This is a genomic window from Vibrio alfacsensis, from assembly GCF_019670485.1.
GTDB lineage: Bacteria > Pseudomonadota > Gammaproteobacteria > Enterobacterales > Vibrionaceae > Vibrio > Vibrio alfacsensis.
This window is the reverse complement of the sequence record NZ_AP024165.1, coordinates 2,018,505-2,133,847: the sequence shown is the minus strand read 5'-3', so window position 1 is coordinate 2,133,847 and position 115,343 is coordinate 2,018,505. Positions and strand designations below refer to the sequence as shown.

101 protein-coding genes, 1 tRNA gene, 2 pseudogenes and 1 riboswitch (2 of these 105 cut by a window edge) are annotated in these 115,343 nt (G+C 43.5%); of the genes and pseudogenes, 58 read left to right on the top strand and 46 right to left on the bottom strand.

Annotation, left to right across the window (positions count from 1 at the left end):
* Window positions 1-106: the 5' end (the start) of a PilZ domain-containing protein gene (locus tag VA249_RS09795; protein ID WP_221067847.1), read on the bottom strand. 464 nt of this gene lie to the left of the window's left edge; 106 of the gene's 570 nt are visible here — the first part of the coding sequence; it begins with the start codon at window positions 104-106; its stop codon lies off the left edge, out of view.
* 263 nt (window positions 107-369) lie between these two features.
* On the opposite strand from VA249_RS09795, the gene lolC reads away from it, so the two are divergent.
* Genes lolC through lolE form a run of 3 tightly spaced genes read left to right on the top strand, consistent with a single transcriptional unit; the run spans window position 370 to window position 3,525 of the window.
* A complete protein-coding gene (lolC, locus tag VA249_RS09790) occupies window positions 370-1,578 on the top strand; it encodes a lipoprotein-releasing ABC transporter permease subunit LolC (protein WP_221067846.1) in 1,209 nt (402 codons plus the stop codon).
* Entirely contained in the window at window positions 1,571-2,278 is a 708-nt protein-coding gene (lolD, locus tag VA249_RS09785) for a lipoprotein-releasing ABC transporter ATP-binding protein LolD (RefSeq protein WP_221067845.1), read from the top strand. The genes lolC and lolD overlap by 8 nt, the downstream gene beginning before the upstream one ends.
* 2 nt (window positions 2,279-2,280) lie before the next feature.
* Window positions 2,281-3,525: a lipoprotein-releasing ABC transporter permease subunit LolE gene (gene lolE, locus VA249_RS09780; RefSeq protein WP_221067844.1), complete on the top strand. Its 1,245-nt coding sequence runs from the start codon at window positions 2,281-2,283 to the stop codon at window positions 3,523-3,525.
* Between the two features lie 202 nt (window positions 3,526-3,727).
* On the opposite strand, the gene VA249_RS09775 is transcribed toward lolE, so the two are convergent.
* Window positions 3,728-4,237 (bottom strand): DUF2062 domain-containing protein, encoded by a 510-nt coding sequence (locus VA249_RS09775; protein WP_128810525.1) that lies wholly within the window; start codon window positions 4,235-4,237, stop codon window positions 3,728-3,730.
* Window positions 4,238-4,245: 8 nt separating this feature from the next.
* On the opposite strand from VA249_RS09775, the gene VA249_RS09770 reads away from it, so the two are divergent.
* The 5 genes from VA249_RS09770 to kdsB are packed head-to-tail and all read left to right on the top strand — an operon-like array spanning window position 4,246 to window position 10,233.
* Window positions 4,246-6,522: a DNA internalization-related competence protein ComEC/Rec2 gene (locus VA249_RS09770; RefSeq protein ID WP_221067843.1), complete on the top strand. Its 2,277-nt coding sequence runs from the start codon at window positions 4,246-4,248 to the stop codon at window positions 6,520-6,522.
* A gap of 31 nt (window positions 6,523-6,553) precedes the next feature.
* Window positions 6,554-8,302 (top strand): lipid A ABC transporter ATP-binding protein/permease MsbA, encoded by a 1,749-nt coding sequence (gene msbA / locus VA249_RS09765; RefSeq protein WP_128810527.1) that lies wholly within the window; start codon window positions 6,554-6,556, stop codon window positions 8,300-8,302.
* A 5-nt stretch (window positions 8,303-8,307) separates the two neighbouring features.
* The gene (gene lpxK, locus VA249_RS09760; RefSeq protein WP_221067842.1) at window positions 8,308-9,315 is read left to right on the top strand and encodes a tetraacyldisaccharide 4'-kinase; all 1,008 of its coding nucleotides are present in this window, start codon (window positions 8,308-8,310) and stop codon (window positions 9,313-9,315) included.
* Complete coding sequence (locus VA249_RS09755) at window positions 9,296-9,475, top strand: Trm112 family protein (protein ID WP_128810529.1); 180 nt, start codon at window positions 9,296-9,298, stop codon at window positions 9,473-9,475. The genes lpxK and VA249_RS09755 overlap by 20 nt, the downstream gene beginning before the upstream one ends.
* Entirely contained in the window at window positions 9,475-10,233 is a 759-nt protein-coding gene (gene kdsB, locus VA249_RS09750; RefSeq protein ID WP_221067841.1) for a 3-deoxy-manno-octulosonate cytidylyltransferase, read from the top strand. Before VA249_RS09755 ends, kdsB begins: the two co-directional genes overlap by 1 nt.
* A gap of 244 nt (window positions 10,234-10,477) precedes the next feature.
* On the opposite strand, the gene VA249_RS09745 is transcribed toward kdsB, so the two are convergent.
* The 9 genes and pseudogenes from VA249_RS09745 to VA249_RS09705 all read right to left on the bottom strand — a co-directional run bounded on the left by VA249_RS09745 (window position 10,478) and on the right by VA249_RS09705 (window position 23,431).
* A complete protein-coding gene (locus tag VA249_RS09745; protein ID WP_221067840.1) occupies window positions 10,478-12,034 on the bottom strand; it encodes a SpoVR family protein in 1,557 nt (518 codons plus the stop codon).
* An 11-nt stretch (window positions 12,035-12,045) separates the two neighbouring features.
* A pseudogene (locus tag VA249_RS09740) lies at window positions 12,046-13,316 on the bottom strand (YeaH/YhbH family protein).
* Window positions 13,317-13,361: 45 nt separating this feature from the next.
* Window positions 13,362-15,296, bottom strand: a complete 1,935-nt coding sequence (locus tag VA249_RS09735) for a PrkA family serine protein kinase (RefSeq protein ID WP_128810532.1) — start codon at window positions 15,294-15,296, stop codon at window positions 13,362-13,364.
* A 531-nt stretch (window positions 15,297-15,827) separates the two neighbouring features.
* Entirely contained in the window at window positions 15,828-16,328 is a 501-nt protein-coding gene (locus VA249_RS09730) for a YfbU family protein (RefSeq protein WP_128810533.1), read from the bottom strand.
* Between the two features lie 202 nt (window positions 16,329-16,530).
* On the bottom strand, window positions 16,531-17,193 hold the full coding sequence (locus VA249_RS09725) for an energy-coupling factor ABC transporter permease (RefSeq protein ID WP_128810534.1): 663 nt from the start codon (window positions 17,191-17,193) through the stop codon (window positions 16,531-16,533).
* 90 nt (window positions 17,194-17,283) lie between these two features.
* Complete coding sequence (gene pflA, locus VA249_RS09720; RefSeq protein WP_128810535.1) at window positions 17,284-18,024, bottom strand: pyruvate formate lyase 1-activating protein; 741 nt, start codon at window positions 18,022-18,024, stop codon at window positions 17,284-17,286.
* A gap of 144 nt (window positions 18,025-18,168) precedes the next feature.
* The gene (locus VA249_RS09715; RefSeq protein WP_221067839.1) at window positions 18,169-19,149 is read right to left on the bottom strand and encodes a lipid A deacylase LpxR family protein; all 981 of its coding nucleotides are present in this window, start codon (window positions 19,147-19,149) and stop codon (window positions 18,169-18,171) included.
* 152 nt (window positions 19,150-19,301) lie between these two features.
* The gene (gene pflB, locus VA249_RS09710) at window positions 19,302-21,578 is read right to left on the bottom strand and encodes a formate C-acetyltransferase (RefSeq protein WP_221067838.1); all 2,277 of its coding nucleotides are present in this window, start codon (window positions 21,576-21,578) and stop codon (window positions 19,302-19,304) included.
* Window positions 21,579-21,883: 305 nt separating this feature from the next.
* Window positions 21,884-23,431: a DUF3360 family protein gene (locus VA249_RS09705; RefSeq protein WP_128810538.1), complete on the bottom strand. Its 1,548-nt coding sequence runs from the start codon at window positions 23,429-23,431 to the stop codon at window positions 21,884-21,886.
* A 461-nt stretch (window positions 23,432-23,892) separates the two neighbouring features.
* Here VA249_RS09705 and VA249_RS09700 point away from each other — a divergent pair, with 461 nt between their 5' ends.
* The 5 genes from VA249_RS09700 (at window position 23,893) to VA249_RS09680 (ending at window position 28,743) form a co-directional block, all read left to right on the top strand.
* Window positions 23,893-25,356 carry a flagellar sheath protein A gene (locus VA249_RS09700; RefSeq protein ID WP_221067837.1) on the top strand — a complete coding sequence of 488 codons (1,464 nt, stop codon included), beginning with the start codon at window positions 23,893-23,895 and terminating at the stop codon, window positions 25,354-25,356.
* 227 nt (window positions 25,357-25,583) lie between these two features.
* Window positions 25,584-26,354 (top strand): ABC transporter ATP-binding protein, encoded by a 771-nt coding sequence (locus tag VA249_RS09695; RefSeq protein ID WP_128810540.1) that lies wholly within the window; start codon window positions 25,584-25,586, stop codon window positions 26,352-26,354.
* Between the two features lie 103 nt (window positions 26,355-26,457).
* Window positions 26,458-27,228 (top strand): ABC transporter substrate-binding protein, encoded by a 771-nt coding sequence (locus VA249_RS09690; protein ID WP_221067836.1) that lies wholly within the window; start codon window positions 26,458-26,460, stop codon window positions 27,226-27,228.
* Window positions 27,229-27,321: 93 nt separating this feature from the next.
* Window positions 27,322-28,062, top strand: coding sequence for an ABC transporter permease (locus VA249_RS09685; RefSeq protein ID WP_128810542.1), 741 nt, complete (start codon window positions 27,322-27,324; stop codon window positions 28,060-28,062).
* Window positions 28,063-28,065: 3 nt separating this feature from the next.
* Window positions 28,066-28,743 (top strand): ABC transporter permease, encoded by a 678-nt coding sequence (locus VA249_RS09680; RefSeq protein WP_211916547.1) that lies wholly within the window; start codon window positions 28,066-28,068, stop codon window positions 28,741-28,743.
* Between the two features lie 75 nt (window positions 28,744-28,818).
* Here VA249_RS09680 and xthA read toward each other — a convergent pair whose 3' ends face one another.
* Genes xthA through dinG form a run of 5 tightly spaced genes read right to left on the bottom strand, consistent with a single transcriptional unit; the run spans window position 28,819 to window position 33,247 of the window.
* The gene (xthA, locus tag VA249_RS09675) at window positions 28,819-29,625 is read right to left on the bottom strand and encodes an exodeoxyribonuclease III (protein ID WP_128810543.1); all 807 of its coding nucleotides are present in this window, start codon (window positions 29,623-29,625) and stop codon (window positions 28,819-28,821) included.
* Window positions 29,622-29,798, bottom strand: a complete 177-nt coding sequence (rsmS, locus tag VA249_RS09670; RefSeq protein WP_221067835.1) for a pleiotropic regulatory protein RsmS — start codon at window positions 29,796-29,798, stop codon at window positions 29,622-29,624. Before rsmS ends, xthA begins: the two co-directional genes overlap by 4 nt.
* On the bottom strand, window positions 29,798-30,343 hold the full coding sequence (locus VA249_RS09665; protein ID WP_221067834.1) for a primosomal replication protein: 546 nt from the start codon (window positions 30,341-30,343) through the stop codon (window positions 29,798-29,800). Before VA249_RS09665 ends, rsmS begins: the two co-directional genes overlap by 1 nt.
* Window positions 30,340-31,125 carry a sulfite exporter TauE/SafE family protein gene (locus tag VA249_RS09660; RefSeq protein WP_221067833.1) on the bottom strand — a complete coding sequence of 262 codons (786 nt, stop codon included), beginning with the start codon at window positions 31,123-31,125 and terminating at the stop codon, window positions 30,340-30,342. Before VA249_RS09660 ends, VA249_RS09665 begins: the two co-directional genes overlap by 4 nt.
* Before the next feature lie 46 nt (window positions 31,126-31,171).
* Window positions 31,172-33,247 carry an ATP-dependent DNA helicase DinG gene (gene dinG / locus VA249_RS09655; protein WP_221067832.1) on the bottom strand — a complete coding sequence of 692 codons (2,076 nt, stop codon included), beginning with the start codon at window positions 33,245-33,247 and terminating at the stop codon, window positions 31,172-31,174.
* Window positions 33,248-33,762: 515 nt separating this feature from the next.
* On the opposite strand from dinG, the gene VA249_RS09650 reads away from it, so the two are divergent.
* Both VA249_RS09650 and VA249_RS09645 read left to right on the top strand, forming a co-directional pair.
* Window positions 33,763-34,770 (top strand): porin, encoded by a 1,008-nt coding sequence (locus tag VA249_RS09650; RefSeq protein WP_221067831.1) that lies wholly within the window; start codon window positions 33,763-33,765, stop codon window positions 34,768-34,770.
* 231 nt (window positions 34,771-35,001) lie between these two features.
* Complete coding sequence (locus VA249_RS09645; RefSeq protein ID WP_221067830.1) at window positions 35,002-35,655, top strand: DUF2057 family protein; 654 nt, start codon at window positions 35,002-35,004, stop codon at window positions 35,653-35,655.
* Window positions 35,656-35,776: 121 nt separating this feature from the next.
* Here the strand turns inward: VA249_RS09645 and VA249_RS09640 are convergent, their stop codons facing one another.
* Entirely contained in the window at window positions 35,777-36,481 is a 705-nt protein-coding gene (locus tag VA249_RS09640; RefSeq protein WP_221067829.1) for a pseudouridine synthase, read from the bottom strand.
* 369 nt (window positions 36,482-36,850) lie between these two features.
* On the opposite strand from VA249_RS09640, the gene VA249_RS09635 reads away from it, so the two are divergent.
* Window positions 36,851-39,073 carry an NADP-dependent isocitrate dehydrogenase gene (locus tag VA249_RS09635; protein ID WP_221067828.1) on the top strand — a complete coding sequence of 741 codons (2,223 nt, stop codon included), beginning with the start codon at window positions 36,851-36,853 and terminating at the stop codon, window positions 39,071-39,073.
* Window positions 39,074-39,303: 230 nt separating this feature from the next.
* Here VA249_RS09635 and cspD read toward each other — a convergent pair whose 3' ends face one another.
* Entirely contained in the window at window positions 39,304-39,522 is a 219-nt protein-coding gene (gene cspD / locus VA249_RS09630) for a cold shock domain-containing protein CspD (RefSeq protein WP_164837158.1), read from the bottom strand.
* 760 nt (window positions 39,523-40,282) lie between these two features.
* Here cspD and clpS point away from each other — a divergent pair.
* Window positions 40,283-40,603, top strand: coding sequence for an ATP-dependent Clp protease adapter ClpS (gene clpS / locus VA249_RS09625; protein ID WP_128810552.1), 321 nt, complete (start codon window positions 40,283-40,285; stop codon window positions 40,601-40,603).
* A gap of 47 nt (window positions 40,604-40,650) precedes the next feature.
* Entirely contained in the window at window positions 40,651-42,921 is a 2,271-nt protein-coding gene (clpA, locus tag VA249_RS09620; protein WP_221067827.1) for an ATP-dependent Clp protease ATP-binding subunit ClpA, read from the top strand.
* A 162-nt stretch (window positions 42,922-43,083) separates the two neighbouring features.
* Here the strand turns inward: clpA and infA are convergent, their stop codons facing one another.
* The 3 genes from infA to aat form a co-directional block, all read right to left on the bottom strand.
* Window positions 43,084-43,302 (bottom strand): translation initiation factor IF-1, encoded by a 219-nt coding sequence (gene infA, locus VA249_RS09615; RefSeq protein WP_001040192.1) that lies wholly within the window; start codon window positions 43,300-43,302, stop codon window positions 43,084-43,086.
* Between the two features lie 80 nt (window positions 43,303-43,382).
* A complete protein-coding gene (locus VA249_RS09610) occupies window positions 43,383-44,084 on the bottom strand; it encodes an arginyltransferase (RefSeq protein WP_221067826.1) in 702 nt (233 codons plus the stop codon).
* Window positions 44,081-44,791, bottom strand: coding sequence for a leucyl/phenylalanyl-tRNA--protein transferase (gene aat / locus VA249_RS09605; protein WP_221067825.1), 711 nt, complete (start codon window positions 44,789-44,791; stop codon window positions 44,081-44,083). Before aat ends, VA249_RS09610 begins: the two co-directional genes overlap by 4 nt.
* Before the next feature lie 40 nt (window positions 44,792-44,831).
* Here aat and VA249_RS09600 point away from each other — a divergent pair, with 40 nt between their 5' ends.
* Window positions 44,832-45,308, top strand: coding sequence for an outer membrane lipoprotein (locus VA249_RS09600; protein WP_221067824.1), 477 nt, complete (start codon window positions 44,832-44,834; stop codon window positions 45,306-45,308).
* A 175-nt stretch (window positions 45,309-45,483) separates the two neighbouring features.
* Entirely contained in the window at window positions 45,484-46,764 is a 1,281-nt protein-coding gene (aroA, locus tag VA249_RS09595; protein WP_221067823.1) for a 3-phosphoshikimate 1-carboxyvinyltransferase, read from the top strand.
* A gap of 66 nt (window positions 46,765-46,830) precedes the next feature.
* Here the strand turns inward: aroA and VA249_RS09590 are convergent, their stop codons facing one another.
* A complete protein-coding gene (locus VA249_RS09590; RefSeq protein ID WP_128810557.1) occupies window positions 46,831-47,079 on the bottom strand; it encodes a YciN family protein in 249 nt (82 codons plus the stop codon).
* 435 nt (window positions 47,080-47,514) lie between these two features.
* On the opposite strand from VA249_RS09590, the gene topA reads away from it, so the two are divergent.
* The 4 genes from topA to VA249_RS09570 all read left to right on the top strand — a co-directional run bounded on the left by topA (window position 47,515) and on the right by VA249_RS09570 (window position 54,252).
* Complete coding sequence (gene topA / locus VA249_RS09585; RefSeq protein ID WP_221067822.1) at window positions 47,515-50,145, top strand: type I DNA topoisomerase; 2,631 nt, start codon at window positions 47,515-47,517, stop codon at window positions 50,143-50,145.
* Window positions 50,146-50,663: 518 nt separating this feature from the next.
* Window positions 50,664-51,881 (top strand): glucose-1-phosphate adenylyltransferase, encoded by a 1,218-nt coding sequence (gene glgC / locus VA249_RS09580; RefSeq protein ID WP_128810559.1) that lies wholly within the window; start codon window positions 50,664-50,666, stop codon window positions 51,879-51,881.
* Window positions 51,871-53,328 carry a glycogen synthase GlgA gene (gene glgA / locus VA249_RS09575; RefSeq protein WP_221067821.1) on the top strand — a complete coding sequence of 486 codons (1,458 nt, stop codon included), beginning with the start codon at window positions 51,871-51,873 and terminating at the stop codon, window positions 53,326-53,328. Before glgC ends, glgA begins: the two co-directional genes overlap by 11 nt.
* Before the next feature lie 120 nt (window positions 53,329-53,448).
* Window positions 53,449-54,252, top strand: a complete 804-nt coding sequence (locus VA249_RS09570; protein WP_221067820.1) for an alpha/beta fold hydrolase — start codon at window positions 53,449-53,451, stop codon at window positions 54,250-54,252.
* Window positions 54,253-54,310: 58 nt separating this feature from the next.
* Here VA249_RS09570 and VA249_RS09565 read toward each other — a convergent pair whose 3' ends face one another.
* The 5 genes from VA249_RS09565 to torD all read right to left on the bottom strand — a co-directional run bounded on the left by VA249_RS09565 (window position 54,311) and on the right by torD (window position 58,812).
* Window positions 54,311-54,628, bottom strand: coding sequence for a putative signal transducing protein (locus VA249_RS09565; RefSeq protein WP_128810562.1), 318 nt, complete (start codon window positions 54,626-54,628; stop codon window positions 54,311-54,313).
* On the bottom strand, window positions 54,628-55,317 hold the full coding sequence (locus tag VA249_RS09560; protein ID WP_211916304.1) for a TVP38/TMEM64 family protein: 690 nt from the start codon (window positions 55,315-55,317) through the stop codon (window positions 54,628-54,630). The genes VA249_RS09565 and VA249_RS09560 overlap by 1 nt, the downstream gene beginning before the upstream one ends.
* 112 nt (window positions 55,318-55,429) lie before the next feature.
* Window positions 55,430-56,020, bottom strand: a complete 591-nt coding sequence (locus tag VA249_RS09555) for a TfoX/Sxy family DNA transformation protein (protein ID WP_211916305.1) — start codon at window positions 56,018-56,020, stop codon at window positions 55,430-55,432.
* 236 nt (window positions 56,021-56,256) lie between these two features.
* Window positions 56,257-56,338, bottom strand: a riboswitch (cyclic di-GMP riboswitch).
* A 379-nt stretch (window positions 56,339-56,717) separates the two neighbouring features.
* The gene (purR, locus tag VA249_RS09550) at window positions 56,718-57,722 is read right to left on the bottom strand and encodes an HTH-type transcriptional repressor PurR (protein ID WP_221067819.1); all 1,005 of its coding nucleotides are present in this window, start codon (window positions 57,720-57,722) and stop codon (window positions 56,718-56,720) included.
* Window positions 57,723-58,164: 442 nt separating this feature from the next.
* The gene (gene torD / locus VA249_RS09545; protein WP_128810565.1) at window positions 58,165-58,812 is read right to left on the bottom strand and encodes a molecular chaperone TorD; all 648 of its coding nucleotides are present in this window, start codon (window positions 58,810-58,812) and stop codon (window positions 58,165-58,167) included.
* A 266-nt stretch (window positions 58,813-59,078) separates the two neighbouring features.
* Here torD and torR point away from each other — a divergent pair, with 266 nt between their 5' ends.
* On the top strand, window positions 59,079-59,792 hold the full coding sequence (torR, locus tag VA249_RS09540) for a two-component system response regulator TorR (protein WP_221067818.1): 714 nt from the start codon (window positions 59,079-59,081) through the stop codon (window positions 59,790-59,792).
* Window positions 59,793-59,956: 164 nt separating this feature from the next.
* Here the strand turns inward: torR and elyC are convergent, their stop codons facing one another.
* Window positions 59,957-60,748 (bottom strand): envelope biogenesis factor ElyC, encoded by a 792-nt coding sequence (gene elyC, locus VA249_RS09535; protein ID WP_211916307.1) that lies wholly within the window; start codon window positions 60,746-60,748, stop codon window positions 59,957-59,959.
* A 115-nt stretch (window positions 60,749-60,863) separates the two neighbouring features.
* On the opposite strand from elyC, the gene cmoM reads away from it, so the two are divergent.
* The 5 genes and pseudogenes from cmoM to VA249_RS09510 all read left to right on the top strand — a co-directional run.
* Window positions 60,864-61,655 carry a tRNA uridine 5-oxyacetic acid(34) methyltransferase CmoM gene (gene cmoM / locus VA249_RS09530; RefSeq protein WP_211916548.1) on the top strand — a complete coding sequence of 264 codons (792 nt, stop codon included), beginning with the start codon at window positions 60,864-60,866 and terminating at the stop codon, window positions 61,653-61,655.
* A 2-nt stretch (window positions 61,656-61,657) separates the two neighbouring features.
* A complete protein-coding gene (mukF, locus tag VA249_RS09525) occupies window positions 61,658-62,995 on the top strand; it encodes a chromosome partition protein MukF (RefSeq protein WP_128810568.1) in 1,338 nt (445 codons plus the stop codon).
* On the top strand, window positions 62,976-63,713 hold the full coding sequence (mukE, locus tag VA249_RS09520; protein ID WP_221067817.1) for a chromosome partition protein MukE: 738 nt from the start codon (window positions 62,976-62,978) through the stop codon (window positions 63,711-63,713). Before mukF ends, mukE begins: the two co-directional genes overlap by 20 nt.
* 2 nt (window positions 63,714-63,715) lie before the next feature.
* Complete coding sequence (gene mukB / locus VA249_RS09515; protein ID WP_221069917.1) at window positions 63,716-68,179, top strand: chromosome partition protein MukB; 4,464 nt, start codon at window positions 63,716-63,718, stop codon at window positions 68,177-68,179.
* Between the two features lie 48 nt (window positions 68,180-68,227).
* A pseudogene (locus tag VA249_RS09510) lies at window positions 68,228-68,589 on the top strand (transposase); the annotation flags it as partial.
* 161 nt (window positions 68,590-68,750) lie between these two features.
* Here VA249_RS09510 and VA249_RS09505 read toward each other — a convergent pair.
* From VA249_RS09505 to VA249_RS09480, 6 genes are all read right to left on the bottom strand, one after another.
* Window positions 68,751-70,289 (bottom strand): glycosyl hydrolase 53 family protein, encoded by a 1,539-nt coding sequence (locus tag VA249_RS09505; protein ID WP_221067816.1) that lies wholly within the window; start codon window positions 70,287-70,289, stop codon window positions 68,751-68,753.
* Between the two features lie 465 nt (window positions 70,290-70,754).
* Complete coding sequence (locus VA249_RS09500) at window positions 70,755-71,837, bottom strand: ABC transporter ATP-binding protein (RefSeq protein WP_221067815.1); 1,083 nt, start codon at window positions 71,835-71,837, stop codon at window positions 70,755-70,757.
* Entirely contained in the window at window positions 71,830-74,127 is a 2,298-nt protein-coding gene (locus VA249_RS09495; protein WP_221067814.1) for a glycoside hydrolase family 2 protein, read from the bottom strand. Before VA249_RS09495 ends, VA249_RS09500 begins: the two co-directional genes overlap by 8 nt.
* Complete coding sequence (locus tag VA249_RS09490; protein WP_221067813.1) at window positions 74,127-74,939, bottom strand: carbohydrate ABC transporter permease; 813 nt, start codon at window positions 74,937-74,939, stop codon at window positions 74,127-74,129. Before VA249_RS09490 ends, VA249_RS09495 begins: the two co-directional genes overlap by 1 nt.
* Window positions 74,939-75,817, bottom strand: a complete 879-nt coding sequence (locus VA249_RS09485) for a carbohydrate ABC transporter permease (protein WP_221067812.1) — start codon at window positions 75,815-75,817, stop codon at window positions 74,939-74,941. Before VA249_RS09485 ends, VA249_RS09490 begins: the two co-directional genes overlap by 1 nt.
* Before the next feature lie 92 nt (window positions 75,818-75,909).
* The gene (locus VA249_RS09480) at window positions 75,910-77,169 is read right to left on the bottom strand and encodes an extracellular solute-binding protein (RefSeq protein WP_221067811.1); all 1,260 of its coding nucleotides are present in this window, start codon (window positions 77,167-77,169) and stop codon (window positions 75,910-75,912) included.
* A 385-nt stretch (window positions 77,170-77,554) separates the two neighbouring features.
* On the opposite strand from VA249_RS09480, the gene VA249_RS09475 reads away from it, so the two are divergent.
* Complete coding sequence (locus tag VA249_RS09475; protein WP_221067810.1) at window positions 77,555-78,571, top strand: LacI family DNA-binding transcriptional regulator; 1,017 nt, start codon at window positions 77,555-77,557, stop codon at window positions 78,569-78,571.
* A 136-nt stretch (window positions 78,572-78,707) separates the two neighbouring features.
* Here the strand turns inward: VA249_RS09475 and VA249_RS09470 are convergent, their stop codons facing one another.
* The 7 genes from VA249_RS09470 to VA249_RS09440 form a co-directional block, all read right to left on the bottom strand.
* On the bottom strand, window positions 78,708-78,860 hold the full coding sequence (locus VA249_RS09470) for a hypothetical protein (RefSeq protein ID WP_128810570.1): 153 nt from the start codon (window positions 78,858-78,860) through the stop codon (window positions 78,708-78,710).
* A gap of 196 nt (window positions 78,861-79,056) precedes the next feature.
* Window positions 79,057-80,025 carry an alpha-L-glutamate ligase-like protein gene (locus VA249_RS09465; protein WP_128810571.1) on the bottom strand — a complete coding sequence of 323 codons (969 nt, stop codon included), beginning with the start codon at window positions 80,023-80,025 and terminating at the stop codon, window positions 79,057-79,059.
* A 3-nt stretch (window positions 80,026-80,028) separates the two neighbouring features.
* Window positions 80,029-81,534 (bottom strand): inactive transglutaminase family protein, encoded by a 1,506-nt coding sequence (locus tag VA249_RS09460; protein WP_211916309.1) that lies wholly within the window; start codon window positions 81,532-81,534, stop codon window positions 80,029-80,031.
* A gap of 11 nt (window positions 81,535-81,545) precedes the next feature.
* Window positions 81,546-82,292, bottom strand: a complete 747-nt coding sequence (locus VA249_RS09455) for an ATP-dependent zinc protease family protein (RefSeq protein WP_221067809.1) — start codon at window positions 82,290-82,292, stop codon at window positions 81,546-81,548.
* 220 nt (window positions 82,293-82,512) lie between these two features.
* A complete protein-coding gene (cmoB, locus tag VA249_RS09450) occupies window positions 82,513-83,484 on the bottom strand; it encodes a tRNA 5-methoxyuridine(34)/uridine 5-oxyacetic acid(34) synthase CmoB (RefSeq protein ID WP_221067808.1) in 972 nt (323 codons plus the stop codon).
* A 146-nt stretch (window positions 83,485-83,630) separates the two neighbouring features.
* Window positions 83,631-84,368 carry a carboxy-S-adenosyl-L-methionine synthase CmoA gene (gene cmoA, locus VA249_RS09445; protein WP_128810574.1) on the bottom strand — a complete coding sequence of 246 codons (738 nt, stop codon included), beginning with the start codon at window positions 84,366-84,368 and terminating at the stop codon, window positions 83,631-83,633.
* A gap of 103 nt (window positions 84,369-84,471) precedes the next feature.
* Window positions 84,472-85,338 (bottom strand): DUF72 domain-containing protein, encoded by an 867-nt coding sequence (locus VA249_RS09440; RefSeq protein WP_221067807.1) that lies wholly within the window; start codon window positions 85,336-85,338, stop codon window positions 84,472-84,474.
* Window positions 85,339-85,611: 273 nt separating this feature from the next.
* On the opposite strand from VA249_RS09440, the gene aspS reads away from it, so the two are divergent.
* The 17 genes from aspS to VA249_RS09355 all read left to right on the top strand — a co-directional run bounded on the left by aspS (window position 85,612) and on the right by VA249_RS09355 (window position 101,478).
* Complete coding sequence (gene aspS / locus VA249_RS09435) at window positions 85,612-87,390, top strand: aspartate--tRNA ligase (RefSeq protein ID WP_211916313.1); 1,779 nt, start codon at window positions 85,612-85,614, stop codon at window positions 87,388-87,390.
* Window positions 87,391-87,483: 93 nt separating this feature from the next.
* The gene (gene ruvC, locus VA249_RS09430; RefSeq protein WP_221067806.1) at window positions 87,484-88,005 is read left to right on the top strand and encodes a crossover junction endodeoxyribonuclease RuvC; all 522 of its coding nucleotides are present in this window, start codon (window positions 87,484-87,486) and stop codon (window positions 88,003-88,005) included.
* Between the two features lie 149 nt (window positions 88,006-88,154).
* Window positions 88,155-88,769, top strand: coding sequence for a Holliday junction branch migration protein RuvA (ruvA, locus tag VA249_RS09425; protein ID WP_211916314.1), 615 nt, complete (start codon window positions 88,155-88,157; stop codon window positions 88,767-88,769).
* A gap of 21 nt (window positions 88,770-88,790) precedes the next feature.
* A complete protein-coding gene (gene ruvB, locus VA249_RS09420) occupies window positions 88,791-89,795 on the top strand; it encodes a Holliday junction branch migration DNA helicase RuvB (RefSeq protein ID WP_211916315.1) in 1,005 nt (334 codons plus the stop codon).
* Window positions 89,796-90,256: 461 nt separating this feature from the next.
* Complete coding sequence (gene cydA, locus VA249_RS09415; RefSeq protein ID WP_128810579.1) at window positions 90,257-91,843, top strand: cytochrome ubiquinol oxidase subunit I; 1,587 nt, start codon at window positions 90,257-90,259, stop codon at window positions 91,841-91,843.
* 17 nt (window positions 91,844-91,860) lie between these two features.
* A complete protein-coding gene (cydB, locus tag VA249_RS09410; protein ID WP_128810580.1) occupies window positions 91,861-92,997 on the top strand; it encodes a cytochrome d ubiquinol oxidase subunit II in 1,137 nt (378 codons plus the stop codon).
* A gap of 12 nt (window positions 92,998-93,009) precedes the next feature.
* Window positions 93,010-93,117, top strand: a complete 108-nt coding sequence (cydX, locus tag VA249_RS09405; RefSeq protein WP_099078639.1) for a cytochrome bd-I oxidase subunit CydX — start codon at window positions 93,010-93,012, stop codon at window positions 93,115-93,117.
* Entirely contained in the window at window positions 93,110-93,412 is a 303-nt protein-coding gene (gene ybgE / locus VA249_RS09400; protein WP_128810581.1) for a cyd operon protein YbgE, read from the top strand. Before cydX ends, ybgE begins: the two co-directional genes overlap by 8 nt.
* Window positions 93,413-93,584: 172 nt before the next feature.
* Window positions 93,585-94,004 carry a tol-pal system-associated acyl-CoA thioesterase gene (gene ybgC / locus VA249_RS09395; RefSeq protein ID WP_128810582.1) on the top strand — a complete coding sequence of 140 codons (420 nt, stop codon included), beginning with the start codon at window positions 93,585-93,587 and terminating at the stop codon, window positions 94,002-94,004.
* Window positions 93,994-94,692 (top strand): protein TolQ, encoded by a 699-nt coding sequence (gene tolQ / locus VA249_RS09390; protein ID WP_128810583.1) that lies wholly within the window; start codon window positions 93,994-93,996, stop codon window positions 94,690-94,692. The genes ybgC and tolQ overlap by 11 nt, the downstream gene beginning before the upstream one ends.
* Before the next feature lie 3 nt (window positions 94,693-94,695).
* On the top strand, window positions 94,696-95,139 hold the full coding sequence (gene tolR / locus VA249_RS09385; protein ID WP_005441707.1) for a protein TolR: 444 nt from the start codon (window positions 94,696-94,698) through the stop codon (window positions 95,137-95,139).
* Window positions 95,140-95,152: 13 nt separating this feature from the next.
* The gene (tolA, locus tag VA249_RS09380; RefSeq protein WP_211916316.1) at window positions 95,153-96,220 is read left to right on the top strand and encodes a cell envelope integrity protein TolA; all 1,068 of its coding nucleotides are present in this window, start codon (window positions 95,153-95,155) and stop codon (window positions 96,218-96,220) included.
* Window positions 96,221-96,233: 13 nt separating this feature from the next.
* Window positions 96,234-97,586 (top strand): Tol-Pal system beta propeller repeat protein TolB, encoded by a 1,353-nt coding sequence (tolB, locus tag VA249_RS09375; RefSeq protein WP_128810585.1) that lies wholly within the window; start codon window positions 96,234-96,236, stop codon window positions 97,584-97,586.
* Window positions 97,587-97,616: 30 nt separating this feature from the next.
* Window positions 97,617-98,141: a peptidoglycan-associated lipoprotein Pal gene (pal, locus tag VA249_RS09370; RefSeq protein WP_211916317.1), complete on the top strand. Its 525-nt coding sequence runs from the start codon at window positions 97,617-97,619 to the stop codon at window positions 98,139-98,141.
* A 15-nt stretch (window positions 98,142-98,156) separates the two neighbouring features.
* Window positions 98,157-98,912 carry a tol-pal system protein YbgF gene (gene ybgF, locus VA249_RS09365; RefSeq protein ID WP_221067805.1) on the top strand — a complete coding sequence of 252 codons (756 nt, stop codon included), beginning with the start codon at window positions 98,157-98,159 and terminating at the stop codon, window positions 98,910-98,912.
* Between the two features lie 248 nt (window positions 98,913-99,160).
* Entirely contained in the window at window positions 99,161-100,222 is a 1,062-nt protein-coding gene (gene nadA, locus VA249_RS09360) for a quinolinate synthase NadA (RefSeq protein WP_221067804.1), read from the top strand.
* A 212-nt stretch (window positions 100,223-100,434) separates the two neighbouring features.
* Window positions 100,435-101,478: a potassium channel family protein gene (locus tag VA249_RS09355; protein ID WP_221067803.1), complete on the top strand. Its 1,044-nt coding sequence runs from the start codon at window positions 100,435-100,437 to the stop codon at window positions 101,476-101,478.
* Window positions 101,479-101,690: 212 nt separating this feature from the next.
* On the opposite strand, the gene VA249_RS09350 is transcribed toward VA249_RS09355, so the two are convergent.
* Window positions 101,691-102,302, bottom strand: a complete 612-nt coding sequence (locus tag VA249_RS09350; RefSeq protein ID WP_221069915.1) for a YecA/YgfB family protein — start codon at window positions 102,300-102,302, stop codon at window positions 101,691-101,693.
* A 53-nt stretch (window positions 102,303-102,355) separates the two neighbouring features.
* On the opposite strand from VA249_RS09350, the gene VA249_RS09345 reads away from it, so the two are divergent.
* From VA249_RS09345 to VA249_RS09315, 7 genes are all read left to right on the top strand, one after another.
* On the top strand, window positions 102,356-104,776 hold the full coding sequence (locus tag VA249_RS09345) for a hybrid sensor histidine kinase/response regulator (RefSeq protein WP_221067802.1): 2,421 nt from the start codon (window positions 102,356-102,358) through the stop codon (window positions 104,774-104,776).
* Between the two features lie 471 nt (window positions 104,777-105,247).
* On the top strand, window positions 105,248-105,697 hold the full coding sequence (locus VA249_RS09340) for an L-alanine exporter AlaE (protein WP_221067801.1): 450 nt from the start codon (window positions 105,248-105,250) through the stop codon (window positions 105,695-105,697).
* A 144-nt stretch (window positions 105,698-105,841) separates the two neighbouring features.
* A tRNA-Ser gene (locus VA249_RS09335) sits at window positions 105,842-105,929 on the top strand.
* A gap of 339 nt (window positions 105,930-106,268) precedes the next feature.
* Window positions 106,269-107,534, top strand: coding sequence for a tyrosine-type recombinase/integrase (locus tag VA249_RS09330; protein WP_420864267.1), 1,266 nt, complete (start codon window positions 106,269-106,271; stop codon window positions 107,532-107,534).
* Window positions 107,535-107,627: 93 nt separating this feature from the next.
* Window positions 107,628-107,819, top strand: a complete 192-nt coding sequence (locus tag VA249_RS09325; protein WP_221067800.1) for a helix-turn-helix transcriptional regulator — start codon at window positions 107,628-107,630, stop codon at window positions 107,817-107,819.
* Window positions 107,820-108,389: 570 nt separating this feature from the next.
* Window positions 108,390-109,169 (top strand): hypothetical protein, encoded by a 780-nt coding sequence (locus VA249_RS09320; RefSeq protein WP_221067799.1) that lies wholly within the window; start codon window positions 108,390-108,392, stop codon window positions 109,167-109,169.
* Window positions 109,166-109,669: a hypothetical protein gene (locus VA249_RS09315; RefSeq protein ID WP_221067798.1), complete on the top strand. Its 504-nt coding sequence runs from the start codon at window positions 109,166-109,168 to the stop codon at window positions 109,667-109,669. Before VA249_RS09320 ends, VA249_RS09315 begins: the two co-directional genes overlap by 4 nt.
* Window positions 109,670-109,924: 255 nt before the next feature.
* On the opposite strand, the gene VA249_RS09310 is transcribed toward VA249_RS09315, so the two are convergent.
* Both VA249_RS09310 and VA249_RS09305 read right to left on the bottom strand, forming a co-directional pair.
* Window positions 109,925-111,034, bottom strand: a complete 1,110-nt coding sequence (locus VA249_RS09310; protein WP_221067797.1) for a helix-turn-helix domain-containing protein — start codon at window positions 111,032-111,034, stop codon at window positions 109,925-109,927.
* A 12-nt stretch (window positions 111,035-111,046) separates the two neighbouring features.
* Window positions 111,047-111,721 carry a hypothetical protein gene (locus VA249_RS09305; RefSeq protein WP_221067796.1) on the bottom strand — a complete coding sequence of 225 codons (675 nt, stop codon included), beginning with the start codon at window positions 111,719-111,721 and terminating at the stop codon, window positions 111,047-111,049.
* Window positions 111,722-112,225: 504 nt separating this feature from the next.
* Here VA249_RS09305 and VA249_RS09300 point away from each other — a divergent pair.
* The gene (locus VA249_RS09300; RefSeq protein ID WP_221067795.1) at window positions 112,226-112,645 is read left to right on the top strand and encodes a DUF6088 family protein; all 420 of its coding nucleotides are present in this window, start codon (window positions 112,226-112,228) and stop codon (window positions 112,643-112,645) included.
* Between the two features lie 11 nt (window positions 112,646-112,656).
* Here VA249_RS09300 and VA249_RS09295 read toward each other — a convergent pair whose 3' ends face one another.
* On the bottom strand, window positions 112,657-112,953 hold the full coding sequence (locus tag VA249_RS09295) for a hypothetical protein (protein WP_110416385.1): 297 nt from the start codon (window positions 112,951-112,953) through the stop codon (window positions 112,657-112,659).
* Between the two features lie 15 nt (window positions 112,954-112,968).
* The gene (locus VA249_RS09290) at window positions 112,969-113,988 is read right to left on the bottom strand and encodes an integrase domain-containing protein (protein WP_221067794.1); all 1,020 of its coding nucleotides are present in this window, start codon (window positions 113,986-113,988) and stop codon (window positions 112,969-112,971) included.
* A 680-nt stretch (window positions 113,989-114,668) separates the two neighbouring features.
* On the opposite strand from VA249_RS09290, the gene VA249_RS09285 reads away from it, so the two are divergent.
* Both VA249_RS09285 and VA249_RS09280 read left to right on the top strand, forming a co-directional pair.
* Window positions 114,669-114,812: a hypothetical protein gene (locus VA249_RS09285; protein ID WP_155485321.1), complete on the top strand. Its 144-nt coding sequence runs from the start codon at window positions 114,669-114,671 to the stop codon at window positions 114,810-114,812.
* Between the two features lie 249 nt (window positions 114,813-115,061).
* Window positions 115,062-115,343 carry the 5' end (the start) of a hypothetical protein gene (locus VA249_RS09280; RefSeq protein WP_221067793.1) on the top strand. It continues 1,212 nt past the right edge of the window, so the window shows 282 of its 1,494 coding nt (coding positions 1-282); its start codon is at window positions 115,062-115,064; its stop codon lies beyond the right edge, outside the window.

Sequence of the window (115,343 nt, the reverse complement as noted above, 5' to 3'; positions counted from 1 at the left end):
TTTCTGATTCAAATATCTCTTCATTTGGCAGAATAAAGCCTGTTGCTAACGTCTCCACGTTAATGGTTAGGCTGTGATGTACAGTGAAATACTCTTGCTCTGTCATTATTCGGTCCTTTCTGCCACGAGCGCTCTCATTTTATTTTAGAATGAGCCAGATAGAGCACTGATTATCGCTAATCAGGGTAAGTTATCAAGTTTCCCTGTTTTTCTTGCTGAACTTTTTACGGTAAATGCGGACTTATTGCATGTCGTTGACAAATTTAGCGATTATCTTGTCTTCTTCATGTAAAGAGTAAGGTAAGATAATGCTTATTAATTAGCTAAGTTGTAGCTTCATAATTAGATAACCAAGTTGGTTTGTTCTATATGTATCATCCTATCTCTTTATTCATTGGCTTGAGATATCTTCGGGGACGCTCCGGAGATAGATTCAGTCGGTTTGTATCTTATATGTCGACAGCGGGCATCACTATTGGTGTGATGGCGTTGGTGACGGTGCTTTCTGTAATGAACGGCTTCGAAGCACAGTTAAAAGATCGCATTTTGGGTGTGTTACCTCATGCTGTTATTTCCCAACATGATGGTAAAACACCACTTTCCGAGACCGCTCCTCAGTTTATACAAGACATGTCGGTAATGGCGAAGCCGGAGCCTATTGTGCGTGGTGAAGCCGTTATTCAAAGTTCAGCACAACTGACGGCAGGTTACCTGATCGGTATTGAGCCAAAACAAGGTGACCCGATTTCAAATCATCTCATAGCGGGTCGCTTATCTTCGCTGCAAGCTGGTGAGTATAGAGTTTTTCTTGGCCACAGCTTGGCGCGTTCTCTAAAAGTGTCGATGGGTGATAAAGTTCGTTTGATGGTGACCAATGCCACTCAATTTACGCCATTTGGACGTATCCCTAGCCAACGTAATTTTACGGTTGCGGGTATTTTTAATACGGGTTCGGATGTTGATGGCCAACTGATGATCGTCAATATGACTGATGCAGCGAGACTGATGCGCTTACCGAAAGATACGATTTCAGGTTGGCGTGTTTTCTTCTCGGATCCGTTTATGGTGACAGACTTTGCTGATGCACCAATGCCAAATGGTTGGGAGTGGAGTGACTGGCGTGCACAACGTGGTGAACTTTTTCAAGCGGTTAAAATGGAGAAGAACATGATGGGATTGATGCTCGGTTTAATTGTCGGTGTCGCTGCGTTTAACATCATTTCTGCGTTGATCATGGTGGTGATGGAGAAGCAATCTGAAGTCGCGATCCTTAAAACCCAAGGGATGAAGCAATCTCAAGTGATGGCCATTTTCATGGTGCAAGGCGCAAGCAGTGGTGTGATTGGTGCGATTGTCGGTGGTGCTGTCGGTGTTGCTTTGTCGCTCAACCTAAACGCGATTCTGGAAGCGGCCGGCGTCGCTTTGTTTAGCTTTGGTGGTCATTTACCCATCGTGATCGACTCATTCCAAATTTTATTAGTGGTAGTGCTGGCGATTGCTCTGAGTCTAGCTGCCACTGTTTACCCGTCTTATCGAGCATCTTCTGTTAAACCTGCTGAGGCACTTCGCTATGAATAAGCTATTAGAATGTCGTGATATTCGTAAAGTCTATCGAGAGGGCTCGTTAGATACGGAAGTGTTGAAAGGCGTCAGTTTTGATATCGATAAAGGTGAACTGGTTTCTATTGTCGGTTCATCGGGTTCTGGTAAGAGTACGTTACTTCATATTCTTGGCGCGTTAGATGATGCGACTCAAGGGGAGGTGGATTTTCTTGGTCAGAACTTATCGGCGTTGAGCTCAAATAAACAAGCGGCACTTCGTAATAAGCACCTTGGTTTTGTTTACCAGTTTCATCATTTGTTAGCTGACTTTACTGCCATTGAAAACGTCGCAATGCCACTGTTGATTGGTGGGATGAAAGTGTCAGAAGCCAAAGCCGCGGCAAAAGCATTACTTGTGAAAGTGGGATTAGGCCATCGTATGGAGCATCGTCCATCTGAGCTTTCTGGTGGTGAACGACAACGTGTTGCGATTGCACGAGCTTTAGTGAACAAGCCTGATCTGGTATTAGCGGATGAGCCTACGGGCAACCTTGATCATAAAACGGCTCTAGCTATCTATGATTTGATGCGTGAGTTAAACCAAGAGTCGAATATCGCGTTCTTAGTGGTGACGCATGACAATGCACTAGCAGCAAAAATGGATCGTCAGATGCACATGCAAGACGGTTTGCTGGTCGATCGTTTTACTACTGAACCAACGATCGCGGAGGGCTAATTTTGTTTTCATCTTTAGCATTGATGATCGGTGGTCGATTCAGTCGCGCCAAAAAGCGTAATAAAATGGTGTCGTTCATCTCTCTTTCGTCAACAATTGGTATCGCTGTTGGTGTGGCCGTGATTATCATTGGTCTTTCTGCCATGAACGGTTTTGAACGTGAACTGCAATCCCGCGTGTTGTCGGTAATTCCACATGCTGAGTTAGAGGGGGTCAATGGTCCTTTGCATAATTACAGCAAAACCATGAACCAAGCAGTCAGCCACAAGAATGTTATCGCTGCTGCGCCTTATGTTCGATTTACAGGTTTGGCTGAAAAAGGCAGTAAGTTAAAAGCAATTGAAGTGCGCGGTGTGGATCCTGCTTTTGAACAAGCGGTCTCCAGTATGTCAGAGTTTATCGATTCAAAAGCGTGGCAGAGCTTCTACCCGGGACAACAGCAAGTCATTTTAGGGCGTGGCGTTGCGAATGAATTAAACGTAAGCGTTGGTGATTATATTACCTTGATGATCCCGCAAACGGGGGTTTCAAATAAAGTTCAGGCGCCAAAACGTGTTCGGGTAAAAGTTTCAGGTTTCTTGACACTTAATGGGCAAATTGATCATTCTCTAGCATTGGTTCCGTTACAAGATGCTCAACAATACGCTCGTCTAGGCGACGGTATTACAGGTATTTCTTTGAAAACCAATGACGTTCTTGACGCACCATCGATTGTCCGTGAAGTCGGGAATAAGATTGATGTTTATGTTTACTTAAAGAGTTGGCAGCAACAATTTGGTTTTTTGTATCGGGACATTCAATTGGTCCGCACCATCATGTATTTAGTTATGGTTCTGGTGATTGGCGTCGCGTGTTTTAATATTGTTTCAACGCTTATGATGGCCGTAAAAGACCGAGCTGCAGAAATTGCTATTTTGCGCACAATGGGAGCAAAAGACAGCCTTATTAAACGTATCTTCGTTTGGCAAGGTGTTTTTTCTGGTGTCTTCGGCAGTATTGCAGGCAGTGTTGCTGGGGTGCTGGTGGCTCTGAATTTGACCCCAATAATCAAAGGAGTAGAAAGCCTGATTGGTCATCAGTTTTTGTCGGGCGATATTTACTTTGTTAATTTTTTGCCCTCTCAGTTGCATTGGCCTGATGTGGCACTTGTATCTATTACTGCAATTGTGTTGAGTTTGCTGGCGACGTGGTATCCGGCATCTCGTGCAGCAAAGTTGAATCCAGCTTCCGTTTTGAGTTCTAAGTAAACGAGAAATATCATCTCTTTAGAGTTCCAACTCATAAGCAACAAAAAAGGACCGAAAGTCGGTCCTTTTTGCTTTTATCTTTTGCTTGGCGATGTCTGCGATAGCTCAGCGCTTTTCATACTTGAGTTACATTACCTATCACAACTAACGTTAACTCTTTTCCATTCAATGCCTTGTGAACTGCTTTTTGTCCCACAAGGTATTATCGTATTTTGCGTTTTTGCCAGCTTCGCACCACAGAATAGCGCCACAGTCCACGAATACCAAAATAGCCAAGCATTGCAGATACGACGCCACAAATAGCACAACCCAATAGGAATGGAGGCCCAATGGTGTTCATTTGCTGCATGATAAATTCCCATGACAGTTCAAAATGAAAAGGTTGTGGTGGAACATGCATGACTAATGCGCCGAGTTTATAAGCAAAATAAAACAGCACGGGCATGGTGATGGGATTACTGATCCACACTAGGGCAACAGACAGGGGTAAGTTAACTCCTAATAAGATAGCAAGACCTGCCGCCATGATCATTTGGCTAGGAAGTGGAACAAAGGCCATAAACAAGCCCACGGCAAACGCCCCAGACGCAGAGCGACGATTTAAACACCACAAATTAGGGTTGTATAACACGTTGCCGAAGACTTTCAGTGCTTTTTGGCGTTTGATCATTTCATGATCTGGCATGAAGCGTTTTATCAGCTTTCTAGGCATAGGACGACATGACTCTCTCAGATAAAAGTTGGACCTTGGTGTTATTTGTAGTAACCGTTATATCGTCAGCATGGTGGCCGACAATGCCAGATTGGCGATGGACGCTATTGGGAATGATTACTATCGGTTCAATCATAAAATGGCGTCAGGGCGTAATCTGCATAGGAGCAATTTTGGGCGCTATGGTTGTCGTCGTCCATGGCAATATCATGGAGCATCATAAACAAGCCCTTTTTCAAGCAGGTGAGGATCTTACCATAATTGGCACAGTTGACAGCCCTTTTACGCAAATAAGTCACGGATATGAAGGAATTGTCTCTGTTAGTCATGCTGATTCAAAGAGTTTATTACCTTTTGCTAAACCTAAGATCAGGTTGATAACGCCATTTCCGTTATCTGTTAACAGTCACTTTACGACACAAGTGTCGATGAAGGCCATCACGGGGTTAAGGAACGAAGCTGGATTCGATATAGAACAACAATCGTTGGGAAATGGTGTTCTTGCTAGAGCGGTGGTTTCTTCACAAGCGCGATGGATTATTCGGACTCATACTTCTGTTCGGCAAAGTATTATTCAATCAGTTAATCGCGAGATTAGGCATCTGCATCATTTTCCGCTGATAAGTGCCTTGGCATTCAGTGATCGTACTAGGTTGACTCACCAGCATTGGCAGCAGTTACGTGACAGTGGTTTGCTCCATTTGATCTCTATATCCGGTTTGCATATTGGGATGGCGTACGCTTTTGGCGCATCCATCGGTGTATGTGCTCGTTATATGGCATCAAATTTGTTGTATTTACCTGCGGTTATAGGTTTGATAGCGGCTTTCTCTTATGCATGGCTAGCTGATTTCTCGTTACCAACAACGCGTGCTTTTTCTGTGTGTGCGATATACGTGATGCTCAAGTATTTCCTTGTTCATTGGAGTGCTTGGCGTGTTTTATTGCTCGCTGTCGCTATTCAATTGAGTATGAGTCCATTTGCTTTTTTTAGTATGAGCTTTTGGCTTTCATACCTTTCTGTTGCCGCTGTTTTGCTCGCGGTGAATGAGATGCAGCAGGGCAGCAAGGGTAGAAAACAACCGCTTCTAGCGTTACTTAAAGTTCAGTTTTTGCTGACACTTTTGATCATGCCTATTAGCGGCTACTTTTTTGTAGGAACAAGTCTAGCCTCTATTTTCTACAATCTTGTTTTTATCCCTTGGTTTGGTTTTGTGGTTGTTCCAGTGATGTTCCTCGCTCTTGCTGTGTCATCATCACTTATGACCTCATCAATCACATATTGGTTTCCCGGGGTGCTATGGCAATTATTGGATTGGCTGCTTTGGCCTATGACGTGGGCGTTGGAGTTTGCACAAGGCAGTTGGCAACCGCTTAGCGTTGAGCAATCATCGTTAGTGTTACTTGTTTGTGTACTTTTTATATTGAGGCGCTTTTTTGACCGGCCTGCGTGGATGCTATTAAGTGGTGTAGTGGTCATGCTTACGTTGCCATTTTCAAAAGAGAGGCAAGGGTGGCGATTAGACGTACTCGATGTTGGGCATGGGTTAGCAGTACTCATAGAAAAAGACAGCCACATTATGTTGTATGACACAGGTAAAGCGTGGGCCGGTGGCAGTATTGCTGAACAGGTGATTCGGCCTGTATTGCATCGCCGAGGCTATAACTCAATCGACACTTTAGTTTTAAGCCACACTGATGCCGACCATGCTGGTGGCCGGCTTTATCTTGAGTCCCAGTTTGAACCGAGCAGGAAATTGAGTAGCCAAAAATTGCTAAATTATCAGCCTTGTGTAGCGAATAATAATTGGACTTGGCAGGGCTTAATGGTAGAAGTGGTGTGGCCACCTAAGCTTGTCAATCGCGCATACAACCCTCATTCGTGCGTTCTGCGTATCACGGATCCTCAAACCCATTTTCGAGTCCTACTCACTGGAGATATTGAAGCGATAAGTGAGTGGTTGTTAACTCGGCAGGCTGAGAAGATCAACAGTGATGTGATGCTCGTCCCTCATCATGGCAGTAAAAGCTCATCTAATCCCAAATTTATCCATGCTGTGAATCCGACATTGGCGATTGCGTCACTAGCAAAAAACAATCAGTGGGGTATGCCAGCAGAAAGTGTAAAAGCGGCATATCAGTTCGCAGGCGTTGAATGGCTGGATACAGGACATGATGGACAAATCAGCGTGTTTATTAATCAAGATAATTGGTATTTTGATACTAAACGTCGAGAGTCATTTGAGCCCTGGTATAGGCAGATGCTGCGTAAGGGAGTAGAATAAGAGTCTTAATGTAAGAAAATAAAGCACTTCTATGTCAATAAATACTGATGAAACGACCTGGCAGACGTTTAAGCGTCTTTGGCAATTTATTCGCCTGTATAAATCCGGCCTGATCGTCGCTGTCATTGCATTAGTGATTAATGCTATCTCCGATACTTATATGATTTCGTTACTAAAGCCATTGCTTGATGAAGGTTTTGGTAATGCAGAATCTGATTTCTTGCGCACTCTTCCTTTGATTGTGTTTGGCATGATGTTTGTTCGAGGGGTGAGTGGCTTCGTCTCGACTTACTGTTTGAGTTGGGTATCCGGCAATGTGGTCATGCAAGTACGCCGAATGGTGTTTAATCACTTTATGCACATGCCCGTGTCTTATTTTGATAAAGAGAAAACGGGTAATTTGCTTTCGCGCATTACCTACGATTCTGAGCAAGTATCAGCAGCAACCAGCCAAGCCTTAGTGAGCATTGTGCGTGAGGGTGCAAGCATCATTGGTTTACTCGTACTGATGTTTTATAACAGCTGGCAACTGTCATTAGTGCTATTCGCTGTTGCGCCGCTTGTGGCCTGGGGAATTGGTGTTGTTTCTAAGCGTTTTAGAAAAATCTCTAGAAACATGCAGACCATGATGGGCAATGTGACGGCATCGGCAGAGCAAATGTTGAAAGGTCACAAAGTCGTATTGAGTTACGGCGGCCAAGACATCGAAGGTAAACGTTTCGAGAAAGTCAGTAACCAGATGCGTCAACAAAGCATGAAGCTAGTGACGGCTCAAGCGGCTGCTAACCCAATCATTCAAATGATTGCTTCAATTGCCATTGTGGTTGTCCTTTATTTAGCAAGTATCGACTCGATTAAAGATCAGTTGACGCCAGGTACGTTTACCGTCGTCTTTTCTGCGATGTTTGGTTTGATGCGCCCACTTAAAGCTCTGACTAACGTGACCTCCCAGTTCCAACGTGGTATGGCGGCGAGCCAAACTTTATTTGCCCTTGTGGATCTTGAACCAGAGAAAAATGAGGGTAAATTTACCGTTGAACGTGCGAAAGGTGATGTATCGGTTAAGGACGTGACGTTTACTTATCTAGGTGCGGAAAAACCAGCACTTGAAAATATCAGTTTTGATATCCCACGAGGCAAAACGGTTGCTTTGGTTGGACGTTCTGGTTCTGGTAAGAGTACGATAGCGAACTTATTCAACCGCTTCTACGATGTCAACGCCGGTTCTATTACGCTTGACGGCCATGACATTCGCGATTACGAGTTGAAGAATTTACGTGAGCAATTTGCGTTAGTTTCGCAGAACGTTCATTTGTTTAATGACACTATTGCAAATAACATCGCGTACGCAACAGAAGACAAATACACGCGGGAAGATATTGAAAGAGCGGCGACCCTAGCTCATGCAATGGAATTTATTCGCAAGATGGATGGTGGCTTAGATGCCATGATCGGTGAAAACGGAGCGAGCTTGTCTGGCGGTCAACGTCAGCGTGTGGCGATAGCACGAGCATTGTTGCGTGATGCACCTGTTTTGATTCTGGACGAGGCGACGTCTGCCTTGGATACGGAATCTGAGCGTGCCATTCAATCTGCTTTGGATGAACTGCAAAAAGATAAGACTGTGCTTGTGATTGCTCACCGCCTGTCGACCATTGAAAATGCAGATGAAATCTTAGTTGTGGATGAAGGTGCAATTGTCGAACGTGGCAGTCACGCTGATTTGATTGCTAAAGATGGCGCTTATGCTCAGCTTCATCGCATTCAATTTGGTGCGTAGTCGCTGTGGTTGAAAAAATTTGGTTTGAAAACCATCCGCTTAAATATTTGCTTTGGCCACTGTTGTGGCCACTGAGTTTGTTATTTGGCGCAATTAGCAAATCTAAGCGTCGTCAATATCAATCAGGTAAAAAGCAAGTTTATAAAGCGCCTGTACCTGTTGTCGTGGTCGGTAATATTACGGCGGGTGGCAATGGTAAGACGCCTGTGGTGGTATGGTTGGTAGAACAACTACAGCAACTTGGTTATAAACCAGGCGTTGTATCTCGTGGTTATGGAGCGAAAGCGCCACAATATCCTTTGGTGCTTGATGCCAATACATTAGCAAAACATTGTGGTGATGAGCCTAAGCTTATTCATCGTCGAACGGCGGCGCCCGTTGCCGTGGATCCTGTTCGTGCTAATGCTGTGCAAGCATTGCTCCCAATGGGTGTTGATATCATTATCACTGATGATGGTCTGCAGCATTACGCGCTAGAACGTGATATTGAATTTGTCATTGTTGATGGAAATCGCCGTTTTGGGAATGAAAGTTTGATTCCACTGGGACCGCTTCGTGAAAGCATGGAGCGTCTCAAAGAGGTCGACTTTATTATTACCAATGGTGGTCATGCACAATCAGGCGAAATGCCAATGTCTCTTTCGCCGTCAAAGGCGATTAATCTAAAGACAAAGCAGCAAGTTGATGTGAACGAGCTGAACGAACTCGTCGCGTTTGCTGGGATCGGGCATCCACCTCGATTTTTTAATACGCTTACTGCGATGAATGCGGATGTCAAAGTGACGAAAGGCTTTGCCGATCATCAAGACTTTGACCAACAAGAATTAGAATCATTGGCTCAACAAGGGGCCAATGTGATTATGACAGAAAAAGATGCCGTCAAATGCGATCGTTATGCGCAAGATAATTGGTGGTATCTCCCTGTTTCTGCTCAGTTTCAATCAAACGATGCAGAGCGAATTTTAAATCGAATAAAAGAGGTTAAAGCGACTTATGGATCACCGTCTGCTTGAGATTGTAGCTTGCCCTGTGTGCAAAGGTAAGTTGACGTACGATAAAGATAATCAAGAGTTGATCTGCAAACTGGATCGCCTTGCTTACCCAATCAAAGAGGGGATCCCTGTTCTGATTGAGCCTGAAGCAAGAACCATGAGCATGGATGAGGGACGCTAATGTCTTTTACGGTTGTCATTCCCGCGCGTTATGCATCGAGCCGTTTACCGGGTAAACCATTAGCGGACATTGGTGGTAAGCCGATGATTCAATGGGTTTACGAGCAAGCGATTCAAGCGGGGGCGGAAGATGTCATTATCGCTACTGACGATGAACGTGTTTCCGAGGCCGCAAAACAGTTTGGCGGTAAAGTGTGCATGACATCTCCGAACCATGAATCGGGCACTGAGCGCTTAGCTGAAGTCGTAGAAAAGATGGCCATTCCTGCGGATCACATTATCGTGAATGTTCAAGGCGATGAGCCTCTAATACCACCCTCAATTATCCGACAAGTGGCTGATAACCTAGCCGGTTGTGATGCACCGATGGCGACGCTTGCGGTTGAAATTGAATCAGAAGAGGAAATTTTCAATCCTAACGCGGTGAAAGTCGTCGCTGACGAGCGTGGTTATGCAATGTACTTTAGCCGAGCAACGATTCCCTGGGATCGGGATAACTTTGCTAAGCAAGATAAAACGATTGTGAACCCACTGATGCGTCACATTGGTATATATGCTTACCGCGCAGGATTCATTAATACCTATGTGAATTGGCAGCCAAGTGTTCTTGAACAAATCGAGAGCTTGGAGCAACTTCGAGTGCTTTGGTATGGTGAAAAAATCCATGTAGCGGTAGCGAGCGAAGCGCCAGCTGCAGGGGTGGATACTCAGGAAGATCTCGATGCTGTGAGAGCAATTGTTGCACAACGAAAGCAATAAGCGCATTAAGACTCTTTTACGTTTCGCGTAACTCACAACGTATTTCGTACACTTCATTACGCAGTGTCAATTATAATAAGGCTCCTAGTTTAGGAGCCTTATTATTTTTTGAGGTAGGTTGTTTTCAGAGATAGATTGCTTTCAGAGATAGATTGTTTTCTACTAAAGATTAGTATCTGAGACAGATAAATACCTAAGACAGATAAATACCTGAGATAGGACGAAAACGACACGTCATTGATGGCTAAATATGTGTGTCATATTGATTGCGTTTTGGACAGGTTGATAAAATCTCTCTGTGTCCGGTATCTTTCACCTCTTCTAAAATGACATCAAATCCCCACAAACGGTAGACATGTTTTAAAACTTCTTCGTAGCTGTTATCGAGAGGAATACGGTTGTGAGGTACGTATTGAAGCGTGAGCGAGCGATCACCTCGGACATCGACATTAAATACTTGAATGTTCGGTTCAAGGTTCGCCAGATTATATTGCGCAGCTAACGCTTCCCGTATGTGTTTATAGCCCATCTCATCGTGGATCGCCGACACTTCAATAAAGTTTTTACGGTCATCGTCATCAATGGCAAACAGTTTAAAATCTCGCATCAACTTAGGTGATAAATATTGGCTGATAAAGCTTTCATCTTTAAAGTTGTGCATCGCGAAATGCACCGCATCTAACCAATCAGTTCCCGCTAACTCTGGGAACCATTCTTTATCTTCATCTGTCGGTTCCTCACAGATGCGTTTGATATCACGGAACATCGCAAAGCCAAGTGCATAAGGATTAATACCACTAAAGTAAGGGCTGTTATATGGCGGTTGTGCAACAACACTCGTGTGACTGTGTAAAAATTCTAAAATGAATTTCTCAGATACACTGCCCTCATCATAGAGGTGGTTGAGAATCGTATAGTGCCAGAACGTGGCCCAACCCTCGTTCATTACCTGAGTTTGTTTTTGAGGGTAGAAATATTGGCTTATCTTTCTGACAATTCTGACGACCTCACGTTGCCAAGGTTCAAGAAGTGGGGCGTGTTTTTCAATAAAATAGAGTAGGTTCTCTTGTGGCTCCGATGGGAAGCGCTCTTTAATATCTTCCTCTTTGGTTTTCGCTTGAGGTACGGTTCGCCATAAGTCATTCACTTGTGATTGCAAGTAGGCTTCCCGTTCTTCTTGGCGAGCTTTCTCTTCATTGATCGAAATTTTTTCCGGACGTTTGTAGCGGTCTACGCCGAAATTCATTAAAGCATGACAAGAGTCGAGTAATTGTTCGACCTCATGGGCGCCGTAACGCTCTTCGCACTCAGCGATGTATTTTTTGGCGAAGAGCAAATAGTCGATGATGGAGCTGGCATCTGTCCATGTTTGGAATAAGTAATTGCCTTTAAAAAACGAATTGTGACCATAACAAGCATGGGCAATGACGAGTGCCTGCATTGTGATGGTGTTCTCTTCCATTAAATAAGCGATACAAGGATTGGAGTTGATAACGATTTCATACGCCAAACCCATTTGGCCATGTTTGTAGTTTTGCTCAGTTTGAATGAATTTTTTACCAAACGACCAATGGTTATAATTAATGGGCATTCCTATGCTTGAGTACGCATCCATCATTTGCTCTGAGGTGATGACTTCAATTTGATTTGGATAGGTATCAAGACGGTAGTGCTCCGCGACCCGTTTTATTTCTTTGTGATAGCGTTCGAGTAGCTGAAACGTCCAGTCTGGTCCATCAGGTAACATAGACTTGCGTCGCTGCGATGCGCCCCCTGTGAGATTATTTGTCGCTGTATTCATCGCTAGCCTCCTTACGCCGTTTCTTTTTGGAATAGTTCACGGAATACCGGGAAGATATCTTCCACAGAGCGGATGTTTTTCATGGCAAAGTTCGGAAAGGCTTGAGTTAGCTTTTCATATTCGTGCCATAAGGTTTGGTGCGAACGTCGTGTGATTTCGATGTACGAATAATACTGACAGTTAGGTAGTAACCTATTCACTAACAGATCGCGGCATCGTGGAGAATCATCGGCCCAGTTATCACCATCTGAAGCCTGTGCTGCATATATGTTCCACTGACCGACGGGGTAGCGATCTTTTACGATTTCATCCATCAGTTTCAACGCACTTGAAACAATGGTACCGCCCGTTTCTTGTGAGTAGAAAAACTCATGTTCATCGACTTCTTTAGCTTGGGTATGATGGCGAATATAAACAACTTCTACGTTTTCATAAGTGCGAGTTAAAAATAGGTATAACAAGACATAAAAACGTTTCGCGATGTCTTTGGTTGCTTGGTCCATCGAGCCTGATACATCCATCAAGCAGAACATGACTGCCTGACTCGATGGTACAGGGCGTTTTTCATAGTTTTTAAATCGTAAGTCGAACGTGTCAATAAAAGGTACGCCCTCGATTTTCTTGCGAAGTTCCTCGATCTCTTTTTTTAATCGGTTCTCTTCCAGTTTTTGAACGGGTTCAGTTTGCTCGATTCTTTGTAATTCAAGTTCGAGCTCATTTAAAAGGCGTTTTTTACCCGCGGTCATCGCGGTTCTTCTTGCGAGCGATTGCTGCAATGAACGAACAATCGCGATGTTTGATGGAATCCCGGCGGTTTGGAAACCCGCACGGTGTGTTTTCCACTCGGTGATCTTGGCAACTTGGTTCTTTTCTAAGTTTGGTAGTTCAAGATCTTCAAATAAGATATCGAGATACTCATCTTTTGATATTTGAAATACAAACTCATCTTGCCCTCGCCATCTGGACTGGCATTCCCTTCTCCAGCGCCGCCGCCTTGTCCTCCGCCTTTAGGGCGTTCGATTTTATCACCAGTAATAAATTGGTCGTTACCAGGGTGTACTCGTTCGCGCACGCCCCCTTTACCCTGATGAAACATAGGTTCGTTAATGTCTTTGTGCGGTATAGATACGTCTTCGCCCGTTTCCGTATTGGTGATCGAGCGTCGATTCACTGCGTCTGCTACCGACTCTTTGATCTGCTCTTTATGGCGTTTCAAGAAGCGCTGTCGATTAACAGCGCTCTTATTTTTGCCATTGAGCCTTCGGTCTATAAATTGCGCCATGAAATAGCCCTCTTCATGTTTCACAAACGACCTAACTCATACTGGTTAGGAAGACTTACGTACTCGTAGATACCATTCAGAAAGTAGGCGAACCTGTTTCTCGGTGTAGCCTTTTTCCATCATGCGCGCGACAAAATCGTCGTGCTTCTTCTGATCTTCAGAAGATGTTTTCGCGTTGAATGAAATAACCGGAAGAAGCTCTTCAGTGTTGGAGAACATTTTCTTCTCGATGACCGTGCGTAGTTTTTCGTAACTGGTCCAAACAGGGTTTAAGCCGTTGTTGTTCGCTTTTGCTCTAAGCACGAAATTAACGATTTCATTTCGGAAATCTTTAGGGTTTGAAATACCAGCGGTTTTCTCAATTTTCTCTAGCTCTGAGTTGAGTGAAGCTCGGTCGAACAACTGACCCGTTTCTGGGTCGCGGTACTCTTGGTCTTGAATCCAGAAGTCCGCATAACTTACGTAGCGGTCGAATATATTTTGGCCGTATTCAGAATAGGACTCGAGATAGGCCGTTTGTATCTCTTTACCGATGAACTCGACATAGCGCGGCACCAAATAACCTTTCAAGAATTCAAGGTACTTTTCTGCCATTTCTGACGGGAACTGCTCACGTTCAACTTGTTGTTCGATCACGTAGAACAGGTGTACAGGGTTGGCGGCGACTTCAGTTTGATCAAAATTAAACACACGCGAAAGAATTTTGAACGCAAAACGTGTCGATAGACCATTCATGCCCTCATCCACACCTGCATAGTCGCGGTATTCTTGGTAGCTCTTAGCTTTTGGATCGGTGTCCTTAAGCGTTTCACCATCGTAGACACGCATTTTGGAGAAAATAGACGAATTTTCCGGCTCTTTTAATCGAGATAGAATACTAAATTGCGCCAATGTTTCCAGCGTGCTTGGCGAGCAAGGGGCCGCGGAAAGTTCACTGTTCTCAAGCAGTTTTTGGTAGATTTTCACTTCTTCCGAAACACGTAAACAGTAAGGCACTTTAACAATGTAAACACGGTCAAGAAATGCTTCGTTATTTTTGTTGTTTCGGAATGTCTGCCACTCGGACTCGTTTGAGTGGGCGAGGATCATACCGTCAAATGGAATGGCAGAAAGCCCTTCCGTACCGTTAAAGTTACCCTCTTGAGTTGCGGTTAATAGAGGGTGCAGCACTTTAATCGGTGCCTTAAACATTTCCACGAATTCCATCACACCTTGATTCGCTTTACAAAGTGCACCTGAATAGCTGTAAGCATCGGGGTCATCTTGTGAAAAGTGCTCAAGTTGGCGAATATCAACTTTACCGACCAAGGATGAAATGTCTTGGTTATTCTCATCACCTGGTTCAGTCTTCGCAATGGCAACCTGGTCCAAAATAGAAGGGCGAACTTTAAGAACTTTGAATTTTGTTATATCCCCACCAAATTCATGCAAACGTTTTGCCGCCCATGGAGACATAATCGAACGTAAGTAGCGCTGCTCAATGCCATAGTCTTTTTTGAGAATTTCGCCGTCTTCTGTCGCATTGAATAGACAGAACGGGTGATCGTTAACAGGACTGCGCTCGCCGTTAGCGCTTAGGATATAAACGGGCATTTTTTCCATTAATGCCTTTAGTTTCTCGGCGAGTGATGATTTACCACCACCAACAGGGCCGAGCAAGTAGAGGATCTGTTTGCGCTCTTCGAGGCCTTGAGCTGCATGTTTTAGATAAGAAACAATCTGTTCTATAGCGTCTTCCATACCAAAAAAATCTTTGAATGTTGGATAACGCGATATAACTCGATTCGAGAAGATGCGACTTAATCGAGGGTCCTGAGCCGTATCAATAACCTCTGGCTCACCAATGGCCATAAGCAGTCGCTCTGCTGCGTTTGCATAAGCGCTCTTGTCGTCCTTACACAGGGATAAAAATTCCTGTAACGACATCTCTTCATCTTTTGCAGCTTCATATCTGGATTGATAGTGGTCGAAAATACTCATGTCGCTTTCCCCTTTAATAGTCAGTCTACCGACGAACGTTGAAGCAGGTTTACCTATCACTTTAATTGTCTATCTCTAAGTAAAGTTGTACGCCCAGTAATCTTGTTTGGTTCGCTCAATTTTGAGTCGGACTTCACCAAAGGTGTTGCTTTATAGGCGTTTTCTTTCTATGACAAAAGTCGGTGAATAGGGACCTTTCAATCACTCCCTTTCTCCTTTTAAGCCTAGTCGGGGATTTTCAATTTTGCTTAACAATTATGAATTTATTGCAGAATTGACAATTGAATCACTATTTAACTAAATGAGGCCAAGTACTAAATGAAGTTCATATAAAAGAGAGAGAATACGCTTTAATTTTCAGACGATGAAATCTTAAGGCCCTTAAAGAATGGCAACCTAAGTGCTAAACGAGTGTTAGGAGAGGAGATGTTAGAGAGGGTTGCAAGCAAGCGCATAAACAAAAAAGAGAACCGAGGTCCTCTTTTTTAATCGAGCAATGGGTTAATCCCATTTATTCGCTAAAAATACCGTTTAAGCGCTAAAAATTTGTGCAAGTTCATTTGCACATAAGTGGTATTGGCGAGGGCAGTTACGCCATGTTCTTAGCATTCGACGGTACTTCTCAAGCATTGGCATTTGGCTATTGAAATGGTGGTCAGCTTTGTCAAATTGAGGGTAAAGCCCTTCTGAATCGACTAAGAAGCGCACATAGTGGACTTGCTGTGCCTCTGTCGCGATATCAAAACCTAAGAATTGAAGGCGACGCTGGTCTACGTTTTGGCGTTCATCTTCTTCTAACATTTTGTTTGATTCTTGCATCGCGTGATACATTTCCAAAATATCAATGATTTCACGACATTCTGCTTCAGTAATGCAACCAAAATCTTTGTTTAGCTCTCGCATCTGCAACTCATAACCACGTTCAACAATGGTTTGTAAGCGTTTGTATTTTGCAGAATTACTTGGATCAAGTTGAGACATTAAGTTGTATTGGTTTGATAGAATCAAACGTTGAGCGTTTGACATTTCCATGATGACCTCACTAAATAATCTAATACATTTTTAATGTGCTTAGGTTAACGTTTTGGACTAGGTTGAAACATGATCTCAACACATATTTAATATGAAAAATGGCAAGAATTCGTCGATTTAGCCAGTTGAATCATCATTCGTTTGTTCAAGCTTCGGTTTCCTTATCGCGCCGAGTGAAAGAGATTAAGTCAATACCTTGAGGTTATTTATGATGATTGTAAATGTAGTCACGATCGGAGAAAACGCGTAACCACTCGGGCTTGAAAACAGAGAGGACAGCAAGCGACATGCCATTGAGTAGCCCCTCAGGGAAGGCAAGCAATGGTGCAAACACAAAGTAGTTGTCGAGAATGGTTTGCCAATCATAATGACCGCTATACAAATGATATATCGCGTTAAGCAATAAATGGAGGCTGCCAGTCAGAGCGCCGTTAAAGAAGCCGGCAATAAAAATGAAAACGAAAATATTTCTTGGCAGAAACTGATAGCTAACAACAAAGACTAAATAACTGATCAGAATGGGCAGCAAAGCCGATAACATGAGTGCACTAGGAAGTGCGAGCAGTGAAATGTTGTGAATGACGTGATGGATCAACATAGCAGGGATACAGAGCAAAAAGGCCATACGCCAACCGTACATCATGGTGAGTGTGGTAACGGCAAGGAAATGGATCTGTAAGCCATCTTTCACGCCCGCTTGCGCTGACCAGAGAATACTAAGGATAAACAACGTTGCACAAACGAGGTGTTGAAATGATTTTTCCTGGAGTAGCTTTGGCCAAACGGTGTTGCGCCAGTCAGGTAAGCAGTAAGTAATCACTACCAGAAAAATGATAATAGCGGACGCTAAATTAAACCAATCCATGTTTGAACGCCTTAAGTCTTTCCCCTAAGTTAAATACAAAAATACCAGCAAAACGCTGGTATTTTTAGAAGATTCTTTATATCTGAATACTTAGTATTTCACATTTGAGTGGTACTGAGAAAGGATAGCTTGGATCTCATCCATTGTCTCTTTTGGCGGCGGATTCACACCCTCTAGAGGGTATTCCAAGCCAAGAGCTTCCCATTTATGAGCACCTAGCTTGTGATAAGGCAGTAACTCAACTTTTTCGATATTGTCCATATCTTTGATGAACTCGCCAAGCATATGGGCCGCCTCTGGTTCATCAGTGTAACCAGGAACCACAACATAACGAATCCAAGTCTTTTGACCGATTTTATGCAGATAGCGAGCAAAGTCTAATACACGACGGTTAGACACACCGATAAAGTCTTGGTGAATCTCATCTTTCATGTGTTTAAGATCCAACATCACAAGATCGGTTGCGTCTAGAACTTCGTCGATAACATCAGTATGTTTGCGAATGTAGCCATTGGTATCAAGACAGGTATGGATACCCTCTGCTTGTGCTGCTCGGAAGAAATCACGAACAAACTCAGGTTGAAGCATTGCTTCACCACCTGAACATGTGATGCCGCCGCCGGATGCATTCATAAAGTGGCGGTAAGTTTTTGCCTCTGCAATGATCTCTTCTACAGTGACTTCTTTACCATCATGCGTGTCCCAAGTGTCACGGTTATGACAGTACTTACAACGCATTAAGCAACCTTGCAAGAAGACGATAAAACGGATACCAGGTCCGTCTACGGTACCACATGACTCAAACGAGTGAATACGACCAGTTGTTGACATCTTTTGCTCTCATTTGTAATAAATTATGCTTGCTATTTTATTACAAATCGCAGGGTTAAAACAGTCTTGGAGGGTTTTCGTTGCCGAGATAGTGAGCAAAGAAAGCGGCGAATGAAAGCTCACTCGCCGCAGAATGGCGTTTATTTAAAAGAATGCGAATAAAGACAGCGAACCCGTGCCATACACATCCGTTTGCGCTTCTTTATAGTCTGGTGTCTTAACGGTGAATGTTAAGCTTGCACCATAATTTTGATTGTGCCAAGTCGCCCCCGCGACCGCACTGGCTTGCCAGTTTTGCAAGGTCACGTCATAAGGTTCTGAGGGCTCAGGGATACCAGAGCGATCGCCTTCAATCGTGATGTCATTGAAGCGGTAGCGTCCCTCAAAGCCAGTGAATAGAAACCAACTGGATGTACTTTTTGCGATCATGCTGGCATGAAAAGGGCTTTCAACACTAATGTTTGCGGCCCCAATGCTATTGGCGAGGTTCGTACCCCAACGGAACATCACACCTTGAGAAATGTCACTGCGGAAGTTACCAGCGTTGATATCCGTGACATTGGTGATCTCCCATTGCTGAGTTGAAGCTTCACTGCGCATTAGCTTATTGAATGCGCGGTAACCGACACTAAAGGCAATTTCATCATCGATTTGATATTCCCAACCTTGTGGATCGGTCGAGCCAGTGATGCCGTGAACAATATCTTGCGCCTTATCAGACAGTGAGCTTTCACCGGTAGCACCAATGGTGAAGTTGTATCGTACCGCACGGTCGGCAGTGAGAGTCAGGTAATTGATCTCAGTGTGTAAGTAGCCAGCGTAAGGGCGGTCGTTGACCAAAGGGTAGTCGGCTTCAATATCGCTTGGTGTCCACATTTTGTGACCAAGCACCAACTCAATTTTGTCTACGTTGGTTTGGTTACTGCTTTCATTTAGGCTTAACCAACGCCATTCAGCATCACGGCGTAGTTGCTCGGTCGCATACGAAAGGAAAATACCATTGGTATAATCTTGGTCGACGCCGAATATACCGTCGTTATCTAAAGTAAATGAAATGGTTGATTTTGTAGAGGCAATCGCAACAGGCGAGAGTAAGGCAAGGGCGAAAAGTTTACTGAATTTCATATCGGTCATTTGTTAGCTTTTTCCGCATCATACGGAAGATCAAAAACAAAATCAGATGTCATGTCACAACTTTAGTTCAAGGTACAAAAAAAGGCTGGTGCGTTATGGCACCAGCCTTTGTTGTATCACTTATTGTGCTAATTCAATGGGTCTTATAGTGACTCAGTGAATGTACGTGCGATTACGTCAGCTTGTTGCTCTGCAGTTAGAGAGTTAAAGCGTACAGCGTAACCAGAAACGCGGATTGTTAGCTGAGGGTATTTCTCAGGGTGCTTAACTGCGTCTTCTAGAGTAGAGCGGTTAAGAACGTTCACGTTTAGGTGTTGACCACCTTCGATGCCAGCTTCGTGGTGGAAGTAACCATCCATTAGGCCTGCAAGGTTAGCACGTTGGCTCTCTTCTTCTTTACCTAGCGCGTTTGGTACGATAGAGAAAGTGTAAGAGATACCATCTTGAGCGTCAGCAAACGGTAGTTTACCTACAGATGTTAGTGATGCTACAGCACCTTTCTCGTCACGACCGTGCATTGGGTTTGCACCAGGAGCGAAAGGAGCGCCAGCACGACGACCGTCTGGAGTGTTACCAGTTTTCTTACCGTACACAACGTTTGAAGTGATAGTAAGGATAGACTGAGTTGGGATTGCATCACGGTACATCTTAAGTTTACGGATTTTGCCCATAAACGTAGAAACAAGTTCACATGCGATGTCATCAACGCGTGCATCGTTGTTACCGAATTTAGGGTAGTCGCCTTCGATTTCGAAGTCGATTGCAATACCATCTTCGTCACGAACTGGTTTAACAGTTGCGTATTTGATTGCAGATAGTGAGTCAGCTGCAACAGATAGACCTGCGATACCACATGCCATTGTACGGCGAACGTCACGGTCATGAAGAGCCATTAGAGACGCTTCGTAGCTGTATTTGTCGTGCATGTAGTGGATGCAGTTTAGTGCACTTACGTATTGCTTAGCTAGCCAATCCATGAAGTGATCTAGACGATCCATTACTTTAGCGTAATCAAGAACTTCATCAGTCATTGGCGCTTCTTTAGGACCAACTTGCATTTTTAGCTTCTCATCAACGCCGCCGTTGATTGCGTAAAGCATAGTTTTAGCAAGGTTAGCACGAGCACCGAAGAACTGCATTTGCTTACCAACAACCATTGGAGATACACAACATGCGATTGCGTAGTCGTCAGATTGTAGGTCAGGACGCATTAGATCGTCGTTTTCGTACTGGATAGAAGAAGTATCGATAGATACTTTAGCACAGAAACGTTTGAAGCCGTCAGGTAGCTGCTCAGACCAAAGTACAGTGATGTTTGGCTCTGGAGAAGGACCCATTGTGTATAGAGAGTTTAGGAAACGGAAGTTAGTACGTGTAACTAGTGTACGACCGTCGATACCCATACCACCCATTGACTCAGTAGCCCAGATTGGGTCACCAGAGAACAACTCATCGTATTCAGGAGTACGTAGGAAACGAACCATACGTAGCTTCATTACGAAGTGGTCGATCATTTCTTGAGCTTGAACTTCAGTGATTTTGCCAGCAGCGATATCACGCTCGATGAAGATGTCTAGGAAAGTCGAAGTACGACCTAGAGACATTGCAGCACCGTTTTGTGATTTAACAGCAGCTAGGTAGCCAAAGTAAGTCCATTGGATAGCTTCTTGAGCAGTTGTTGCAGGCTCAGAGATATCGTAACCGTACTTAGCAGCCATTTGCTTGATTTGACCTAGAGCGCGGTGTTGCTCTGCAATTTCTTCACGAAGTTGCATAGTTGCAGTTAGGTCTTCGCCGTTCTCAAAACGCTCTTGAAGAGATTTGAATTGAGCTAGCTTGTCCTTCATTAGGAAGTCGATACCGTATAGTGCAACACGACGGTAGTCACCGATGATACGACCACGGCCGTAAGCATCTGGAAGACCAGTCAGAACACCAGACTTACGACAAGCTAGGATATCTGGAGTGTAGATATCGAATACGCCAGCGTTGTGCGTTTTACGGTACTCTGAGTAGATTTTTGAAATCATAGGGTCAAGAGTTTCACCGTATGCTTTACAAGAACCTTCAACCATACGTACACCACCGTTAGGGATGATTGCACGTTTAAGAGGTTTCTCAGTTTGTAGACCAACGATAGTCTCTAGATCTTTTTCGATGTAGCCTGCATCGTGAGCAGTGATGGTAGAAATAACGTCAGTATCGAAATCAAGAGGCGCTTTAGTTGCGTTCTCAATTTTGATGCCTTCCATTACTTTAGCCCAAAGCGTGTTAGTTGCTTCAGTACCTTCAGAAACTAGGAAAGATTCGTCGCCTTCATATGGAGCGTAGTTCTTCTGAATGAAATCACGAACGTTTACTTCGTTTTGCCAGTCGCCTGCAGCAAAACCTTCCCAAGCTTTAGCAAATTGCTCTGCCATGACATACCTACCTTTTTAGTAGAAAAAAATACGTACTGCTTCGCCGTTGAGCCAGCTATCTCCACTTTGACATGGAGAACAGTACACTCTTAATGAATAACAATATTTATAGTCTTAAATGAAAAGTTTTGGGTTATAAAACTATAAATATTGTCACTGCTATTAATGTGGGTTCTATCTTACTACATCTCAAGGCTACACTAAACTTTTTTTGCAAACCTTAAACTAAATCAATAAACGCTAAAAATATTTAATAAAAATAGGGTAGCGACAAGCGCTACCCATAAAAATTTTGAGTAAGTAGCTTAAAGCAGAGCTGGGATACCAAACTGAGCTTCTAGCATACCTACAGCAAGCATAGCGACCAAACAGATAACTAGCACGCCGACAGGGATAACAATCTTGTCGACAAATGATAGACGTGAAGCACGCTCTTTGTCACCAATTAGACCGTTATTATCAAGAAGCATCGTTAGAGCCCAAGCCAACACTGGGTTAACTACGGCACTACCGAAGATACAGATACCCGCTGCTTGTGAATCTTTCGAATCTCTTACCATCTGCATACCCGCTTCAAGAAGAGGTAGAGATACACCTACTAGAAGCGCAACGCGCATTACTGGTGGCCATACCGCAACGTCCATAGGGAAACCAAGAATCGCAACAATCATTACGATTAAGCCGAGTAGGATAGAACCTGCAGGGATTGGACGTTTCGCAATTGCAGCTGGGATCATGTAAGTACCCCAAGATGAAGTGATGTTACCACCACCTACTGCAGTACCAACCATTTGACGGATAGAACACATAGTCATTGTGTCATCAACGTCCATCAGTACTTTTTCAGTCTTTTTAGGGTAGTTCAATTCTTGGAAGATACGGTGACCAAGGAAGTCTGGTGACCACATTGCTACTGCAAGGATTGCAAATGGTAGTGATGCAATAAAGTGCTCCATGTTTGGAAGACCAAGCATCCAACCTTCTTCTGTGCTGCCCCACCAGTAAACTGGGTTTAGGTTAGGAAGACCAGTCTCTGTTACGAATTTAATATCAAAACCCGCACCTAGTACTAGCGCAATTGAAAGGCCAGTGAAAGCACACACAGGGATTGCTAGCCAACGCTTGTTTACTTTCGCAAGGTAAGCGTAAAGAACGATAGTCACTGCAAGAACGATAAGGCCTACATAACCCATGCTGCCCGCAGCTACTGTGTCAGACTGAAGACCAACCGCCCACTCCTGAATTGAGGTAATTTGGCTCATCGTACCCGTTAAACCTAAGAAGATAAGCAAGCCACCGGCTGTACCTTCAGAGGTGAGGTTCACCAGTTTGGAACCACCTTTTAGGAAACTAAGAATAAGACCGAATACACCGATCAAGATTGCCAATGCAAGAGGGTGAGCACCAGCGAGAGCGATGGTACCAATAAGAGGGATCATTGGTCCGTGGTTACCTGCAAGGTTGGCTTTAGGGTTAATAAAACCAGAAGCAAGTACACAGAAAAGAAGTGCAGGGATAAGCATTTCTACACGTGCAACTTCGATAGCAAACTCTTTGCCCAAGTTAACGTGGTCCCATGCTGCAGTAAGACCTTCAGCCCAAGACATCATTACCGCAGAGTACATTGCGATAATACCGATGGTACCAGCAAGTGCAGGAACAAGGTCTTCAAGCTCAAAACGGAAATCACGACCTGGCAAGTTCAATGCGTAGCGACGTGGCTTCATGATTTGCAGTTCGTGGTCTAGGTAGTCTGAACGGCTTGCGAACTCAGATGACGGTCGATGAAGCTCGCTGTAGCTTTTATTCTCGATATCCGAATCAGAGTGCGCTTTATTTACTGCGTCTGACATAGATTCCTCATATATTTAAAAGTTATAAATTCTGAATTGAATTGTGTTTTTCCGCTTCCTGCGGCACTTCCTATGCTAGCTATTATTAGATTTTGTTGCACGAACATATCGTGCCTAAGCATAGCTAAAAACTTTGTCTTCTGTTGAGGCACAAAAAATTCCTCATCATAGGGGCGGAGTCTAGCAAGATAGCCCTTTGGGGTGATTGATTTAGATCACTTTAAGAATGGATGTGAAAGAAAACTACAGAAAGTGTCCAACTTGCGAACAAGTTGGTGATTTAGTGTGTAATTCGATTACACAAGTTGCATAAAATTAGGCGCTATTTGGCTTAAATAACATTCTAAACCGTCGAATGGTTTGTTTGATATTTATGGGTAAAAAACTGGCTTCATTCTTGCTTAATGGCTATTAGAGACGAATTTTTGGCTAATCATTGCCGCTCAGTTTAGGAACAAGACATGAAACAGCTTACAGTACTGCCGCTAGTGGCAATTATTTCAGGACTAATGGTCGGTTGTGGCGGCGGTGGCGGCGGTGGTAGTAGTGCGCCGGCGAAAACTACGTTTACATTTACGTTTGTTGAACCCGAAATACAAGCACTCTCGACAAATGGTTTGTGTACAATTTATGAACGATTTGATGCTGGTACTGAAGAAGAAGTCTTGAATTATCATTCGTTAGGTGGCGAGTTAGACAATGATCTTTCTGCTTACTATTCCGATGCGCAAGGAAACAGAGTTGATCCAAATTCAGTTATTAATGCATCAAATGACAAACTTACTATCGCCTTAGAGTCAATCCCTCTAGGTGGGAGTGTTACTCTTCAAGAGGTAAACGGCACGGTAATCAATGCACTCACTTTTTCTCGAGAACTTTTAGAGTCTGATTCATCTCTTCGAAATGTTTACTTGTCTGTTGGTACTAAGGTCCGCGGAACAAAATGTTTAACTGGAAATAATGATTCTACTGGCGAACGAAAAAATCTTGATTACAAATGGGATGATAGCGCTGATGGAAATCCTGATGTAACTTTCTATTTTGACTCCCAATTGGAAACAGTCCAAGCAAATGAGTCACGCTTTACGAAAGGCGAGGTCTTACCTGCTATTAATACCGAAAGAACGATGGTGTCTCAATATCGTACAAGTTCACGTTCTGCTCTCTACCAATATGGTTTTGAAGGTTGGAATGACAATCGAATGGTGTTTGCGGGCATACCATCGTCACCGCTAGTAAATACATCAGGAATTACTTTTGCGAACGTTAACATTGATGTTATTTACAATAATTTTGCTTATCGTTTGGCAGAGGTTCCAAAAAATAGTCCTTTCTATCATCCAGAGAGCTTAAAAGGAGATGTTTGGACGTTTAGTGTTGATGGAACAATAGCAACACCAGGGTGGGATGCTACATACACAGATAAGGTCACTGATACTTGGGATATTGTCGTCGATGACGTATCTTTATTTGCGGTAAATAATACTCATAATATGAAACCTAGCGTCTCCATGAGTGTTATTGACTTGACCGATAGTATTGGGCTTGGAGACGAAAATGGTGTTCAACGAGTTAGTTATCAGCAAGGCGCGACAATAGGGACAACACCATATGTCTTGCGACATTCAGTTTACTCACGAATCGATGGCCGAGTCGTAGTGCCTGAGCTAGATTACTCAAGTATGCCATCGGGCTTAAAAGACGAACTAGTTGTTTCTAGTGACTCTCTTATGACACAGAGTTATGTTTTTACTGAAGAAAATAGTGATGTAAAAGCAGCAGACTTTTTAGCTGCGTTTTCTAACGGCGACGGTAACCAAACAACAAAAGACGTTCTTGGTGTGGTAATGAATGAACAACAGGTTCGTGAAATTAGTAACCGAATAGCCAAAACTAAGATGTTATTTTTAGAACGCACAAACTAACATTTTTATATATTTAATAGCCCCTCCAACGAGGGGCTTTTTTATATCGGCTATGCACACGTAAAAGCATAATTCGCTAAAAAATGCATAATAATTCGATGTGTGTATTTAACTATGTAAAATATTCAGGTTAATAATTTGTTGCAACTTTAGTTTAGTGGTGATAATTTGTTCCAATCAAAAGGGCGGAGCCCCTTAATGCAGTGATAACACAGGGAGTAAAGCGCATGAATGATGTACCCGCGCTAGATATAAAAGACCTGCACAAAACATTTGGACAGAATGAAGTTCTCAAAGGGATCTCACTGTCGGCCCACAAAGGAGACGTTATCTCCATCATTGGCTCTTCCGGTTCCGGTAAGAGTACCTTTCTAAGATGCATCAACCTTCTAGAAACGCCTACCGCAGGTGAAATTTGGGTAAACGGCGAGCTTATCCAAATGAAGAACAACCGTGCAGGGGAATCCGTTCCCGCTAATGAGAAACAAGTACAGCGTATTCGTTCTCGTTTAGCCATGGTATTCCAAGGGTTTAACCTTTGGTCCCACTTAACCGTTTTAGAAAACGTTATTGAAGCACCAGTCCATGTGCTCGGTGTGCCAAAAGCACAAGCTATTGAGAATGCCGAAGTGCTGTTAAAGAAAGTGGGGCTATACGAGCGTAAGGATTATTACCCAGGTCACTTGTCCGGTGGCCAGCAACAGCGCGCGGCCATTGCCAGAGCTTTAGCTGTGGATCCCGAAGTCATGCTGTTTGATGAGCCAACCTCAGCCCTTGACCCAGAACTAGTTGGGGAGGTACTTGGAGTAATGAGAGACTTGGCAGATGAGGGGCGAACCATGCTTGTGGTCACTCATGAAATGGCCTTTGCACGTGATGTTTCTAACCATGTGATGTTTTTGCACCAAGGTTTAGTTGAAGAACAGGGAGATCCAGCTAAGCTTTTTACTAGTCCAGATTCAGAACGATTACAACAGTTTATCTCTTCTATCTATTAAGATTAATGGCTATCAATATTTTATAGGGTGGCGATGTCGTGCCTGCCCTTAAATCAACATAAAAAACACAACGAAATAAAAGACCAATCACAGGAGTATGGAAATGAAAAAGTGGTTATTGGCTGCAACGCTTGCTGCAACAGCAGTGTCTGGTGTCGCTCAAGCGAAAGAATGGAAGACGGTTCGCTTTGGTATTGAGGGCGCGTACCCTCCATTTAGCTGGACAGAAACAGATGGCTCACTAAAAGGTTTTGATGTTGACATGGCGAATGCTCTTTGTGAAGAGATGCAAGTGAAGTGTAAAATCGTTGCCCAAGACTGGGATGGTATCATTCCATCGTTGTTAGCGCGCAAATACGATGCAATCATTGCAGCAATGTCGATCACGGAAGAGCGTAAAAAGAAAGTTGATTTCACAGGAAAATACGCGCTTATTCCAAATAAGTTCATTGCAAAGAAAGGCGCAAACTTAAACTTTGACAATCTTGATGGACAAAAAATTGCGGTTCAGCGCGCGACTACACACGACAAATATCTGACTGATAACTATGGTGACAAAGTAGATATCGTTCGTTACGGCTCTTTCGATGAAGCGTACCTCGATCTTGCTAATGGCCGTGTGGTTGCCGTTCTTGGCGATGCCTCTGCTCTAGAAGAGGGTGTGTTAAATAAAGCGGGTGGTGAAGATTACGAGTTCGTAGGTCCATCATTAACGGATCCAAAATGGTTTGGTGATGGCTTTGGTATTGCGGTTCGTAAACAAGATAAAGACCTGACGAAGAAGCTTGATGCGGCGATCTTATCACTGCGTGAAAAAGGCATTTACCAAGATATTGCAGGTAAGTACTTTAACTACGATGTTTACGGTGAGTAATACGTAATATGCGTTAGAAAAGAAAGGCCGTTGGCTTGTTCCTAGAAGTCGCCAACGGTCGATTTGTTGAGTTTAGGGATTAGGAACTCACCTATGCTGGATCTACAAGGATATGAAGCCTCAATTTTAAAAGGGGCGTTAGTGACCATTGAGGTCGCTGTACTTTCTCTGCTGTTAGCGGTTGTGCTCGGAATGCTTGGTGCGTTAGCGAAACTTGCACCGTACAAATGGGCTCGTGCCATTGCAACACTCTATACCACCATTATTCGCGGTATCCCTGACTTAGTGTTGATGATGCTGATTTTCTTTGGTGGACAAATTCTGTTGAACAACAGCCTCTACTCCATCAATGAAACGTTAAACGAATGGTTTACTGCCAGTAACCCTGATCATGAATGGACGTCTTACCTACCGGATTACATTGATGTCAGCCCATTTATTGCAGGTGTATTAACCATTGGCTTTATCTTCGGCGCTTACATGGCTGAAACGTTTCGTGGTGCGATCATGGCGGTTGACAAAGGCGAACTAGAAGCGGCAAAGGCTTACGGTATGAGCTCAGTGATGTCGTTTCGACGAATCCTGTTACCACAGATGATACGCCATGCCTTACCTGGTTTCGGTAACAACTGGTTAGTGCTACTGAAAACGACGGCACTTGTCTCGATCATTGGCCTCGACGACATGGTCCGTATGAGCTCACTGGCGGCAGGAACAACCAAAATGCCCTTTACCTTTTACCTAGCTGTCGCAATCATTTTCCTATTTTTTACCAGTGTTTCTACAGGCTTACTTAAGCTAGTTGAACGCAAATTCAGTATTCATGCGAGGTAAACGATGGACTTTTCATTGATTATTGAAAGCTTTCCGGTTTACCTAGAGGGGCTTTGGACGACGGTTTGGCTTGTTGCTGTGGCGCTTGTTATTGGTTTATGTGTTTCGATCCCACTAGCGGTGGCACGTAACAGTGATAACTATGCGATAAGTTTGCCATCTTGGGCTTTCATTTACTTCTTCCGTGGTACACCTCTGTTAGTGCAACTCTATTTGATTTACTACGGTATGGACCAATTCTTCCCTGTAAAAGACACGTTGTGGGAACATGCATGGTTTTGCGCATTGGTCGCTTTTGTTCTCAATACTTCCGCTTATACAGCAGAAATTATCCGAGGTGCGATCAATGGGCTACCGAAAGGAGAGGTTGAGGCTGCAAAAGCGTATGGAATGAGTACGTTTATGACCTATCGCCGTATTATTTTGCCAAGCGCTTTGCGCAGAGCGTTGCCTGCATACTCGAATGAAGTCATCTTTATGCTCCATGGCAGCGCGGTTGCTGGCATCATTACCATTATGGATCTAACGGGAGCTGCTCGTTTGGTTAACTCGCGTTACTACGCACCATTTGAATCATTCTTGACCGCAGGCCTATTTTATATGGCACTGACGTTTATTATCTTGTGGTGCTTTAAAGTAGCAGAGAAGCGATTCCTAGCCTATTTGAGACCATTGAGCTAATCGTCGATAGATATTATTCAGATATTTAAAAGAAAGAGCGCCAATTGGCGCTCTTCATATTTTGGAAAGTCACACCTATTTGAATGTAGACCAGATAGGAGCGTGATCCGATGGTTTTTCGATGCCACGCAATTCATAATCAATGTCTGACTCAACGCACTTCTTAGAAAGCGATGGGGTTGCCAAAATGACGTCGATGCGTAGGCCGCGGTTATCATCGAAACCACGAGAACGGTAATCAAACCATGAGAAACGGTCATTAACCTCTGGGTGTAAGTGACGGAAAGTGTCTTCAAAGCCCCAATCTAACAGTGTTTGCAACCACTCACGTTCTTCTGGTTGGAAAGAACATTTACCGGTTTTTAACCAGCGTTTACGGTTTGGCTCACCGATGCCGATGTCTGCATCAATAGGGCTGATATTGATGTCACCCATAACGATAAGTTGTTCGTCATTGGTATGATGTTCGTTTAGGTAAGTCATCAAGTCTTTGTAGAACTGACGCTTGTATGGGTACTTGGTTTCGTGAGCGATGTTATCCCCTTGAGGGAAATAGCCGTTTAATACCGTTACTTTTTCGCCATTTTCATCTTCGAACGTCGCCATGATCATGCGTTTTTGATGTTCCTCATTGTCAGTCGGGAACCCTTTTTGAACGCTGATTGGCTCTTGCTTACATAGCATTGCTACACCGTAATGCGCTTTTTGACCATGAAAGTAAACTTTGTAACCCATCGCTTCGACATCTTCGATTGGGAAAGCTTCATCGTGAACTTTAATTTCTTGAAGGCCGATCACATCAGGTTGATGCTTATTAATAAGTGCTTGGAGTTGGTGCAGACGTGCGCGAAGTCCGTTGATGTTAAAGCTGATGACTTTCATTTTTTATCCTTCTCAAGGGCGAGTTTGTTCTCCAGATCGTTTTGCACAATCTTAATCGCTTTTAGTGCCGTTTCTGAGTCTATCTCGTTGGTTTCTAATAAATAGATCAGATCGACAGCAAGTTTAATCTCTGCTGGTGCATCATCAAGTGGGGATGGGGTTTTATCGGACATTACTGATGTTTTTCCCTGTAAGTGATCTGGTTTTCAAGCTTTAACAATGCGGCTTCACACCGTGCCAATCGTTGCTCGGTTGCGAGCAGGACTTTTTGGGCTTCTGCTCTGGCAAAACTCGGAGATGAATCCAGTGATCTTTGTTTGTCTAGTACCATTTCTCTCAGTCGACGAGCCCATTCCTGGTGCTGAGCCAGTTCTTGATAAAGCACATTGATAGGTTTTCGAAAGTGGCTACTGTGTTTTATTTCACCTTTGCGTATTTTTGTCGTTGAGATTTCACGCTGAATTGCAGAAATCTGTGCGACGAGCCGCTCGGTGAGGTACTCAGCTCGAAGTGCGGTAAGCTTATTTTCTTTTTGTTCACGAATAATGGCGTCGAGCGTGGCGCTGGCTTCTTTTACGCAAGGAACCAGTAAGCGAGAACGACAGTGAAATAAGCGCTCATCAAACAGTGAAACGTGGTGTTCACCCCTTTGACGATCAAGCATCGCTGCTTGTTTAGACATGTGCTCTAAGTTGTCTGAAAGTTGCTTAATGTTCATGTGAGTCCTACAAACCAAGCGTCATAGGCAAGTTTAATCGCGAGAATACTCACCACTGTGACAAATACGGGACGGATGAATTTTGCGCCAAATCGAATGGCAGAATGCGCGCCAACAAATGCGCCTGCCATTAAGCAAAGGCCCATGGTTAAGCCTAGCACCCAGTTGATGTGACCTAAAAATGCGAATGTAACAAGAGAGGTGAAATTACTCGTAAAGTTCATGGCTTTTGCTAAACCTGACGCGAGCAAAATATTAAGTCGATACAATGCCATTGAACTGACCGTCCAAAATGCACCAGTTCCTGGCCCTGCAAGACCATCATAGAACCCAATGCTTAACCCTTGGATATACTGTTTTTTATTGAGTAGGGGACAAGGTTCAGGTGTTGGGCTTTGGTGTGCCGTGTGCGGTGTTTTATGAAACACGGTATACATCGCAGCGGCAAGAATGATTAGAGGCAATGCTTTTTCAAGCCATTCAGTACTGATCGCATCAACCAATAAGGTGCCTAACGTCGCCCCAATGAGCGTTGCGACAAAGGCTCTTCCCCAGCATTGAGGTTTGAATAGGCGCTTTTTATAGTACGTAAAAGCAGCAGTAGAAGAGGCGAACGATGCGGCCAGTTTGTTGGTACCTAACGCGACATGTGGAGGCAATCCTAAAGATAGAAGGGCAGGCACGGTTAACATGCCTCCGCCCCCAGCCACAGCATCGATAAACCCAGCAACAAAAGCGACGAGCGCCAACACCAACAACATGGTTGGCTCAATCATTTCCATAAATTGTTATTCTTCTAATATTTGCTATGCCCACGAGCCAATGATGTCACCTGGGAATATTTCGTTTAAATGGCGGTAGCGAGTCAATAAGCGCTTGTCCGTAACGCTTTGTCACTAAGCGGCGGTCAAGAATGACTACTCTACCAGAGTCGCGTTCTTTACGCAGTAATCGGCCTACGCTTTGAATCAGCTTTTTACTCGCATCGGGCACCGTAATTTGCATAAACGGATTGCCACCGTTCTTTTCTATGTATTCAGAGTGGGCTTGTTCCACTGGCGACGTTGGAACACCGAAAGGTATCTTGGTAATGACAAGGTTTTCTAGTAGCTCCCCCGGCAGATCGAGCCCCTCAGAAAAGCTTCCTGTACCAAATAAAATGCTCGTTTTCCGTGTATCGACGAGTTTTTTATGTTTTTTTAGGATCTCTGCTCGAGAGCTTTCTCCTTGAACTTGTAATGCCCAGCCTCGTTTAATGAAGTCAGCGCTTAGCGCTTCGGCGACTTGGTTCATTTGCCAATAAGAGGAGAATAATACTAAGTTTGCTTTGTTGTCTTCTAAATACTTAGGCAAAATTTCAATAAGATATTCAGTAAACTGAGGTGCTTGTGGTTCATACTTCATCGTTGGTATGAGCAATTCAGCTTGGTTCTGATAATCAAATGGTGAAGCCAACGCTAAAAACTGAGTGCCGGCTTCTGGTTTTGCATCAACGCCAACTTGGTGGCAAAAGTATTGGAACGAATTGAGGGCACGCATGGTTGCAGAAACCAAAACCGCGCCGACACAACGACTCCAAATTTGCTGATCCAACTGCCATCCAATTTCTAGCGGTGAAACACTAACGATGAAATCACCTTCACGATCTGGATGCGTTTCTAACCAACGAGCAAGAGGCGCACCTTTTTCGCGAGTGGGCTCTGCCATCAGACGCCATACTTGAGCCAAGTTTTCTAATCGTTGGATGTAAAACCCTAATTCAGCCAGTGCCGGTTCTGCTAATCGAGAGGATAGCTCACCATCTTTGACTCTTTCAGCAATCAGATCGGCAATTTTAGCGACACTCTGATTCGCTTTTTTACTTAACTGTTTAAGTTCTTTCGATTGGTTCTCTAACCAAGTAGGGAGTTCACCATGCTCAAAACGATAGATGCCATCTTCAAATTGAGCGGGATCGAATTGTTTTGGTAATTGGCTTAATGCAGGAATCAGCTCTTGAATGGATTCTTGCAGATCATTACGAAATCGCCCAACGCGTTTCTCATCGGCTAAGGAAGAAAATTTGCTTGTTGCTTGATTGAGCTTTTCAAGCCAAGCGGCCGCCCCTTTGAGGCTTGCCGATGCAGAGGCGTGATCGCGCGCCACATGAGGCAAGTGGTGCGCTTCATCAAATACGTAAATGGTGTTTTCTGGCTCAGGTAATATTACGCCACCACCGAGATCAGCATCTGCCATGACAAGTGAATGGTTGGCGATGATCACGTCGTGTTTGTCTAGCTCTGCTCGTGCTTTTTGGAATGGACAACCGCGGTGTGCGGGTAGGCTGTTGTTACAGCTGTGCTTATCACTGACGATCAGTTGCCACAATCTATCATCGATTGGTTTCGGCCAAGCGTCACGATCGCCATCCCACTTACCTTGAGCTAGTGAGCGGTGCATGGTTTCCAGTAGTTCGATGTCTTTTTTCTTTGGCTTTGTTTCAAACATCGCCAGTTGACCACCGTCTGCGCCACACGCTGTTGCCAGTTTTTCTGCGCAGCAGTAACGCTGGCGTCCTTTGGCCAGAATAAAAGAAAACTCGCGATCGGTAATTCTACGAAATAGAGGCAGATCTTTGTTTACTAACTGTTCTTGCAATGCCACGGTTGCGGTTGAGATAACGACTTTACGGTTGTTATAAACCGCAACAGGAATCGCAGCCATTAAATAAGACAGCGATTTTCCAATCCCTGTGCCTGCTTCGGCAATCAGCATGCGATTGGACTTATGGTATTGCCCGCATAGCGTTTTAGCGATCTCAGCAACGAGGTAGTTTTGTGCGCGTCGTGGAACAAAGTTATCGAGCTGAGCTTGTAGATTTTGATAGCTAGTTCGAATCGATTTTTGAATGTTACTGGTTAGCATACTGGCCTCAAATGCGGTGGAAGCGAATAGTAGCACACATCACTGCACGTAATGTAGTTAGCAAAATAGAATGCTTTTGTGAAAAACATCGATCTCCATCACAAAAAAATATTAGTCTAATAAATGCGTTTGTTTATTTCATAAAGTGAAAGATTTAATGCTTTATTTTTGCTTTTCATTGAAATTAAATTTTAAAAGATTGCCTTGTTACACTTTAAATTAGTGATAATCGCTATCTATTGACACTGTCATTACTTACATTTCGTTGCATTAATTGTTTAGAACTTAATCACACTATAAGATGTAAAAATGTCAAGATAATGAAAAGTAAGAAGTTTTTTGTTTTTTGATAAGTTGGTTTAGAAAATTTGACAGGCAGAATAATCTTTTGCAATCTAGCGCCCAGATTTTGTAGGCAAGCATAAGTTGCTTTTTGTTAACAGCTTAGCCACAAAAAATAAAAAAAGGGAATCCCCAAGAGATATCCCAAACTAAGAAAAGGCAGTGGATTAACTATGAAAAAGACTCTATTAGCGCTTGCTGTAGCGGGCATCTCTACGTCTGCACTTGCAGCTGGCAACATGTACGACAACGGCGAATCATCTTTCAACATTTCTGGTGAAATCGATACGTACCTAAGCACATCTGAAAAGAAAACGACTGAAGGCGTAAAAAAAACTAACGATAAGAAAGATGCTGACATCGATCTTTGGGCTAAAATCCAAATCGACGCACAACACAAACTAAACCAAGACGTGACTCTATTCGGTTCTTTCGAAATCGAAAACGGTGAAGGTTTTGCAGGCGATGCAGACAACAAATCAGTATCAACTGATGACCTATACTTCGGTGCATACATCGGCCAAAACTGGGGTGTTGCAGTTGGTGAAATCGGTGATTTCGGTGACACACTAGACGCAATCACACTAGACATCACTAACGAAGGTTACGACCGTGGTGATGACTTCGTAAACGGCCTAGAAAGTGGCGGTCACGCAGCAGCAGTTAAAGGTAGCTTCGAGCAACTAACAGTTATCGCTGACGTTTACCTAGATCAATCTGAAAACAATGACGTAGCATACGGTTTCTCTGCTGAGTACGCGCTGAACGATATGTTCACAGTGGGTGCAATGTACCAAGACCAAGGTACTCGTTTCTACAAGAACGAAGAAACGAATAAATATGATAAGCTAGAATACAGCATCATGGGTGCATCTGCGCGTTTCAACATGAACAACTTTGAAGCAGCAGTAGCGTACATTGTTGAAGACATCAACAACGAAGATCTAGACACAATCGCAGCAGCAGCAGCATACCAAATCAATGATGCACGTCTGTACACAACATTCGGTTTCTCTGATGGCGAAAAAGATGTTGAAGGTCACTACTACACACTAGGTACTGATTACAAACTATCAGCAAACCTAAAAACTTTCATCGAGTACTCTGTAGTTGAAACAGAAGAAACTGATAAGAAAGTTGAAGGCGATCTAGTAGTTGCAGGTGCTTACTACACATTCTAATCGCTTCGCTTAGAACGATACTTAAAAGGTCGCCATTGTGCGGCCTTTTTTACATTTATTTAGAAAAGCATTTAGAAAAGCATTTAGAAAACGATATAGAAAAACGTGTCGTGATCGGCTTGCTCTCATAGCCAATAGATCGTCGTTGTTTGTTTTGAATAGTATAATGTGGGCAGCGAGAATACTCAGCGTCCTCATAGATGACGTGGATTAATTGAAAGGTATTGAACAATGAAATTAAAAATCTGGATGTCGGCATTAGTGGTTTTACTAACGTCTGGTGCAGTCAATGCGAACACAGGTGATGTAACGCTGACAATAAAGTCAAACAAAGTTGTCGAAGTCCTGTTCGTCAATGGGCAAGATGCTGACGATTTACAGAAGCCGTTTGCATTAAAGCAAGGCAGCAACCAACTCGTTGTAAAAGCAAACTTATCGATTGGTCACGGCGATAAACGCACTCAGTTTAAATCGGTACCGTACATCATTACCACAAACGTCTTGGGTAACGAATTAGAGATTGATGTGCCACGATTTAGAGACGTTCGCCAAGCGCAGCAAATGTTTGAATCTGATAAAGCAGATTGGAAAGTGCGTGTTGATGGTGAAGAGGTAGAGTTCGCTCAATACAAAATGCCGGGCAAAAAAGGCATGTTCCCATATTCAGATCTAGACCTGCAGCTTGCAGAATACAATCAAGCGCAAGGCGTTCACTTTGTAAATGGCAAAGAAGTCCAGTTAACGAAAGAAGAGATGGTCAGTACACCGACTCAGACTCAAGTCGCGACTAAAACGCATTCATCGATGACAAAGGCTAAAATTGCTTATCTAGAAATGTCTGAGAGTGAGCGTGAAGCCTTTCTTAAATGGGTTTCTCAGCAGTAATAAGCATCAATCTTTTGATTTGATTTGATTTGATTTGATTGTCAGGTTGTTAGGGCTTTCGATATACAGACATCCGTCGGTGTAGCGAAAGCCCATTTTAGCCTGAGCTTAACGAACCAAATTAGATGGTGATTTCTCGCCACTCACCAGGTTGTAGATCATTCAAGACAATGTCTCCCATCGAGTAGCGGACTAAACGCAGAGTAGGGAAGCCAATGTGCGCTGTCATACGTCTTACTTGGCGGTTTCTTCCCTCTATGATGGTGATCGCTAGCCAAGTCGTAGGGATATTGGCTCTAAAACGAACGGGAGGGGTTCTGTCCCAAATGTGCGGCGCGGGCATGAGTTCTACTTTTGCTGGCAGTGTCATTCCATCTTTTAGCTCAACGCCTTGGCGTAGTTTTTCTAAATCTTCCTCACTAGGTGCACCATCCACTTGAACCCAATAGGTTTTAGGTGATTTTGATGTCGGTTGGGTCAGCTTGGCTTGCAAGATCCCATCATTTGTTAACACCATTAACCCCTCACTGTCGCGATCGAGTCGACCAGCGGCATAAACATCTTTTACAGGAATGTAATCTGCAAGTGTTTTACGACCGTCTCCATCAGTAAACTGGCTTAATGTGTCATAAGGTTTATTGAAAATGATCACTTTACGATCTTCTGGAGCGATTCTTGGCTTCGTCGTTGATGAAGATCGGTTAGGACGAGCGTGTCTTTTTTGACCTTGCCCAGCGGTGTTGTTTGACTTTCCCGAGCGTTTAAAATGCCCCGATTTAGGTTGTTGGCTACGGCGACCTTTTTCTTGGCTCGTGCGAGATGACATGTTAACTACCTTGCAATTTTGTAAATGACTTGTGTTTGAAAGTTTTATGTTCTTCTGTTTTCGGCTATCATTTGCGCGCCTAAAACTAACAAAAGCGCACAGAATAATAGACTATTTCGTGTTAATTGTTTAATGATATAGCCAAGTTGCTTTTAGATAGGGCTGACAACACAAAGCCGCCTAAAAGTAAGCTTGGTACAAAGTGTACTCATGGATAGAGAGCCATAGAGCTCCAAACTACAAAAAAGAGTGCAAACCGCATGTGACGTTGGTGAGGAGGAATGCACTACTAACGTTAAGCACTGCGTCAATTCAACAAACTCTAGAGCTAAAGATTCTGCTCTGTTGAGTAAAAAATAGGGAAATTTCATGCCTACAGAAAAACCTACCATTATCTACACGATCACTGATGAAGCACCAGCGCTTGCAACGTATTCATTATTACCAATTATTCAATCGTTTACCGCATCATCTGGCATTAATGTAGATACTCGTGATATTTCATTAGCGGGTCGTATTATTGCGAACTTCCCAGAGCATTTAAAACAAGAACAACGTATTGGTGATGCACTTGCTGAACTCGGTGAGCTAGCGAAAACACCGCAAGCAAACATCATCAAACTTCCTAATATCTCGGCGTCAATTCCTCAATTAAAAGCGGCGATTAAAGAGCTACAGGCAAAAGGGTATGCGCTACCTAATTACCCTGAAGAGCCAAGCACCTACGAAGAAGAAGCGATCAAAGCGACGTATGACAAGATCAAAGGTAGTGCGGTAAACCCAGTGCTTCGTGAGGGTAACTCAGACCGCCGTGCCCCTTTATCTGTTAAGAACTATGCGAAAAAGAACCCACATTCAATGGGCGCATGGTCTGCGGACTCTAAATCACATGTTGCTAGCATGTCGGGTAGTGATTTCTTCGGTAGTGAGAAGTCTGTGACGATATCTGGAGCGACAAAGGCAAAAATTGAATTCGTTGGGGAAGATGGTTCCGTTAAAGAGCTAAAAGCTTCTCTTTCGCTACAAGATAAAGAAGTGATCGATAGTTCTGTCATGAACAAAAATGCACTTGTCTCTTTCTTTGAAAAAGAAATTGCAGAGGCGAAAGAGCAAGATGTATTGCTTTCCCTTCACATGAAAGCAACGATGATGAAAGTATCGGATCCGGTCATCTTCGGTCATGCAGTTAAAGTGTACTACAAAGATGTATTCGCGAAATATGGCAAGCTATTTAATGAGCTAGGCGTTGACGTGAATAACGGTATTGGTGATGTATACGCGAAGATTGAGTCTCTGCCAACTGAACAAAAAGCAGAAATTGAAGCAGCAATTCTAGCGGTTTATGAAACCCAACCTGAATTGGCAATGGTGGATTCAGATCGCGGTATTACAAACTTGCACGTACCGAGTGACATCATTGTAGACGCATCTATGCCAGCAATGCTGCGTTCTTCTGGTCAAATGTGGGGCCCAGATGGTAAGCAGAAAGACACGAAAGCAATGATCCCAGATCGTTGTTATGCGGGCATTTACCAAGCGGTCATTGATTTCTGTAAAGAACATGGTGCGTTCGACCCAACCACCATGGGTAGCGTGCCAAACGTGGGACTAATGGCTCAAAAAGCAGAAGAGTATGGCTCTCACGATAAGACATTCATTCTCGACGCAGCAGGTACTGTTCGCGTAGTAGACGCTTCAGGCACAGTTCTGCTAGAACAAGCAGTAGAAGCGGGTGATATCTTCCGTATGTGTCAGGTTAAAGATGCCCCAATTCAAGATTGGGTTAAGTTGGCTGTGACGCGCGCGCGCGCAACGGGAGCGCCAGCGGTATTTTGGCTAGATGAAAGCCGAGCTCATGACGCAGAGCTGATTAAAAAGGTGAATGCGTACTTGCCAGAACATGACACATCAGGCCTAGAGATCAAGATTCTCGCGCCAATTGATGCGTGTAAGTTCTCTCTTGAACGTATTAAAGATGGCCTTGATACGATTTCAGTCACTGGTAACGTATTACGCGATTACCTAACGGATTTGTTCCCAATTTTAGAGCTGGGTACATCGGCGAAAATGCTGTCTATTGTTCCGCTAATGAATGGCGGTGGCCTATTTGAAACGGGCGCTGGTGGCTCTGCACCAAAGCACGTACAACAAGTAGAAAAAGAAAACCATCTTCGTTGGGATTCACTTGGTGAGTTTTTAGCACTAGCGGCATCGCTTGAGCATTTAAGTACGGTGACTGGCAATGCGAAAGCGCAGGTACTGGCTGATGCATTAGATAAAGCAACAGGTGAGTTTTTGGATAACAACAAATCACCATCGCGTAAAGTTGGTGAGTTGGATAACCGTGGTAGTCACTATTACCTCGCGACTTATTGGGCTAAAGCACTAGCAGAACAAACAACCGATGCTGATCTAGCCGCAGAGTTTGCTCCAATCGCTAAAACGCTGTCCGAACAGGAAGAAGCAATTGTTGCGGAGCTGAATAATGCACAGGGCGTGAAAGGTGAATTGGGTGGGTACTACTCTCTAGATGATACGCTGGTTTCAGCGTTGATGCGCCCGAGCTCAACATTAAATGCCATTATTAAGTAACGATATTAATAAGTAGCCGTATTATTTAGTAACCATAAGCACGCTGCATTGCAGTGTGCTTTATTTTTTATTGCAGCTCTTCAATGTGCTCGCTATACCAAGCTATGGATTCTGCAACAAACAGGCTTTTCAGAAAACAATAAACCCGCTTTCATGCGGGTTTATTTGTCTTCTTATCATGTTCGCCGTATTAGCCACAACAGCCTTTGACGGTAATCCTAGAGACGAGCCTATTTAGCTTGGGCTTCTATTGGAACAACGCTGCTTGCGTGTGAGCCTTTAGGGCCTTTTTCAACCTCGTATGAGACTTGTTGGCCTGCTTTCAGTGTACGATAACCGTCCATTTGGATAGTTGAGTAGTGGGCAAAGATATCTCCATCCTCTTCATCTGAACAGATAAACCCAAATCCTTTGGCGTTGTTAAACCACTTTACTGTACCTGTAGCCATGCGTTTACATCCCTCATGCATTTGTAACTGATATTATTACTACCCCAAGCCATACCTTTAGCTTGGTATCATTGTTAGCTATCACCGACGTCATTCATTATAAATCACAGTCAGGCCTCACCAACACACGTCGAGTTGATCCACTAAAATCCCCATAGTCTGAATGACGGCTAATGACGATTTATGCATCAACACTTTCCACTTTAGTCAATGAATTTCATCAGTCAACCGTGAATTGAAACAAATAAAGCAATTATTAAAAACAAACCACCAGATAAGTTAACAATTATGAGCATGGTTTGTCTGCTCAGTGTTTCTGTATAGTTATATGTCCTGTTAAACGATTCCTGATTTGGTCTTACGTTCGGAATTTTGCCCAACGATTGGAGTTAATCACTAAATGAATAAAAAGTGTCATTTCAATAATAAATAACGAAACGTAACGTGATAAGTGTGATCTCCTACCACGGATGTGAGCTCTTTGTTTGGCTCCGTTTAATGTGAGAAAAAGGCGCGATACGGAGTGCGACTTTTGATAAAGAGGTCAATGAGTCATGTAAATTTGAATGTAACTCGAATGGGAAAAATCTTTTATTTGCGTGCCCATCAGAGGTGGATTAGTCTCTATATAAGACGAAATTTTTTATCTATCAAAGTCCATTAAGGTGCCATATCTCACTACACCATGCGGCATGCTTATGGTAGATTGGTTTTATAGGTCGAAAACATCAACCCTTTGATAAGATATCTTTAAATTGCCATGAGTAAAAATTTTGAATGGGTGACTCCGGACTCTGATCTTCTGGAGAGAGAAAGTACAAAAGTACAACCACCGAAGCTTTATAATGTTGTACTAAATAACGATGACTACACACCTATGGATTTCGTCATAGAGATACTTGAGCGATTTTTCTCTCATGATATTGATAAAGCAACACAAATCATGCTCAAGATCCACTATGAAGGAAAGGCAATTTGTGGCACATACAGCGCAGAAATTGCTGAAACTAAAGTAGCGCAAGTAACGATGTACTCAAGGGAAAATGAACATCCGCTACTATGTACTATGGAGCAAGCGTAACAAGAAGACTTGCTCGAGCAACCAAGTTGTTCTTTCGGGAGGTACTTATGCTAAATAAAGAACTAGAGTCAAGCCTTAACGGTGCATTCGCTCGCGCACGTGATAAACGTCACGAGTTCATGACTGTCGAACACCTCCTACTTGCATTGTTAGAAAATGATGCAGCTAAGGAAGCCCTATTAGCCTGTAAAGCCGATCTTGATGCTTTGCGTAACGAGCTCGATATTTTCATTGATCAAACGACGCCTCTCATTCCTGAAAGTGACGAGACAAGAGAAACGCAGCCAACGTTGAGTTTTCAACGTGTGTTACAGCGTGCAGTTTTTCACGTTCAGTCGTCGGGTCGTAACGAAGTTACCGGTGCTAATGTTCTTGTCGCCATTTTTAGCGAGCAAGAATCTCACGCGGCCTACTTGTTGAAGAAGAATGACATCTCACGCTTAGATATTGTGAACTATATCTCTCACGGTATTACAAAAGCATCTGGTTCGAATGAGGATTCTCCATCATCAGATTCTTTTGGTTCAGAAACGCCAGAAGAGGTGAATCCTGATGAGCGTTTGGAAAGTTTTGCAACCAATCTTAACCAAGTTGCAAAAGCGGGTAATATTGACCCACTTATTGGACGTGATAAAGAGCTAGAGCGTACGATTCAGGTGCTTTGCCGCCGTCGTAAAAACAACCCATTACTAGTTGGTGAAGCCGGCGTTGGTAAAACGGCTATAGCAGAGGGTCTTGCTTGGAGAATCGTTGAGGGTCAAGTGCCAGAAGTGATTCAAGATAGTGTCATCTACTCTCTTGATATAGGCTCCCTTTTAGCGGGCACAAAATACCGTGGTGACTTTGAAAAGCGCTTTAAGACCATCTTAAAGCAGCTAGAAAAAGAAGACGATGCGATTCTATTTATCGATGAGATTCATACCATCATTGGTGCGGGTGCCGCATCTGGTGGACAAGTCGATGCTGCCAACCTCATCAAGCCACTATTAAGTAGCGGTAAGTTGCGCTGTATTGGTTCTACAACTTACCAAGAGTACAGCAACATCTTTGAGAAAGAACGAGCATTATCTCGCCGTTTCCAAAAGATCGATGTAGTCGAACCGTCTCTCGATGATACGACTAAGATTCTAATCGGCCTCAAGCCGAAGTACGAAGCTCACCACGAAGTGCGTTACACCAACAAAGCATTGCGTGCGGCGGTTGAATTGTCAGCGAAGTACATTAATGAGCGTCACTTACCTGATAAGGCCATTGATGTGATTGACGAAGCGGGTGCACGTAGCCGTCTTGCTCCGGCTAGTCGTCGTAAGAAAACCGTCGGTGTTGCCGATATCGAAGCCATGGTTGCGAAAATGGCTCGAATTCCAGAGAAGTCGGTATCGTCGTCAGATAAAGATATACTCAGAAATCTTGATGATAAGATGAAGATGTTGGTTTTCGGTCAAGATGATGCAATTGATGCGCTTTCTGAGGCCATCAAACTGTCTCGTGCAGGTTTAGGCGTAGACAACAAACCAGTAGGCTCATTCTTATTTGCTGGCCCTACCGGTGTTGGTAAAACAGAAGTGACCGTCCAGCTTTCGAAACTGCTTGGTATTGAACTGCTTCGTTTTGATATGTCTGAATACGGTGAGCGTCACTCTGTTAGCCGCTTGATCGGTGCGCCTCCAGGTTATGTTGGTTATGACCAAGGTGGCTTGCTGACGGATGCCGCTATTAAGCATCCTCACTCAGTGGTTTTACTTGATGAGATTGAAAAAGCGCACCCAGACATCTTTAACTTGCTACTGCAAGTGATGGACAACGGTACGTTAACGGATAACAACGGCCGTAAGGCAGATTTCCGTAACGTGATTCTTGTCATGACCACTAACGCTGGTGTGGCGGAAACCGAGAAGAAATCCATTGGTCTGATTCAGCAAGACAACACTCATGATGCGATGGCGGAAATTAAGAAAGTATTTACGCCAGAGTTCCGTAACCGTCTTGATAACATCATTTGGTTTAACAGCCTAGATGAAAGCATCATCCATCAAGTAGTGGATAAGTTCATTGTTGAGTTACAAGTTCAATTGGATGCTCGTGGCGTATCGATGGAAGTGTCGCAAGATGCTCGTCATTGGTTGGCTCACAAAGGATATGATAAAGCGATGGGGGCTCGCCCAATGAGTCGTGTTATCCAAGAGCAACTCAAGAAACCATTGGCAAATGAACTTCTGTTCGGTTCACTCGTTGATGGTGGTACGGTTAAAGTGACATTAGTGAAAGACGAGCTTAAGTTTGAGTACTTAAGTGAGAAAGAAGCAGCGCTTCACTAAGTTATAAGTTAATAGTGCCATGTCTGTATAAAAGCGTGCGATTCATCGTGCGCTTTTTTTTGCTTACGATCTGGTGACTTAGGATGGGTCTGTAGAGCAAATTTCAGATAATAAAAAACGGAGGCAAAAGCTCCGTTTTTTATTGCATCCGAAAATCTAAGATTAACGAGCGCGGAAGACGATGCGGCCTTTAGAAAGGTCGTATGGAGTCATCTCTACTGTTACTTTATCGCCAGTAAGAATACGGATGTAGTTCTTACGCATCTTACCAGAGATGTGTGCAGTCACAACGTGACCGTTTTCAAGTTCAACGCGAAACATAGTGTTTGGTAGAGTGTCAAGCACAGTGCCTTGCATCTCAATTACGTCTTCTTTAGCCATTTAATCCTCTTTAGAAATTAGGCAATATTAGCGTGCGTATTCTGCCGCTAATTAGTAATTATGTAAAGTTGGAGCGTATTCTACCCTTGCCAACGCTGATTTACTAGCCTTTGGTGGCGCTGAAATCGTGTTTTGTAGTTCATTGCCGGACATTCATCAATCTGATACCCCAGATAAAGCCAGTGTTTATCGCTCTTTTGGCAATATTCAATTTGGTAAAGAACCGCCAATGTACCGAGGGAAAGGGGAAAGTCAGGATCGAAAAAGGTGTAAAACGCGCTCGCACACTGCGACATTTCGTCGGTGACAGCAATCGCAATTAATTGCTGTGAGTTATCATAGATATGGAGAAAGCGCGTGTTGAGCCATGTGGTTTGTGCAAAGTGAGCAAATTCCTCTTTTTTGGGAGGGTACATCGTGCCATCTTTGTGGCGTTTGCAAATATAACGGCTGTACAAATCAAACCAATCTTTATCCATTTCCGGTTTAACTTCCCAGCGTAATTGGGTCGCTTTGTTTAATAAGCGCTTTTGGCTTTTCGATGCTTTAAAATCCGCGATAGCGACTCGTATTGGATCGCACGCACTACAAAACTCACAGTGGGGCTTATAAATGGTATTTCCACTGCGTCTAAATCCATTGGCTAAAAGAACCTGATAGCTGTGCTCACTATGCAGTTCTTCGTCAAGAGCTACAGCGACACGCTCTTGACGATTAGGCAGGTAGCTGCATGGATGATTATTCGTTAGTCCAATGCGTATGTGTTGAAGCTCTGTGCTCATTGCGGCATGTCCTGCAGGGTTTGAGGTTCAAAGGTTCCTATTTTTGTCTGCTTATCTCTTAAAGATAGTAGTTTTTTAAAGAAAGCATCACGCTCAAGTTCAAACGCACCAAGAGATGCGAGGTGTGAATTCATGACTTGACAGTCGATCAACTGACCATCATTTGACGCTAAATGTTCACATAGATACCACAATGCAATTTTGGATGCGTTATCTTTAAGGCTAAACATCGATTCACCACAAAAAAGCTGACCCACGCTTATTCCATACAACCCTCCAACCAGTTGTTCATCATGCCATACTTCAATTGAATGACAGTAGCCGTGGTTTGCAAGTTCAATATATGAGTGCTGCATGTCCTCGTTTAACCAGGTTTCTTCGGCAGGGCGTGTGGATGAGCACAATTGAATAACGCGGGCGGTTGCATTGTTCAAGGTTACTTTATACTGTTGTTTGCGTTGAAACTTTTTTAGGCTCTTTGATGGCCGGAACGTGTTTGGATCAAAGACCGCTCTCGGCGATGGGCTCCACCAGAGGATAGGCTCTCCGGGACCATACCAAGGAAAAATACCTTGGTGGTAGCCATTTAGAATGCGCTCAGGATTGAGATCGCCCCCAATAGCAAGCAAACCATTTGGATCGCTTAATGCTTCGTAGGGAGATGGAAACAAGAATGAGTCATCCAATTCAGTTAAGTAAATAGGCATAAAAAGAGTTTACCAACATCAGAGCTTATAGGAGCTTAGTATGAGAAGAACAAAATTTAACGTACAACGCTGGGCATGGATCATACTGTTTTTGCCTTTTTTCGCCAATCCATCATACGAAAGAAATGTCGCAAAACCGGTTAATCAAGTGGTTTACGGCAAAGTAGATTCCGTACGTTACATTACTCAGCAAGAAGTCAAACAATCCCAAAGTAACGGGTGGCAAACATTATTGGGTGCGACGATTGGTGGTTTAGTCGGGAACCAGTTTGGTGGAGGTACAGGTAAAGAAGTCGCAACTGCTGTGGGGGCACTAGCCGGAGCGGCAGTTGCACGAGAGCGCAGTAATTATCAATATACGGTGGAATATAAACTTGTCGAACTGCTGATCAAAGTGGATGGTGATAAGTTGATCAACGTGATTCAAGATGTTGATAACAGTATGCTATTTAATCGGGGTGATGATGTTCGTATTTTGTACTTTGACGATGGGGTTCGAGTCGATATCGCATACTAATGGAGCGAAATGACACCTCAATCAAGCTGATTATTTATTCAAAAAATAGCATGGATTTGCTCTGGTTTTGTGGTGGTTTTTTCGTTAGTCTGAATTCACGAAGAATTGTTTAACTCTCCGAATTTGTGAACTGCCCGAATTGTAAAGTGAGAGTACAAAGGATTATCAACGCTTAATGGAAAGCCTAACGTTACAACCAATCAATAAAATTCATGGGGAAGTAAACCTTCCTGGTTCAAAAAGTGTTTCTAATCGAGCTTTGCTGCTCGCGGCTTTGGCCAAGGGAACAACACGTCTTACTAATCTTCTTGATAGTGACGACATTCGTCATATGTTAAACGCTTTAACGACGCTTGGTGTTCACTATCAACTCTCTGAAGATAAAACAGAGTGTGTCGTAGAGGGATTAGGGCATGCCTTTTCAGTGTCAGCGCCGGTTGAACTGTTTTTAGGGAATGCCGGAACGGCAATGCGTCCGTTAGCTGCTGCACTTTGCTTAGGGCAAGGTGAATACGTACTGACAGGCGAGCCTCGTATGAAAGAGCGTCCTATCGGGCATCTTGTTACTGCACTCCAGCAAGCTGGCGCTCATGTTGAGTACTTAGAGAATGAAAACTATCCGCCATTAAAAATTGTTGGAAGTGGTTTGAAATCCGGTTCAGTATCGATCGATGGTTCTATCTCTAGCCAATTTTTAACTGCGTTTTTAATGTCCGCGCCATTGGCTGAGGGTGAAATCCGCATCAATATTGAAGGTGAACTGGTTTCTAAACCGTATATCGACATCACACTGCACATCATGAAGCAATTCGGTGTGGAAGTGATCAACCACAATTACCAAGAGTTTGTCATACCTGCCGGGCAGCAATATATCGCCCCAGGTGATTTTTTGGTGGAAGGTGATGCGTCGTCGGCCTCTTATTTCTTGGCGGCTGCGGCAATCAAAGGTGGTGAAGTCAAAGTTACTGGTATTGGTAAAAACAGCATACAGGGTGATATCCAATTTGCTGATGCACTTGAAAAAATGGGTGCAGAGATTGAATGGGGCGATGATTATGTCATCTCTCGTGTTGGTCAGCTAAAAGGCATCGATATGGATTACAACCATATTCCGGATGCGGCCATGACGATTGCGACAACAGCACTGTTTGCGCAAGGCACAACAGCGATTCGCAATGTGTACAACTGGCGTGTAAAAGAAACCGATCGTTTGTCTGCAATGGCAACGGAACTTCGCAAAGTTGGCGCTGAGGTAGAAGAGGGGAATGATTATCTTATTGTCCATCCTGTCACCCAACTCAAACATGCGGAAATCGACACTTACGATGATCACCGAATGGCGATGTGTTTCTCGTTGGTTGCATTAAGCAATACACCAGTGACAATCAATGACCCGAAATGTACATCGAAAACTTTCCCTGATTATTTCGATAAATTAAAAGCATTAAGCTGTTAGTTCGCAGAAATATAAAGAGAAAAGCCAGAGTTTGACACTCTGGCTTTTTATTGAAATTCTAGACACTTACTTGTTCAGAGTGAACTCTTTAGACAGATGGTGCGCTAAGTACTTAAACATGTTGAATACCGCTGTGGTATTCATTGTTGGCATGCCTTTTTCATCTAAAAAGTATTCGCCTTTAAAAACCAGTACGCCTTCTTTTTCTTCTACGCTAGTCGCTCGCATGCCATCAATGTAGTCGTCATGTTCTTGGATGATTTGGTTCGCGATCATCAGCAGGTCAAATTCTTCGATGTATTTTTTGTCAGACATAACGTTCTCGTCATTCTATGAAACTTAAGTGCTCAAGAGTATACCTAGAATTCCCATTTGATGGCATAGCAAAATTGCTGATTTCGTGGCAAGCAAAAAGAAATGGCCTACTTTATTTCGTGTGAGTATGCGATCAGATTTATTTGTGGAAAAGGAAATATTTGTGATGAGAGGCTAAATTTATTGAATTCGATTGGCTAGAAGATTCTCGGCCTGCTTAGTATATGCCGCAGAAGACCTTTTGTAGAATCTGGGCTTGCCTGAGTATAAAGACGATGAATTGTCAACCAATTGGATCTGAATTTTAAAAAAGCAGTTGATCTTCTTTTCATCTCGCACAATAGTAAAAAAAGAAGCAATGAATAGAACATTATGCGGGGGGACTTCCTAAGGGAGTGTTTACCCGCATTATTATGAAGGACGTTAGAGTCAGTTATGGGTAAATCGCTCGTTATAGTGGAGTCACCAGCCAAGGCTAAGACAATAAACAAGTACCTTGGAAAAGACTTTATTGTTAAGTCTAGTGTTGGTCACGTGCGTGATCTGCCTACGGCCGGTCAAAGCACTGGAGAGAAAAAAGCCGCTGCTATTTCTACAAAGGGGATGAGCCCAGAAGAGAAAGCGCGTGTTAAAAAAGAAAAAGACCGCAAGGCTCTGATCAAAAAAATGGGGATTAACCCATATCATGACTGGGAAGCCAATTACCAAATTCTTCCAGGTAAAGAAAAAGTCGTCAGCGAACTGCAAAAATTAGCGAAAGATGCTGATTACGTTTATCTCGCAACCGATTTGGACCGCGAGGGGGAAGCAATCGCATGGCACCTTCGTGAGATCATCGGTGGCGATGAAGAGCGATACAAACGCGTTGTATTTAATGAGATTACAAAAAATGCCATTCAACAAGCTTTCCAAACACCTGGTGAGCTGAATCTGGATGGTGTTAACGCGCAGCAAGCACGCCGTTTCATGGACCGCGTAGTGGGTTTCATGGTTTCTCCATTACTATGGAAGAAAGTTGCACGTGGTTTATCTGCGGGTCGTGTGCAATCGGTCGCGGTGAAGTTACTGGTTGAACGTGAACGTGAAATCAATGCGTTTATCCCAGAAGAGTTTTGGGATATCAATGCGAACACACATACGAAAGACAAAACAGCATTCAAATTGCTTGTGGCTCAAAAAGACGGTGTGGCGTTTAAACCGGTTAACGAAACCGAAACCAAAGCTGCGCTTTCTGTACTTGAAAAAGCAAGCTACGAAGTATGTAAGCGTGAAGACCGTCCAACAAAGAGTAAGCCATCGGCACCATACATTACCTCTACGCTTCAGCAAGCGGCGAGTACTCGTTTAGGCTACGGCGTTAAAAAGACAATGATGCTGGCTCAGCGTTTGTATGAAGCGGGTTACATCACGTATATGCGTACTGACTCGACTAACCTAAGTGCAGAAGCAGTTGATGCGGTTCGTGGATTCATCGGTTCAGAATTTGGCGACAAATACTTACCTGCTAAACCGGTAACTTACGGTAGTAAAGAGGGCGCGCAAGAGGCGCACGAAGCGATTCGTCCATCAGATGTCTCAGTAAAATCGGAAGATTTACAAGGTGTTGACGCCGATGCACATAAACTTTACTCGTTGATTTGGAATCAATTCGTTGCGTGTCAAATGACACAAGCAGAATACGATTCAACCACGATTAGCGTAAAAGCAGCAGAGTACACGCTGAAAGCGAAAGGTCGCATTCTTAAGTTCGATGGTTGGACTCGCGTGCAGCGCCCTATGGGGAAAAACGAAGACACGATTCTTCCAGCAGTTCAATTGGGTGATAAGTTAGACCTTGAGTCATTAGATCCTAAACAACACTTTACCAAGCCACCTGCACGCTTTACAGAAGCGGCTTTGGTTAAAGAGCTTGAGAAGCGTGGCATTGGTCGCCCTTCTACTTACGCTTCAATCATCTCTACGATCCAAGATCGTGGTTATGTGAAAGTAGAACAGCGCCGCTTCTACGCAGAGAAGATGGGCGAGATCGTTACTGACCGTCTAGACGACAGCTTTAACGATCTAATGAACTACGACTTCACAGCTCGTATGGAGCAGAAGCTTGACCAAATTGCTGAAGGTGAAGTTAAGTGGAAAGATGTGCTAGATAACTTCTTCTCAGACTTCACGGGTGATCTGGAAAAAGCCGAACAAGATGAAGACGAAGGCGGCATGAAACTGAATCACATTGTGATGACAGATATTGAGTGTCCGACTTGTAGCCGTCCAATGGGAATTCGTACTGCATCTACGGGTGTATTCTTGGGCTGTTCTGGGTATGCGTTGCCACCGAAAGAGCGTTGTAAGACAACCATCAACTTAGGTGATGAAGAGGGCATCATCAACGTTCTTGAAGAAGATGTTGAAACCGCTGCGCTTCGTGCTAAAAAACGTTGTCCTATCTGTGAAACAGCAATGGACGCATACCTGATAGACGATAAGCGTAAGATGCATGTTTGTGGCAATAACCCGAACTGTGAAGGCTATGTCGTTGAGTATGGTGAGTTTAAAGTAAAAGGCTATGACGGCCCGCTTGTTGAGTGTGATAAGTGTGGTTCGGACATGGTTCTGAAAAACGGCCGTTTCGGTAAATACATGGATTGTACAAGTGAAACGTGTAAGAACACGCGTAAGATCTTAAAGAACGGTGAAGTTGCACCGCCGAAAGAAGATCCTGTTCACTTCCCGGAACTGCCGTGTGAAAATTCGGATGCGTACTTTGTTTTACGTGATGGTGCTTCTGGCCTATTTATGGCGGCAAGCAACTTCCCTAAATCACGTGAAACTCGTGCACCATTGGTTTCGGAGCTGGCTCGTTTTGAAGAACGTCTACCAGAGAAGTTTAAGTACCTGACTACAGCGCCAGAGGCTGATCCTGATGGTCGTCCAGCGGTGGTTCGTTTTAGTCGTAAAACGAAAGAAAACTATGTTCGTACTGAAGATGACGGTAAGCCAAGTGGTTGGACTGCCTTATTTGTCGACGGCAAGTGGGAAGTTACGGATAAGCGTAAAAAAGCAAAAGCGTAATTAAAACGACTCGGACAAAGGCAGCGAATTCGCTGCCTTTTTGTTTTGTGTTTTTGTTAATATTATCAATATGTTTCTTTTCTAAATCTCTTTTCATGTTCATTGAATGGTCATCCTTTCAACGTATTCTGTCGTAAAATTGCACTTATGTGGTCATTTGGTTTGTAAATTGTTTACGTGATGTAACCTGTTGCAGGTGTTGTTGTGATCCAGGTATCGTCTTGGGTAAGTAAACAATGTACGTGACACAGAATGGCGTATTTAAAATTGTAATTTTATTCCAGTTCGATAACTTATGAGACAGATAATGCAACGGTATGCTGTTATATCGCGTCAAAAATAATGAATAACGATGGCGTGTGCGTATTAGGATGTGCAATAGCTTTATTTTGTTTGTGCTGCAAGAGTTCAAAGAAGCTCATCAGCGTGAATATGCTAACGTGTTTGTTTGGCTCCCCGAGTCCTGCTCATATCAAACAAACACTACTTCCAAGCTATAACTATATGGAGAACAACGAATGGCTGGTGTTTTGGGAATGATTCTTGCTGGCGGTGAAGGTTCGCGTTTGAGACCTTTGACTGAATCCCGTAGTAAACCTTCGGTCCCTTTTGGTGGGAGTTACCGACTGATCGACTTCGCATTGAATAACTTTGTGAATGCGGACTTGATGCGAATCTATGTACTGACTCAATTTAAATCACAATCTCTATTCCATCACTTAAAAAAAGGTTGGAATATCAACGGTATTACAGATCGTTTCATTGACCCTATTCCTGCTCAAATGCGTACAGGTAAGCGCTGGTACGAAGGTACAGCTGATGCGATTTATCAAAATTTACGTTTTATGGAGTTATCAGAACCCGATCAGGTGTGTATTTTTGGTTCTGACCACATCTATAAAATGGACATCAAACAGATGCTGGACTTCCATAAAGAGAAAGAAGCTTCGTTGACAGTATCAGCACTGCGTATGCCGTTATCAGAAGCGTCTCAATTTGGTGTGATTGAGGTAGATGCTGATGGCCGTATGATCGGCTTTGAAGAAAAACCAGCAACGCCTAAGTCAATTCCTGGTGATCCTGGTCATGCTTTGGTTTCTATGGGTAACTACATCTTTGAAGCTCAAGCTCTGTTTTCTGAACTTATTGAAGACGCAGACAATGAAGACTCTTCGCACGATTTTGGTAAAGACATCATTCCTAAGATGTTTCCTCGTGGTGATGTGTTTGTTTACGACTTCAGTACAAACCGTATTACTGGTGAAAGAGAAGAAGTGTATTGGCGTGATGTAGGTACGATTGATGCGTACTGGCAAGCTCATATGGATCTTCTAGAAAAAGATGCACCATTCTCGCTTTACAATCGCAAATGGCCATTGCACACCTACTATCCACCACTGCCACCGGCAACGTTCAGCGATTCCGATAACGGACGTGTCCAAATCATTGATAGCTTGGTTTGTAACGGTAGCTTTGTACGTGGCTCTCGTATTGAAAAATCTGTTCTTGGTTTCCGCAGTAACATTGCGTCAGCGTGTGACATCAGCGAGTGTATTATGCTTGGCGACGTTAAAGTTGGCGAGGGTTGTGTATTACGTCGAGTCATTATCGATAAAGATGCTGATATTGCTCCAGGGACACAAATTGGCGTGAACCTGCAAGAAGACAAAAAGCACTTCCATGTGTCAGATGATGGCATTGTTGTGATTCCTAAAGGAGCACGAATTGGCTACTAACAAATTGTCTGTACTGTTTGTAGCATCGGAAGTCGAAGGACTTATTAAAAGTGGTGGCTTGGCTGATGTAGCCAAGGCACTGCCGCAAGCTCTGCAAAACCTTCAGCAAGATGTACGAATTACTATCCCAGCGTATACGGGCATTGAACAACTAGCGGATGCCGATTTAGTGCTCGATACTGAGCTCATGAGTTGGCCTCATACTGCTTATCGGGTACTAAAATTGAACTTGGGTGATAACCCTGTTTATTTGATTGATTGCCCACCATATTTTGATCGTCCGTCTATGTACGCAGAGAACAACCAAGCGTACACAGATAATGGTGAGCGCTTTGCATTTTTTAGTGCTGCGTGTCTTGATATGCTGCCGAAGTTAGGTTTTAAACCAGATATTGTCCATGCGAATGACTGGCATACAGGGTTAGTGCCATTTCTGCTCAAACATCGATATGGCGACGATCCATTTTTTGCTGATACTCGTAGTGTAATTTCCATTCATAATGCCGTATTCAAGGGCGTATTTAGTTATGACGATGTGCAGTGTTTGCCAGAGTTCCATAGCCGAAATGTGCCAGATGCAGCAGTGAGTGCGACTCATATTACGATGCTTAAAGCTGGTGTCATGAATGCGGATAAGATCAACGCTGTTAGCCCGACTTATGCGGAAGAGTTAAAAACGGAACTCGGTAGCCATGGTATGGCTTGGGAGTTCCAACAGCGCTCAGATGATTTGGTTGGCATTTTGAACGGTTGTGATTACACCGCGTGGAGTCCTGAAACCGATCGTTATTTACCATTGAACTATCGAGCAAATCGACAGAGTATGGTACGTGGTAAAAATGCTTGTAAAAAAGCATTGCAAGAGAAGCTAGGTCTAACACTTTCTGATTGTGCTATGTTCGGCATGGTATGTCGTCTGACACAACAAAAAGGCGTGCACTACTTACTGCCAGCGTTAAAGGATTTTCTGAAGCACAACGTACAACTTGTCATTGTTGGTACGGGAGATCCCGTTCTCGCCGCGCAGTTAAAAGAAGTATCAGCACAATTTTCAGATAAATTCGTGTTCGTCGAAGCCTACGATAATGAGTTAGCCCACCTTGTTGAAGCGGGATCGGATTTCTTCTTGATGCCGTCTGAGTTTGAACCATGTGGTTTGAATCAAATCTACAGCATGGCATATGGCACTTTGCCGATTGTTCGTGGCGTTGGTGGACTAAAAGACAGCGTCAGCGATTATGATGTAGACCCATCTTTGGCGACGGGTTTCGTGTTTAACGATCCGACACCGCAAGCACTATTATTGGTGATGTTAAGGGCGCTATTGCTTTATTCTCAGAATATGACGGAAGTAAGGCGAGTTCAGCTCTATGCCATGCAAAAAGATTTTTGCTGGCACAAAGCAGCACAAGAATATCTAGCGTTGTATAGAGATGCGTTAAATTGACGCAAAATCTATAAAATTTGTAACGAAAGGCACCGAATTAGGTGCCTTTATTACTTTGCTTTAATGGAGTGTGGTACGATGCGTTTTCTTGTTTACAAAGTATGTTGATAACACGCACGCATGACTGAGCCACTTTTATTCCACAAATCCTATTTGCACCCAACGAGCCAAGAGTGGGTTGTGTTTGTTCATGGTGCTGGTGGCAGTTCATCCATATGGTTTAAACAAATTAAAGCGTATAAGCAACACTTTAACTTGTTACTGATTGATCTGCGTGGGCATGGGAAATCCAATCAACTATTAAAAGAACTGATCACGAGTCGTTATACCTTTACGGCGGTGACACAAGATATCCTGAAAGTACTTGATCACCTGAAGATTCAATCTGCCCACTTTGTGGGAATGTCTCTTGGGACGATCATTGTCCGCAACCTTGCCGAGTTGGCTTCTGAACGAGTGCGTTCAATGGTTTTAGGTGGTGCGGTGACTCGTTTAAATACCCGCTCACAGATCTTGGTCAGATTAGGGAATCTTGGTAAGCATATTTTGCCTTACATGTGGCTTTATAAGCTCTTTGCTTATGTTGTTATGCCGCAAAAAAATCAGCGTGAGTCGCGTCATCTCTTCATCCGAGAAGCAAAAAAATTGTGTCAAAAAGAATTCAAACGTTGGTTTATTTTGGCTGCAGATGTCAACCCATTGATGAAGTACTTTAAAGACCGTGAATTGCCCATTCCAACGCTATACTTGATGGGAGATAGGGACTACATGTTTATTAAACCGGTCAAAGAGATGGTGGCGGTACATAAACTGAGTGTATTGCGTGAAATCCCTAATTGCGGCCACGTATGCAATGTTGAGCGTCCGGATGATTTCAACCAGCATTCTATTGAGTTTATTAAGCAGCAAAGCCTCAGTGCTTAAGACTTGTGATTTAAAGAAAGAAAAATCGTTCAGAGAATGAAAATAAATAGGGGAGCAATTATGGCTCCCCTATTTGATATCCACATTGCCAGCACGCTCCAAATTGCCCTTCATTTTGCTCAGAGCAATTTGGGCATTGCCAGTCTTGGTAAACGTGTTCGGCTTGTTTATGATAATCTTTAATCACTGCTTCAGCTTTTAACTTCTGCTGCGAATGTAAGAGCCATACATATGGGTCTGTATCATCGCTAAAAGGGAGCTCGCCTTTTAATCCGAACATACCCTCACCTCTGACCTCACACGCTATCTGCTCGGTTTTAAGCAACTCACAAACGATATGGGCTTCCGCTGGATTTTTCGCGATGTATATTTTCATTAAGCGCTTCCATTGGGTACTTGAGCGGGACGAATTTTATTCATAATCCATTTTGCGATGATGGGGAATAGGCCGAGTAGGGCAAACGACGCTAATACGGTAGGCGATACAATACCAGAGAGGCTATCAATGGTCGCCAATTGCGTTCCCGCATTTAAGTATACTGCTGTTCCTGGCAACATACCGATTTGGCTGGTTAGATAGAATCGAGTAACGGCCATTGGCGTTAACCCCATAAGCAGGTTGATGAGGAAAAACGGGAATACCGGAATCAAGCGCAAAGAAAATAGATAAAACGCACCATCTTTCTCAACACCTTGATTGATCGCGCTGAGTTTATTGCCAAATTTATCTTGAACCCACTCACGCAGTAGGTATCGGCTGCTGAGAAAAGCGATAGTCGCACCAATGGTGCTGGCAAACGAAACGAGCAGTAAACTTGTCCAAAAGCCAAACAGTGCAGCGCCAAGCAAGGTGACTACGGCCGCTCCTGGGATTGAAAACGCCGTGATCGCAATATAGGTGAAGAAATAGGTTGTTGCCGCAAGCAAGAAGTTTTCCTCAATGAGAGTATTCAACGCTTCCTGCTGCGCTTTCGCATTTTCTAATGTTAAGTATTGGCCGAAGTTGATACCTAAAAGGAGGATTACCGCGAGTAGGATAAGCCCTAAAATCAGTTTCTTATTCATATCATTCATCTCGTTTAGCTTGTTAAAGAATAAGACAGAACTGGGCGAAAAAAAATTTCAAAAAAAACCGCAGTGTAAAACTGCGGCTATGTTTTAAATCTTATGAAGCGGATTAGGAAAGGCCATTCATGAGTTCTTGTCGGCGTTCTTGTGGTACTACACTCCAATGCGTACCATTGATCGCTCCCTCAAGGGCCCAAAGCAATTCCAAACTTACACTAGATGCATGAGTTTGTTGAATTGCCTTGTACGCATTTAATGCGCCTTTGTCCTCTAGTTGCTCTACCGAATCGATGCCTGCTTTTTTAAGCATGCGTTCAGTCGCTAAACGTAGGTTTGGCAAATCTTTTAGTCGGTTAGGCTTTGTTGTTGCCTGTTGTTCTTTTTCAAGCTTGGCGCTTTCTAGAGACTTCCTTGCAACATCAAGGATTTTGTCGGTTGAATCCCATAGCTCGTCAGAAATAGCATAGTATTTCGTTACCACTGGGAAGCCACGTTTTTTATAGACGTAAGGTCTAAGTCCTTGAGTCTCGAAAGTAGATGAAGTTTTCTGATCCGCTCGGATGTGCAATTGATGATTTACAACTAGTGCAAACATAGTGTCATCTGCAAACAGTCCGAAGCCACCAAACATTGAGCGCGACTTGATCGTACCAAGTGCCTCAAATAGCTTCATAGAGTCTTTGAGTATCGGTTTATCCATGATGAGTTATCTCGGTGTAATTAGTATTACGCCACCAAAAATCAGGTCCGAGAGAATAGCAAATGCATGCAGTTATAATGTCATTAAAGGGTAAACTCGTTAAATGCATATTTGCCATCGGTAACCCCGCTACCTTCTACTGATACGACGATGATTGAAAATAACCATCATCGAAAACAGTCTTTAAAAACGATAGTCTTCAAAAATAGCAGTCTTCAAAAAAACAGCCGTTTTTAAAAAATAACGGTCTTCAAAAACAAATAGTTAAGGCCGGAAGCTTTGCGTCCCACTCTTTCGAATGGTTTGCCCTGTGCGTGACGGTATCAGAATACTGCTTTCATTGAATTAACATCACATCCTGAATATGGAAGTGTGACATTAGTTCAATTAAAAAGGGGTATTTAATGAGTGTTATTTCATATCTCTTGGTTAGATATGCCTATCAACACCATAAATACGAATTCAAATACATTGAATTAAAACAGTATGTTATAGCGAAGTGCTCTGGGCTGTCTACCCCGAAATTAGTCAATTGCTCATCGCTTCACCTATGGCAATGTTACTTGCCTAAATCCAATCCAATATGATTAGAAAATAGGACGAAAGGGTGGATTCAGAACATAAAAAACGCCCCTTAAAAGGAGCGCTTCAAATCGGTCATTATTGCTTAGTTCTTATTACTTAGCTGCATTATTGATTAGTTGAGCTTGCTTACTGTGCTACGTATTACAATCTCTGGCTGCATTTCAAAAATACGTTTGTCGTGCTCTTTATCTTTAATACGTTCAAGTAAGATCTCGAATGCGTTTTTACCTACACGACGTTTTGGTTGGTGAATCGTCGTTAGCGGTGGAGAGAAGTATTCAGCAAGTTCGATGTTGTCGTAACCGATCACAGAAATGTCTTCAGGGATCTTGATGCCATTTTGTTGCAGACGGCTCATCAAGCCTAGTGCCATGGTGTCATTAAAACAGAATACTGCAGTCGGGCGTTTTTCCATTGCAGTAATGTTATCTGCAGCAAGAACGGCAGTATCACATTCAAAGTTACCCTCAAGAATCCAGTCTTCTTTAACGGTAAGGTTTGCTTCTGCCATTGCACGTCTAAAGCCAGCAATTCGCTCTTTACATGCTGCTTTATCGAAATGACCACTTAAACATGCAATTTCGCTATGACCATTATCAATTAGATATTTAGTCGCTAAATAGCCACCTTCTTCCGAGTTATCAATGATCTTATCTGCTTTTGAGCTTTCAGGGCCCCAGTCCATCACGACTTTAGGGATGTCTGCGTGGCGGTCTAGCATCTCTTGTAGTTCTTCCGTTAGGTCAGAACACATCACTAAAATGCCATCGACACGCTTTTCTGCAAGCATGCGAATATAGTCACGTTGTTTCTCGTAAATACCACCAGTATTACACAGGATCAATGTATAGCCTTGACGGTAACAGTAGCTTTCTACGCCATCGATCACTTCAGAGAAGAAAAGGTTCGTTGACTGAGTAACCAACATACCGATAGTGCGCGTTGAGTTACACTTTAAGCTGCGAGCAACAGCACTAGGCGCGTAATTGAGCTCATCAACCGCTTTCATTACTTTTTCTTGAGTGGTCTCAGCAACAAAACGAGTTTTGTTAATTACGTGCGACACTGTGGTGGTTGAAACGCCGGCTAAGCGAGCAACGTCTTTAATTGTGGCCATAAATGATGTCCTGTATCGAGTTACTGAATACCGTAGTGAAGACAACCATGCGCTTAGTGTCTTGCGCAAACTGAGCAGTTACGAAAAAGCAACGCTGATAGGTTCGGCAGTGGTTGTTCCGAAATCGGTATAAAAAGATTTGTAGCGACATTGGTTGCTGAGAAATATATTCCTTGATTAGTGATACAAGGAATGGCTCAGCAAGCAGAGTAATAAAACACAAAAACCGCTATATTTCAGCGGTTTACATATAAATCATATTTAATCGTTTGCGCTCACATTTTAGACCTATGTGAGCAGGCTGGCAACATATTCAGCGATGGTTTTGTGCTTTTTATGTCACATTTTAACGGCTAAATTCACTGTACTTCTCTGAACCAGTGAGAAACAAACGAATAAAATAAGGGGGCTGTATGACGAGTCCCCCTAAAATAGCCCGCAATTATTCACCAAGAAGGTAGTCGCTGTCCAGTTTACAGAAAGCGATCAGCATTTGAGCAACACTAACGTAGAAGCCAAACTCATCGAATTGCTTACATTTTGCTGCAAACATAGGTAACCAAGTAAGCAGTTGCTTTTGGATGAAGTCGTTTTGTGCCACGAATGCTTCTTCCATATGTTTTTCTTGCTCGAGTTCGTTAGAGCGAATGATCATGTTGCCTAAGAAGTCGAGCTCTACAGCAAGGTGATCGGCTGGTTCTTTCAGGTTTTCATCGACCTGAACACCAAAGTCCGCCATGAGTTTTTCCATTTCTTCTGCTGGCTTATCGTTTAGAAGACCCGACTCACCGATGTACATGGAAGCGTATGGAAGTGCTCCGTGTTTTTCTGTTTTCAGAAATAGCTCACAAAAGTCTGCGGCAAGTTCGAGTTGAGCGTCTTCACGATCTTGAAGTCGGTTGAGTGCATCGACCAATGCATCGACTGATGTCTTTAGGGATTCGTTTTCACCTAGGCCAGCTAAAAAACTTCGGATTTCAACACTGTGGTAGCTCTCTAGGTCTTTTTCGGTAAGTTCTTTAGCGAATAGGCTAGAAAACCACCAGTAAATTTCGGCGCGTTTTTCGTTAAAAGCTTTCACTTCTTGCATTTTTTGCTCCTGAAATGATGCACTTAAGGCGGCATCTTGAAGTCACTTGAGTATAATCTCTTAAGTGTAAACAATTAAAATGAATAGCAGTAACTATAATTGTTATTGTTTATGGGTAATTATGCCTAGTTATTAATGGCAACAAATAAGCTTGCTTTGAATCAATAAAATCGCAAAATCTTGCTTTTTAATGTATCTATGACTAGAAATGTTACTAGTTATGAATAGAATACGTCTTGGAATAAAAAAGACAGAAAGTGGTGTAAATGAGCTATCACGTATTAGTCGTAGAAGATGATGTTGTAACTCGTAGTAAGTTAGCGGGCTACTTCCAAAATGAAGGTTACAAAGTCAGTGAAGCAGAAAGTGGCGCAGAGATGCGTGAAGTGCTTCAAGGTGGCGGTGTTGACTTGATTATGTTGGATATTAACCTGCCCGGTGAAGACGGTCTTATGCTTACGCGTGAATTACGCAGCCAATCAGATATCGGCATCATATTAGTGACAGGACGCACGGATAGCATTGACAAAATCGTTGGCCTAGAAATGGGCGCAGACGATTATGTGACAAAGCCTTTTGAGTTAAGGGAATTATTGGTTCGCGTTAAGAACTTATTGTGGCGTATCTCAGCGGCACGCAATGGTTCACAAAAGAACGTGAATGAAAGCAATGAAGAGCACATTGTGCGCTTCGGTGAGTGGACGTTTGATATTCAGCGTCGTGCGCTAAGCCGTAATGGTGAGCCAGTGAAGTTAACCAAAGCAGAATACGAACTGCTGGTTGCACTGTCTTCGTATCCAAACCAGGTGTTAAGCCGCGAACGTATTTTGAACATGATCAGCCACAGAGTGGATGCGCCAAATGATCGTACAATTGATGTATTGATTCGACGTATGCGCGCTAAAATGGAGTTTGATCCTAAGAACCCACAAATCTTTGTGACCGTTCATGGTGAAGGCTACATGTTCGCAGGTGACTAGTTACTATTAAATTAAAAAGTTATTGCGAAATTAAAACGTTATCGCGAAATAAAAAAGGAGAGCGCATGCTCTCCTTTTTTGTAACTGCTGATTTTTAGCAATTGCTTAATAACTTTCAGTTGTTGCTCAATAAATTAAAGCTATTGTTTTTCAACGGAATTCAGCTAGGGCTGCTCTACTTCCACCATTGGCGTTTGCACTACCGTGTCTCTCAGTTCTTGCCAAAGGCCGCCTAAATACTCATGCCAATAAATTTCCGTTTGTTCTAAGTACCGTGCTCTAGGTGAGTATTTGACCCAAGGTTGATGAATTTCATCGATAGCAAGGTAGTTCGTTGGTGCAGGGATAGGCTTAATTCCGGCTGCATGAAATTCATAGAGTGCACGTTTCATATGACTCGCAGACGTCACCAAAACGACTTCTTTTTGCTTCACAAACGCTGCCGCTTGTCTTGCCTCTTCCCAAGTGTCTTTAGCATCTTCCAGTAGAATAATATCGGATTTCGCAACGCCGAGTGCTAAGGCGACGTTTGCCATCATACGTGCATGGCTAATTTCCGACCCACCGTCATAGCCTGATAAGATGAGCTTCGCGCCCGGATACATGCGCAAAATTCGAATTCCCTCGGTTAAACGCATGAGTGCAGTGCGGCTTAGTTGAGATGTTGGTGGGATCTCATCATCGACCACATGCCCATTTCCAAGCACCATCACGTAATCCACGCTTTGAGAAGAGGGTAAGAATGCTTTGTATTCACGTTCTAGAGGCATCAATAATTTTGACGAAATCGGTTGGAAAGCAACCATAAAGATACCAACAAACGAGAGAAGAACAATGAAGCAACCTGTTTTGCGTTTGGCGGTAAAACTAATAAGAGCAAGACCTAATAATCCAATGAGTAGCAGTGCGGGCAAGGGCATGACCAGTGCGGTCACAACTTTTTTCAGCTCAAACATACATAAATAGTCCGAAAAAACATCAATTGATAATAAAAATGAGGGTGACCCTCTTTATTCCTGCTTTCCTTGTGCCAGAATAGCGGCACAATCCGTTATGATAACTCAAGCAGAAGTGACAGAAGACCGCAATTTCGACGATATCGCCCACAAATTTGCAAAAAATATTTACGGCTCCGATAAAGGGGAGATCCGGCAAATCATTGTGTGGGAAGATTTTCTACAGATTCTAAGTGAATTAGGCGCCGACCAGCAACCCCTAGACGTTTTAGATGCAGGGGGCGGTTTAGCGCAAATGTCGCAAAAGCTTGCTAAGCTCGGACATCGTGTCGCGTTATGTGATCTATCTTCGGAAATGCTACAGCTAGCAAAACAGGATATTGAAAAAAACGGTTTGCTTGAGCAGTATCGCCTGATTCATTCGCCTGTCCAGTCTATTGGTGAACATATGGACAGTCAGGTGGATTTTGTCATGTTCCACGCAGTGATGGAGTGGCTGGTGGATCCAAAGCCCGCTCTGGAAACGGTATTGGAGCAGGTCAAACCGGGAGGCATGGCTTCGGTTATGTTTTATAACCACCATGGCTTGGTCTACAAAAATGTGGTTTGTGGCAACATTCCTCATATTTTGGACGGCATGCCTCACCGAAAAAGATTTAAACTACAGCCACAAAAAGGTCTGAAACCAGAAGAAGTCTATCAGTGGATAGAAGATTCTGGATTTAGCATTTGTGGTAAGTCTGGTATTCGTTCATTCAGTGATTACATCGGTAATATGCAGTACATGGGCGATTACCAATTTGAAGATGTGTTGGCACTAGAAAAACAACTCTGTCGACAAGAGCCATACCTCTCATTAGGCCGCTATATTCATGTGTGGGCTAAAAAGAACGAGAAACAGGAATAACAATGAGTGAGATGACTCTCAATGCTGCAGAACAACCGATAGATGAATTGGTTGGCTGGGTTAAGCAGCACGATTTCTCGTTGAACCTGACCACTGAGCGATTGGCATTTCTGATTGCCGTCGCCGTATTAAGCAACGAAAGGTTTGACGAAGAATTGGGTGAAGGTGAGTTGCACGACGCATTTGCCATCGTCACTCGACTTTTTGATGAAACGGGTGAAGCATCGGCTTTTCGCGCAAACAATGCCATCAACGAAATGGTAAAGCAGCGTCTAATTAGTCGTTTTGTTAGTGAGATTACGGATGGGGCGAGTATTTATCGCTTGTCTCCGCTTGCTATCGGCATTACCGACTACTACGTACGTCACCGCGAGTTTTCAAAACTTCGCCTCTCCATTCAGCTATCAATGGTCGCTGATGAAATGGCAAAAGCGATTGAAGCGGCGCAAAAAGGGGGAACCCCGGGCCATTGGCAGAAAAACGTCTATGGAGTATTGAAATACTCTGTGGGTGAAATCTTTGACCAAATCGACCTCAACCAACGTGTGATGGATGAGCAGCAGCAATCCGTGAAGCAACAAATTGCTGACTTGCTTAACAAAGATTGGCGCGAAGCAATTAACAACTGTGAATCTTTGCTGTCCGAAACCTCAAGCACACTGCGCGAGCTACAAGACACGCTGCAAGCGGCCAGTGATGAACTGCAAACTCAGATCCTGGACATTCAAGAGATTGTTTATGGTGATGCAGAGTTAGAGTTTATTGAAGAAGCGTTATTCGGTTTACAAATGAAGTTAGACCGTATTACGAGCTGGGGCCAGCAAGCGATTGACCTTTGGATTGGTTACGACCGTCACGTCCATAAGTTCATCCGTACAGCGATTGATATGGATAAGAACCGTGCGTTCAGCTCGCGTTTACGTCAATCCGTAAAAGACTATTTTGATATGCCATGGTATCTAACCTATGCCGATGCAGAAAGACTCTCCGATCTTCGTGATGAGGCTTTGGTTCTGCGTGACGATGAGGTAACAGGGCAAGTTCCAATGGAAGTGGAATACGAAGAGTTTCAACAAGTCAATGATGAGTTGTCTGAGCGTATTGGTGACATGCTTAAAGCACATAAAGAGCAAGGCACGCCAATCGATTTAAGTGTGGTGCTACGCGATTACCTCGCACAACACCCTAGAACTCATCACTTTGATTTAGCCCGAATTGTTGTTGATCAGGCTGTGCGTCTAGGGTACTCAGAATCTGACTATCAAGCGGTTCAACCAGACTGGAAAGCAATCAACGAATTTGGGGCAAAGGTACAAGCGAATGTCATCGACCGATACTAATGAATACATGTCAGAGAATCTGGCAAAAGCAATTTCAAACCCTCTGTTCCCAGCGCTGGATAGTATGCTACGAGCAGGGCGTCATATCTCAAGTGAAGATCTAGATAACCACGCATTGTTGTCGGATTTCGAACTTGAGCTTTCTTCTTTCTATCAGCGCTACAACACTGAATTGGTGAAAGCGCCAGAGGGATTTTTTTATCTTCGTCCACGTTCAACATCTTTGATTGGCCGAAGTGTGCTTTCTGAGCTAGATATGCTGGTGGGTAAAGTACTGTGTTTCCTTTATCTAAGCCCAGAGCGTCTTGCCCATGAGGGTATCTTTACTAACCAAGAGCTATACGATGAGTTGCTTGCATTGGCTGATGAAAACAAGTTGATGAAGCTTGTGACCAACCGTGCAACAGGCTCTGACCTTGATAAAGAAAAACTGTTTGAAAAAGTACGTACGTCTCTGCGTCGCCTTCGTCGTTTAGGCATGATCATCAATATTGGTGAAACCGGTAAGTTCAGTATCAGTGAAGCAGTCTTTCGTTTTGGTGCTGATGTGCGCATTGGTGATGATATGCGTGAAGCACAACTTCGCTTGATCCGTGATGGTGAAGCCGTGGTTCATACCAAAGAGCCAAGCCAAGGCAGCTTGTTGTCTGAAGAAGATCAAGAAAACCAAGATGAGCAAGAAAACCTAGAAGAAGCAACGCAAGAGAGTGAAGCATGAGCATGATTGAACGCGGTAAATACCAATCGCTAACCATGGTCAACTGGAACGGCTTCTTTGCCCGTACGTTTGACATTGATGGTCTGGTAACGACCTTATCTGGTGGTAACGGTGCTGGCAAATCAACCACAATGGCGGCATTCATCACCGCATTGATTCCTGACCAAACGCTACTGCATTTCCGTAATACAACGGAAGCAGGCAGTAGCCAATCGTCTCGCGACAAAGGTTTGTACGGTAAGCTACAACCTGGTGCCTGTTATGCTGCGCTAGATGTTGTGAACTCACGTAATCAACGTCTATTGTTTGCGGTTAAACTGCAGCAAGTTGCGGGTCGTGATAAGAAAGTAGACATCAAACCGTTTGTTATTCAAGGCTTGCCAAGCCATGTTAAACCGACGGATATCTTGGTTGAAAGCGTATCTGCGACTCAAGCTCGCGTACGTCAAATTAATGAAGTTAAAGATGCCGTTGCGGAGTTTGAGGGAGTGCAGTTCAAAGCGTTCCCATCAATTGTGGACTATCACGCGCAAATGTTTGAATTCGGTGTCATTCCGAAGAAACTACGCAACTCAAGCGATCGTTCTAAGTTCTACCGTCTGATTGAAGCATCGCTTTACGGTGGTATCTCAAGTGCGATTACGCGCTCGCTACGTGACTACCTTCTGCCACAAAACGGCGGTGTGAAGAAAGCATTCCAAGATATGGAATCGGCGCTGCGTGAAAACCGCATGACGCTAGAAGCGATTAAAACCACACAAACTGACCGTGATTTGTTTAAACACTTGATCACAGAGTCGACCAATTATGTGGCCGCGGATTACATGCGCCACGCCAACGATCGTCGTAACAAGTTAGATAAAACGCTGTCGCTACGTTCAGAGCTATTTGGTTCTCGTGAAACTCTCGTTGAGCAAAACAACCTGCTTAACCGTGTTCAAGAAGAGCTAGAACTGTTGATCGAGTCGGAATCGGCGCTAGAGCAAGATTACCAAGCGGCTTCTGACCACTTGCAACTGGTGCAAAATGCACTGCGTCAGCAAGAGAAGATCGAACGTTACCAAGAAGATCTTGAAGAGCTCAGTGAGCGTCTTGAAGAACAAATGATGGTTGTCGAAGAAGCGCAAGAACGCGTGATGATGGTGGAAGAGCAAGCGACCGTTGCCGAAGAAGAGGTCGATAGCCTTAAGACGCAATTGGCGGACTACCAACAAGCACTCGACGTTCAACAAACTCGTGCACTTCAATACCAGCAAGCGGTTCAAGCGCTAGATAAAGCGAAACAGTTGCTGGGTGATGAAAGCCTAACGGCAGAATCGGCACAAGCCCTTGTCTCTGAGCTTAAGAGCAAAGAATCAGAAAGCACCAACGCGTTGCTATCGGTTAAGCACAAACTGGACATGTCTTCTGCAGCAGCAGAGCAGTTCGAAACCGCGCTTAAACTGGTACAAAGCATCGTTGGTCAAGTTGAGCGCAAAGACGCGTCTGGGCATGCGAAAACTGCAATCACGAAAGAGCGCGAGTCACAACAAGTTGCACAAAACGAACAGCAATGGCGTGCACAGCACCGCGATCTTGAGCGTAGTCTGAACCAACAACGTCAAGCGCGTGAACTAGTCAACGAATACCAAAAGCAGTTCCATGTTGAACTGACGGACGAAATTACGTTTGAACAAGAGCGCGAACGTCATGCGATGCAAATTGACTCGTTAGAGATGACGCAAGAAGACGTGCGTGAACAACGCAGCGAACAGCGTCGTCTAGAGCAAGATGCAGCAGCGGAAATCAACAAGCTAGAAGCCATTGCACCAACATGGATTGCGGCCAACGATGCGCTAGAAAAACTGCGTGAACAAAGTGGCGCTGAGCTAGAAGATAGCCAGTCAGTCATGAGCCAAATGCAAGTGGTGCTTGAGCAAGAGAAAACTCTTTCTCTGGCGAAAGACAAACTGGCAGAGCGTCGTAGTCAGCTTGATACTGAGATTGAGCGTCTTGCTTCTCCTGGTGGTTCAAACGACCCTCGTCTGAAAGGATTGGCAGATACACTAGGCGGCGTATTACTGTCTGAGATCTACGATGACATCACAATTGATGACGCGCCTTACTTCAGTGCGATGTACGGCCCGGCTCGTCACGCTATCGTTGTATCTGACCTATCAGGTATCGAAGAGAAACTGGTAGAACTCGACGACTGTCCAGAAGACTTGTACATCATTGAAGGTGACATCGATGCCTTTGATGACAGCTCATTCGATGCAGAAGAGTTAGAGGGAGCAGTGTGCGTTCGTATGAACGATCGTCAAATGCGTTACTCTCGCTTACCTGAAATTCCACTGTTTGGTCGTGCGGCACGTGAGCAGCGTTTAGAGCTACTGCGTAACGAACGTGAAGAAGTGGTAGAGAAGCACGCCAAAGCGGCATTTGACTCGCAGAAAATGCAGCGTCTGTACCAAGCGTTCAACCAGTTTGTGGCAAGCCACATTCAAGTAGCGTTCGAAGCAGATCCAGAACAAGCGCTGGCAAGCATTCGCGACAAGCGTAACCAAATTGTTCGAGTATTGGCGGATCTCGATGCCAAAGAGCAGCAACAACGTTCTCAGCTTCAAATCAGCAAGCAAGCATTGTCCTCTTTGGATAAGCTTGCACATCACATGGCATTGATTGAAGACGATACGCTACAAGTGCGCTTTGATGAGTTGGAAGAGAAAATTGCACAACTATCAGAAGCAAAAGCATTTCTAACCAACCACGCAAAAGCGGTGGCAGAGTTGGAGAAAGTGTCTGTTGCGCTAGACGCTGACCCAGAGCAATTCGATGCACTAGCAGCCGAATACAAAGCAGCAGATGAGCAGCTACAAGATCTCAAGAAGCAAATCTTTGCTTTAGCTGACTTGGTTGAACGTCGTCACTACTTCGCGTACTCAGATTCAGTAGATCTATTGAACAAGAGCAGCGAGCTGAGCGAGCAGCTCAAAACAAAACTGGTTCAAGCTGAACAAATGCGTACACGCTCTCGTGAAGAGTTGAAACAGTCACAAGGCCAAATGAACCAGTACAACCAAGTATTGGCGTCGCTGAAGAGCTCACACCAAGCGAAACTGGAAACGGTTCAAGAGTTCAAACAAGAGCTGCAAGAGTTTGGTGTTAACGCCGACGAAGGTGCGGAAGAGCGCGCTATGCGTCGTCGTGATGAACTGCATGAACGCCTACACACTTCTCGCGGCCGTAAGAGCGAATACGAACGTACCATCACCTCTACAGAACTAGAGATGAAAGCGCTTGTTAAACGCCTAAAGAAAGTGCAAAAAGACTACGTTGAGCTACGTACATTCGTGGTTGCAGCAAAAGCGGGGTGGTGCTCGGTACTTCGCCTAGCGCGTGAGAACGATGTTGAACGTCGTCTTCACAAGCGCGAGTTAGCTTATATGTCGGCGGATGAACTGCGTTCAATGTCGGATAAATCATTGGGTGCGCTGCGTCTTGCGGTTGCAAACAACGATGATCTGCGTGATGCGCTGCGTCTATCCGAAGATAATGCTCGTCCAGAGCGTAAAGTTCTGTTCTATATCGCAGTTTATCAACACCTTCGTGAACGTATTCGTCAGGACATCATCCGTACTGATGATCCGGTTGAAGCAATCGAAGAGATGGAAGTAGAACTGGCGCGTCTAACGGAAGAGCTAACGCAACGTGAAAACCGCCTAGCGATCAGCTCTGAGTCAGTAGCAAGCATCATCAAGAAAACGATTCAGCGTGAGCAAAACCGTATTCGTATGCTTAACCAAGGCTTGTCGAACATTTCGTTTGGTCAGGTGAAAGGCGTACGTCTAAATGTGAAGATCCGCGAAAGTCACGAAGTGCTGTTACATGGTCTAGCAACGCAGCAAGAGCAGCATAAAGATCTGTTTGAGTCGACTCGCTTTACTTTCTCTGAAGCGATGGCGAAACTGTTCCAACGAGTGAACCCGCATATTGATATGGGCCAACGTTCTCCTCAGGTTCTGGGCGAAGAGCTACTGGATTACCGTAACTACCTAGAGCTAAGTGTGGAAGTGAACCGTGGTTCTGACGGCTGGCTACAAGCAGAATCTGGCGCGCTATCAACGGGTGAGGCGATCGGTACAGGTCAGTCAATTCTATTGATGGTTGTTCAGAGCTGGGAAGAAGAGTCACGTCGTTTACGTAGTAAAGACATTGTGCCATGTCGTCTGTTGTTCCTCGATGAGGCAGCACGTCTGGATGCGAAGTCTATTTCGACACTATTCGAGCTTTGTGATCGCCTGGATATGCAGCTTCTTATCGCGGCGCCAGAAAATATCAGCCCAGAGAAAGGCACAACCTACAAGCTGGTGCGTAAAGTGTTTAAAGATCACGAGCACGTACATGTTGTTGGTCTGCGTGGCTTTGGTCAAAGCGACAAACCAAAGAGCGAAGTTCAAGAACTGATTGAAGAGCTTGAAGCATAAACTCTGAGTTAAACAAAACGCCCGCCATGTTCGCGGGCGTTTTTGTAGGTACAATATCCGACCTTAGATGCCACTGGCCTTAAGATTCATGGCGAAGGTGGGTAGGTGGTCAAGAAGCATGGTACTGAAAGGCGGCGCATAGTCTGGCGTAAGCTGCATATTGCAGTAAATACAAGTACACACGAAATAGTCGCAGCAGACTTGATCCTATCTAACGTAACTGATGCTGAAGCACTTCCCAACTTACTCAAGCAGACTCATCGTAAAACCATTGAAGTATCAGGTGATGGTGCTTATGAAACAAGAGCTTGTCATGATGCTATATGGTTCTAGTGAGCGGTTTCGCTCATGCTCGCAACTTAGCAGTAGGTTGTCAGAAGCTCTATAGTTCTAACAAGTATTGCAAACAGTAACCAGCCATAGCATATGGAATGAAACTTTTGTTCAAGCTCATAGATATGGAAATAAACCTCGATTGCTCGAGGCTTATTACTAACGTTTATTACTAATGTTTACTACTAAGGTTTATCTGTTTGCCGTTTTTGCTTCTCAGGGACAGTTAAACTGGAAATCAGTTTTTGATCAGTTGCCAGTGCTGATTCCATCCGCCATTGTCTGGCCATTGTATCGCTGTAGCGCCGTCTTGGGTGGATGCTTGGTTAATGTCTAAAAGCTTACCACTATGACGGTTGATAATTTTGTAGTAAACCCCATCGATTTGCTGCAATGTCCACTGCTGGCTGTGGTGCTCACTTGCCGTCATTTGCACCGTTTGAGCTGCATCATCGGTTGAGTTCGCTTCAATGTCGAAGCGTTTTTTGCTTCGTTCATTAACGATAGAGTAATACCCATTGTCGAGTTCAACGAGTGTAAAGTGTTGGCTGCCCCAACCATCATAACCATATTGTTCAATGTATGCACCGTCGTGCATTGAGCCACCACGTACATTGAGCGCCTTTCCACTGTTACGATTAATAATGCGATAACGTTCGGTTTGTTCTGGTGGTAACAAGACATCATCAAATGCATCTAATGCGATGGTGAATTTCAACACTTTATCATCTATTTTTTGAGTCGCACCGAGTGAGTAACCATCAGGAAGCACGCTAGAATGAGCGGCAGGCTCCCAATAGAATACCCCCAGTCCTTTTTGGTTTGGTACTGCTTTAACAGCATCAATGGTTTCTTTGACGGTCCAGTAACTGTCTGTAGGATTTGATTCTGCACCACCCGTTTCTACAACCATGACTTCTTTGTTGTATCTTGCCGCCATGTCATTGAGGTTGGTTGATAAAGCGTCCATAACATTCCAATAATCTTGACCTAACCAGTAAGGGTAAAAAGAGAAGCCAAGAATGTCGGTTTTACCACCATGAGTGATTAAGAAATTATCAAAAAACCAGCGAGACTTCGCATTATCGGTTCCTTTTGATAGGTGAGTGATCACCTTAGAGGTCGGGCTAATGGCTTTCACAGCATCGTAACCAGCATTCAGCATAGAGGTTAGATGACGGAAATTGTTCGGGCTACCTTCTGGAAGTAGAATTCCATTTTCGATTTCGTTACCCACTTGTACCCATTCAGGAGTAATGCCTTGGGCTATTAAGTCGCTCATCACGTCTCGAGTATGATTAGAGACGGCTTCGATTAATTGGTCGACAGACATTCCAACCCACGCAGCCGGTTTATATTGAATAGCAGGATCAGCAAACACGTCACTGTAATGGAAATCGACCATAATCCGCATATCTAGTTGGCTTGCTCGTTTGGCTGCTTCTATAACGCGTACTTTGTCGGTATAGCCAAGCATGGTCCAAGTGGTGTTATTTTTGTGCCAGTAAGCGCTCGGATCAGGGTTAACAAAAACGCGTAATCGCACAGAGTTAATACCATGGTCTTTGAGTATGATGAGTGGATCACTGGCTTCACCATCGTCGTTTTGCCATGTAACACCCTCATCTTGTAACTGTTTTATCCAACCAATATCGGCACCATAAGCGAAGTTATCACTGTCATTAAGTGGCCTTTCTAGTGCATAGGTTGGGCTTAAGAGGAGCAAAGAAAATGAGGATAAAATAATATATCTAAATATTCGATATAGGTATTTCATGATATATCCTTGTATCAGTTGTTGTAGTGGTATCTCATGAAAATATAAATAAAAAATGGGAAAATAATTAGAAAACATAAGGTGTTTTCTGTGATCAGAATTGAATTGTCGATGTTTGATAAGCATGGTAAAAATAAAGAGCATATAAGTGCTCTTTCATTGTCGTGAGGGGGATAAGTTCTATGAGATATTAGTAATATCTCTCGAGAGGGAGTAGGGCTTAAAGGCGTATTCCGTTTCTAACCAAGTGGAGTGAATGTTGTTTCATCGGTAGGTTGGTTGCACAATAACTGAGTACTCATTTCTTTCATCAGCATCGGAACCAAAGGCATTTTTATAAGAGGTTAGGTATTCGACAGCGAAAGGTAGTGTCACAAAAATAAACAGCACTGCAAATACAGTGCTGTAATAAATCAAAGCATGGGATAGAATTGAGAATAAATAACTCAATAATCATCAATGAAATTATTCTATTCTTAATCCATTTTCATCGAAGAAATGACAATCATGACTTTGGCAAGTGAGTTTTACATCACTGTATGCTTGAAGATCAATATCACCCGTTAAGTGAACTTTAAAGTCACTGACACCAGCAAAATTACCAAACATGTAGGTGGCATTGCCCAAACGTTCACTTACTTCATTTTGGATCACAAAGTGAACGTCACCATCGCATTCAGTTTTTAAATGCTCAGGTCGAATACCTAGCGTAATGTTTTGGCCTACACTCAGATTCGCTAGGTGCTGATTGACGGTGATGGTTTCGCCACGATTTATCTGCACGGTTATCTGATTGTTGTCTAATGATTGAATTGTGCCGGGTAAAAAATTCATTTTCGGGCTACCGATGAAACCTGCGACAAACAGATTTATTGGGCGGTGATAGAGTTCCAATGGGCTGCCAACTTGCTCGATTCGTCCTTTGTTTAAAACAACAATTTTATCTGCTAGGGTCATCGCTTCTACTTGGTCATGAGTAACGTAGATCATGGTGTTACCCATATCTTGATGTAACCTCGCGATTTGCAAACGCATCTCAACTCGAAGCTCCGCATCAAGGTTCGAGAGCGGCTCGTCAAATAAAAACACTTTAGGTTCTCTGACAATGGCTCGCCCGATAGCAACTCGTTGTCTTTGACCACCTGAAAGTTGTTTTGGAGTGCGGTCGAGTAGGGCTTCAAGTTGCAGTGTTTTTGCTGCTCTGTGAACGAGGTCCTCAATCTCTTGCTTTGGATGGCCAGTCATTTTTAGACCGAATCCCATGTTTTCAGCCACCGTCATATGTGGGTACAACGCATAAGATTGAAATACCATGGCGATTTTTCTTGAGGCAGGATCGCAGTCATTCACCAACTCTTTATCAATATACAGTTCCCCCTCAGTAATATCTTCTAAGCCGGCAATCATCCTTAATAAGGTGGATTTACCACAGCCGGAAGGACCAACAAATACAACAAATTCACCGGAGTCGATGGTCAGGTCGATGTTGTGGATTGTCTGGATTTTTCCGTAACGTTTGACAATTTTGTTTAGTTTAACATCAGCCATAGTGAACCTCATGAGTCGTAGAATGCTGTGATACCGCTTGTGTGATGGTTAGTGATAACGTTTGTTGACCAAAAATTTGGCTTGTTACTGTAATTTGAGCCTCTCCAGCTTGGTGAGCTTTTACCCATAAGCCACAAACTCCGCCCTCAAGAGCCAGTGAACTTGGGCCAATCAAAGACAAATTTTCAGTGGTGGAAATTGAAATGATGTCTTTGCAATATGGCATTAATTGTTGGTGTTGATCTAACGCCTTGATCGTAACTCGACATGTGTCTGAGCAATTCGCCATTAACTGTTTACTTTGAAGTGCAACAGAAAGTTCTGTCGGTTGAGGTGACGCCGCTAGCTCTTTGCGCATCACCAATTCTCCATTGCGGTATCCGCGAATGATGAGATTGTTCCAACTATGGCCCCAGTCGCCTAATGGTAGACTGCGCTGATTGAGACGCTCAACAATCACCGGAGGGTGGGGTAGGTGTGGGAAACGAGCTCGATCGGGATAGAACGTTTCGCAACAATCACTGCCAAGCACTTCGATTTCGAGGCTATCACAATTGGTTAAGATCATTAATGGTAAAGCACTGGCTTCTGGGCGTTCACCACGTGTCCAATAGGTAACCGGTTGTAATATCGTTTGCTGTTCAGGGGCCATTTGGCTCGCGTATACGTAAGCTGCAAATTTTGGAATACGGAATGCATCCATAATGCCGTGATAGCAAACTTTGTCTCCACTACCGAAATCTTGGTGCGTGTTGTAATCAAACAGACACCATGCAATCGCACCGCTTATATTTGGGTTAGCAAAACTGGCGTCGAGTACTCGAAGGTGGCGCGTGGCATGTTCGATCTGCCACGTCTCGCAGTCTTGACGTTTGGTCGGGTACATATGGCCTGCGTATTCGGTGATCATGTATGGGACTGGCTTATCTAAACCAGTCACACTTTGGGGGCTGCGTACAGCAAGAGTGCCATGTGGGTTAAGAACACTGTCACTAAGAATAAAGTCATTCATCGTGTACACGTCTTCCAACAATTCACTGTTTTGGATGCATCTTACTCCACCAGTTTGGCGTGTTGAATCGAGCGACTTCGCTCGTTGGTTTGTGCGCTGATAGAATTCATGATGATCGGCAGACTCATTAACGCGAACGCCCCAAATAATAATGCTTGGGTGATTCCAGTCTCTTTCGATCATCGCTTGTACGTTCTCGACAGACTTATTTTGCCACTCCGCTCCACCAATGTGCTGCCAGCCCGGCATTTCTTCAAACACCAGCAAACCGATTTCATCGCAACGGTCGAGAAAATCTGGTGACTGAGGGTAATGAGAGGTGCGAACGAGGTTAAATCCAAGCTCATTTTTTATAATGTCAGCGTCTTCTTGTTGCGCTCGCCTACCCATGGCATAGCCAATATAAGGAAAGCTTTGATGGCGATTAATACCAACTAACTGAATGCGCTCGCCATTGAGGTAAAAACCATCGACTCTGAATTCTGCTTCGCGAAACCCCACTTGAGCGGTAAAAGTATCTAAGATTGTGTCTGAGATAAGCTCAACTTCCACACGGTACAAACTGGGGTTGTTAATGTCCCAGCGTTCTATGTTTTTTAAATCATGCGCCATGATAGTAATAGGAGTATTGCTAGAAGATACATGAACATGGTCAGACTCATACATAACGGTATTGTTGTTATTGTATAAACGCAGTCTCAGAGACAAATTCGCGTTAGTTTCGCAGAACGACTCAAGGAAAACGCTGGCTCGTAAAGTTGGCTGTGTCAGTACATTGTATGTTTCTAACTTGACGTTCTTGATTCGAGCAAAGTTGTAGGTTGTTAAGGTGACATCTCGGTAAATGCCAGGGAAACAGAGAAAATCCAATTGCCCGCCAAACGGCGGAATTAAAGGATTCTCCTGACCACTCAGTGTGACGGTGATTAAGTTGTTACCGTTTTGTAAAAATGGCGTAATGAAGATATCGAATGGCGTAAACCCATCGCTGTGCTTGGCAGCTAACTTACCATTGATGTAGACACGAGCATCACAAAGAACACCTTCAAAACGTAATACATGTGACTTTTCAATATCTTGGTTAGTCCACTCAAACGGGTAGTGGTAAGTGTAATCACCGTGTAAAGATGCCTCATCAAAATAGTTGAAAGGAACATCGCTAGCATTATGAGGAAGCTCAATTTGTTGGTATTTACTGTCGATGCTATCAGCAGAGGCAATCACCTCGTGACCGCTGCAGAAAAACCAGTTATTTCGAATGTTTTGAGAATGACGCATTATTTGATTGCTCCAGTCATACTTGCCACGAATTGTTTTTGCATGGCGAAGAAAATAAATAAACTTGGCAGAGTAGCAACGACCGTTCCGACCATAATGAGTCCAAAATCGGGGGCATAAGCAGAGGCAAAGCTCGAAAGCACTAAGTTCATTGTCTTAAGCCCATTGGATTGTAAAACGACCAATGGCCACAAAAATGAGTTCCATGAAGCCATGAAAACGATAATAAAAGCGGCTGAATAGCTAGAACGCATAATCGGAAAATAGACGTATAGGAAGATCTTCCATTCAGCGACCCCCTCTACACGAGCAGCATCGATGAGTTCTCGAGGAAATGTTTTAGTACATTGTCTAAAATAAAAAATAATGAACGCGCCCGCGACCGTAGGCATGATGACGGCAAAGTGTGTGTCTAATAATCCCGCTTTACCAAACATGGTAAACAGTGGAATAAGAAGCGCAGCAAATGGGATCATCATTGTTGTTAATAGTGCGACATAAACACGTTCACGGTTTTTGCTGCTGTAGATTTCAAAGGCATAACCAGCAATTGAACAAACGATCAGCGTCGAAATCGTACTCAGCAACGCAATTTTTGATGTATTGTAAAATATCAATCCTAAATCAACCTGACTGGTGAGTTTTTCTAGATTGACGAATAATTGGTCGCCAAAAGAGAATTTTCCCATATTGATATCACTGGTTTTATTGGTGCTAGAGACAATCATCCAGTAAAAAGGGAAGAGCGATAAAATACTTACCAATACCAAAAAGACATACATCAATACGTTGTATATTTTGCTACTTCTCATTATTTATCCCTCGCGACTTTAAATTGGAACAGAGCTAGTAGAGCAGCAAAAACCACTATCACATAAGACACGGTGGCCGCGTATCCAAAATTCGGCATAAACTTAAATGACAAATTATAAATATATAAAGATAAAGTAAGCGTTGAGTTTGCAGGGCCACCATTAGTGATGTTCATAACCTCATCGAATAGCTGTAATGTCCCTATTGTTGAGGTAACAGTTGTAAACAAAATGACCGGTTTTAATAGTGGTACGGTAATAAAAAAGAACTGTTTTATAGGACTAACACCATCGATTCTTGCTGCTTCATAAATCGACTTGTCAATGTTTTGCATAGCAGACAAATAAAAGATCATATTATAACCAGTCCAACGCCACGTAATGGCGATGATGATCGTCACCTTAGCCCAGAATGGATCGGCAAGCCAAGGAATAGGTTTGTCGATAATATGTATGAAAAGTAAGAAAGAATTTATAACCCCATCGAGTTCGAACATACTCTTAAATAGGATTGAATAAGCGACTAAAGAAGTCACACAAGGTAAGAATATTGCTAATCTGAATAACTGTTTGTATTTAAGATTTGGTGAATTCAAACATGATGAAATAGCTAGTGAAAGCAAAATCATAATGGGAACTTGAATAACCAGAAAGCTAAGAGTATTAAACAAGGCTTGTTTGAATACCGGATCGTAAAATAAACGAATAATATTACCTAGGCCAACAAATTCCATAACAACACCACGGCCAGAATGAAAAGAAAGCCATAGCGATTTGAGGATAGGGTAGACCGTCATGATGGCAATAAGGCTCACAGCGATGCCCACGAATGCCCAGCCATTGATATCGTACAGTCGGCGTACTTTTGAATGATTCATTGTTTTTCCACCATAGAAAATAGGCAGCTTGATATATTTACGCGATGTTAGATGGTTTTCATCTAATAGAAGCTATCAAGCTGCTTTAACATCTAAATACCTTGGTATTTCAGTGATTTTTCTACACGCTGTAGAACTTTTTTGACATCTTCGCCTTTTAATATTGCAGGTATTTCAGAGGCTATGGCTGTATCGATTTCTTGGGTATACATGCCGTAAGGCACTTGAGGAATTTCGCTCACCCATTTAGAAAAATCAGAAAAAACCGGCTGACCGCCAAAGAATGGGTCACTCACAGTGTAGGCGTATCCCGTCGATGCAGGAAGATAAGTCGCTAGCGCTCCACGCTCTACCAACAGCGTTTGATACATGTCTTGGTCAGAAGCAAAGGTTTTTTTCAAAAAGTCGATAGCTAAAGGTTTATCATCGCTAGTGCTGAGTACATACCAGCTTGATCCGCCTTGGTTTGAAGCGTGAGTCGCGTTTTCGATGTTTAGGCGTGGAATAGGTGCAACTCTCCAAAGCCCCGATTGTTCTTCAACACTTTTAATTGACCCCATGATCCACACGCCAGATGTGACGGTAGCGCTTAAGCCTGCGTTAAAGCTGCCAACAAAGCTAGACCAACCTGAAATTGGTCTGGTGATTTCAGCATCATTGATAGCTTTGATGGTCTCTAACGTTTTAATCAGGGCTCTATTATTAGAAATGTTTAGCTTGCCTTGTTCATCAACAAACCATTCGCCGCCAGACTGCATCATAATATGCGGCAAAACCACATCGTTAATGTCGTAAGTTAGCATGGCTACGCCAGTTTTTTCTTTTACTATTTTGCCTATTTCGATAAATCTATCCCAAGTAATATTGACTAGGTCTTCGTGTTTGAAGCCCGCTTTTTCTAAATAGTCAGTGCGATAGAATAAACCTGCTACGCCAGAGTCAAATGGAATACCATATATTTTGTCATTTTGAGTCATGACTTTGACTTTATATGGGGCGAATTCGCTGTAGTTGATATGTTCTTGCAGCGGTAGAAATGAGCCAGGGTAAGCGGCTAAAAATTTCTGCGCGTTATAATCTTCGATTAACACGATGTCTGGTAATGAAGTTGTGATTCCGGAGGCGAGCATTGTGTGTAGTTTTTGCTCAATATCTTCACGCGCAGAATCTATTACTTCAAGTTCAAAGTCAGGGACTTGCTGCTTATATCGTCCAGCAGCTTCATGCATCGCAGCAACGTTGAAGTTTGGATCCCATGCCCATACTGTAAGATCGTCTGCCCAAGTTGGTAAAGAAATTGCGGAAGACAAGACACAGAAAGACAAAACAGAAAGCTTAGTATTCAATTTCATAATATTGTCCAGTTGTTGTAAGAATTAACTGCACTTTAGGTACTAACCGTCAATTGGGCAATTAGGGAAAATTCATGATAGTGATATGAATCACTAAGATTGGATTCTTGTAAATAGAACTTAGAACTGGGCAACTAAAATTTGGAAAATTTTCCCAATTTTAATTGTTATGAGAAAGTAAATACTAACAAGTTAGTATAATAAATTGGTGTAAATGTGTGATCTATAACTTTAAATTTACTGTGTTTAGATTTGTTTTTGTATTTTTTATTTGTGAGTTTGGGCAAAAAATAAATTTCCATTTCATAATATAGTGATATTCGATGTGATGACCGTTGTTTTTTTCGTCATTGTCAGGGGTTTTATAAACGCAGAGGGAAATGTTTTGGCAAGAATCAAAGATGTTGCTTTAAAAGCAGGTGTTGCATCATCAACGGTTTCAAGAGTATTAAATAATGACCCATCTATCTCAATAAAAAAGGAAAAACGCGATAAAATTTTAGCTATCGCAGATGAGTTAGGTTATTTGACGCCAACGATGCGAAAGAGCTGTGTGCATGATGAAGATCATTTTATTTCGCGAACACAATCGAAGAACAATCCTTATTCTGAAATGAACATTGTGGTTATTCACTTCCTCAATCCAACAGAGGAGTTAAATGATCCTTATTTTACATCTGTAAGGATTGGTATAGAAAAACAGTGCCACTTATATAACATAGCTTTGCGGAATACATTTGTTGCTAACATTACTTCAAGCAGCCACTTTATTCATCAAGCTCATGCCGTAATTTGTGTTGGACATTTTTCCTCACAAGATATAGATAACATATTTAGATTGAATAAAAATCTGATTTTTGTCGACTCAGATCCCAGAGAGCGAAACTGCGACTCGGTTCTTTTTGATCGGGAAGAAGCTGCAGCCGCAGTTGTCTCAAGAATAATAGAAAGTGGAGCATCTCGTCCGGCATTTATTGGTAATGATGAATCAAGATTACATGTATTCACTAACATGACTAAACAAGCCGGCATTTTTCACGAAGATCTTTGTATAGTGAGTAATGTTTTTTGTATTGAATCTGGCTATAAAGCGATGAGTGACATGCTGTGTCAGAAAATTCAACCCGATGTCGTTTTTGCCGCCACTGATATTATCGCAATTGGTGTATATCGAGCAATTCAGGAACGTCAAATTGATATACCGAAAGATATCCAAGTCATAGGAATGAATGACATACCAGCAGCACAACATCTTAACCCTAGTCTAAGTACGTTGCGTTTATTTCCCGTCGAAATGGGAGAAGCAGCGGTTGATTTAGCAAGAGAGAGAGCATCAGGTCGAACATATCGAAAAAAAGTAATGCTAGACTACGAAATGGTGTTGCGTGAAAGTTTTAAATAGAACTAATGATGCCAATTTTAGTAACTTGTTAGAATGACTCATAATTTACGCGACTGATAAATTGATTATAAACTTAAAAAAACCGAGACTGCAGGACAACAGTCTCGGTTTTTTATTATGCGCTAGTTAGGAGGCGCTACTCCTCTGAAAAGTCGTTTCCTTGTTCGATCATTTCAGCAAGCTCATTGAGTGCTTGGACAGAAAGCTCTGACAAACGTTGTAAGTGTTGGTCTAAAGTCTCCTGTTCTACAAGCTGGGGGTTAATTATTGTATTTTTGTTTTGTTGCATTGCCCAACCTCTCGAGTTGAGTAAGGGGGAGTCATCATGATAGTCAAAGAATCGAATAAAAAAGAAACAATCGATGTTTAAATTGTTAGGTTGATCATTGTTTATGGAAAGGTGGTGTGTTTTTTTAGAAAGCGAGCAATAACGTGAAGAAATGAAATAACGCTAGCACCACCGAATGGGATGCTAGCGAAAGGGCTTAGAATTGAGATTTGACGCCGAATTTCTCGATTGCGTAGGCGACGCGTTCTAGTGGTTTAGGATACTCAGCGGGCATCCCAAGCGCTTCAATATGCTTTAAACGTGGCAATAAGCCAGCGCCGTTTGCAATTTGAATTGCGAGGCCTGGACGTGCGTTAAGCTCCAGCACCATAGGGCCTTCTTCTTTATCCAGCACCATGTCTGTACCCATGTAACCAAGACCAGTCATTTCCCATGCACTTGATGCAAGCTCAAGCAATCGCTCCCAATGAGGGACTTGTAGAGTTGATAAGTCTTTACCCGTATCTGGGTGGTGTGTGACAGGTTGGTCAAATTGGACGGCTCGAATTGCTTTTCCTGTTGCGATATCAATACCTACGCCAACCGCACCTTGGTGTAAGTTTGCTTTACCATCAGAGGCGGAGGTTGAACAACGCATCATCGCCATGACAGGGTAGCCTTTAAATACGATGATTCGTACATCTGGAACGCCCTCATAACTGAAGCCATCAAAGCAATCATCAAACTTGATAAGGTTCTCAACCACGGCTACATCGTTTTTTCCGCCAAGCGAGAATAGGCCAGCTAATGCATTACTAATATGGCGTTCTACCTCTTCTTTGTTACAGGTCGAACCGGATGGTTTTGTGTAAACGCCATCCTTGTGAGAAGTAATCACCAAGATCCCTTTACCGCCACTGCCTTGCGCTGGCTTGATGACAAACCCAGGCCAATCTTCAACCATCTTATGAATGGTTTTGACTTCCGCTTGGCTATTGATCACGCCAATCAACTTAGGAACCGTTGCCCCTGCGGCTTCAGCAATGATCTTGGTCTTGAGCTTATCATCCACCAAAGGGTATTTAGAGCGATCGTTGTAGCGTCCAATGTAACTATGGTTCCGCTTGTTCATTCCCATAATACCTTTATGGCGAAGTTTTCCTGGCGAAGTAAAACGTTCAAACATCGTTTAGTCCTCCGCTAGTGGCTTAAAGCGACGCAGCTCTGTTAGACGGTAACCAGTGTAAGTACCGAGTAGTAAGATTCCTGCCAATACAATAAGTTGTAGGCCGATAAAGTTAAACGTTAAGTGCTGGATGTAAGGGTTGGTCATCGCTAGGTAAACCAAAACAGCAGTTAACAGCGAACCACCACCTTGCATTGCCACTTCTTTCGCCCCTTCTTCTTCCCACAGAATCGACATACGTTCGATTGTCCAAGACAAGATGATCATCGGGAAGAATGTAATCGTGAGACCTTCAGTGAGGCCAATCTTGAATGCCACAACCGTGAAGACCGAGATGATCATGATAACCGTAATAATGACGGCGGAGATCCTCGCGACAAGAAGGAGGTTTAGCCTTGATAGATAGCTTCGAATGATCAAACCAGTGCCGACGATTAATAGGAAACCGACAATACCGGTCACTAGCTGAGTTTGTACAAACGCAACGGCAATCAGAACAGGCATGAACGTACCAGACGTTTTTAGACCGATGATGACACGCAGGAATACAACAATAAGTGCACCGATTGGAATCAACATGATGGTCTTAAACATGGCTTGCTCTTCTAAAGGCAAACTATGAATAGAGAGGTTAAGTAAGCCATCCGCTTCCACTTTGTTATCCGTTGCTTGTTGAGGCGTCACTTCTTGTTTGATCATTGAGAAGTGAACTTGGCTGTTTTTACCGCCAACTAAATCAAGCAGTGATACGTTTGATTCATCCCAAACGAGCAAGTTAGGCTGCGCTGCGGCTTGTTCTGAATTTGGAGAGAACAATACCCATTCATCACCAGACCAGACTTGAACCATTGGTTGAATCGTTTGACGTCGACGACCATCTTCAAGTTCGATGACTCCAACGATTTTGCTTTGAACACCAGCCGTTAATAGGATTTTGCTTAACGCATCTGTACGGTCAAAATCGTTTAGGATCAGAGCGGCGTTTTGGCTGTCAGGATCATTGAGAGTTTTGATAAGTTCACGGGCGAACGTAACATTATCCGCAGAGCGGCTCATCGCACGTTCAATTAACGCGTTTGCTGCTGCTTGCTGAGGTGCAGAAAGCGTTGGTTGGACAATATCTTCTGTTGGAGGTTGTGGATTAACTTTCGCTTGAGGGTCAACAAGGAACTGAGCCTTGTAATAAATAGTTTGTGGCCCTTTAGCCTGACGAATAGACCATTCTGCTCTGCGACCTGAATCAGAGTCCACATAAGAAACGCCGTAACCTGGTGATGATGCTGACTCACCAATGAGCGTGTAGCCTTTTTGAGTATGTGGTGCCGCAAGTGACGCTTTTACTTCACCGCCATTTGCGTTGAATTCGATGCGAGCTTCAACATCCCAAACCTGACGAGTTTCACCTGGCGTCCATGGAACGCCGTAGTTTTCGTGTCTAAAAACACTCAAAGCAATGCCTGCAACCACCAATAGAATGATTGACAAGTAGAACGGTATTCTTGAGGTCATAATTTACCTTTTTATTTTTGGTCTTCTTCCGTTTGAATATATTTACGGCTCACATCTACCATGGCGATGTCACGTAAAAATTCTCTTCCTAGTAGAACAGGATGGTTCATTTGAGAACGATCTGCCAACGTAAATTGCGCTTTTTCATGAATTTTTCCGACACGGACCCAAAGCTCTACCACAGCGCGGCGTTCAAGCTCTTCAGTGGTCGCTTGGCGAATTTTTACGAAGCGAATGATTGGCGCTTCAATCCAAATGTCTTTTTCAGCATCTGATTTGGTGTTGTCTGCTAGGTGGAAGCGAACCCAGTTTTTGCCATTTCTCTCGAACTCTTCAATATCTACTGCATTAAGAGACGAAGTCGCTGCCCCTGTATCCACGCGAGCATCAAAGGTTTGCTTGATCGAATCAATGGTTACGCGCTCAATCGAGCCAAGAACAATCTCATGAGTTGGGGTTGCTTGAATGGGAGCAGGAGCTTGAACGATGATAGGGTCTTTGGGCTTTCTTACTTCAGCCATCGCCTCATCACGGAAAGCGATAAGTTCGTTTTCCAGCTTATCGACGTGATCTTCAAGGCTTTCTATATAATCTGATTGATTACTAAGTTGGAGTTCTAAATTAGAGACTCGGGTATTAAAGTTTGTCTCAGAGGCTTGGATAGCAGCTAGCGTTTCTTGGTGGTACTGCTCGCCTTTCGTAAGAGTGCATCCTGAAAGTAGGGCGATCGCAACAACCGGAGTCAATCGTGTAAACATTGATAACCTTGGATTGGATGAAGTCGTTTATTTTTAGTAGTTTAGCTTAGAACGCCGAATGGTCACAAGAAAGAATCTATTGCAGACTCTTATAGAGTGAGGATTAGTGACGTTACGCTAAAAAATAAAGGATGCAATTGGCATCCTTTATAAGATTCATGGAGAGATTAATGTCTTAATGGCGGGAATGAGTTAAGACAATGTCAGAAATCTCAACCAATTATGGTTTACGTGCGACAAGTACCGCTCGTCGAGGTGCAGGGTAACCTTCCACCGTTTTGCTAGGATCGCTTGGGTCCAAGTAGTCCGGCAGTGAGTTGTGTGTCATCCAATCCGTAGTACGTTGTTCATCTACAGAGGTCACATTTTCATCTACGATGCGAACGTCTTCAAAGCCGACCAGTTCTAACCAAACTTTAAGCGCTTTCGCTGATGGGAAGAAGTACACATTACGCATCTGTGCGTAGCGAGAGGTTGGCACTAAGACTGCGTTCTCATCCCCTTCAATCACCAATGTTTCTAGCACCAGTTCACCACCGGATACCAATTGATCTTTTAGTTGTACTAAGTGATCAAGCGGCGAGCGACGGTGGTAAAGAACGCCCATACTAAATACAGTATCGAATGCTTCCAATTTAGGCAGTTGCTCAATACCTAACGGCAGCAAATGTGCACGCTGGTCATCGCCCATGAGCTTACGCATTGCTTCAAACTGAATTAAGAATAGGTGAGATGGGTCGATACCAACACAAAGGCGAGCACCCGCACCGAGCATGCGCCACATGTGGTAGCCATTGCCACAACCAACATCGAGAACGCTGCGATTTTCGAGTGGAGAAATGTGAGGTAGGACTCGGTCCCATTTCCAGTCGCTGCGCCATTCTGTATCTATATGGATGCCATGAACATGATATGGGCCTTTACGCCATGGATGGAATGTACGCAGCAAGCTTTCAAGTTTCTTCAACTCACCGATGTGCATCGGTTCGTTATTCGAAATAGAGACTGAATTTACGATATCAACATTATCAGGCTGACCCGGTGGGATTTTATTCAGGGCTTTCAACCAGCGACCAAAGTCACCGTGCTCTGCATTTTGCCAGTCCGTTAGCTGTTGTGGTAACACGTTCAGCCAAGGTTGAAGACGGGTGTCTTGGGCAATTAATTGGTAGAAATTTGCAAAGTTAAACATAGTTAGTTCATCGCTGAGTTGATGTTATAAAAATTAATAGTCGCTAGAAAAATAAGTCGCTATAACCATAAGTTGCTATAAAAATATATCGCTATAACAATAGTCAGTAGTGACTTTCGCTCGTATCGGTTTAAGCGCTAAGCCGTTTACTTGATGGCGAACATCGAGCCAAAGTTAAAGCACTGGAACCAAACGTCGTAGCTTGAGAAACCAATTTTAGCAAAACGCTCTTTATGGTCTTTCTTTGAATCAGGACGCATGACGTTTTCGATTGCGCTGCGTTTTTGACTGATCTCTAGCTCACTGTAGCCATTGGCACGTTTAAAGTCATGATGCAGGTCGATCAGCAGTTCATTTGATACTTCATCTTCAAACACGTATTTTTCTGACAAAATCAAAATGCCACCAGGACGCAGACCTGCGTAGATCTTTTCTAATAGCGCATAGCGATCTTCTGGTGACAGAAATTGCAGTGTGAAGTTAAGTACGACAACCGATGCATTTTCAATTTCGATATTGCGAATATCGGCTTCTACGACTGTCACAGGTGTGTCACTGCGGTACGCATTGACGTGCAACTTACAGCGTTCAACCATCGCAGGTGAGTTGTCGACAGCAATGATCTGACAACCCTCTTGTTTGATATGACGGCGCATTGACAGTGTTGCAGCGCCCAAAGAACAACCTAAGTCATAGATGGTCGAATGTGGTTTAACAAAACGTTCAGCTAGCATACCGATGGCAGAAATGATGTTGCTGTAACCCGGTACGGAGCGCTGAATCATATCTGGAAAAACTTCCGCTACGCGTTCATCGAACGTGAAATCCCCAATTTTATCGATTGGAGCCGAAAAAATAGTATCTGGATTGCTATTAGGGTTCATAACCAAATCTCTGCATGCAGCGGCCTGAAACGTCAGGCATCAAAAAAGGCGCGTATTTTATGGGAAATTCGCGCCTCTGTCATTTTCTTAATTATAAGTGCATTTAAAACATCTGTATTTGCGAGTTACCATCGTTGGCTGGAAATACCGCTAAATTAGGCAATGAAAGTTTAAGCTGCAGTTGTTTATACAGCTTTTCGGCTAGCTCTGGAGCCTGTACGTTATCTGGCGTGTGAATCATTAAATACGGTTGAATGCCTTGTTCAACCCACAACGGTAGCTTTTGCAGCCAAGGTTCGAAAAAGCGTAAGTTCTCCTCCATGTTAGGATGACCAATAAAGCGAATCATTGGATGCGTGGCCGTCGCGATAGCATGCACCGGTACGCGAGGCTTGTGCTGGTGGGCATCGATCACGGCTTGAGAGGTTGGTTTGGCGGCAAACACTGGGCGACTGTCCATTATGATTCGATTAATACCACTTTCTAATAGCCATTGGTTTAAAGCGCGTTCATCTTCTCCTTTGGAGAAAAAAGCCATATTGCGTACTTCTACGCTCAGTGGAAAGTTCGGCGGGAATCGGGCACAAAAGGTCTTGAGTCTATCAAGGTGATCAGGTCCAAAAGCTGCAGGCAATTGAATGGTCCATTGTCCAACGCGTTCATGCAAAGGTTCCATTATTTTCATGAAATCAATCAGTTGTCCATCTACGCCTCTTAGCATCTGATCGTGAGTGATTGCTTTGGGGAGTTTGAACGTAAATTTGAAATCATCGTGTGTGGCTGCTTTCCAATTCTGAACGGTATTTGACGTAGGAGTGGCGTAAAAAGTGGTGTTGCCCTCGACAGTGTGGAAAACCCGAGCGTACTTCTCTAGTCGCTCTGCGGGTTTTGTGCCACTGCCATAAAAGCTTTGTTGCCACTGATTGTGTGACCACATCGTTAATCCAAGTCTTAGAGGTAAACCAACCATGACGACTCCACTGTTATGTTGATGGTCGATACTTTACGAGAGTTTTGCTGAAACGGATAATTTCAAGGTATAATCATCCTCAACTTTTCTGCTTTGGTGCGCTTTTGAGCATTTGTTGTACTAAAAAGCACCAGGGAATGATAAAACACACTTAATTGTATGTTGAGTAGTCGATTTTTATAGGCTTTCAGCGTATAAATAAATCTTTACTCTGCTCGGCAATGACGCTGAGAGAGACTCGTTAATAATTTTTGAGAGATTGGGAATTTCATTATGCGTACCCATTACTGTGGTCACCTGAACAAGTCCCTTGCAGGACAAACTGTAGAACTATGCGGCTGGGTTAACCGTCGTCGTGATTTAGGCGGTCTGATTTTTATCGATATGCGAGATCGTGAAGGCGTTGTTCAGGTAGTTGTCGATCCAGATATGGCGGATGCTTACAAAGTAGCAGAGCAACTACGTAATGAATTCTGTATCAAACTAACGGGTGAAGTTCGCGCACGTCCAGAAAGCCAAGTAAATGCTGGCATGGCAACAGGTGAAGTAGAGATTCTGGCGACAGGTCTTGAAATCATCAACCGTTCTGACGTTCTACCATTAGACTTCAACCAAAAGAACTCTGAAGAGCAACGTCTAAAGTACCGTTACCTAGACCTACGTCGTCCAGAAATGAGCGATCGCATCAAGCTGCGTGCTAAAGCGTCAAGCTTTGTTCGTCGTTTCCTAGATGACAACGGTTTCCTAGACATCGAAACGCCAGTACTGACTAAAGCGACGCCAGAAGGCGCTCGTGACTACCTAGTACCTAGCCGTGTTCACAAAGGCAGCTTCTACGCGCTTCCTCAGTCTCCACAGCTATTCAAACAGCTTCTAATGATGTCTGGTTTTGACCGCTACTACCAAATCGTTAAATGTTTCCGTGACGAAGACCTACGTGCTGACCGTCAACCAGAATTCACTCAGATCGATATCGAAACGTCATTTATGACGGCTGATCAAGTACGTGAAAAAACGGAAGAGATGATTCGTCAAATGTGGCAAGAGCTACTGAATGTTGATCTAGGCCAGTTCCCAGTAATGTCATTTGAAGAAGCGGCACGTCGTTTTGGTTCTGATAAACCAGATCTACGTAACCCACTAGAGCTGGTTGACGTTGCAGACATCCTAAAAGATGTCGACTTCAAAGTATTCTCTGGTCCTGCTAATGACGAAAAAGGTCGTGTAGCAGTGATTCGTGTACCAGGTGGCGCTGCGCTATCTCGTAAGCAAATCGACGAATACACTAACTTCGTAGGTATTTACGGTGCGAAGGGGCTAGCATGGATGAAAGTAAACGACCGTGCAGCAGGCTTTGAAGGTGTACAGTCTCCAGTGGCTAAGTTCCTAAACGAAGAAGTTGTAGCACAACTGCTTGATCGTACTCAGGCTGAAACTGGCGATATCATCCTATTTGGTGCAGACAGCAAACGTGTTGTAACTGAAGCGATGGGCGCACTACGTCTTAAGCTAGGTACTGACCTTGAGCTAACGGACAAGTCAGCTTGGAAACCGCTATGGGTTGTTGACTTCCCAATGTTTGAAGAAGACGACGAAGGTAACCTACACGCGATGCACCACCCGTTTACTTCTCCTTTAGGCCTAACGGCTGAAGAGTTGAAAGCGAACCCTGCATCAGCAAATTCAAATGCATACGATATGGTTATCAACGGCTACGAAGTGGGCGGTGGTTCTGTACGTATCCATAATGCAGAAATGCAAGCGGCAGTATTTGATATCCTAGGTATTGATGCCGATGAGCAAAAACTGAAGTTTGGCTTCCTACTAGACGCACTGAAATTCGGTACACCTCCACACGCAGGTCTTGCATTCGGTCTAGACCGTCTAGTGATGCTACTTTGTGGTACTGATAACATCCGTGACGTTATCGCATTCCCTAAAACAACGGCTGCAGCGTGTCTTCTAACAGACGCACCAAGCGTTGCTAACCCAGCAGCACTTGAAGAGCTTGCTATTGCAGTGACAGCGGCAAAAGCGAAAGACGCAGAATAAGCACTCATTTGGTCATGCGATCGAAATAAATAACAAAACTCCCGCACCTGCGGGAGTTTTTGTTTTAATAAAAGATGTAGAACAGGAATTGACATGTCAATTATTCTTGGAATTGACCCAGGCTCACGTATTACGGGCTATGGCGTAATTCGTCAACAAGGTCGCCATTTGCAATATCTCGGTAGTGGTTGTATTCGAACGTCTGAGAAAGAATTGCCAGGCCGTCTTAAGCAAATCTATGCGGGCGTGACTGAAATCATCACTCAGTTTCAACCAGACGTTTTTGCTATTGAACAGGTATTTATGGCGAAGAATGCCGATTCCGCTTTAAAACTTGGTCAAGCTCGTGGCGCCGCGATTGTGGCGGCGGTTAATGCGGACCTCCCTGTTTATGAATATGCGGCTCGTCTTATTAAGCAAGCGGTTGTTGGTACGGGCGGGGCAGATAAAGTACAAGTGCAGCATATGGTGCAGCACATGCTTAAACTGCCAGCGAAACCTCAAGCCGATGCGGCGGATGCGCTTGGCGTGGCAATTTGTCACGCAAATACCAATAAGACGCTTATTGCATTGGCTGGCAAAGCCACCAGTGCGCGTAAAGGACGTTACCGATAAAGTGACCTGAGCTAGGCTCTTATACTCTAAATATTTGCTTTTTTGTTCCGTCATCCTCCCAAAAACTATCATCTAAATAGACAAAGGACTGGATGTCTATCCAGTTCTTTATTATCCTGTCGCAAATTCATTTCCAAAGAGTATTTATCGTGATCGGACGTCTTCGCGGCATTCTGCTAGAAAAGCAACCACCTGAAGTTTTAATTGAAGTTAATGGCATTGGTTATGAAGTTCAGATGCCAATGAGCTGCTTCTACGAACTGCCAAATGTCGGTGAAGAGGCCATTATTTATACTCACTTTGTCGTTCGTGAGGATGCGCAGTTACTTTACGGTTTTAACACAGTAAAAGAACGCGCATTGTTCCGTGAAGTCATCAAAGCCAATGGTGTGGGGCCTAAGCTTGGCTTGGGCATCCTTTCTGGTATGACGGCAAGCCAATTTGTGGCTTGTGTTGAACGTGAAGATATCTCGACGCTTGTGAAGTTGCCTGGTGTTGGTAAGAAAACCGCTGAACGCCTAGTGGTTGAAATGAAAGACCGCTTGAAAGGTTGGGGCGCTGGCGATCTGTTTACTCCGTTTACGGATGCAGCACCTACAGATTCTGGCTCTGCGGTTTCTAACAATGCAGAAGAAGAAGCAGTCAGCGCGCTCTTGGCTTTAGGTTACAAGCCAACACAAGCATCAAAAGTGGTATCACAAGTGGCTAAACCTGAGATGACTAGCGAACAATTGATCCGCGAAGCACTAAAATCAATGGTGTAATGGGAATTCCAAGAGAATAATATGATTGAAGCCGATCGTTTAATCGCACCTCAAAATCCAGCATTCCGCGAAGAAGATGTTATAGACCGCGCAATACGTCCAAAGAAACTGGCGGATTACCAAGGGCAGGATCACGTTCGTGACCAAATGGAAATCTTTATCAAGGCGGCTCAATTACGTAAGGAAGCCCTTGACCACTTGCTGATTTTTGGACCTCCTGGCTTAGGTAAAACTACGCTCGCCAATATCGTTGCTAATGAGATGGAAGTGAATATTCGCACTACGTCTGGTCCAGTGCTTGAGAAAGCAGGGGATTTGGCTGCGTTACTGACCAACCTAGAAGAAAACGATGTTTTGTTCATTGATGAGATCCACCGCCTAAGCCCTATGGTTGAGGAAGTGTTGTATCCCGCAATGGAAGACTATCAATTAGATATCATGATCGGTGAGGGGCCAGCGGCGCGTTCTATTAAGATTGATTTACCACCGTTTACCTTGATCGGAGCGACAACACGAGCTGGCTCATTGACATCACCATTACGTGATCGCTTTGGTATCACACAGCGCCTTGAATACTATAAAGTGAAAGATCTCCAACACATTGTACAGCGTAGTGCAGATTGTCTTGGGCTTTCGATGGAATCTGAAGGGGCTTTGGAAGTCGCGCGTCGTGCTCGTGGTACGCCACGAATCGCCAACCGCTTACTCCGCCGCGTTCGAGATTACGCTGAAGTAAAAGGCGATGGTCATATCAGTGCTGATGTGGCTGATAAAGCTCTAAACATGTTGGATGTTGATGCCGAGGGGTTTGATTATATGGACCGCAAGCTACTACTCGCAATTATGGAAAAATTTGGCGGTGGTCCGGTTGGGCTTGATAACATGGCAGCAGCGATCGGCGAAGAAAAAGACACGATTGAAGACGTTCTTGAACCTTATCTTATTCAACAAGGTTACTTGCAACGAACACCACGTGGTAGAATCGCAACCGATCGAGCGTACCTTCATTTCGGTATTGAAAAATAAGATTTCATAGCTGAGTGTTTATCGCTCAGCTTTTGATTAAGTTTGACTAACGTCTCATTTATAAAAATTCCTCTAGCCATAAAGAGGTAATCATTCGTGCTTAATTGTTAATGCTGTGTTTGCTTTTAAGTCAATGATTCCTTGTCTATTTACCGCGGCATAACAAGTCTGTTTAATTGGTATTGATCTGGATCAATGTGATGGATTTTCGTTCAAATTCAGCACATAAAGATTGATGTACATCAAAGCGCTTTCCCCCCATAAACCTTTTGAAACAATCTGTTTTTACAAGTAATATTAGCCCTAGCTATATTAGCTGATGCTTAACAATTAACTAACCAATAAAGTACATTTTTGCAACAATTTGTTGTGATAATTCAACATTATTCAAGTGTTAATAACGCTTGGACATGGATTGCAATATGTAGAGAGTGTCATTCAGCCGACACATAGGAGTTACCATGATTGACGTAGTTGATCTGTCGCGGTTGCAGTTTGCACTGACAGCGATGTATCACTTCCTATTCGTACCATTGACCCTTGGTATGGCCTTCCTTTTGGCCATTATGGAATCGATGTACGTAATGACGAACAAGCAAATCTATAAGGACATGACCAAGTTCTGGGGTAAGCTATTCGGTATTAACTTTGCACTTGGTGTGGCTACCGGCCTTACCATGGAATTCCAGTTTGGTACGAACTGGTCTTACTATTCTCACTATGTAGGTGACATTTTCGGTGCACCACTAGCGATCGAAGCTCTGGTTGCTTTCTTCCTGGAGTCAACTTTTGTTGGTCTATTCTTCTTCGGGTGGGATCGTCTATCTAAACGTCAACACTTAGCGGTAACCTGGCTGGTTGCGCTTGGTTCGAATTTCTCTGCACTTTGGATTCTTATCGCGAACGGCTGGATGCAAAACCCAGTTGGCGCAGAATTTAACTTTGAAACCATGCGTATGGAAATGGTGAGCTTTGCTGACGTAGTGCTTAACCCTGTAGCACAGGTGAAATTTGTTCATACTGTGGCATCGGGTTACACCTGTGGCGCGATGTTTATTCTTGGCATCAGTTCTTACTACCTAATTAAAGGTCGTGATATCGCGTTCGCTCGTCGTTCATTTGCTATTGCTGCTTCTTTCGGTATGGCGGCAATTCTGTCGACTATCGTTCTAGGTGATGAATCTGGTTACGAGCTTGGTGAAGTTCAAAAAGTGAAACTAGCCGCAGTAGAAGCGGAATGGCATACAGAGCCAGCGCCTGCAGCATTCACGTTATTTGGTCTTCCAAATCAAGAAACAATGGAAACGGATTACGCAATTAAGATCCCATACGTAATGGGTATCATTGCGACACGTTCATTTGACGAGCAAGTAACAGGTCTACACGATTTACGTGAAGAGCACGTTGACCGTATTCGCACTGGTATGTACGCATACGAGTTGCTAGAAAAACTGCGTGCGGGCGATAAGTCTGAAGAAAACATGACTGCGTTTGACGAAGTGAAAGGTGATCTAGGTTACGGCCTGCTCCTTAAACGCTACACAGACAACGTTGTTGATGCAACAGAAGACCAAATCCAAGCGGCTGCGGATGATTCAATCCCAACAGTTTGGCCTCTATTCTGGTCGTTCCGTATCATGGTGGCGTGTGGTTTCATCATGCTATTCGTATTTGGTGCGGCATTCATCCAAACATGTCGTCAGAAGATCGAACAGAAGCAATGGGTTCTTAAGGCCGCGCTATTCAGTATTCCACTGCCTTGGATCGCTATTGAAGCGGGTTGGTTCGTTGCAGAATACGGTCGTCAACCGTGGGCTGTAGGTGAAATCCTACCGGTACACGTTGCGGCTTCAGCACTAACCGCTGCTGAAATCTGGACGTCACTATTTGCAATCCTAGCGCTGTACACTGCATTCCTAATTGCAGAAGTATACCTAATGGTGAAATTCGCTCGTAAAGGTCCAAGCAGCTTAAAAACAGGCCGCTACCACTTCGAGCAAAACGCTGACTCTGTTGAAGACAAAGTTAGTCGCCAAGTAGAAGCGTAAGACAAGGAGATAACAAGATGTTTGATTACGAAATCTTGCGACTCATCTGGTGGGTACTGATCGGTGTTCTACTAGTTGGTTTTGCAATCACAGATGGTTTCGATATGGGTGTGGGCGCGCTTGTACCTATTATCGGCAAAAACGACACGCAACGCCGTGTAATGATTAACTCAATCGCTCCTCACTGGGATGGTAACCAAGTTTGGCTTATCACCGCTGGTGGTGCATTGTTCGCCGCTTGGCCTTTGGTTTACGCGACATCGTTCTCAGGTTTCTACCTAGCGATGATCTTAACTTTGGCAGCACTTTGGCTACGTCCTATTGGTCTGGATTACCGTTCAAAGATCGAAGACAAAAAATGGCGTAATACTTGGGATATCTGTATCTCAATCAGTGGCTTCGTTCCACCAATTATCTTCGGTGTGGCATTTGGTAACCTTCTTCAAGGTGTACCGTTCCAGTTGAACGACTTTTTGATGCCAACGTACCATGGTTCATTCTTTGGTCTACTAAACCCGTTTGCTCTGCTATGTGGTCTAGTTAGCTTGTTTATGATCCTGATGCAAGGTGCAACGTGGCTTCAAATGAAAACCACTGGCGACGTTCACACTCGTGCACGTAATGTTGCTCAGTTAACCGGTTTGCTAACCGTGGTTGCATTTGTTGCGGCTGGTTTCTGGATTCAAAATATCGATGGCTACGTGATTGTTGGTAGCATTGACGCAAATGCACCATCAAACCCTCTGAATAAAGAAGTTATTCGAGAGGCAGGTGCGTGGATGAAGAACTTTGAAAACTACCCACTACTATGGGCTGCGCCTGTACTAGGTGTTGCAATGCCGCTTCTTGCTGTATTGGCATCTCGTCTAGAGAAGTGTGGTATCGCGTTCTTGACTTCTAGTCTTGGTAACGCAGGCGTTATTTTTACTGCTGGTTTTGCAATGTTCCCATTCGTAATGCCATCAGATTTAATGCCAAGCCACAGCTTAACAATGTGGGATGCGACTTCATCTGAACTGACGCTTAACCTAATGACAGGTGTTGCGTTTGTGATGGTTCCTATCATCCTTGCTTACACATCTTGGACTTACTACAAGATGTTTGGCCGATTGGATGACAAGTTCATTGAAGAAAATAAAAACTCACTTTACTAAGGAGCAATTACTATGTGGTATTTCGCATGGATTCTAGGTGTACTACTTGCTTGTGCATTCGGTATCATCAATGCTCTTTGGTTAGAGCACACTGAAATGATGGATGAAGACAGTGAGTAATCTCGCTGATAAGGTAGCAAAACTTCACGAACCAATGGATAAGACTCTGCTTAGAGTCTTGTCTCTTGTCCTTGGCTTTATGCATGTAGGATTGGTGATGTGGGATCCAGAGGCTTATCATGGAGCCATTGGCGGGTTCAATGCCGTGATCGCCCCTGCGCTGATTTGGGCAATGTGCTCGAGTATGGTGTATGGTGTTGGTTTTAAACCGATAAAATGGTACTGGCAAGTATTGTTTAGCCCGTACTTTTCACTTGCTATCTTAACTTATTTAACCGTACTGTATTTTATGTAATCAGTTACAACTCGAAATAAAGTCGGTTACTAAATCATCAAACAAAAGCCAGGCACAGTGTCTGGCTTTTATTTTTTCTACAAAATTCAAAAATATTATCTCAGCTCAGTACTAATTATTACTGCTTCAGTTATAGTAATTGCTTTAAATAATTGAATGTACTGGTACTCCTTTGCAAGCCACATCAAATCTCTTTCGTTGGCCGATCACCGTGTATTATGAAGACACTGATGCGGGCGGCGTTGTATATCACTCAAATTATCTAAAATTTTTTGAACGCGCACGTACAGAAATGTTGCGCGCCAAAGGCATTTCTCAACATGTGTTGTTGGAACAAAACGTAGGGTTTGTTGTCCGACACATGGATATCGATTTCAAGCAAGGGGCAAAATTAGACGATCACTTGACCGTTCTAACCCAAGTGTCAGAAATAAAACGTGCGTCTTTGCAATTTTGTCAAGAGTTAGTCAATGATGAAGGCAAAACATTGTGCAAGACAATTGTTAAGGTAGCATGTATCGATAATAAGAAAATGAAACCAATAGCTATTCCATCATTTATCAATTCGGAGCTAACAAATAGTGACTGCTGATATTTCCATTTTAGATCTCTTTCTTCAGGCCAGTCTGTTGGTAAAGCTTGTGATGTTGACACTGTTAGGCATGTCAATCGCTTCATGGGCAATGATCATTAAGCGCAGCAAGGTGCTGTCTCACGCATCAAAAAGTGCGGATGAATTTGAAGACAAATTTTGGTCGGGTACTGATCTTTCAGTGCTTTATCAAAAAGTAAAAAGTCGTAAAGACGATATCGCGGGTACAGAAGAAATTTTCTATGCTGGCTTCACAGAGTTTGCACGCCTACGTAAAAGTAATGCAAATTCCCCTGCTTACATCATGGAAGGTACCGGACGTGCAATGCGTGTTGCTGTTGCTCGTGAAGTTGATGAACTTGAAACGAGTCTACCATTTCTTGCTACCGTTGGTTCGATCAGCCCATACATCGGTCTATTTGGTACCGTTTGGGGCATCATGCATGCGTTTATTGCTCTCGGTGAGGTGAAGCAAGCAACGCTTTCTATGGTTGCTCCTGGTATCGCAGAAGCCCTGATTGCAACCGCGATGGGTCTGTTTGCTGCAATTCCAGCGGTAATGGCCTACAACCGCCTAAGCAACAAAGTGAGTAAGCTTGAACACAATTATGCAACGTTCTCGGAAGAGTTTCACAGCATTCTGCACCGTCAAGCAATGGCAGGCCGTGACGGTTCTGATAAGGAATAAGACATGGCGGGGTATCAACCTAAAAAACGGAAGATGACGGCAGAAATCAACGTTGTACCTTATATCGACGTGATGCTTGTACTGCTGATCATCTTTATGGCGACCGCGCCGTTCGTTACTCAAGGTGTCGATGTGGATCTGCCTCAAACCTCAACGGCAGAGTCCATGCAAGATCTGGCTGGAGATACCGACAGCAGTTTTATCATCATTGAAATCGACCGCGATGGTAATTTAGGTCTTAGTGTGAATGATGAAGAGGTGCAACGTGGTTTATCACTCCAAGATGTGATTGTGCGTGTAAAAGCTGAGCGTGAAATCAAGCCTGATTCACCGGTTGCCGTTGGTGGTGACGCAGCGACACCCTACGCGGACGTTGTACTTCTGCTTGACGAGTTAAGTCGCGCAGGCATCCCAAAGGTGGGCCTGATGACCGATATCAGGGAATAGACATCGAATATCTATGAAAGATAACAAGAAGAAAGCTAGAGAGTATACCAAGCCGATAGCGATATCGGTTGGTTTGCATGCGATTCTTGTCGTTGCACTTCTTTGGGGGACAGATTTTACTATGTCTAAGCCTGAGCCTACTGGGCAAATGGTGCAGGCGGTCGTGATTGATCCAAAGTTAGTTCAGCAGCAAGCGAAAGAGATTCGCCAGCAGCGTGAGAAAGCCGCAAAGAAAGAGCAAGACCGTCTAGATAAACTGAGACGTGAAGCAGAGCAGCTTGAGAAGAATCGCAAAGCAGAAGAAGAGCAAATTCGTAAGCTAAAAGAGCAGCAAGCAAAAGATGCAAAAGCCGCTCGAGAGGCCGAAATTGCTCGCAAGCAGAAAGAAAAAGAGCGCAAAGTTGAAGAGGAGCGAGCTCGTAAAGAAAAAGAACGAGCAGCGCAAGCTGAAAAAGAGCGCAAAATAAAAGAAGAGGCGGTACGCAAAGCCGAGCAGGAACGCATAGCGAAAGAAGCTGCCGTTGCTAAAGCTGAGCAAGAACGCGTAGCGCGAGAGAAAGCGGCGAAAGAAGCCGAAGAAAAAGCGAAACGTGAACGTGAAGCTGCTGCTAAAGCAGAGCAAGAACGCATTGCGAAAGAAAAAGCGGCAAAAGAAGCCGCTGAGAAAGCGCGAAAAGAAAAAGAACGCCTTGACCGTCTAGAGCGGGAACGCAAGGAACAAGAAGCTGCGCTGAATAATATCTTCGCAGGTCTTGAAGATGAAGCAAGTCAAAACAATGTGGCTCGCAATCAATTTATTGACGATGAGCTTTCTCGCATGTCATCCATCTATACTCAGAATATTCAGCAAAGGCTGATTAAGGATGACTATTTGCTGGGAAAGGAGTGTAGGGTAAACATCAAATTGATCCCAACAGGGACCGACATGATGGTTGCCGGTGTAACGGTGCTAGGTGGTGACGCACGAGTATGTGCTGCAGCAAAAAGCGCAATCGCACAGGTAGGGACTTTCCCTAAATCGTCAGAAGACGCCGTCAACGAAAGATTAAAAGACATTAACTTAACCGTTGCTTTGGACTAAAAGGAACTGAGACGTGATTAAACGCCTTTTACTAGGAATGTTTGTACTGCTTAGCAGTCTAACGAGCGTAGCGCATGCTGCATTAGAACTGGTCATCACTGATGGTATCGATTCTGCGAGACCTATTGCTGTCGTGCCATTTAAATGGGAAGGCAGCGAGCCGCTGCCTACGGATATTTCTGCTGTGATCGCCTCTGATTTACAACGCAGCGGAAAATTCAGCCCCGTACCTACTAACAATATGCCTCAAACGCCGTTCAACGAATCGGAAGTCAATTTTGATGCGTGGACAAATTTGGGTGTCGATGCACTGCTAACTGGCTCTATCGAGAAGAATGCACAGGGCAATTATGTGGTGAACTACCAGCTAATTGACATCATTCGCGGTCAACTGACTGGCGGTCAGAGCAAAGCGTTAGGCGGAGATGGTGAACTTGTTCTTTCAAAAGATCATGTGTTGTTCAATAAAGTTGCTACAGTCAACGGGCCTCGTATGCGTGAGTATGCGCACCGTATTTCTGACTTAGTTTATGAGCAGTTAACTGGTGAACGTGGCGCATTTATGACTCGTATCGCTTACGTGGTGGTAAACGATAAGGACCGCTTCCCATACCAACTGCGCGTTGCGGATTATGATGGTTACAATGAACGTTTAGTATTACGTTCAAAACAACCGCTTATGTCACCAGCGTGGTCTCCGGATGGTCAGAAGCTGGCTTACGTAAGCTTCCAGAATGGTCAGGCAGAAATCTTTATCATGAACATCTATACCGGTGAACGTGAGAAAGTAACGTCATACCCTCGCCATAACGGTGCCCCAAGATTCTCTCCCGATGGTAGCCAACTTGCGTTAGTGCTGTCTAAAACGGGATCACTTCAGGTTTATACGCTGGATCTGAAAACTCGTAAGCTAACGCAAATTACGAGCGGTAGATCAAATAATACAGAACCGTTCTGGCATCCAGATGGTAAATCGTTGATTTTCACATCAGACAGGGGTGGTAAACCTCAGATTTATCAAGTAGATTTGGCCGGCGGAGCGACTAAACGTTTGACTTGGCAAGGTAGCCAAAACTTGGGTGGTCAAATTACACCAGATGGTCGATTCCTTGTAATGGTGAATCGTAGTGATGCAGGCTTCAACCTAGCGAAGCAAGATTTGGAAACAGGTGCTCTACAAGTGTTAACGAAAACCTTGCTCGATGAGTCTCCAAGTATCGCTCCAAATGGTGGCATGGTTATCTACAGTTCGATTTACAACCAGAAAAACGTCCTATCAATGGTCTCTATTGATGGTCGATTTAAAGCTAGATTACCGGCAACGAATGGACGTGTTAGAGCGCCAGCGTGGTCACCATTTTTGTAGTTATAAGTTTTATAAATAAAGGAAAATAAGATGCAACTTAATAAGGTTCTAAAGGGACTACTTATCGCGATTCCAGTAATGGCGATGACGGCATGTAGCTCTAGTGATGATGCGGCTTCAAGCACAAGTACAGGTGCTGAGACAAATACATCAGCAGAGACAACAGTAGTCACTCCGATTGATCCAAGCGGTCAACTAACGGAACAAGAGCTAAAAGAGCAAGCACTGCGCGAAACTCAAACCATCTACTTTGCATTCGATAATTCTACTATTGCTGGTGATTACGAAGAAATGCTAGCGGCTCATGCTGCTTACCTAAGCAAGAATCCAGCACTAAATGTCACGATTGAAGGCCACGCTGATGAGCGCGGTACGCCTGAGTACAACATTGCTCTTGGTGAGCGTCGTGCAGAAGCCGTTTCTAATTACCTACAAGCACTAGGTGTACAAGCGGATCAAATTTCAATCGTAAGCTATGGTGAAGAGAAGCCACTTCTTCTTGGTCAATCGGAAGATGTTTACGCGAAGAACCGCCGTGCGGTCCTAGTATACTAATTCGAGGTATTCCTCATGTTCAGTAACACTAAGCGCGCTGTTACGCTTACGTTGCTGGCAGGTGTGGCGAATTTAGCGTTCGCTGCACCAGCTCCAGTATCAGATCTCAACAGCACATCATCAGTTTCAACTCGATCTTCTTCAGAGACAGATATCGAGCGTCTAGAACGTTTACTGCAAAATCGAAATCGTGTTCAGCTCCAAATGCAGGAGCAGATTGACCAAATGTCACAAGAGATCAGTGATTTACGTGGTCAATTAGAACGCAACAGTTACGAAATGCAGCAAATGCTACAACGCCAACGCGAGCTATTTGTTGAACTTGACCGTGTACGTGGTGAAATGAAAGCGGCTCCTGTTGCCGATGTGAAACCTGCAGAAAAAGTTGGCAAATACACCTCCAATACGGATGAGCAAACGGCTTATCAAAATGCGGTAGATTTGATCCTTAAAAAGCGTGATTACGCAGGCGCCATTGCCGCGTTTGAGCAGTTTCAAAAGGATTATCCGGACTCTACTTATTCAGCAAATTCTCACTATTGGTTAGGCCAACTGTATTTTGCTAAGAAGCAGGATAAAGAGGCGGTGAAGAGCTTTGCTGCTGTTGTTGCCTATAAAGATTCCAACAAGCGAGCCGATGCGTTAGTTAAGTTGGGCGACATTGCTTCACGCAACAATAATGCAGAGCAAGCTAAAAAGTACTATCAGCAAGTGGTGAGCGAGTACCCAGACAGCGCGTCTGCGAAAGTGGCTAGTTCCAAGCTGAAGTAATCTTTATCAATAATCTATGTCAAAAAGGGAACGTCAGTTCCCTTTTTTATTAGGCGTGCTTTATATGAAGTACCTTATTGGATAGCGCAAATCTTACCCCCATTGCTTTTTCATAGTGAACGAATATTTTCGTATATCGTTCAAGTTGACTTAGGGCGCAGCGCGAGAATTTGACGTTGCGGGTTGGTTTTTAAAAATTAACGAGGTTACAATATCTGCAATTAAGGAAGTTGCGTAGAGCAAGAGCAATGAGCCACATACTAGATAAAATTGATACTGTTTACCCATTCCCACCAAAACCGATCCCTTTAAGCCAAGAAGAAAAAGCCGATTACATCGAGCGAATCAAAACGTTGCTTAAAGAAAAAGATGCGGTACTCATCGCGCATTATTACACCGATCCTGAAATTCAAGCTTTGGCTGAAGAGACGGGTGGTTTTGTTGGTGACTCGCTAGAAATGGCAAAGTTTGGTAACCGTCACCCTGCAAGTACACTTATCATTGGTGGCGTACGCTTTATGGGTGAATCTGCAAAGATTCTAACACCTGAAAAACGTATCCTGATGCCTACGCTGGAAGCAGAATGTTCATTGGATCTTGGGTGTCCTGCCGACAAGTTTAGCGAATTCTGTGACGCTCACCCAGACCATACCGTTGTTGTGTACGCAAACACATCTGCAGCGGTAAAAGCGCGTGCGGATTGGGTGGTGACATCAAGTATCGCTCTAGAGATTGTTGAGCATTTAGACTCGGAAGATAAGCCAATTATCTGGGGGCCAGATCGTCATTTAGGTTCATACATCGCGAACAAAACCGGCGCTGACATGCTGCTATGGCAAGGCGAGTGTGTGGTTCATGATGAGTTTTCAGCAGATGCCTTGCGCAAGATGAAGAGCGTGTATCCAGACGCTGCGATCCTTGTGCACCCAGAATCGCCTGCAAGTGTGGTTGAGTTGGCTGATGCGGTCGGTTCTACGAGCCAATTAATCAAAGCTGCGAAAGAACTCCCTCATCAAAAGATGATCGTTGCGACTGACAAAGGCATCTTTTTTAAGATGCAGCAGTTAGTGCCAGAAAAAGAGTTGATTGAAGCACCAACCGCAGGCGCGGGTGCCACTTGTCGTAGCTGTGCACATTGCCCTTGGATGGCGATGAATGGTCTAAAAGCGATTGAAAAAGCGCTCAGTGAAGGTGGACAGGAGCATGAAATCTTCGTTGATGAAGCGCTACGTGTTAAATCTCTTATTCCATTGAACCGTATGCTCGATTTTGCTGAGCAGCTCAATGTGCAGGTGAAAGGTAACGCTTAATGGTTTCCTTTCTAAGTTGCTCGAGTTGTATATCGGTTGTCTATTACTAGCCCAGTTCATTAAGAGATTGCTTTGATAATAGACAGCTTTGTTAATGCAAGAGTTTGCCAATACAAATCTCAAAAACCAGCCGAATATGGCTGGTTTTTTTATTTCTTACAATCAATGGGTTAGTATTTAGCTATTGAGCACAAGAAAGGGATTGGAAACTTATGGCTGTATGGCTAGTGTTGAAAAGGTGGCTAAGTTCGCACCTTTTTAAATTGAGCAACCGAAATCTTCTCGTCATAAGCGCAAGCTACATCGGCATTTCATGGTTACTGCTGTCACTCGCAGGTGAGCGTGCATTGACCGATAATTTTTCCAATTTTGTTTATTACCTGATGGTCACAGCTTCAACGGTTGGTTACGGTGATCATTCGCCCACCACCGACTTAGGCAAGTGGGTAGTGGTGTTGTTTGTCATTCCAGGTGGTTTGAGCCTTTTCGCGGCTATTTTAGGGCGAGTCGCGGGAGGTGCAATTGAGTATTGGCGAGCAGGTATTCTAGGGAAACGGAGAGTGAGAGTGGAAAATCACATTGTATTGTTAGGGTGGAATGGCGCTCGGACCATGCACCTGATTCGTATGCTGCAACATGAAGAAGACGGAAAGCGACCGATTGTGTTGTGCAGTCGCTCAGACATCGAAAACCCCTTGCCGGGTGAAATCGGTTTTATCAAGGTGAACAGTTACACAGACGCACAAGAAATGAAGAATGCGAATATCACCACTGCTGACTGTATTATTGTTGATAATTTGAGTGATGATATAACGCTATCGGCAGCCTTGTATTGTGCATCAGTCAACCCATCGGCTCATTTGTTGGCCTACTTTAAAGATGAAGCGTTAGGGCGTTTACTCAGTCAACATTGCCCTAAAGCGGAGTGTATTCCTGCGGTTGGTGCTGAGATGCTCGCGAAAGCTGCGGTTGACCCGGGATCAAGTGCCCTTCACCAAGAGCTATTGGCGTCGACACGAGGCATGACGCAATACTCTGTGACTTACCCAGAAAATCAAACGACAACCAATGTCGAAACAATCTTTAGCTTTATTAAAAAGTATCATCAGGCAACATTGATCGCATTTGACCGGGGGGAGGGGATTGAACTAAACCCAGATTTAAATGCGCAAGTTTCCCCAAACACCAAATTGTTTTATATTGCCGACGAGCGTATTGAAGACTTCGCTTGGACAGAAATGAACAAGGATAAATGATGCATATTTGGCTAATGATCCTAGGGCGAAGCGTTTGAAAGATTATGTGATTATTCGCATGTAATTTTGACATGATCAAAAAAGCTCTCCGGAATTGATGACCGCGAGAGCTTTTTACGTTTTGCGATTACGACTTGCTGTCGTATGAGCATATTACTGCACGTTGATTGTGTTTCTTGTCGTGCTTTTTATTGCTTTTCTTATTGCTTTTCTTATTGATCTTCAGCAAGCATCACGCCGCGCTGAGTCAGGCCGCAAAGCATCATTGGCATCGCATTAAAGATTTCTTCGAATTGCTCTAAGCCTTCCATGCCTTGCTCCGCCAGAGTGGCAATCGTCGTTTCTGGATCGTAAAGCATGGTTAAAGAAAGAAGTACGCCACCAAGTAAAGCACTATCTTCGCTGTCTTCTGGCATTAGGGTTTCCCAATCATCACGAGCAAGTTGCCAACCTTGAAGTACCCCTTCACAGAAGTCACGAGTGTTTGCAGAAACGATGTCGTGATCATCCAATGCACAGCCTTCAGGCCACAACCAGCTACCTTCTAGAAGCGCAGGGCGAGTTTGATTCCATAGTTGGACAATTTCATCAATATACAGCTCAAGTTGCTCACCATCCGAAAATGGTGCGGTCTCTTCTCCTCCCCACAAGAATGGTAGCCACTCTTGAGGCATCAATACATTTGGCGCAGATGCCATTGCGGTTACAAAGCCTTGGGTTTTTGCAAGGTTAAGCAATTTTCCATCAAGTTCTGGAAGAGAAAGGATGTCTTGTAGTTTCAAAATAGAATACCATTTGTTAATGGGCTGGTTGATTGAGGATATCTTACCAATCAATCAGCGATAAATCGATATTAGGGATTGATTCATCTAAATCTATGCAAATTCGTTCATCACTCAGAAAAAAAAGCATATTCGCCCTAACACTGTATTTGTGTTTCTTCATCGCGACTATCGGGTCGGTGGTGCACCTTGTTTTGGAGCCACCAGTGCGAAATAACCTGGAACGAAACCTCGATTTGCGAACGCAGTTGCTTGCTTCTCAAATCGAAGCACCTTTGACCAGTTCCGTCGGATTGGTGAACAGCTTGGTTGGGTTAGGTCAAACCCCGGCAAACGACGTTTCATTAAAAGCAGTGATTCCCCAGCTACTTAGTGTGAGTGATGACATCATCGTCAGTGGTGGATTGTGGCCCAAACCTGTGCTTATCGATGGCAGTTGGCGATATGGCAGCTTGTTTTTTAATAAAAACGACATAGGTGGTTTAGATCAGATCCACGCCTACAACAATCCCGAGTCAGGTGGTTATGACAATGAACCTTGGTATCAGTCGGTGGCTAATGCATCATCGGGGACGGTGAGTTGGTCCGGCGTCTACATTGATACCTTTACGCAAGTTCAAATGATCACCGCGTCAGCACCTTATTATCTTGATGGCCAGTTCGCAGGGGTTGCCACGGTAGATCTATCGTTAGAAGCGTTGTTCCAGTTTATTCGTGAACACGCAAACCAATATTCACTCGGCGTCGTAATTCGTGATGCTGAGGCGCAAGTTGTGGTTGAGCATAACTTTAACCTTACAGAAAGCATCTATATTAGCACCCTAGATTTTGGTGAGTTTCATTGGCATATGGATGTGGTCAATGCCAAAGTACAAGTTGCCGAACAAGTTTTTGATCAAGTAATGAATGTCGAGCGCGGGATCATCCCATTCTTGTTGCTTTGTGTGCTAGTCGGCTATTACCTTTTGAATCGCTATATCGTTGAGCCGATTGTGCGTATTGCTCAGAAAGTGGATGACTCTAAGACCGGTGGCATTATCGACATCACTTATGATAGTGATGATGAGATTGGCCATTTGATCAATAAATTCAATGAAAAAACCCTTTACCTAGAGCAAGAACGAGTAAAAGCTCAGGCATCAACGAATGCTAAAACTGCTTTTCTAGCCACGCTCTCTCACGAAATCCGTACACCGATGAATGGAGTGTTGGGGGCGGCGCAAATACTGCTCAAAACATCGTTAAGTGCTGATCAGCGAAAGCACCTCAACACTCTGTACGATTCTGGTGATCATATGATGACCTTGCTTAATGAGATCCTTGATTATTCTAAGATTGAACAGGGGCATATTGAACTTGATAATTCGCCATTCCCAATGGAAGCCATCCTAGGCAGTATCGATAGCGTGTATCACACGTTGTGTGCAGAGAAAGGCTTAACCTTTACAGTCACTTCTCATGTGCCTAAAAAGCGGTGGTACAACAGCGATAAGGCACGTTTACGCCAAGTGCTGTTTAACTTGCTAAACAATGCCGTTAAGTTTACCGAACGTGGTGGTGTTGAGGTGGTACTCAATGAGGAAAATGACAATGGAATAACCACGTTGATCATTTTGGTTAAAGACTCTGGGATTGGTATTAGCCGTGATGCTCAAAAACGCATATTCCTGCCATTTGAACAGGCAGAATCAACGACCACGAGACGGTTTGGTGGCACTGGCCTTGGGCTTGCTATTGTTAAGCAAATCGCAGAACACATGGGGGGGCAGGTGCAGGTAGAAAGCCAGCAGGATGTTGGCACTACGTTCATGGTTAGGTTGGCATTATCACCATGTGAGGCAGATGTGCATCCATCCGCTCGTACCCATAAGCTCAATTGCCAAGGTTTAAGAGCACTCATTGTTGAAGATAATCGAACGAACACCATTATCATGGAGCATTTCTTGCGCTCAAAAGGCTTTCATTGTTTTAGCGTTGAAAATGGTCAGCAAGCGGTCGATGCCGTTTCAGAACAAGTGTTTGATCTTGTACTAATGGATAACCATATGCCTGTATTGGACGGGGTCGGGGCGATTTTAGCCATTCGAGCAATGGCAGGACCTGAGCGTGCTGTTTTGATATTTGGTTGTACTGCAGATGTATTTAAAGAGACACAAGAACGATTGCTAGATGTTGGCGCAGACCACATCATTGCGAAGCCTATTGTAGAGTCAGAACTTGACGATGCGTTGTATCATCATGCGCCGAAGTTGTTCCAATATCAAACGCATACCAATGAGCTTTTAATCGCGACTCATACACCGGAATCACTATTGCTTGATTTTTATGTTGCGCTGGATGACAGAAATCTAGACAGCGCACGAGAAACATTAAATCAAATGCCTGCATATGTAAAAAAGAGCTCGCAAGAAGATCTGATGTTAGTGATCGCCAGGATAGAGTCTTACTTAAGTGAAGCGACGTTTCCACAGCAAGATGATGTAGATAAACTCACTACATTGCTTGCGGAGCAGTAAAAACCAATCATTTCTAGAGGCAGCATAAACCTATTGTGCTGCCTCTTTTTCATGCCGTGATCTCAGTTCGCTTACGTCGCAGAGAGCCCTAACTCTCTATAGCTACACACATTCTTATGTTTATGTGGTATTGGGCTTCAACTTCAGAATAACGCGATCTTTTTCACCTTATATTGCCACATATTCACCTAAGATTTCTCTGTCATTCGATATTTATCTGACCTTAAGGTAATGATTTTACGTAATTAAGCTACGTATTGGCTGAGTTTTAGGTCGATTTGGCTGTTTTAGGTGAAAAGTACTGCTATTAATTTAAAGTTTAGTTGTAAATTTACATTCTCTATATTAATACGAGATCATAAACTAAAAATATTGTGGTTTAATTGCTGGATATGCTGCATTGGTTTTTCTTTTGTAGCTAATGATTTTATACATTTGTATTTTTAAAGTTTTTGATGTTAGAGGTTGAAAATGAAGTCTCGCGGGCCATTTTGTATTCGTAATGCAGCAGCGGATACTTTTGCTATGGTGGTTTTTTGTTTCATTACTGGGATGATTATTGAAATATTGGTTTCTGGTATGACGTTTGAGCAATCTCTAGCCTCTCGTACCTTATCGATACCAGTAAATATCGCCATTGCTTGGCCATATGGTATGTTCCGCGATTGGGTGTTACGCCAAGGTAACAAAGTCTCTTCTTCATCATTTATGAAAAATGTGTCTGACTTAACTGCGTATGTACTATTTCAGTCTCCGGTTTATGCGGGCATTTTGTTAGCTGTCGGTGCATCTAGCGATCAAATCATTACTGCAGTAGCAAGTAATGCGGTGGTGTCTTGCGGTATGGGTGTTCTTTATGGTTATTTTCTCGATCAATGTCGTCGTTGGTTCCGTGTGCCGGGCTACTACCAAGGCGCATAATTGCCCCAGTTTTGTTCAATTTAGCTAGATAGTGAGCAAACGAACACAAAAGGGCGCTTTTTTTTATGTTTAGCCTTGACCATCAGGCACATAATCATTAAATTAGCGCCTCGTTAGCCAATGATGCTAACCACAATTTGATTCGGTGAGTTGTCCGAGTGGCTGAAGGAGCACGCCTGGAAAGTGTGTATACGGCAACGTATCGAGAGTTCGAATCTCTCACTCACCGCCACATTCGAGCCCCTAGAAGTTTCTAGGGGCTTTTCTCGTTTTATAACTCTCTGTTTTTGCACGAATCAACAGTTTCACTACGTATCACCCGTCTTTTACTATCCCAAACTTTATTGTATGCCAAAGTGTATGCTTCTAAGCTGTGAGAAAAATCGGCATACATTTGTGTCGAAAATTCAGCATACAGGTTTGTGGGGAGCAGGATTGCCAAGTTTCTTATCCCACCTTTTATCTCATTGAAAAATCATCATTCACCTATTTTGCATACCGAAAATTTTAGGGAGCAGGACAGGTCGAAAAACTGCATACAGTTTGGCTAAATTTCAATTCTAAGGAGGGGATGATGGCAAAACTAACGGCAAAAGAAGTATCGAATGCAAAACCTCGCGATAAAGCTTATCGACTGGGGGATGGCGGAAACCTCTATCTTCATATAAGAAAAAGTGGGGCGAAATCTTGGGAGTTTAGATACACCAAACCCTCAACAGGCAAACCAACATTTGCAGGCATCGGTTCTTATCCAGATGTCTCATTAGCTGAAGCTAGATCAAAAGCCACAGAGTTTAGAAAAAACATTGCTGAGGGGGTTGATCCGCAACTGCTCAAAATTGAGCAAAAGGCGAGGTTAGCCACTGAACAGTCTAATACCTTCAAAGCAGTTGCCTACTTGTGGATGGACACGAAACAAAACCGTATCTCACCTAAAACCATCGAGGGTAACTGGCGAAAGTTGGAACTCTACGCTTTCCCAATGCTTGGCTCGATCCCTATTACTAAGTTATCAGCCCCAATGGCAATCGCGGCGCTTAAACCTGTCGAGGAGGCTGGTTATTTAGAGACCGTAAAGCGCACCGCACAGTTAATCAACGAAGTGATGACGTACGCTGTCAATGCTGGACTTATACATTCAAACCCGCTCAGTGGTATTAGAGAAGTTTTTAGAAAAGCGAAAGTCACTCATATGAAAGCCTTAAGTCCAGATGAGTTGCCCGAGTTAGTGCAGGCAATAGCGAGAGGAAACATGGCAATTACAACAAAATGTCTTATTGAGTGGCAACTGCACACGATGACACGCCCAATCGAAGCGGCGGCTGCACGGTGGTGTGAAATCGATATTGAACAACGGTTATGGATTCTTCCCGCCGAAAGAATGAAAGCAAGGCGCGAACACATAATCCCATTAACAGCGCAATGTATAGCTATATTGGAAACGATCCGACCAGTGAGTGGACACAGAGAATTTATTTTTCCCTCGATTCGAGACCCTAAAAAGCACACGGATTCTGAATCTATCAATAAGGCGCTAGGACGTATTGGGTTCCAAGGTAGAACGACAGCTCACGGATTACGCTCATTGGCATCAACAACGCTTAATGAGCAAGGGTTTGATAGTGATGTTATTGAGGCTGCTCTGTCTCACTCAGATAAAAATGCGATCCGGAAGGCGTACAATCGGACGACGTATCTAGAACGTCGTCGCCCCTTAATGGAATGGTGGAGTCAAAGAATTGAAGAAGCGAGTTACGGCAGTGTCTCTGTTACAGGCTATCGCACTTTAAACGTGGTGCCGCATTTAGAGTTTGGGGAGAAAGTGAGAAAAATATAATTTAACGTAAGAAAAATGCGTCACTAATTTCGAGGGCTTCCGTTTTCTTAACCATATTCATAGTGATATGTAATTAAATACGGGAGTGTCGCTATGTCTATACGCATCATTCGCCTTAAAGAGGTTATTGCCTTGACAGGCTTATCAAAAAGTTCGATTTATCGATATGCAGACGGGAAAGCATTTCCTCAATCCGTTCAATTAGGTGCACGAAGCGTTGGATGGATTGAGGAAGAAATCAATCAATGGATGCAAGGGCGTATCGATGAACGCAGGGCTGAATGAGGTGTTTTGCGTTAGCTTGTAAGCAACGTGTTTATGAAATGTTTAATGAAACTTATTTTAGCTATCCTTTATTAAACTAAGAGGGAGAGGCTTCCATTGTAGCCTCTCTATATACACATCTTAATTCCTGAACTGGATAGCGCGTAACTCGTTTATTGTCGTTGATTAGAGAAAGATTAGCAAAAAACGCAGAGAGTGTATAAATAAAATTAATCGTGTTAATAAATTTTTTAAATTGATTTAACGTTTCTGGTCAATATACTCCCGAAAAAATAAGTATGAACACATATAGAACAGTTAAATTGTGATTCTATTGATATAGAAATTACAACCTACTTTTATATAGCGAAATAAACCTTTCAAACTGTAGTCTCAGACAGCGACCAAGCAATCATATATTCAACTGTAAGTACAATCTTGAATTTTATCTAGATTTGACACAGTGATATTTAGACTTTGTGTTACTAAGCGTTAGATTTACTTTTTGTTTGGTTACTTATTAGTTCCCATTTATCTTCCTAAACTAAGAACCAAGTGCTTGAAAAATAAGCATTACAATTAAAACTCACTATGAAAAAAACGACCTTAGCTCTAGTGGTTACGGCTACGCTTTCGGGCTGTGCAGCAAGTCCTGAAGAAGTACAGTGCCAAAATCGAACTACCTTATATACCGATTCTTATATCTGGAAAGACGGAACGAGTTTTACTCATTCAACATATGACTGCCAGACCAAATACGTGACACATTCCGAGTTTCAAGTAAATGAGGGAGAAGGAAAGATTGAGCTACCAAACAATCTAAAAGCTTTTATTGTTGCGCAGGCAAGTTACAAAGACTATTGCGGCGATGATCCTGTAAATGTGCGTTTTGAAGCAGTAGATGAAAGTGGCGATGTGTTAGCTAGTTATTACCACTTCCCAAATTACTGTAATGAGCCAAAATTCTATGAGAATGAGTTTGATCGCCTGATTAACGAAGCGGTAAAAGAAGAGCAATACAAACAATGCGAGTTGTTTGCGAAGGCAATGCGCGACGCTAAGCCAACAGATCTCGCATATGGTTATAAACGTATGCTTGAAGTGAACTGTAGTAACAAGACAGCAGCTACTCAATTTGTAATAGATCATCCGAAAGTCAATGATATTGACTCAAACGAGTTCTTGCAGAAAAGAGCAACGTTATTACTTCTGGAAAACGAAACAGTGTCGGGTAACTGCCTGAAAATGAAAGAGTGGGGTGCAGTCGAGCAAATGAAAAACGTTGGTATAACTCGTTACGGTAGTGAAGTTTTAAACAAACACCATCGCGTAATTCTATCTAACTACGTTGACCTGGAGACTTGCAAGTGATTAAGAAAATCCTAATAGCTACTGCTTTACTGTCTGGTGTCACAAATGCTAACGTTTATGACAATTTGGAAGTAAATAGATGGGATGGCAGTCGCGACGCTGCTATCACTCGGCATGCCGTATCTGAAACTGGTATTGACCTTTACGTTTACGTCCTGATAGCAGAGATTGGCATCTCTAAGTCTGATAACCAAAACCTATATTTCTATGAGTACAGAATTAATAATGGAGAAACGCTAAAGGTTTGTGAAGAAAATGACGACTTAGACAACGAAGTTTGGAACTTTAACGGAACTAACGTGAAAATGCTTTCGCTATGTGACGCTAGAGACAACACTGCTTATTACACAGCAGAAACTAATACTGGGAAAGCACATGTTGTAAAACTGTTCAAAGCTGCGACTAAGTCAGTGAAGATTAAGACACAGCAACGAACAACTGAGGTGAGCTCTCAAGGCTTCACAAAACTGTGGAATGCACATGGTGGAAACGCAATCTGAGCCTTGTGACTATAACTAATAAGCTTCAGTTGAGTTTTAAGTGGATATCATCAAGCGCTAAAGGTGACCCTATAAGTTCCAACGATTAGCAGTTTAGGAGCCTGGCGGTTCACGTACAGGCATTACTGAAACGAGCGAAGCGCATTTACACCAACTAAATCTGCTAATACTGACATAAATAATGGGGCTGTGAGTTCGACTAGTCAGAGGATCATGTTACGCATAAAAAAGGCTTCATAATGAAGCCTTTTTATGTCATTTAACTAGGCGTAAATTTGCTCGTCCTTTTGGGTTATGTGTAACATTAGACGCTTGTGAACCAGTATTAGAAATAAGAGCGCACTTGAACAAAAGCCCACTAACTTCATCAGCAGGTAAGCATATTCTTTTTGCTAGATCCACTATGGAGCAGCCATCTTCACTAAGAACTTCCAAGATTTTTTTTATAACATGGGAAGTTTCACGTTTAATTCCATCAATTTCTTGGGTTCTTAGTCCCATTTTACTCGCCTGAATTACTAGATTTTTGTATTGCCATTCGGAAAGTACACCTACGTGTTTCATTTGTACAATAAGTGCAAATGCCGATACCTTCCAATTATGTTTGAGCTTCAAAATCGATTGAATAGTGATCGTTGAACCTTTGTAAGGTAACACAGTTGCTCTTGGCATTAGCAGTTCAGCAGCAAACCTATCTGCTTCAGACTCTAAGTCTTTTCCTTGCGGAGAATTATGTTGATGAAGGATTAGGTGACCTAATTCATGAGCTGCATCAAATCGACTCCGTTCCCCTGATTTCTGAGTGTTTAAAAACACATAAGGGGTTGTCCCTTTCCAAAAGGAGAAAGCATCGACATTTTGCGTATTCTCCGCTAATGAAAATACTCTCACACCATTCTTTTCCAACAAATGAACCATATTACTAATACTTGCGGTGCCAAGGTTCCAATCCGCTCGTAACATCTGAGCTGCAACTTCTGGTTCTATGCCACGATAGTCAGGGACATTAACATCGAGCATATTGAAACTACGTTCAAAAAACTCGCTAATCAATACTCCTATTTGACCGGCACCAATGGCTGCATGTTCTTGAGCCGCTTTCATACTCTTGAGAGATCTGAAAGACACCGTTTCTCTTGCTACTTCTTCGATAGCATCGTCATCAAGTAAAAACTCGGCAGGGTAATTTAAGGCGCGAGAGAACGCCTCCACTGTCGCTTCAGGTGGTTCACTGCTGCAATAGTCTTTTTCATACTCTGATACCATCCTAGGAGTAAGGCCAACTTCTTGTGCTAGAGATTTGAAAGTTAGTTGCCTACGCGTTCTAGCCAACTTTAACCTAGATGGATTAAATTTTACTGACATTTTTTCTTCTACTTACTTCTTAATGGGGGCGAAAAAATCGGAATCTTCAGTAAATGTTGGTGGAGTTGGTTTAGACATTTGGCCTTCAAATGGTACAGGTTCAAAAAGAAATCTTTGGGACCACTGTGATATCTTTAGTTTACCCTTTGCACCTGATAGTTGTGTTTCTGTCGGTAATGACAACTCAAACCTTACTTCCGATTTCTTTTTATCAATCGTGTATAAAAACACCCAAGTTTGATGACTGTCTACGTTACTCTGTATTTTGTCAATAGTTGTAGTATCTTCAAACAGGGGATAGTTAGCCTCGACGATATTTTTTGTAGCTTGACCTTTTTGATTACGAGTTCTGGGTTGAACGTCATTATCAAAACCAGTATTGGAATCGCCACTTGTGACAACAATTGTTAATTGTTGGTCAGCATTAACTAGTTGAGCCATGCCATCACGATGGATAGACTTCCAACCCATGCCCTGATCTACAACCATTTGGCGGAAAGATGCAACGATCTCTTCCCAAGCTCTTGAACCTCCTGCCGTGATAGGATGGAACTTGTTGACACTTGTGTATTGAGCAATCCCACTTAATATTGCATCTGTAAACACTTGTGTTTTGATACCAAGAACAGATTCTTCTTGTATGGAGCCATTTTCTTGCTCCCAAACTTTTACTAAACTGAAGTTCATGAGAAAACCTTATCTATTAAAATTTGAACTTAATTCGAGTTGCAACGCTCATTTCCTATTTTAACCTACCTTTGTAGGTTAAAACAAGAAATGAACTCCCGTTTGATGAGCTGTTATCAAAGTTATTTCTGCAAACTGTGACTACTTGAGTAACCTTTCAATCCAATGTTGAATCCTTAGTAAACTGAACTACATGTATCTAAAAATTTATAGATAGAGCTCGCTTTTTTAGCATCTTTGGACGGTATGAGAGGTTTAGCAGAAATGTTTAATAACTATGTGCAGATGCCCTAAATTAGGATCAGAGCAAAATGTCAAATAGTCCAATATGCGTAACTTGAAACTAACAGCTTAGTTCCTATCGCGACCCAAAATACTACTGAAGAGGGGAGAGCTACTACTCACTTTATTGGGAAAGTTCAATAACAAGCAGTCTTTGCCGTACTTTTTTCAAGAAAACTAGAGCCGAATTGAAATATAGATCAGAGATTTAAGGAGATCATTGTGACAACGCTTAATCGTATTGAGATGCACATTAAAGCCTCTCGTCGCTATGTCTTCGAGCGGAAAGACTTTGCTCACTTTGCCAGCTACTCTCAAATTAGCCGCAGCCTTAAACAGCTGATTAAAAAAGGTATATTGATGAGAGTAGGGTATGGCTTATACACCAAAGCCACAATAAACAGCTTAACGAACAATCCAATGCCGACCCACCCTGGTGGTACGGATGGGGTGATGTTAGAAATCTTGAAGAAACTTGGTGTTCCTTTTGAGATAGACCAAATGTCATTGAAAAGTATCAATGGTCACTCCAATCAGATCCCCGCTTCGGTTCAGTATTCTTGGGATCACAAAGCATTTAGTCGTGAGGTCAAGGTAGGTAACCGAGTTCTATGTAGTACTCGAAAGCGCTCCGATGATTGATCCAAAGATAATCAATGTAACTCAAACACTGGAGGAGCACTGTTCCGATTTAAGACAGTATTCCAGAAGTACCTTATCGCATAGTTATAATCTCGCTTTGTGCTGAGAGCATAATTACTGTTTCGTTTGATAAAACCAGTAACGTGGTTGCGACCAATTTGATTGATTCTTTTCACTGCATGCTCGTGCTCGGCAATGTTTAAGACTAACAACTCAACCCTTTTCGCTTGCTGCTTTCTTGATTTCTTTCCTCCTTTTCTTTTTAAGTCCCCTAGTGGTTTATGGAGATCTTTCAGGATGTTGTACATAAGCAGTTCCTCCAATCAACCTAAGTAAGCGTTAGTGATGTCTACTCTCGCATGCCCTAGTGACGTTGCAACGGCATAGCGTGCTCGATAATCGAGCTCTTTTGCTCGTTGGTAGGTTGAGCCGATTGCTGAAGCAATGTGTTTGATATGCTCTCGACCTCGTGAATGCTTGCACAGCACTGGAGCCAAGATATTGTTTTGACCAGATAACGCTCTCATTACTTGCGTGTATTTATGTTGTGCGTAGTGATGCCTCTCCTTGTGTGGGCTATAACCTTTGATTTTTGAGTATGCTGAATAGCAATGACTTCGGAATTCTTTATAGGACAGGTTCTTTGGGATCATTGAACGATGGCTTCCCTGAATCTGTGCCGCTTTTTTGAGTGCTTCAATCTGAGCTTTTGATGTTATATCTACGATCCTTGACCTGCCTCCTTTTGTTCCATCGATGATATTGACATGAGAAGTACGCGTCACAGGATTGAAGTTTCGATCCACTTGGGTAAGTAGGTCCGCTGGATTGCATTTTACAGACTCTTCAAACCGCAAACCGAGCTCTCTTTGTATTTCAGAGAGAATAGAGAGACGTTCATCTAAGAGAGACTTGGCATGTTGATGTAAATCCTTGCTACAGGCTTTTGATTGCTCTGCTATGTGACTCCGGTTGGGGATATTTGTTTGTGCAGCAGTCACTCTGACGAGATTATCTTGCCTCATTTGAGCGATCACTGCGTTGACTGAACTTAAGTAGTCGTGGGCAGATGATACGCTGAGAGAACCATCTTCAACTCGCTCTGCTAACTCTTCGGCATATAGGAGAATGTGGGAGTTTTCAATTTTCCGAGAATCATTGATTGAAAAGTTATCGACGCAGTATCTTGCAAACTTCTCGAACCGATCTGCATTTTGTTGTGCCGTGGAATAAGACGTTGTCTTTGATTCACAAGCTTCAGTCATTGCATTTCTTCCTGCACGAGCCATATCACGGCTGCGCAATCCGTGGTTTCTAGCTCCGGTATTGCCTCTGGTGAACATGCTGCTTTCCTAATTAAAACAAGATTGTTAAGAGCGGTGGCTTAGGCTGAGTATTCATACTTTGATGAAGCATCAAGCCTTGGATGTTAAGTGTTATTGCGCATTTCATACTTGCGCGTGTATTGCTCTTTTGTGTGAGGATGTCCGATCCTCTGCGTTATTCATTGGTATTGCTTTACGGTGGTTTGCAATCAATTTGTCTGGCGGCCACATCGCATGCTTTCAAAAGCTCCAACCCTATTGTTTGCCCGTATGTTGTTGGGCGTTTGCTTCGCAAACGCAGCCAAAAATGAGTCTATGCTCATATTTCGTGCATTTTCGTTTTTCGAAAAGGCATGGGAAGTCCATTTAATCAATGGCTTAGAGGTGGTCGTAGTGTCCGTCTATGTCGACATAGACGGACCATAGCTAGCGACTATCGTGAAATGCTGTATCCAAGAGTCAGTCAATGCACAGCGCATTTCACACAGAAAGTAGCGATGTTTAAACGACGTTTCAGTATTGCAACGCTTGGCGTTGTCATTGGTTCTTATCATTGATGATAAGCAGGAGGGTTGTAGTGAATTTAAGCACTACTTGAGTTCAAGACGCAGGCTCCTGTGGCTTGCGTTTGTGCAACTCGAAAATGTCAGCAACGGTTGCAGAGGTTAATTACTCATTTCTGAATAATGCTTCGAACTATGTCGAAAGTAGTTATTGACCTAGATATGAGAGGTCAGGCTCGCGCAGCATTTAGCTGGCTGTCAGATCTGGACAACGGCAGTGTCGATACGTCAATCCATATCATTTGGAAAGAACATATCATAGGTTCTCTCTTAGCTTAACTTAGCTAAACTGCTGCATTTAGAATTAGTCAGGCAGTTTTGGGGTGTTTAAACGAATAAATTCAAAATGAGGCAGACTCGAAAGGTTATAGAGCAGTTATAAGTTCGTCTTTCGATCTTATATGCGACGGATGATCACACTAAGTAAGCACATTGTCTTTGACTTGATTTTAGTATGGTAATTAATATGAGATTGATTCCATATTTTGTGTTTTTAACCATCACTATTTTTCCAATGTTGAGGTGTGCATGAGAAATCGTTCTATTTTTGGGTGGAAGCTAAGCGAGAGTAGAGTTGTTTCTGTTGTTGAGCTAGAAAGTGGCACTCAGGATGACGTTGTCTGCCCTTGCTGCGGAGACTTCATGGTTGCCGCACATAGTGATAAAGGCATAGCTAGCTACTTACGCCATCAAAGTAACGCAGAATGTCGCTATTCGTATGAAACCCAGTTGCATTTGAGTGCAAAGGAGTTCATTGAACGGGAGAAGCTCATTCCTCATCCATATTCCAGTGGCATTTTTGATTCTAGT

Excerpts from the sequence above, each read along its gene's own strand:
- lolC (WP_221067846.1), top strand. The coding sequence starts at position 370 with ATGTATCATCCTATCTCTTTATTCATTGGCTTGAGATATCTTCGGGGA.
- lolD (WP_221067845.1), top strand. The coding sequence starts at position 1,571 with ATGAATAAGCTATTAGAATGTCGTGATATTCGTAAAGTCTATCGAGAG.
- VA249_RS09775 (WP_128810525.1), bottom strand. The coding sequence starts at position 4,237 with ATGCCTAGAAAGCTGATAAAACGCTTCATGCCAGATCATGAAATGATC.
- VA249_RS09770 (WP_221067843.1), top strand. The coding sequence starts at position 4,246 with ATGACTCTCTCAGATAAAAGTTGGACCTTGGTGTTATTTGTAGTAACC.
- msbA (WP_128810527.1), top strand. The coding sequence starts at position 6,554 with ATGTCAATAAATACTGATGAAACGACCTGGCAGACGTTTAAGCGTCTT.
- VA249_RS09755 (WP_128810529.1), top strand. The coding sequence starts at position 9,296 with ATGGATCACCGTCTGCTTGAGATTGTAGCTTGCCCTGTGTGCAAAGGT.
- kdsB (WP_221067841.1), top strand. The coding sequence starts at position 9,475 with ATGTCTTTTACGGTTGTCATTCCCGCGCGTTATGCATCGAGCCGTTTA.
- VA249_RS09745 (WP_221067840.1), bottom strand. The coding sequence starts at position 12,034 with ATGAATACAGCGACAAATAATCTCACAGGGGGCGCATCGCAGCGACGC.
- VA249_RS09735 (WP_128810532.1), bottom strand. The coding sequence starts at position 15,296 with ATGAGTATTTTCGACCACTATCAATCCAGATATGAAGCTGCAAAAGAT.
- VA249_RS09730 (WP_128810533.1), bottom strand. The coding sequence starts at position 16,328 with ATGGAAATGTCAAACGCTCAACGTTTGATTCTATCAAACCAATACAAC.
- VA249_RS09725 (WP_128810534.1), bottom strand. The coding sequence starts at position 17,193 with ATGGATTGGTTTAATTTAGCGTCCGCTATTATCATTTTTCTGGTAGTG.
- pflA (WP_128810535.1), bottom strand. The coding sequence starts at position 18,024 with ATGTCAACAACTGGTCGTATTCACTCGTTTGAGTCATGTGGTACCGTA.
- VA249_RS09715 (WP_221067839.1), bottom strand. The coding sequence starts at position 19,149 with ATGAAATTCAGTAAACTTTTCGCCCTTGCCTTACTCTCGCCTGTTGCG.
- pflB (WP_221067838.1), bottom strand. The coding sequence starts at position 21,578 with ATGGCAGAGCAATTTGCTAAAGCTTGGGAAGGTTTTGCTGCAGGCGAC.
- VA249_RS09705 (WP_128810538.1), bottom strand. The coding sequence starts at position 23,431 with ATGTCAGACGCAGTAAATAAAGCGCACTCTGATTCGGATATCGAGAAT.
- VA249_RS09700 (WP_221067837.1), top strand. The coding sequence starts at position 23,893 with ATGAAACAGCTTACAGTACTGCCGCTAGTGGCAATTATTTCAGGACTA.
- VA249_RS09695 (WP_128810540.1), top strand. The coding sequence starts at position 25,584 with ATGAATGATGTACCCGCGCTAGATATAAAAGACCTGCACAAAACATTT.
- VA249_RS09690 (WP_221067836.1), top strand. The coding sequence starts at position 26,458 with ATGAAAAAGTGGTTATTGGCTGCAACGCTTGCTGCAACAGCAGTGTCT.
- VA249_RS09685 (WP_128810542.1), top strand. The coding sequence starts at position 27,322 with ATGCTGGATCTACAAGGATATGAAGCCTCAATTTTAAAAGGGGCGTTA.
- VA249_RS09680 (WP_211916547.1), top strand. The coding sequence starts at position 28,066 with ATGGACTTTTCATTGATTATTGAAAGCTTTCCGGTTTACCTAGAGGGG.
- xthA (WP_128810543.1), bottom strand. The coding sequence starts at position 29,625 with ATGAAAGTCATCAGCTTTAACATCAACGGACTTCGCGCACGTCTGCAC.
- rsmS (WP_221067835.1), bottom strand. The coding sequence starts at position 29,798 with ATGTCCGATAAAACCCCATCCCCACTTGATGATGCACCAGCAGAGATT.
- VA249_RS09665 (WP_221067834.1), bottom strand. The coding sequence starts at position 30,343 with ATGAACATTAAGCAACTTTCAGACAACTTAGAGCACATGTCTAAACAA.
- VA249_RS09660 (WP_221067833.1), bottom strand. The coding sequence starts at position 31,125 with ATGGAAATGATTGAGCCAACCATGTTGTTGGTGTTGGCGCTCGTCGCT.
- dinG (WP_221067832.1), bottom strand. The coding sequence starts at position 33,247 with ATGCTAACCAGTAACATTCAAAAATCGATTCGAACTAGCTATCAAAAT.
- VA249_RS09650 (WP_221067831.1), top strand. The coding sequence starts at position 33,763 with ATGAAAAAGACTCTATTAGCGCTTGCTGTAGCGGGCATCTCTACGTCT.
- VA249_RS09645 (WP_221067830.1), top strand. The coding sequence starts at position 35,002 with ATGAAATTAAAAATCTGGATGTCGGCATTAGTGGTTTTACTAACGTCT.
- VA249_RS09640 (WP_221067829.1), bottom strand. The coding sequence starts at position 36,481 with ATGTCATCTCGCACGAGCCAAGAAAAAGGTCGCCGTAGCCAACAACCT.
- VA249_RS09635 (WP_221067828.1), top strand. The coding sequence starts at position 36,851 with ATGCCTACAGAAAAACCTACCATTATCTACACGATCACTGATGAAGCA.
- cspD (WP_164837158.1), bottom strand. The coding sequence starts at position 39,522 with ATGGCTACAGGTACAGTAAAGTGGTTTAACAACGCCAAAGGATTTGGG.
- clpS (WP_128810552.1), top strand. The coding sequence starts at position 40,283 with ATGAGTAAAAATTTTGAATGGGTGACTCCGGACTCTGATCTTCTGGAG.
- clpA (WP_221067827.1), top strand. The coding sequence starts at position 40,651 with ATGCTAAATAAAGAACTAGAGTCAAGCCTTAACGGTGCATTCGCTCGC.
- infA (WP_001040192.1), bottom strand. The coding sequence starts at position 43,302 with ATGGCTAAAGAAGACGTAATTGAGATGCAAGGCACTGTGCTTGACACT.
- VA249_RS09610 (WP_221067826.1), bottom strand. The coding sequence starts at position 44,084 with ATGAGCACAGAGCTTCAACACATACGCATTGGACTAACGAATAATCAT.
- aat (WP_221067825.1), bottom strand. The coding sequence starts at position 44,791 with ATGCCTATTTACTTAACTGAATTGGATGACTCATTCTTGTTTCCATCT.
- VA249_RS09600 (WP_221067824.1), top strand. The coding sequence starts at position 44,832 with ATGAGAAGAACAAAATTTAACGTACAACGCTGGGCATGGATCATACTG.
- aroA (WP_221067823.1), top strand. The coding sequence starts at position 45,484 with ATGGAAAGCCTAACGTTACAACCAATCAATAAAATTCATGGGGAAGTA.
- VA249_RS09590 (WP_128810557.1), bottom strand. The coding sequence starts at position 47,079 with ATGTCTGACAAAAAATACATCGAAGAATTTGACCTGCTGATGATCGCG.
- topA (WP_221067822.1), top strand. The coding sequence starts at position 47,515 with ATGGGTAAATCGCTCGTTATAGTGGAGTCACCAGCCAAGGCTAAGACA.
- glgC (WP_128810559.1), top strand. The coding sequence starts at position 50,664 with ATGGCTGGTGTTTTGGGAATGATTCTTGCTGGCGGTGAAGGTTCGCGT.
- VA249_RS09570 (WP_221067820.1), top strand. The coding sequence starts at position 53,449 with ATGACTGAGCCACTTTTATTCCACAAATCCTATTTGCACCCAACGAGC.
- VA249_RS09565 (WP_128810562.1), bottom strand. The coding sequence starts at position 54,628 with ATGAAAATATACATCGCGAAAAATCCAGCGGAAGCCCATATCGTTTGT.
- VA249_RS09560 (WP_211916304.1), bottom strand. The coding sequence starts at position 55,317 with ATGAATAAGAAACTGATTTTAGGGCTTATCCTACTCGCGGTAATCCTC.
- VA249_RS09555 (WP_211916305.1), bottom strand. The coding sequence starts at position 56,020 with ATGGATAAACCGATACTCAAAGACTCTATGAAGCTATTTGAGGCACTT.
- purR (WP_221067819.1), bottom strand. The coding sequence starts at position 57,722 with ATGGCCACAATTAAAGACGTTGCTCGCTTAGCCGGCGTTTCAACCACC.
- torD (WP_128810565.1), bottom strand. The coding sequence starts at position 58,812 with ATGCAAGAAGTGAAAGCTTTTAACGAAAAACGCGCCGAAATTTACTGG.
- torR (WP_221067818.1), top strand. The coding sequence starts at position 59,079 with ATGAGCTATCACGTATTAGTCGTAGAAGATGATGTTGTAACTCGTAGT.
- elyC (WP_211916307.1), bottom strand. The coding sequence starts at position 60,748 with ATGTTTGAGCTGAAAAAAGTTGTGACCGCACTGGTCATGCCCTTGCCC.
- mukF (WP_128810568.1), top strand. The coding sequence starts at position 61,658 with ATGAGTGAGATGACTCTCAATGCTGCAGAACAACCGATAGATGAATTG.
- mukE (WP_221067817.1), top strand. The coding sequence starts at position 62,976 with ATGTCATCGACCGATACTAATGAATACATGTCAGAGAATCTGGCAAAA.
- mukB (WP_221069917.1), top strand. The coding sequence starts at position 63,716 with ATGATTGAACGCGGTAAATACCAATCGCTAACCATGGTCAACTGGAAC.
- VA249_RS09505 (WP_221067816.1), bottom strand. The coding sequence starts at position 70,289 with ATGAAATACCTATATCGAATATTTAGATATATTATTTTATCCTCATTT.
- VA249_RS09500 (WP_221067815.1), bottom strand. The coding sequence starts at position 71,837 with ATGGCTGATGTTAAACTAAACAAAATTGTCAAACGTTACGGAAAAATC.
- VA249_RS09495 (WP_221067814.1), bottom strand. The coding sequence starts at position 74,127 with ATGCGTCATTCTCAAAACATTCGAAATAACTGGTTTTTCTGCAGCGGT.
- VA249_RS09490 (WP_221067813.1), bottom strand. The coding sequence starts at position 74,939 with ATGAGAAGTAGCAAAATATACAACGTATTGATGTATGTCTTTTTGGTA.
- VA249_RS09485 (WP_221067812.1), bottom strand. The coding sequence starts at position 75,817 with ATGAATCATTCAAAAGTACGCCGACTGTACGATATCAATGGCTGGGCA.
- VA249_RS09480 (WP_221067811.1), bottom strand. The coding sequence starts at position 77,169 with ATGAAATTGAATACTAAGCTTTCTGTTTTGTCTTTCTGTGTCTTGTCT.
- VA249_RS09470 (WP_128810570.1), bottom strand. The coding sequence starts at position 78,860 with ATGCAACAAAACAAAAATACAATAATTAACCCCCAGCTTGTAGAACAG.
- VA249_RS09465 (WP_128810571.1), bottom strand. The coding sequence starts at position 80,025 with ATGTTTGAACGTTTTACTTCGCCAGGAAAACTTCGCCATAAAGGTATT.
- VA249_RS09460 (WP_211916309.1), bottom strand. The coding sequence starts at position 81,534 with ATGACCTCAAGAATACCGTTCTACTTGTCAATCATTCTATTGGTGGTT.
- VA249_RS09455 (WP_221067809.1), bottom strand. The coding sequence starts at position 82,292 with ATGTTTACACGATTGACTCCGGTTGTTGCGATCGCCCTACTTTCAGGA.
- cmoB (WP_221067808.1), bottom strand. The coding sequence starts at position 83,484 with ATGTTTAACTTTGCAAATTTCTACCAATTAATTGCCCAAGACACCCGT.
- cmoA (WP_128810574.1), bottom strand. The coding sequence starts at position 84,368 with ATGAACCCTAATAGCAATCCAGATACTATTTTTTCGGCTCCAATCGAT.
- VA249_RS09440 (WP_221067807.1), bottom strand. The coding sequence starts at position 85,338 with ATGGTTGGTTTACCTCTAAGACTTGGATTAACGATGTGGTCACACAAT.
- aspS (WP_211916313.1), top strand. The coding sequence starts at position 85,612 with ATGCGTACCCATTACTGTGGTCACCTGAACAAGTCCCTTGCAGGACAA.
- ruvC (WP_221067806.1), top strand. The coding sequence starts at position 87,484 with ATGTCAATTATTCTTGGAATTGACCCAGGCTCACGTATTACGGGCTAT.
- ruvB (WP_211916315.1), top strand. The coding sequence starts at position 88,791 with ATGATTGAAGCCGATCGTTTAATCGCACCTCAAAATCCAGCATTCCGC.
- cydA (WP_128810579.1), top strand. The coding sequence starts at position 90,257 with ATGATTGACGTAGTTGATCTGTCGCGGTTGCAGTTTGCACTGACAGCG.
- cydB (WP_128810580.1), top strand. The coding sequence starts at position 91,861 with ATGTTTGATTACGAAATCTTGCGACTCATCTGGTGGGTACTGATCGGT.
- cydX (WP_099078639.1), top strand. The coding sequence starts at position 93,010 with ATGTGGTATTTCGCATGGATTCTAGGTGTACTACTTGCTTGTGCATTC.
- tolR (WP_005441707.1), top strand. The coding sequence starts at position 94,696 with ATGGCGGGGTATCAACCTAAAAAACGGAAGATGACGGCAGAAATCAAC.
- tolA (WP_211916316.1), top strand. The coding sequence starts at position 95,153 with ATGAAAGATAACAAGAAGAAAGCTAGAGAGTATACCAAGCCGATAGCG.
- pal (WP_211916317.1), top strand. The coding sequence starts at position 97,617 with ATGCAACTTAATAAGGTTCTAAAGGGACTACTTATCGCGATTCCAGTA.
- ybgF (WP_221067805.1), top strand. The coding sequence starts at position 98,157 with ATGTTCAGTAACACTAAGCGCGCTGTTACGCTTACGTTGCTGGCAGGT.
- nadA (WP_221067804.1), top strand. The coding sequence starts at position 99,161 with ATGAGCCACATACTAGATAAAATTGATACTGTTTACCCATTCCCACCA.
- VA249_RS09355 (WP_221067803.1), top strand. The coding sequence starts at position 100,435 with ATGGCTGTATGGCTAGTGTTGAAAAGGTGGCTAAGTTCGCACCTTTTT.
- VA249_RS09345 (WP_221067802.1), top strand. The coding sequence starts at position 102,356 with ATGCAAATTCGTTCATCACTCAGAAAAAAAAGCATATTCGCCCTAACA.
- VA249_RS09340 (WP_221067801.1), top strand. The coding sequence starts at position 105,248 with ATGAAGTCTCGCGGGCCATTTTGTATTCGTAATGCAGCAGCGGATACT.
- VA249_RS09330 (WP_420864267.1), top strand. The coding sequence starts at position 106,269 with ATGATGGCAAAACTAACGGCAAAAGAAGTATCGAATGCAAAACCTCGC.
- VA249_RS09325 (WP_221067800.1), top strand. The coding sequence starts at position 107,628 with ATGTCTATACGCATCATTCGCCTTAAAGAGGTTATTGCCTTGACAGGC.
- VA249_RS09320 (WP_221067799.1), top strand. The coding sequence starts at position 108,390 with ATGAAAAAAACGACCTTAGCTCTAGTGGTTACGGCTACGCTTTCGGGC.
- VA249_RS09310 (WP_221067797.1), bottom strand. The coding sequence starts at position 111,034 with ATGTCAGTAAAATTTAATCCATCTAGGTTAAAGTTGGCTAGAACGCGT.
- VA249_RS09305 (WP_221067796.1), bottom strand. The coding sequence starts at position 111,721 with ATGAACTTCAGTTTAGTAAAAGTTTGGGAGCAAGAAAATGGCTCCATA.
- VA249_RS09295 (WP_110416385.1), bottom strand. The coding sequence starts at position 112,953 with ATGTACAACATCCTGAAAGATCTCCATAAACCACTAGGGGACTTAAAA.
- VA249_RS09290 (WP_221067794.1), bottom strand. The coding sequence starts at position 113,988 with ATGTTCACCAGAGGCAATACCGGAGCTAGAAACCACGGATTGCGCAGC.
- VA249_RS09285 (WP_155485321.1), top strand. The coding sequence starts at position 114,669 with ATGTCGAAAGTAGTTATTGACCTAGATATGAGAGGTCAGGCTCGCGCA.